97 protein-coding genes, 2 tRNA genes and 2 pseudogenes (2 of these 101 cut by a window edge) are annotated in these 115,343 nt (G+C 60.1%); 46 read left to right on the top strand and 55 right to left on the bottom strand.

Translation table 11 applies throughout. The features are described from left to right. The 3 genes and pseudogenes from BG841_RS11450 to rmuC all read right to left on the bottom strand — a co-directional run. On the bottom strand, positions 1 to 2,668 hold the 5' portion of the coding sequence (locus BG841_RS11450; RefSeq protein WP_070057780.1) for a penicillin acylase family protein. It extends 5 nt beyond the left edge of the window; only the first 2,668 of its 2,673 coding nucleotides appear in the window; the start codon lies at positions 2,666 to 2,668; the stop codon falls past the left edge of the window. A gap of 203 nt (positions 2,669 to 2,871) precedes the next feature. Continuing rightward, positions 2,872 to 3,744, bottom strand: a complete 873-nt coding sequence (locus tag BG841_RS11445; protein WP_228141646.1) for a hypothetical protein — start codon at positions 3,742 to 3,744, stop codon at positions 2,872 to 2,874. A 25-nt stretch (positions 3,745 to 3,769) separates the two neighbouring features. Next, positions 3,770 to 5,196: pseudogene (rmuC, locus tag BG841_RS11440) on the bottom strand (DNA recombination protein RmuC). Between the two features lie 231 nt (positions 5,197 to 5,427). Between rmuC and BG841_RS11435 the strand changes: the two are divergent. The 4 genes from BG841_RS11435 to BG841_RS11420 all read left to right on the top strand — a co-directional run bounded on the left by BG841_RS11435 (position 5,428) and on the right by BG841_RS11420 (position 9,273). Then, entirely contained in the window at positions 5,428 to 5,784 is a 357-nt protein-coding gene (locus tag BG841_RS11435) for a hypothetical protein (RefSeq protein WP_070057778.1), read from the top strand. Positions 5,785 to 5,984: 200 nt separating this feature from the next. Continuing rightward, complete coding sequence (locus BG841_RS11430; protein ID WP_070057777.1) at positions 5,985 to 6,803, top strand: ATP-dependent zinc protease; 819 nt, start codon at positions 5,985 to 5,987, stop codon at positions 6,801 to 6,803. Beyond that, positions 6,800 to 8,326, top strand: a complete 1,527-nt coding sequence (locus BG841_RS11425; RefSeq protein WP_070057776.1) for an inactive transglutaminase family protein — start codon at positions 6,800 to 6,802, stop codon at positions 8,324 to 8,326. Before BG841_RS11430 ends, BG841_RS11425 begins: the two co-directional genes overlap by 4 nt. Then, a complete protein-coding gene (locus BG841_RS11420; RefSeq protein ID WP_070057775.1) occupies positions 8,323 to 9,273 on the top strand; it encodes an alpha-L-glutamate ligase-like protein in 951 nt (316 codons plus the stop codon). The genes BG841_RS11425 and BG841_RS11420 overlap by 4 nt, the downstream gene beginning before the upstream one ends. Before the next feature lies 1 nt (position 9,274). On the opposite strand, the gene BG841_RS11415 is transcribed toward BG841_RS11420, so the two are convergent. After that, positions 9,275 to 10,864, bottom strand: coding sequence for a BCCT family transporter (locus BG841_RS11415; RefSeq protein ID WP_070057774.1), 1,590 nt, complete (start codon positions 10,862 to 10,864; stop codon positions 9,275 to 9,277). 224 nt (positions 10,865 to 11,088) lie between these two features. Between BG841_RS11415 and BG841_RS11410 the strand changes: the two genes are divergently transcribed. The 7 genes from BG841_RS11410 to BG841_RS11380 all read left to right on the top strand — a co-directional run bounded on the left by BG841_RS11410 (position 11,089) and on the right by BG841_RS11380 (position 18,253). Continuing rightward, a complete protein-coding gene (locus tag BG841_RS11410) occupies positions 11,089 to 12,657 on the top strand; it encodes an FMN-binding glutamate synthase family protein (protein WP_416202630.1) in 1,569 nt (522 codons plus the stop codon). A gap of 135 nt (positions 12,658 to 12,792) precedes the next feature. Beyond that, positions 12,793 to 12,869 (top strand) — tRNA-Pro (locus BG841_RS11405). A gap of 245 nt (positions 12,870 to 13,114) precedes the next feature. Then, positions 13,115 to 13,780, top strand: coding sequence for an ABC transporter permease (locus tag BG841_RS11400; protein WP_070057772.1), 666 nt, complete (start codon positions 13,115 to 13,117; stop codon positions 13,778 to 13,780). 29 nt (positions 13,781 to 13,809) lie between these two features. Beyond that, the gene (locus BG841_RS11395; RefSeq protein ID WP_070057771.1) at positions 13,810 to 14,970 is read left to right on the top strand and encodes an ABC transporter ATP-binding protein; all 1,161 of its coding nucleotides are present in this window, start codon (positions 13,810 to 13,812) and stop codon (positions 14,968 to 14,970) included. A gap of 4 nt (positions 14,971 to 14,974) precedes the next feature. Next, positions 14,975 to 15,706 (top strand): ABC transporter permease, encoded by a 732-nt coding sequence (locus BG841_RS11390; protein ID WP_070057770.1) that lies wholly within the window; start codon positions 14,975 to 14,977, stop codon positions 15,704 to 15,706. Between the two features lie 77 nt (positions 15,707 to 15,783). Continuing rightward, complete coding sequence (locus BG841_RS11385; RefSeq protein ID WP_070057769.1) at positions 15,784 to 16,668, top strand: glycine betaine ABC transporter substrate-binding protein; 885 nt, start codon at positions 15,784 to 15,786, stop codon at positions 16,666 to 16,668. Positions 16,669 to 16,822: 154 nt separating this feature from the next. After that, positions 16,823 to 18,253 carry an aldehyde dehydrogenase family protein gene (locus BG841_RS11380; RefSeq protein WP_070057768.1) on the top strand — a complete coding sequence of 477 codons (1,431 nt, stop codon included), beginning with the start codon at positions 16,823 to 16,825 and terminating at the stop codon, positions 18,251 to 18,253. A gap of 36 nt (positions 18,254 to 18,289) precedes the next feature. Here the strand turns inward: BG841_RS11380 and BG841_RS11375 are convergent, their stop codons facing one another. Then, positions 18,290 to 18,607: an antibiotic biosynthesis monooxygenase family protein gene (locus tag BG841_RS11375; protein ID WP_070057767.1), complete on the bottom strand. Its 318-nt coding sequence runs from the start codon at positions 18,605 to 18,607 to the stop codon at positions 18,290 to 18,292. A 114-nt stretch (positions 18,608 to 18,721) separates the two neighbouring features. Here BG841_RS11375 and cfa point away from each other — a divergent pair, with 114 nt between their 5' ends. Beyond that, positions 18,722 to 19,885 carry a cyclopropane fatty acyl phospholipid synthase gene (gene cfa, locus BG841_RS11370; RefSeq protein ID WP_070057766.1) on the top strand — a complete coding sequence of 388 codons (1,164 nt, stop codon included), beginning with the start codon at positions 18,722 to 18,724 and terminating at the stop codon, positions 19,883 to 19,885. Here cfa and BG841_RS11365 read toward each other — a convergent pair. After that, entirely contained in the window at positions 19,864 to 20,769 is a 906-nt protein-coding gene (locus tag BG841_RS11365) for a LysR family transcriptional regulator (protein WP_070057765.1), read from the bottom strand. The two genes, cfa and BG841_RS11365, sit on opposite strands and share 22 nt — an antisense overlap. A gap of 110 nt (positions 20,770 to 20,879) precedes the next feature. Between BG841_RS11365 and BG841_RS11360 the strand changes: the two genes are divergently transcribed. From BG841_RS11360 to BG841_RS11325, 8 genes are all read left to right on the top strand, one after another. Next, positions 20,880 to 22,319 (top strand): aldehyde dehydrogenase family protein, encoded by a 1,440-nt coding sequence (locus BG841_RS11360; RefSeq protein ID WP_070057764.1) that lies wholly within the window; start codon positions 20,880 to 20,882, stop codon positions 22,317 to 22,319. A 19-nt stretch (positions 22,320 to 22,338) separates the two neighbouring features. Then, positions 22,339 to 23,316 carry a dipeptidase gene (locus BG841_RS11355; RefSeq protein WP_070057763.1) on the top strand — a complete coding sequence of 326 codons (978 nt, stop codon included), beginning with the start codon at positions 22,339 to 22,341 and terminating at the stop codon, positions 23,314 to 23,316. A gap of 48 nt (positions 23,317 to 23,364) precedes the next feature. Further along, positions 23,365 to 24,960: a BCCT family transporter gene (locus BG841_RS11350; RefSeq protein ID WP_070057762.1), complete on the top strand. Its 1,596-nt coding sequence runs from the start codon at positions 23,365 to 23,367 to the stop codon at positions 24,958 to 24,960. Then, positions 24,957 to 26,708, top strand: coding sequence for a hypothetical protein (locus BG841_RS11345; RefSeq protein ID WP_070057761.1), 1,752 nt, complete (start codon positions 24,957 to 24,959; stop codon positions 26,706 to 26,708). Before BG841_RS11350 ends, BG841_RS11345 begins: the two co-directional genes overlap by 4 nt. Beyond that, the gene (locus BG841_RS11340; protein WP_070057760.1) at positions 26,708 to 27,475 is read left to right on the top strand and encodes a DUF3726 domain-containing protein; all 768 of its coding nucleotides are present in this window, start codon (positions 26,708 to 26,710) and stop codon (positions 27,473 to 27,475) included. The genes BG841_RS11345 and BG841_RS11340 overlap by 1 nt, the downstream gene beginning before the upstream one ends. Before the next feature lie 127 nt (positions 27,476 to 27,602). Next, complete coding sequence (locus BG841_RS11335) at positions 27,603 to 28,760, top strand: sugar diacid recognition domain-containing protein (RefSeq protein ID WP_070057759.1); 1,158 nt, start codon at positions 27,603 to 27,605, stop codon at positions 28,758 to 28,760. A gap of 125 nt (positions 28,761 to 28,885) precedes the next feature. Continuing rightward, positions 28,886 to 30,229, top strand: coding sequence for a GntP family permease (locus tag BG841_RS11330; protein WP_070057758.1), 1,344 nt, complete (start codon positions 28,886 to 28,888; stop codon positions 30,227 to 30,229). A 9-nt stretch (positions 30,230 to 30,238) separates the two neighbouring features. Further along, positions 30,239 to 31,387 carry a glycerate kinase gene (locus BG841_RS11325; protein WP_070057757.1) on the top strand — a complete coding sequence of 383 codons (1,149 nt, stop codon included), beginning with the start codon at positions 30,239 to 30,241 and terminating at the stop codon, positions 31,385 to 31,387. Positions 31,388 to 31,421: 34 nt separating this feature from the next. Here BG841_RS11325 and BG841_RS11320 read toward each other — a convergent pair whose 3' ends face one another. The 19 genes from BG841_RS11320 to BG841_RS11230 form a co-directional block, all read right to left on the bottom strand. Beyond that, on the bottom strand, positions 31,422 to 31,787 hold the full coding sequence (locus tag BG841_RS11320) for a MerR family transcriptional regulator (protein WP_070057756.1): 366 nt from the start codon (positions 31,785 to 31,787) through the stop codon (positions 31,422 to 31,424). Then, a complete protein-coding gene (ihfA, locus tag BG841_RS11315; RefSeq protein ID WP_070057755.1) occupies positions 31,771 to 32,070 on the bottom strand; it encodes an integration host factor subunit alpha in 300 nt (99 codons plus the stop codon). The genes BG841_RS11320 and ihfA overlap by 17 nt, the downstream gene beginning before the upstream one ends. Before the next feature lie 3 nt (positions 32,071 to 32,073). Continuing rightward, entirely contained in the window at positions 32,074 to 34,446 is a 2,373-nt protein-coding gene (pheT, locus tag BG841_RS11310) for a phenylalanine--tRNA ligase subunit beta (RefSeq protein WP_070057754.1), read from the bottom strand. A gap of 54 nt (positions 34,447 to 34,500) precedes the next feature. Further along, on the bottom strand, positions 34,501 to 35,502 hold the full coding sequence (pheS, locus tag BG841_RS11305; protein ID WP_070057753.1) for a phenylalanine--tRNA ligase subunit alpha: 1,002 nt from the start codon (positions 35,500 to 35,502) through the stop codon (positions 34,501 to 34,503). 122 nt (positions 35,503 to 35,624) lie between these two features. Then, positions 35,625 to 35,978 (bottom strand): 50S ribosomal protein L20, encoded by a 354-nt coding sequence (gene rplT / locus BG841_RS11300; RefSeq protein ID WP_070057752.1) that lies wholly within the window; start codon positions 35,976 to 35,978, stop codon positions 35,625 to 35,627. Between the two features lie 32 nt (positions 35,979 to 36,010). Next, a complete protein-coding gene (gene rpmI, locus BG841_RS11295; protein WP_070057751.1) occupies positions 36,011 to 36,202 on the bottom strand; it encodes a 50S ribosomal protein L35 in 192 nt (63 codons plus the stop codon). A gap of 91 nt (positions 36,203 to 36,293) precedes the next feature. After that, entirely contained in the window at positions 36,294 to 36,833 is a 540-nt protein-coding gene (gene infC, locus BG841_RS16540) for a translation initiation factor IF-3 (RefSeq protein WP_074454340.1), read from the bottom strand. Between the two features lie 2 nt (positions 36,834 to 36,835). Then, complete coding sequence (thrS, locus tag BG841_RS11285) at positions 36,836 to 38,761, bottom strand: threonine--tRNA ligase (protein ID WP_070057749.1); 1,926 nt, start codon at positions 38,759 to 38,761, stop codon at positions 36,836 to 36,838. A gap of 168 nt (positions 38,762 to 38,929) precedes the next feature. Beyond that, on the bottom strand, positions 38,930 to 41,530 hold the full coding sequence (locus tag BG841_RS11280) for a TRAP transporter permease (RefSeq protein ID WP_070057748.1): 2,601 nt from the start codon (positions 41,528 to 41,530) through the stop codon (positions 38,930 to 38,932). An 80-nt stretch (positions 41,531 to 41,610) separates the two neighbouring features. Then, on the bottom strand, positions 41,611 to 42,588 hold the full coding sequence (locus BG841_RS11275) for a TAXI family TRAP transporter solute-binding subunit (RefSeq protein ID WP_070057747.1): 978 nt from the start codon (positions 42,586 to 42,588) through the stop codon (positions 41,611 to 41,613). A 183-nt stretch (positions 42,589 to 42,771) separates the two neighbouring features. Next, positions 42,772 to 45,156 carry an efflux RND transporter permease subunit gene (locus BG841_RS11270; RefSeq protein WP_070057746.1) on the bottom strand — a complete coding sequence of 795 codons (2,385 nt, stop codon included), beginning with the start codon at positions 45,154 to 45,156 and terminating at the stop codon, positions 42,772 to 42,774. Positions 45,157 to 45,205: 49 nt separating this feature from the next. Beyond that, positions 45,206 to 46,351 carry a WD40/YVTN/BNR-like repeat-containing protein gene (locus BG841_RS11265; protein ID WP_070057745.1) on the bottom strand — a complete coding sequence of 382 codons (1,146 nt, stop codon included), beginning with the start codon at positions 46,349 to 46,351 and terminating at the stop codon, positions 45,206 to 45,208. 39 nt (positions 46,352 to 46,390) lie between these two features. Beyond that, positions 46,391 to 47,779 carry a DUF1329 domain-containing protein gene (locus tag BG841_RS11260; RefSeq protein WP_070057744.1) on the bottom strand — a complete coding sequence of 463 codons (1,389 nt, stop codon included), beginning with the start codon at positions 47,777 to 47,779 and terminating at the stop codon, positions 46,391 to 46,393. Between the two features lie 139 nt (positions 47,780 to 47,918). Continuing rightward, the gene (pepN, locus tag BG841_RS11255) at positions 47,919 to 50,564 is read right to left on the bottom strand and encodes an aminopeptidase N (protein ID WP_070057743.1); all 2,646 of its coding nucleotides are present in this window, start codon (positions 50,562 to 50,564) and stop codon (positions 47,919 to 47,921) included. Between the two features lie 72 nt (positions 50,565 to 50,636). Then, positions 50,637 to 51,440: a DUF2797 domain-containing protein gene (locus BG841_RS11250; RefSeq protein WP_070058799.1), complete on the bottom strand. Its 804-nt coding sequence runs from the start codon at positions 51,438 to 51,440 to the stop codon at positions 50,637 to 50,639. 54 nt (positions 51,441 to 51,494) lie between these two features. Beyond that, positions 51,495 to 51,755, bottom strand: a complete 261-nt coding sequence (locus BG841_RS11245; protein ID WP_070057742.1) for a YeaC family protein — start codon at positions 51,753 to 51,755, stop codon at positions 51,495 to 51,497. 175 nt (positions 51,756 to 51,930) lie between these two features. Beyond that, positions 51,931 to 52,803, bottom strand: a complete 873-nt coding sequence (locus BG841_RS11240) for a rhomboid family intramembrane serine protease (RefSeq protein WP_070057741.1) — start codon at positions 52,801 to 52,803, stop codon at positions 51,931 to 51,933. A 3-nt stretch (positions 52,804 to 52,806) separates the two neighbouring features. After that, complete coding sequence (locus tag BG841_RS11235; RefSeq protein ID WP_070057740.1) at positions 52,807 to 53,820, bottom strand: metallophosphoesterase; 1,014 nt, start codon at positions 53,818 to 53,820, stop codon at positions 52,807 to 52,809. A 2-nt stretch (positions 53,821 to 53,822) separates the two neighbouring features. Further along, a complete protein-coding gene (locus BG841_RS11230; RefSeq protein ID WP_070058798.1) occupies positions 53,823 to 54,707 on the bottom strand; it encodes an NAD(+) kinase in 885 nt (294 codons plus the stop codon). Positions 54,708 to 54,854: 147 nt separating this feature from the next. Between BG841_RS11230 and BG841_RS11225 the strand changes: the two genes are divergently transcribed. Then, on the top strand, positions 54,855 to 55,802 hold the full coding sequence (locus tag BG841_RS11225; RefSeq protein WP_070057739.1) for a DUF1853 family protein: 948 nt from the start codon (positions 54,855 to 54,857) through the stop codon (positions 55,800 to 55,802). Here BG841_RS11225 and BG841_RS11220 read toward each other — a convergent pair. Then, the gene (locus tag BG841_RS11220) at positions 55,711 to 56,997 is read right to left on the bottom strand and encodes a DNA repair protein (RefSeq protein ID WP_070057738.1); all 1,287 of its coding nucleotides are present in this window, start codon (positions 56,995 to 56,997) and stop codon (positions 55,711 to 55,713) included. The two genes, BG841_RS11225 and BG841_RS11220, sit on opposite strands and share 92 nt — an antisense overlap. A 120-nt stretch (positions 56,998 to 57,117) precedes the next feature. Further along, positions 57,118 to 59,190 (bottom strand): FAD-dependent oxidoreductase, encoded by a 2,073-nt coding sequence (locus tag BG841_RS11215; protein WP_070057737.1) that lies wholly within the window; start codon positions 59,188 to 59,190, stop codon positions 57,118 to 57,120. Between the two features lie 122 nt (positions 59,191 to 59,312). Between BG841_RS11215 and BG841_RS11210 the strand changes: the two genes are divergently transcribed. Beyond that, positions 59,313 to 60,377, top strand: coding sequence for an AraC family transcriptional regulator (locus BG841_RS11210; RefSeq protein WP_070057736.1), 1,065 nt, complete (start codon positions 59,313 to 59,315; stop codon positions 60,375 to 60,377). Here BG841_RS11210 and BG841_RS17075 read toward each other — a convergent pair. The 5 genes from BG841_RS17075 to BG841_RS11190 form a co-directional block, all read right to left on the bottom strand. Further along, positions 60,364 to 60,516, bottom strand: a complete 153-nt coding sequence (locus BG841_RS17075) for a hypothetical protein (protein WP_158007610.1) — start codon at positions 60,514 to 60,516, stop codon at positions 60,364 to 60,366. The genes BG841_RS11210 and BG841_RS17075 overlap by 14 nt on opposite strands. A 90-nt stretch (positions 60,517 to 60,606) precedes the next feature. Then, positions 60,607 to 60,683 (bottom strand) — tRNA-Asp (locus BG841_RS11205). 110 nt (positions 60,684 to 60,793) lie between these two features. Beyond that, on the bottom strand, positions 60,794 to 62,350 hold the full coding sequence (locus BG841_RS11200) for a response regulator (protein WP_070057735.1): 1,557 nt from the start codon (positions 62,348 to 62,350) through the stop codon (positions 60,794 to 60,796). Positions 62,351 to 62,396: 46 nt separating this feature from the next. Further along, positions 62,397 to 63,023 carry a response regulator FixJ gene (gene fixJ / locus BG841_RS11195; RefSeq protein WP_070057734.1) on the bottom strand — a complete coding sequence of 209 codons (627 nt, stop codon included), beginning with the start codon at positions 63,021 to 63,023 and terminating at the stop codon, positions 62,397 to 62,399. A gap of 42 nt (positions 63,024 to 63,065) precedes the next feature. Further along, positions 63,066 to 65,468 (bottom strand): Lon protease family protein, encoded by a 2,403-nt coding sequence (locus BG841_RS11190; protein ID WP_070058797.1) that lies wholly within the window; start codon positions 65,466 to 65,468, stop codon positions 63,066 to 63,068. Positions 65,469 to 66,012: 544 nt separating this feature from the next. Here BG841_RS11190 and BG841_RS11185 point away from each other — a divergent pair. After that, on the top strand, positions 66,013 to 67,365 hold the full coding sequence (locus BG841_RS11185) for a Na+/H+ antiporter family protein (protein WP_070057733.1): 1,353 nt from the start codon (positions 66,013 to 66,015) through the stop codon (positions 67,363 to 67,365). Positions 67,366 to 67,383: 18 nt separating this feature from the next. After that, entirely contained in the window at positions 67,384 to 68,208 is an 825-nt protein-coding gene (locus BG841_RS11180) for a phytanoyl-CoA dioxygenase family protein (protein ID WP_070057732.1), read from the top strand. A gap of 35 nt (positions 68,209 to 68,243) precedes the next feature. On the opposite strand, the gene BG841_RS11175 is transcribed toward BG841_RS11180, so the two are convergent. The 3 genes from BG841_RS11175 to BG841_RS11165 form a co-directional block, all read right to left on the bottom strand. Then, complete coding sequence (locus BG841_RS11175) at positions 68,244 to 68,711, bottom strand: flavodoxin family protein (protein WP_070057731.1); 468 nt, start codon at positions 68,709 to 68,711, stop codon at positions 68,244 to 68,246. Between the two features lie 81 nt (positions 68,712 to 68,792). Continuing rightward, a complete protein-coding gene (recA, locus tag BG841_RS11170) occupies positions 68,793 to 69,836 on the bottom strand; it encodes a recombinase RecA (protein WP_070057730.1) in 1,044 nt (347 codons plus the stop codon). 93 nt (positions 69,837 to 69,929) lie between these two features. Further along, positions 69,930 to 70,430, bottom strand: a complete 501-nt coding sequence (locus BG841_RS11165; protein WP_070057729.1) for a nicotinamide-nucleotide amidohydrolase family protein — start codon at positions 70,428 to 70,430, stop codon at positions 69,930 to 69,932. A gap of 83 nt (positions 70,431 to 70,513) precedes the next feature. On the opposite strand from BG841_RS11165, the gene mutS reads away from it, so the two are divergent. Together mutS and fdxA are read left to right on the top strand one after the other, a co-directional pair. Continuing rightward, entirely contained in the window at positions 70,514 to 73,123 is a 2,610-nt protein-coding gene (mutS, locus tag BG841_RS11160) for a DNA mismatch repair protein MutS (protein WP_070057728.1), read from the top strand. Positions 73,124 to 73,241: 118 nt separating this feature from the next. Further along, complete coding sequence (gene fdxA, locus BG841_RS11155; RefSeq protein ID WP_070057727.1) at positions 73,242 to 73,565, top strand: ferredoxin FdxA; 324 nt, start codon at positions 73,242 to 73,244, stop codon at positions 73,563 to 73,565. An 82-nt stretch (positions 73,566 to 73,647) separates the two neighbouring features. Here the strand turns inward: fdxA and BG841_RS11150 are convergent, their stop codons facing one another. Continuing rightward, on the bottom strand, positions 73,648 to 74,286 hold the full coding sequence (locus tag BG841_RS11150) for a LysE family translocator (protein ID WP_083260327.1): 639 nt from the start codon (positions 74,284 to 74,286) through the stop codon (positions 73,648 to 73,650). A 197-nt stretch (positions 74,287 to 74,483) separates the two neighbouring features. Here BG841_RS11150 and BG841_RS11145 point away from each other — a divergent pair, with 197 nt between their 5' ends. Further along, complete coding sequence (locus tag BG841_RS11145; RefSeq protein WP_070057725.1) at positions 74,484 to 75,218, top strand: SGNH/GDSL hydrolase family protein; 735 nt, start codon at positions 74,484 to 74,486, stop codon at positions 75,216 to 75,218. A gap of 24 nt (positions 75,219 to 75,242) precedes the next feature. Here the strand turns inward: BG841_RS11145 and BG841_RS11140 are convergent, their stop codons facing one another. Together BG841_RS11140 and BG841_RS11135 are read right to left on the bottom strand one after the other, a co-directional pair. Next, positions 75,243 to 76,622: a solute carrier family 23 protein gene (locus BG841_RS11140; RefSeq protein WP_070057724.1), complete on the bottom strand. Its 1,380-nt coding sequence runs from the start codon at positions 76,620 to 76,622 to the stop codon at positions 75,243 to 75,245. 56 nt (positions 76,623 to 76,678) lie between these two features. Further along, positions 76,679 to 78,310, bottom strand: a complete 1,632-nt coding sequence (locus BG841_RS11135) for an acyl-CoA synthetase (RefSeq protein ID WP_070057723.1) — start codon at positions 78,308 to 78,310, stop codon at positions 76,679 to 76,681. A gap of 153 nt (positions 78,311 to 78,463) precedes the next feature. Here BG841_RS11135 and BG841_RS11130 point away from each other — a divergent pair, with 153 nt between their 5' ends. From BG841_RS11130 to BG841_RS11105, 6 genes and pseudogenes are all read left to right on the top strand, one after another. Further along, positions 78,464 to 80,299, top strand: a complete 1,836-nt coding sequence (locus BG841_RS11130) for a PAS domain-containing sensor histidine kinase (protein WP_070057722.1) — start codon at positions 78,464 to 78,466, stop codon at positions 80,297 to 80,299. Next, positions 80,296 to 80,958 (top strand): response regulator transcription factor, encoded by a 663-nt coding sequence (locus tag BG841_RS11125; RefSeq protein ID WP_070057721.1) that lies wholly within the window; start codon positions 80,296 to 80,298, stop codon positions 80,956 to 80,958. Before BG841_RS11130 ends, BG841_RS11125 begins: the two co-directional genes overlap by 4 nt. A 61-nt stretch (positions 80,959 to 81,019) precedes the next feature. Then, positions 81,020 to 81,649: pseudogene (locus BG841_RS16535) on the top strand (PhzF family phenazine biosynthesis protein); the annotation flags it as partial. A 241-nt stretch (positions 81,650 to 81,890) separates the two neighbouring features. Continuing rightward, the gene (locus BG841_RS11115) at positions 81,891 to 83,108 is read left to right on the top strand and encodes an NAD(P)/FAD-dependent oxidoreductase (protein WP_070057719.1); all 1,218 of its coding nucleotides are present in this window, start codon (positions 81,891 to 81,893) and stop codon (positions 83,106 to 83,108) included. 69 nt (positions 83,109 to 83,177) lie between these two features. Then, the gene (djlA, locus tag BG841_RS11110) at positions 83,178 to 83,948 is read left to right on the top strand and encodes a co-chaperone DjlA (RefSeq protein ID WP_070057718.1); all 771 of its coding nucleotides are present in this window, start codon (positions 83,178 to 83,180) and stop codon (positions 83,946 to 83,948) included. A gap of 108 nt (positions 83,949 to 84,056) precedes the next feature. Continuing rightward, positions 84,057 to 85,889 (top strand): putative bifunctional diguanylate cyclase/phosphodiesterase, encoded by a 1,833-nt coding sequence (locus BG841_RS11105; RefSeq protein WP_070057717.1) that lies wholly within the window; start codon positions 84,057 to 84,059, stop codon positions 85,887 to 85,889. 190 nt (positions 85,890 to 86,079) lie between these two features. Here the strand turns inward: BG841_RS11105 and BG841_RS11100 are convergent, their stop codons facing one another. Beyond that, the gene (locus BG841_RS11100; protein WP_070057716.1) at positions 86,080 to 89,148 is read right to left on the bottom strand and encodes an efflux RND transporter permease subunit; all 3,069 of its coding nucleotides are present in this window, start codon (positions 89,146 to 89,148) and stop codon (positions 86,080 to 86,082) included. 5 nt (positions 89,149 to 89,153) lie between these two features. After that, the gene (locus tag BG841_RS11095) at positions 89,154 to 90,236 is read right to left on the bottom strand and encodes an efflux RND transporter periplasmic adaptor subunit (RefSeq protein ID WP_070057715.1); all 1,083 of its coding nucleotides are present in this window, start codon (positions 90,234 to 90,236) and stop codon (positions 89,154 to 89,156) included. Between the two features lie 138 nt (positions 90,237 to 90,374). Between BG841_RS11095 and BG841_RS16885 the strand changes: the two genes are divergently transcribed. Next, on the top strand, positions 90,375 to 90,659 hold the full coding sequence (locus BG841_RS16885) for a hypothetical protein (RefSeq protein WP_141737089.1): 285 nt from the start codon (positions 90,375 to 90,377) through the stop codon (positions 90,657 to 90,659). Positions 90,660 to 90,661: 2 nt separating this feature from the next. Next, positions 90,662 to 92,662 (top strand): acetolactate synthase 2 catalytic subunit, encoded by a 2,001-nt coding sequence (gene ilvG / locus BG841_RS11090; protein WP_141737088.1) that lies wholly within the window; start codon positions 90,662 to 90,664, stop codon positions 92,660 to 92,662. Between the two features lie 35 nt (positions 92,663 to 92,697). Here ilvG and BG841_RS11085 read toward each other — a convergent pair whose 3' ends face one another. Further along, on the bottom strand, positions 92,698 to 93,756 hold the full coding sequence (locus BG841_RS11085; protein ID WP_070057714.1) for a proline racemase family protein: 1,059 nt from the start codon (positions 93,754 to 93,756) through the stop codon (positions 92,698 to 92,700). Beyond that, the gene (locus tag BG841_RS11080) at positions 93,743 to 94,837 is read right to left on the bottom strand and encodes an alcohol dehydrogenase family protein (RefSeq protein ID WP_141737087.1); all 1,095 of its coding nucleotides are present in this window, start codon (positions 94,835 to 94,837) and stop codon (positions 93,743 to 93,745) included. The genes BG841_RS11085 and BG841_RS11080 overlap by 14 nt, the downstream gene beginning before the upstream one ends. A gap of 216 nt (positions 94,838 to 95,053) precedes the next feature. Here BG841_RS11080 and BG841_RS11075 point away from each other — a divergent pair, with 216 nt between their 5' ends. Continuing rightward, entirely contained in the window at positions 95,054 to 95,770 is a 717-nt protein-coding gene (locus BG841_RS11075) for a YebC/PmpR family DNA-binding transcriptional regulator (protein ID WP_070057712.1), read from the top strand. Between the two features lie 40 nt (positions 95,771 to 95,810). Then, positions 95,811 to 96,533 carry a glutamine amidotransferase gene (locus BG841_RS11070; RefSeq protein WP_070057711.1) on the top strand — a complete coding sequence of 241 codons (723 nt, stop codon included), beginning with the start codon at positions 95,811 to 95,813 and terminating at the stop codon, positions 96,531 to 96,533. Here BG841_RS11070 and BG841_RS11065 read toward each other — a convergent pair. The 3 genes from BG841_RS11065 to BG841_RS11055 form a co-directional block, all read right to left on the bottom strand. Continuing rightward, positions 96,520 to 96,861 (bottom strand): zinc ribbon domain-containing protein YjdM, encoded by a 342-nt coding sequence (locus BG841_RS11065; protein ID WP_070057710.1) that lies wholly within the window; start codon positions 96,859 to 96,861, stop codon positions 96,520 to 96,522. The two genes, BG841_RS11070 and BG841_RS11065, sit on opposite strands and share 14 nt — an antisense overlap. Positions 96,862 to 96,955: 94 nt before the next feature. Next, the gene (locus BG841_RS11060) at positions 96,956 to 97,561 is read right to left on the bottom strand and encodes a class I SAM-dependent methyltransferase (RefSeq protein ID WP_228141731.1); all 606 of its coding nucleotides are present in this window, start codon (positions 97,559 to 97,561) and stop codon (positions 96,956 to 96,958) included. A gap of 73 nt (positions 97,562 to 97,634) precedes the next feature. Beyond that, a complete protein-coding gene (locus tag BG841_RS11055) occupies positions 97,635 to 98,123 on the bottom strand; it encodes a copper chaperone PCu(A)C (RefSeq protein WP_070057708.1) in 489 nt (162 codons plus the stop codon). 147 nt (positions 98,124 to 98,270) lie between these two features. On the opposite strand from BG841_RS11055, the gene BG841_RS11050 reads away from it, so the two are divergent. Beyond that, positions 98,271 to 98,723, top strand: coding sequence for a YaiI/YqxD family protein (locus BG841_RS11050; RefSeq protein ID WP_070057707.1), 453 nt, complete (start codon positions 98,271 to 98,273; stop codon positions 98,721 to 98,723). 3 nt (positions 98,724 to 98,726) lie between these two features. Here the strand turns inward: BG841_RS11050 and BG841_RS11045 are convergent, their stop codons facing one another. Further along, positions 98,727 to 99,140, bottom strand: coding sequence for a GFA family protein (locus BG841_RS11045; RefSeq protein ID WP_070058796.1), 414 nt, complete (start codon positions 99,138 to 99,140; stop codon positions 98,727 to 98,729). 142 nt (positions 99,141 to 99,282) lie between these two features. On the opposite strand from BG841_RS11045, the gene dkgB reads away from it, so the two are divergent. After that, on the top strand, positions 99,283 to 100,092 hold the full coding sequence (gene dkgB / locus BG841_RS11040) for a 2,5-didehydrogluconate reductase DkgB (protein WP_070057706.1): 810 nt from the start codon (positions 99,283 to 99,285) through the stop codon (positions 100,090 to 100,092). Positions 100,093 to 100,279: 187 nt separating this feature from the next. Beyond that, positions 100,280 to 101,821, top strand: coding sequence for a D-alanyl-D-alanine carboxypeptidase/D-alanyl-D-alanine-endopeptidase (dacB, locus tag BG841_RS11035; RefSeq protein WP_083260247.1), 1,542 nt, complete (start codon positions 100,280 to 100,282; stop codon positions 101,819 to 101,821). On the opposite strand, the gene BG841_RS11030 is transcribed toward dacB, so the two are convergent. From BG841_RS11030 to BG841_RS11010, 5 genes are read right to left on the bottom strand one after another with little or no spacing between them, the layout of a single operon-like run. After that, the gene (locus BG841_RS11030; RefSeq protein WP_070057705.1) at positions 101,806 to 102,573 is read right to left on the bottom strand and encodes an SDR family oxidoreductase; all 768 of its coding nucleotides are present in this window, start codon (positions 102,571 to 102,573) and stop codon (positions 101,806 to 101,808) included. The genes dacB and BG841_RS11030 overlap by 16 nt on opposite strands. A gap of 18 nt (positions 102,574 to 102,591) precedes the next feature. Continuing rightward, the gene (locus BG841_RS11025) at positions 102,592 to 103,281 is read right to left on the bottom strand and encodes a histidine phosphatase family protein (RefSeq protein ID WP_070057704.1); all 690 of its coding nucleotides are present in this window, start codon (positions 103,279 to 103,281) and stop codon (positions 102,592 to 102,594) included. Then, entirely contained in the window at positions 103,281 to 104,345 is a 1,065-nt protein-coding gene (locus BG841_RS11020) for a phosphotransferase family protein (RefSeq protein ID WP_070057703.1), read from the bottom strand. The genes BG841_RS11025 and BG841_RS11020 overlap by 1 nt, the downstream gene beginning before the upstream one ends. After that, on the bottom strand, positions 104,342 to 105,169 hold the full coding sequence (locus BG841_RS11015) for an SDR family oxidoreductase (RefSeq protein WP_228141643.1): 828 nt from the start codon (positions 105,167 to 105,169) through the stop codon (positions 104,342 to 104,344). Before BG841_RS11015 ends, BG841_RS11020 begins: the two co-directional genes overlap by 4 nt. Continuing rightward, positions 105,166 to 106,377: an acyl-CoA dehydrogenase family protein gene (locus BG841_RS11010; protein ID WP_070057702.1), complete on the bottom strand. Its 1,212-nt coding sequence runs from the start codon at positions 106,375 to 106,377 to the stop codon at positions 105,166 to 105,168. The genes BG841_RS11015 and BG841_RS11010 overlap by 4 nt, the downstream gene beginning before the upstream one ends. A gap of 155 nt (positions 106,378 to 106,532) precedes the next feature. On the opposite strand from BG841_RS11010, the gene BG841_RS11005 reads away from it, so the two are divergent. After that, positions 106,533 to 107,432 carry a LysR family transcriptional regulator gene (locus BG841_RS11005; protein ID WP_070057701.1) on the top strand — a complete coding sequence of 300 codons (900 nt, stop codon included), beginning with the start codon at positions 106,533 to 106,535 and terminating at the stop codon, positions 107,430 to 107,432. Positions 107,433 to 107,468: 36 nt separating this feature from the next. Here BG841_RS11005 and BG841_RS11000 read toward each other — a convergent pair whose 3' ends face one another. Continuing rightward, on the bottom strand, positions 107,469 to 107,825 hold the full coding sequence (locus BG841_RS11000) for a hypothetical protein (RefSeq protein ID WP_070057700.1): 357 nt from the start codon (positions 107,823 to 107,825) through the stop codon (positions 107,469 to 107,471). A 139-nt stretch (positions 107,826 to 107,964) separates the two neighbouring features. Between BG841_RS11000 and BG841_RS10995 the strand changes: the two genes are divergently transcribed. Together BG841_RS10995 and BG841_RS10990 are read left to right on the top strand one after the other, a co-directional pair. Next, positions 107,965 to 109,125, top strand: coding sequence for an isocitrate/isopropylmalate dehydrogenase family protein (locus BG841_RS10995; protein ID WP_070057699.1), 1,161 nt, complete (start codon positions 107,965 to 107,967; stop codon positions 109,123 to 109,125). Between the two features lie 66 nt (positions 109,126 to 109,191). Then, complete coding sequence (locus BG841_RS10990) at positions 109,192 to 110,451, top strand: aspartate aminotransferase family protein (RefSeq protein WP_070057698.1); 1,260 nt, start codon at positions 109,192 to 109,194, stop codon at positions 110,449 to 110,451. 62 nt (positions 110,452 to 110,513) lie between these two features. Here the strand turns inward: BG841_RS10990 and BG841_RS10985 are convergent, their stop codons facing one another. Further along, on the bottom strand, positions 110,514 to 111,491 hold the full coding sequence (locus BG841_RS10985; RefSeq protein WP_070057697.1) for a D-2-hydroxyacid dehydrogenase: 978 nt from the start codon (positions 111,489 to 111,491) through the stop codon (positions 110,514 to 110,516). 207 nt (positions 111,492 to 111,698) lie between these two features. Between BG841_RS10985 and BG841_RS10980 the strand changes: the two genes are divergently transcribed. The 3 genes from BG841_RS10980 (at position 111,699) to BG841_RS10970 (ending at position 113,776) form a co-directional block, all read left to right on the top strand. Further along, positions 111,699 to 112,922 (top strand): pyridoxal phosphate-dependent aminotransferase, encoded by a 1,224-nt coding sequence (locus BG841_RS10980; protein ID WP_070057696.1) that lies wholly within the window; start codon positions 111,699 to 111,701, stop codon positions 112,920 to 112,922. An 8-nt stretch (positions 112,923 to 112,930) separates the two neighbouring features. Continuing rightward, positions 112,931 to 113,122: a CPXCG motif-containing cysteine-rich protein gene (locus tag BG841_RS10975; protein ID WP_070057695.1), complete on the top strand. Its 192-nt coding sequence runs from the start codon at positions 112,931 to 112,933 to the stop codon at positions 113,120 to 113,122. Positions 113,123 to 113,221: 99 nt separating this feature from the next. Continuing rightward, positions 113,222 to 113,776 (top strand): DUF1439 domain-containing protein, encoded by a 555-nt coding sequence (locus BG841_RS10970; RefSeq protein ID WP_070057694.1) that lies wholly within the window; start codon positions 113,222 to 113,224, stop codon positions 113,774 to 113,776. A 54-nt stretch (positions 113,777 to 113,830) separates the two neighbouring features. Here the strand turns inward: BG841_RS10970 and BG841_RS10965 are convergent, their stop codons facing one another. Both BG841_RS10965 and acs read right to left on the bottom strand, forming a co-directional pair. After that, positions 113,831 to 114,496: a response regulator transcription factor gene (locus BG841_RS10965; RefSeq protein WP_070057693.1), complete on the bottom strand. Its 666-nt coding sequence runs from the start codon at positions 114,494 to 114,496 to the stop codon at positions 113,831 to 113,833. A 40-nt stretch (positions 114,497 to 114,536) separates the two neighbouring features. Beyond that, on the bottom strand, positions 114,537 to 115,343 hold the final stretch of the coding sequence (acs, locus tag BG841_RS10960; protein ID WP_070057692.1) for an acetate--CoA ligase. It continues 1,140 nt past the right edge of the window; 807 of the gene's 1,947 nt are visible here — the last part of the coding sequence; its start codon lies beyond the right edge, outside the window — the gene reads right to left on this strand; its stop codon occupies positions 114,537 to 114,539.

Raw genomic sequence — 115,343 nt, 5'->3', positions numbered from 1 at the left:
GACCGGTGACCGTCACCTCGCCGCCTGGCACCAGCAGACTCGCGCTGATCTCATCCTCGGTGAACGGCAGTTTCCGGTAGATTTTGTCGGAATACATCTGACTCTGGTCCTTGAAATAGGGCGACATGGCATCGGTGGACTGTGAATAACTCACCAACCCGTAGGCTTCGGGGCCGTTCTCCGTAAACTCCAGGCCGAAGTGCCAGGTGGTGCCCCGGGATATCAACCACTTGTCGACGCCGCCACTGCCATCCGCAAGTCCGCCAGTATCGGCGAGCACTGTGGGTGCAATCCGGGGGAATCGTGTGTCTTCCGCAACGTCCCCGGTATACACGCCGACCGCATTGAATGCCCCGTCAATCGCGCCGTCGCCCCCGTGCCAGGGAATCGGCTCCATGAGGAACTCCGGCGCAGCACCCGACGCCGGCACCACCCCGCCGGACGCGCGGTAATACTGCAGATCCCCCAGTGTGTCGGTGGGCTGGATGCCCTGGGACTCCAGCGCGCCCACCCCGGTTGATAAAGCCTTCAGCATGGTGTCGTCCGGCGTACCCGCGTTATCCTCACTGGGCAGTGCCGGGGTGCCCACCGGGTCTGCCGGGCTGAACGGCTTGGTCAGGTCTGTGTCGACGTCCTTCAGATAGTTGGCCATGAACACCCGGAAAATGTGCGCCCCCACACTGTCCAGATTGTACAGACCGTCCCAGTTGCCGAGGGCCTCACACCAGGGAGATAGATCACGGTCGGCTACGGGTGTGCTGCCAATGGCGTCGCATCGTTCCCGCAACTCCGGCAGGAATTGCTCGGCGTGCCAGGCCCGGTTATTCCAGATCACGCCAAGCAGCTCCTGCGCGCTGAATTTGCCGTCCTGACCGGCAACCAGAGGTGCCAAGGGGAAACCCGAATCCATGGGGTTTTGCAGCATTTTCAGGGCCAGACGGGTACGGGGGTTCACCGGTGCGTTTTCGTCACCATACAAGGGTGAATACCCGGTCAGAAACTCAGCGGGGTTGGTGGCCCAATGACTGCTGTTGGAATTCTGCACCCAGTCGGTGCGCACCAGTTTCGGTTTCTGAGCGTAGGTGGTTAATCCGCCACACTCGGTTTCTACCCAGTCCTCGATCGATTGGCCACCGTCCAGCAGGGTAACCCCTTCGTCAAACAGACCCGCGTAGGAAGGGTCCAGGCGGCGCAGATTGACCAGTGCAGCGGCTTTCTCCGACAGGTTCGGTACGGAACTGCTGTCGATATGAAAGGCGTTGCCCTGATCATCGGCGTAGGTGGTATTCACCCACAGGGTCGAGCCACAGTTCTGGAATACGTCCTGAAACTCAGCCAGATTTTTTGCCCGGCTCATCTGCAGCCAGGTGTCCAGCAGGCCACCCGTGTCGGCGTTGGCATCGCGATAGGTCATGGCCACCGTTTGCCCCGCGTTCAACAGCCCTTCCCCTCCCCAGCCGGGCAGTTGTGGGTTAACGGCATTGGCCGCAATCATCGGCCCGTACTCGGAGTAGTAAAAATCCCGCGCCAGCACCAGTGGTTCCGCCATGCCGGGTAGTTTCACTTCAATCTGATGGTTTTCAACGGTGATGGGTTTTTCCTGGCCATCTTTTACATACGTGAGGGGATCGCCGTCTTTCAGCACCAGTTCGTACCAGGTGAATCGCCGGCTGGTGGACACCGTATGCGACCAGGCCAGATTCTCATTGAAGCTGATCAGCGGCAGCGCGGTGCCCAGCAATCCGGCGCCGTGCACATTCAGATAACCCGGCACGGTCAACTGCGACTCATACAGGCGGCGGTGGCCGGTGTACGGAAAATGAGGGTTGGACAGCAGCGCACCGCGCCCCTGCTCGGTCATCTCTTTGCCGATACCCCAGGCGTTACTGGCCAGACCCGTGTCAGTGAAATCCTGAACGGCCCCGGCGGCTGCCAAGGCGGTGCCCACCACCTCGTGTTGCAATTGCTGTATCCGGTCGTTGACCACGACGCCTGCCGCCGGCTCCGGTGCCGGGTTCGCCCCCGGCGGGACTGCCAGAAAAACCACCCCGGTGGCAAACAGGTTCCCACTGGCGTAGCGCCCCACAATGCGATAATGGGCGAGCAAATCAACCGGCGTGATGGGCTTGACCCATTCCTGATTGCGACACTCTGCCGGCAAGGCTGCGGGATCCGTCTCGCTAACGTAGCGGTTATAACCTTCCACAAACCCCTGCACCAGAGCGCGGCTCTCCGCACTCAGGGTCTGCAGTTCTGTTTCCGCGCCGCTGTGTATTTGTTGCGCTTTGTAGCTGAAGTCTGTGACGATGTTGATACCGACACCAAAGGCGGTGTCCGGCCCCGGTCCGAAATACTTCGACCGCTCACTGCGGGCTTTTACTATGGCCTCTGCCAGCAGGCACACATTGTCCTGCGCCTGGGCGTAACCGTGGCCGAAGGCCGCCGATGCCAGGGTGTCGGCTTTTACGTGGGGCACCCCACCCTCGGTGCGTCTGATCGTGGCCTCGAATTGGCCGTTGGCAGGAAACAGCGGCGGTTCCACCACCGGCTTGCCACCGCCGTTGCCATCAAAGCAGCCACTCAGCAATAAACCACCCGCCAAACTGACCATTACGCCGGCTTTTTTGATACACAGCCGGCCAGCTCCGAGAATTGCACAGCGTTCCATAGCGCGTTCCTTATGCTTGTTTTTTTCACACTGACCTACGCCAAAGTCGCGTGACTAGCCGTCAACACCTTGTTTTGAGACTAGCACAGGGCGTGTGTTGCGCTAACGAACAGCGGCGCCGGAACGGGATGACAGGGTGCTGATATTGGGGGGGGTGACTGGATTGGCGTCCGGGGGCAGCGGTCCGTCTGCCCCCGGTATTGTTAATCGGGGGTCTGCAACCGACGGATCAACCGCCCCAGGGTCTGTGCCACTTCGGTGGCGCGCTCCCGGTTGTTGCCCAATTGCAGCAGGCGGGAACCGTCCCGGGGGTCGTATACCCAACAGGTGGGCGCGGTCGGCTCACAGGCGGACCTGACCTGGGGGCTGATGCCGTACACGCCGATGGCCTGGGTGGACACCGCCATTTCCCCCTGGGGATTGCGGCGGGATTCCTGCACGTGAATCTCGCCCTCGGCCGCCCGAACCTTGTATACCACGTCCGCAGGCGCATCTTCCTTGACGATCCGTTGGTCGCCACGCCAGGCACTCATTCCCAGCAGGCTGTTCAGGTGCGCTTCCAGTGCGGTGGTGGCGGAGGGCGTCAAGTAGAGCTTTTTCAGGTCGGGCAAGCCGGCTTGCCCCTCTGCGGATTCAATCGTGGCCACCGGCGTTTCCGCCGCTCCCGTCACCGCAGCCTGCACGCTTTGCGCCTGCCGTTTCTCGATGTCGGTGATCAACAACAGGGATTGTTTGTAATGCTGACCCTCCTCCCCCGCTGCTTCAACGTATTTTTCCAGCGCCGAGCGCGCCTCGTTGAAGTGTTGCGCCTCCATCATCACCCGGCCACGGTAAAACAGATAATCAGCGGGCTTCTCGGCCACCAGTACTTGCAGCCGATTGAGGTATTCGCTGGCTTCTCGCCAGTTTTCGGCCTTGACCGCGGTTTCCGTGGCCAGCATTAGCCGCCGCATCTCGTGTTCGGGCGGCAAGGCATGGGCAAATATTGCCCAGAGCGCGGCCACACAGGCCACCCCCGCCATGATCGCTGGCCGGACTCTGCGCCCGCCTGCGCTTGTATTGCATCCCCTATCCATACCGTCACTCCTATACGTTGACTATTCAAGCTTGGTCTGTAAGTTCGGTTTCTGCATCATCGTCAATCTCTACTTCTGCCTGATCGGTCACGGTTTTGGGCAATTCTTTCTTGACCCGCACACCCAGTTCCACAAACCGGTTTGCCTGGGAGATCAGGTTGCCACGCCCCGGGTCAGCGTATTCATGGCGCTGTCGTAGGTGCCCTGCACGGTGTGCAACTGGGCGCCCATTTTTTCCATCGCTTCCACAAACACACGCAATTTGTCGTACACCGCACCGGCCCGCTCGGCTATGTCGCGGGCATTCTGACTCTGGCGCTCGTAGCGCCAGATGTTTTCGATGGTGCGCAAGGTGGCTAATAAAGTGGTTGGGGTAACTACAATAATCTTCCGTTCAAAGGCTTCTGCGAACAGGTTCTCGTCTTGCTGGAAAGCCGCCACAAACGCCGGCTCAATGGGCATGAACAACAGCACAAAATCCGGTGAATGCAGCCCGCTCAGGTGGCTGTAATCCTTGGCACTCAGGGTTCGTATGTGCTGACGCACGGCCTCCACATGTTGTTTGAGGGCCTGGGCGCGGCGGCCGTCATCCTCTTCAACCACCCACTGCTGGTAGGCAATCAGTGACACCTTGGAGTCAATCACCAGGTGGCGCTGGTCCGGCAGGTTGACCACCACGTCCGGCCTGAGCAATTCGCCCTCAGCGCTGCGGTAACTGCCCTGGGTTTCATACTCGACGCCTTTGCGCAGCCCGGAGCGCTCCAGCACTTTCTCGAGAATCAGCTCACCCCAGTTGCCCTGCACCTGTTTGTCTCCCTTCAGCGCCCGGGTCAGGTTGGCCGCGTCTTCGGTGATCTGCTGGTTCAGCTCCTGCAGGGACTTGATTTCACTGCGCAGGGCCTGGCGCTCACGGGTTTCAGAGGTGTGTACGTCGTCGACCCGTTTGCGAAAATCCTGCAACTGCTCTTTAAAAGGGGTCAACAACGAGTCCAGGCTGGCCCGGCTTTGCTGACTGAAGCGTTCGTTATTCTGTTGGAATATATGATTCGCCAGGTTCTCGAACTCCTGCTTGAGTGCGTCCCGGTTGCGCTCCAGCAAGGCCAGCTTTTCGGCGGCGGCACGTTGCTCTTTCTGCAAGCTTACCTCGTATTCGCGCAATTGCAGCCGGGCCTCTCCCAGCTCCGTGGCTCGTGTTTCGGCACGCTGCTGTTCGGCCTGCAGGTCCGTTTCCAGTTGTTCGACCCGCGCGGCGCTGATCCGCCATTCCGCTTCCAGTCTGGCCAGATCCTGTTGCAACGACGCCTGGCGCCTCAGCCGGATCAGGGCCACCACCAACGCCAGGGCGACCACGACCAGCAAGGTGGCGAGCACCGCCAGGACACTCGCCATGGGCAGGGCAGCGTTTACAGAGGTCAGGTTTTGCAGAGCGTCCGGCACGGGCTTTCCTTTCATTCAGTGGGTTATACAAGTGTGGTCAGTCTAGCGCATCTGCACCAGGGATTGTCCGGGTTTGTTCCCGCTACCGATGTCCAGTGCTTTCTGCAAAAATGCCGAGGAGTCAGCATATTTGAGCAATGGCAGCCCCCCTGGCTGGACGATACCGGTGCGATACGCTAGAACAGTCGGTGACTCAAAGCAGAGATCGTTGGCAACTGCTCCGGCTGCTGTAGATAGGGATTCAACATGCTCAAAGAGCTCTGGCGTAAAACACTCGGACAACCGGTCGCGGTCGGCAGTGAAGCCCCTGCGGAGCGACCTATACGCCTGGCCCCTCATCTTACCCATACCGGTGAGCTTCATCTTGAACGGCTGACCATGCTGCTGTCCAAGCGTTACGGCCAGTCTTTTGACGACAGTCAGGATGAGGGGGTCCGTCACCTGCTCCGATATGCCGCACGTATTCAAGACCGGGAAATCCAGACTGAATTCCTGCTTTTTTTCCTCAATTGCTCGCCCGTCATTCAGGATTACCTGCGCGCCGAGGGCATTATCGACACCGGACACTTTCTGACCAAAAACAAAGCGATGCGGTGCGGCTAGCCGTTCCTCCGAAAAACCCGGTAGTAACACAGCAACGTCCCCTGCCGAGTGTTACGCGACTGTAAAACACCAGCACCGCCAGAGTGTTGTATACTTCTGCCTATAATCTATACCCTTGGCATGCAGGCTGCCGTCACTCACCACCGGCAGGCCGGCTGTTCCCAATCGTGCCACAACCGCGCCAACCCGAGACGTTTCGAATGCCCTCAACCCACACACCTTACCGTTTGTTGTCATTGGCTTTGCTGGCCACCACCGTGCTGTTCGCTGGCTGTGCCAGTGATCAATATTTCATGGTGCCGAAAAACGACCTGAACGAGTTGCATGCCCAGCTGCACGGACAAACAGCCGAGTTGAGTTCCCTGCTGGTCACCGCCACCGCCCGGCACGATTCCCTCAGCCGCCAGCATCAGGCGCAAACGGAGGCGTTGCTGTTGAACCTCAGCCGTCAGGTTGACAACTTTTCCTGTCCACCGGCACCCGCCCCTCTGGCCTGCCCTCAGCCCAGCCCCATGAGCCAGGCCGACCGGGCCGCCGCAGACCGGCTGAAAGGCAAGATCATTGTGGGTGAGCGCGAGAAAATCCTGCTGGCAGACACCGGTGTTGTCTACACCGCACGCATTGACAGCGGTGCGGAAACCTCGTCATTGGATGCACGCAACATCACCCGGTTCGAACGCGACGGCAAAAACTGGGTGCGCTTCGATGTGCCCACGCCGTCCACCAATAAAGATGAAGCGCCGACCTTCACCACCCTCGAGCGCGAGATTGTCCGCAACGTCAGGATCATTCAGTCCAACACCGATAGCTACGAACGCCGGGCGGTGGTGGAACTGCAGTTTGCCATCGGCAACTACCAACAGAAGGCTGAATTCACCCTGTCCGACCGCGAGCACCTGACCTTTACCGTGCTCATCGGGCGCAACATTCTCAGAGACGTGGCGCTGGTCGACGTGGGCAAAGAGTTCACCACCGAAATTCCCGCCGAACTGCTGAAACAGATGGGTAACCGCAAGTGAGCACCCGCTCCCGGTCCCGTTATCCGTTCTATTTTGCCATTTTTCTGCTGATCACCGCCGGGCTTGCGCTGGCGGTGCTGCGCCATGTGGAAATGGGCATTCCCTGGCTGACCGGCGAACAGCGTCCGGTGTGGATGGTGGAGGCCCGCATTGATTTTGAAGCGCTCAACGAGCCGGTGCTCGCCAGCCTGAACATTCCCGACAACCCGCCGGGGTTTCGTTTGCTGTCGGAACAGGCCGCCTCGCCGGGCTACGGGTTTTCGATCGTTCAGCAGTCCGGAAACCGCCGTGCCGAGTGGTCCAAACGTATCGCCAGTGGCCCCCAAACGCTGTATTTCAAAGCCCAGCTGATCCCCGATAGCAGCCGCCACTCGCCCCCGCCCAGACGCCAGCCACAGCCCAACACCGTGTTCTGGGAAGAAGCCCAGGCCACCGTGGTCCAGGAAGTGCTTCAGGAAGCCGCGGCCAAATCCAGTAATGCGGAGAGCATGACCCGGGAACTGATCAAACTGATGCAACCGGATAACCCGGTGCAAAATACCACCCTGCTTACCCAGGGCGAGGACTACATTGAGCTGTTGGCGCGTATGCTCAATCATGCCGGTATTCCTGCCCGCATCGCGGATGGCCTGCAACTCGAAGACGCCCGGCGCCGGCAGTCGCTCCGCCCGTTTCTGCAGATTTACAATGGCGAACGCTGGTTGACCTTCAACCCCCAGACCGGCGAGCAAGGGCTGCCGGAGAGCGTGCTGCTCTGGCGTCAGGCCGCCGTGTCCCTGCTGGATGTCACCGGCGGCGCAGACTCGCGGGTGTCCTTCGCCATGCTCAGACAAACCGTGCCGGCCCTGCAGTTGGCCCGGGCGGAATCCGCCGCCAATGGCCTCGGTTTCCTCAGCCTGTACCAGTTGCCCATCGAGGAACAGAGCATGTTCCGCATGCTGCTGCTGTTGCCCTTGGGTGCCCTGGTGGTGGCGTTTATGCGCATAATCATCGGCATTCGCACCTCCGGCACTTTCATGCCGGTGCTGATTGCGGTGGCGTTTGTGCAAACCTCCCTGGTACCGGGGCTGATTGCGTTCATCACCGTGGTTTCCCTCGGCTTGCTGATGCGTGGCTATCTGTCGAGTCTCAATTTACTGTTGGTGTCGCGCATCTCTGCGCTGATCATCCTGGTGATTTTTATCACCACCGGCATCAGCATCGTCGGCTACCAGATGGGCTTCAACACCGGTATGACGGTCACCTTTTTCCCCATGATCATTCTGGCGTGGACCATCGAGCGCATGTCCATTCTCTGGGAAGAGGAAGGCCCCCACGAAGTCCTGATACAGGGCTCTGGCAGCCTGTTTGTGGCGGTCGCGGCTTATCTGGTCATGAGCGTGCCTCTGGCGGGCCACCTGACCTTCAACTTTCCCGAACTGCACCTGGTGGTGCTGGGACTGCTGTTGTTGATGGGGCAGTACACCGGCTACAAACTCAGTGAGCTGCGCCGCTTCCATCCGGTGAAGGCGTTCAGGCAATGAGCTGGATATCGCCCATGCGGCTGCGGCGGGCCGGCATTCTCAGCATGAACCGGCGCAATGTCGCCTACATAGGCCGCTACAACGACCGGCGCGATTACCCGGTGGTGGACAACAAGCTGAAAACCAAACGGCTGGCCGAAGAGTACCAGATCCCCACGCCGGCCTTGTTGCAGGTGGTCAGCCAGCAACACGAGATCCAGCACTTTCGCGAACGCATCAGTACCCTCGACGGCTTCGCGATCAAACCGGCCAAGGGCTCGGGGGGAAAAGGCATTACCGTGATCACCCGTCGCGACGGCGACGAGTATCAGAAGGCTTCCGGGGACAATGTTGGTATAGATCTGCTGGAACGCCACTTGTCCAACATTCTGGCCGGGCTCTACTCCCTCGGTGGCACGCCGGATGTCGCCGTGGTCGAGAGCCTGGTGCAGCCGTCCGCCGAGCTGGCCCGGTTCTCTTATCAGGGGGTGCCGGACATCCGCATTGTGGTGTTTCAGGGGTACCCGGTCATGGCCATGCTGCGCTTATCGACCCGGGCGTCGGACGGCAAGGCCAATCTCCATCAGGGGGCGGTCGGTGTCGGTCTCGATATTGGCAGTGGCCGCAGCCTGAATGCGGTGCAATTCAACCGGCCGATCACCCTGCACCCGGATACGGGCCTGTCGATGGCCAATCTGGCCATTGACGCCTGGCAAAAAATGCTGGTAATGGCCGCCCGCTGCTACGAAGCAACCGGGCTGGGATACATGGGGGTGGATCTGGTGGTGGACGACCGGGACGGTCCGCTCCTGCTGGAACTGAACGCCCGTCCCGGGCTGGCCATTCAAATGGCGAACGGCCGGGGGCTGGTGCCGCGTCTGCAGGCCGTTGAACGCCTCAAGCGTCCGCACTTCAACCCCGAAGAGCGGGTGGAGTATGCGATGACGGCCTTTTCGATCCCCCGTTAACTCACAACTTACCTTCTGCAATCAGCAGATTGCGTTCATGGGTCAGGCCTTTGAGCAAGCCCCACGACATGATCAGCAAGATGGCCGCAAACGGCAATCCCGCCGAGACCGCAGCCGCCTGGATGGCCCCCAGGGCATCGGCCCCGCCGCCAAAAATCAGCGCGGCGGCTATGGCGCCTTCCATCACCACCCAGAACACGCGCTGGGCCGTGGGGGCATCGGTTTTGCCGCCGGCGGTGATGCTGTCGATCACCAAGGATCCGGAGTCTGATGAGGTGATAAAGAACACCAGCACCAACACCACACCCACAAACGAGGTAAGGCTCACCCAGGGCAGATTTTCCAGCATCTGGAAGGTGGCCAGCGGGACCTCAGTCAGGCCGTTTTCAGCCAGCGAGCCTAGCCCGGCCTGAATCTGTTCCAGTGCGGCGCCTCCGAAGCTGCTCATCCACACCACGGTAATCAGCGTGGGCACCAGCAATACTGCGGTAACAAACTCACGCACCGTGCGGCCTTTGGAGACCCGCGCAATGAACATGCCCACAAAGGGTGACCAGGACATCCACCAGGCCCAGTAAAACACCGTCCAGCCGTGGAACCAGGTTTCATCGTCGCGCCCGAAGGGGTTACTCAGCGGCACCACCTGGGTGACGTAGGTTGAACTGGTCACCCACACCGTTTCCAGAATGCTCATGGTGGGGCCGGCAAAAATCACAAAGAACAGCAGCAACCCGGCCAAAACCATGTTGATATTACTCAGCACCTTGACGCCGCCCTCGAGGCCCCGCAGCACCGAGATCAATGCCACCGCGGTCACCCCGGTGATGATCCCCATCTGCACATTGATGGTGGCGCTCAGGCCAAACAGGTACTCGATGCCGGACGCCGCCTGTTGCGCCCCGAAACCCAGAGAGGCGGCCAGTCCGAAGATGGTGGCCACCACCGCCAGCACGTCAATCACATGCCCCGGCCAGCCCCACACGCGGTCTTTGAGCAACGGGAAAAACGCCGAGCGAATGGTCAGCGGCATGCCCTTGTTGTAGGCAAAAAAGGCCAGCGACAAGGCGACAATCGCGTACACCGCCCAGGGGTGAAGCCCCCAGTGGTACATGGTGCCCCCCATTGCCATCGCCGCGCCACGGGCGGTAAAGGGTTCCGCATCCAGAGGCGTTCCATACCAGTCGGTGTAATAGGCCACCGGCTCGGCCACCGCCCAGAACATCAGGCCGATCCCCATGCCCGCCGCAAACAACATGGAAAACCAGGAGACGGTCGAAAAATCGGGTTTGGCATCCATGCCCCCCAGGCGGATCTTGCCAATCGGCAAAAAGATCAACGCCAGGCACACAAGCACAAAGACATTGGCACTGAGTAAGAAAAACCAGTCAAATGTGTTGATGATCCAGCTCTTGGTGCCATCCAGAAGTTCCTTGGCCTCGCCCGGAAACATCAAGGTGCCGACCACGAACAGCACCACAAGCGCGGCGGTGATCGGGAACACCGGGGCATGCAAATCCAGCCCCAGCGGGTTGATATTGTCCTGACCGACGACGTAATCGGTTTGGTACTCGTCTTTTACCACTCTGCCCACGGGGGCCTCCTGTTTTTATCTTACAAACCCGCCAGTTTATTGCTTTGAACTCAAAACATCAAAACCCGATACACTGACGATCACAGCGATACCGGTTACTCTAGACCATTAACCTGACAACCCCGTTCCTGATCCGCGAGGCATTCATGCGCAAGCTGCTTACCACCCACCCCCGCTACTGGCTGTACACCCTCAGCCTGGTCGGGCTGGCCACGTCACTGATTATGGCGGTTGCCTACGGCAGCGGCTTCACCACCCCGCTGCTGTTCAGCCTGCCGGTGCTGGTGGGCACGTACGACCTGGCCCAACGCAGCCGGACTCTGAGCCGTAACTATCCTATTCTGGTTCACTTTCGTTACTTTCTCGAGTCGATCGGCCCCGAAATCCGACAATATTTTATTCAGTCGGATACGGAGGAGCGCCCCTTCTCCCGGGATCAGCGGGCGCTTGTTTACCAGCGGGCGAAGAACACCCTCGACAAGCGCCCCTTCGGCTCGCAACTGGAAATGTACGCCGACGGGTTTGAGTGGATGAGTCATTCCCTGGCGCCGCTGGACTGCGACCCGGAAACCTTCCGGGTGCTGGTTGGCAAAAACCGTCGCCAACCCTACAGCGCCAGCGTGTTCAACATCTCGGCGATGAGCTTTGGCTCGCTGTCCGCCAACGCCATACTGGCGCTCAACACCGGCGCCCGACAGGGTGGTTTCTACCACGACACCGGGGAAGGCTCGATCTCCCGGTACCACCGCCAACCCGGCGGGGATCTGGTCTGGGAAATTGGTTCCGGCTACTTTGGCTGCCGCAACCCGGACGGTTCGTTCAGTGAACAGAACTTTGTCCGGAACGCCACCCTGGAGCAGGTAAAAATGATAGAGATCAAACTATCTCAGGGAGCCAAACCCGGACACGGGGGCATCTTGCCCGGCGCCAAGGTCACCCCCGAAATCGCCGAAGCCCGCGGGGTGCCGGTGGGTCGGGACGTGGTTTCGCCCGCGCGCCACTCCGCCTTTGACACCCCCCTCGGGTTGCTCGCCTTCATTGCACGCCTGCGCACCCTGTCCGGGGACAAACCGGTCGGTTTTAAACTGGCCATCGGCCACCCGTGGGAATGGTTTGCCATCGTCAAAGCCATGCTGGACACCCGCATCACTCCGGATTTCATTGTGGTGGACGGCGGTGAAGGGGGCACCGGTGCGGCGCCCCTGGAATTCATCAATCGGCTGGGTATGCCTTTGACGGAAGCCCTGTTGCTGGTGCACAACACGCTGGTTGGCACGAATTTGCGGGACGACATCGCCATTGGTGCCGCCGGCAAAATCACCTCGGCTTTCGACATGGCCCGCACCCTCGCCCTCGGGGCGGACTGGTGCAACTCGGCCCGTGGCTATATGTTCTCCCTGGGCTGCATTCAGGCCCTCAACTGCCACAGTGGCAAGTGCCCCAGTGGTATTGCCACCCAGGACGTCAGCCGCAGTGGCAAACTGGATGTGCGAGACAAAAGCCAACGGGTCTATCACTTCCACCACAACACGGTGGCGGCGCTGAGCAACCTGCTGGGGGCTGCCGGGCTGTCCCACCCGTCTCAACTCGGCCCGGAACATATCCTCCGCCGGGTGTCCCGGACGGACGCCCGCACTTACATGGACCTGTACGAGTTCCTGGAACCCGGTGCACTGCTGGCCGGAAATACAACGGGGATCGGTGTATTTGACCGCTACTGGAGCGCCGCCGACGCCGCCAGTTTTGCCCCGCCCCGGTTTGTCGCCGAGTTGCGGGAAACAAAATTACGCTGATTTTTGGATTTAGGTGTTTCTTTTGGGAAAGCTCTCGTGTAGTATTCGCTCCCGCTAAGCCACTGAAGATACATATCTTTAGCAGGACTCCAGAAAAGCACGGCTTTTTCAACCACGGAGTGCTGATTAGCGAATCGGGGCGTAGCGCAGCTTGGTAGCGCATCTGCATGGGGTGCAGAGGGTCGCAGGTTCAAATCCTGCCGTCCCGACCAATTGATGACGAAAAGGGTACACCTTCGGGTGTGCCCTTTTTCTTTTGTTGCTCCAGGCCCCCGACGCTTTACCCAACCGGCCCCATCCGGCCTGCAAAGAAAACAACTCTTTGTTCTGTTATAATATAACCGGCATTCGCTGCCCCTCCGTTTCTCGCCCTGTCCCTTGGGCCCCGGCAGCGGCGCTACGTTTTTCAGTACCCGGCCCACCAGTAAACAGAGCGGGCTCACAAGGAGAAACCACTTTGGAGCTGCTTCAGTTCGCACTCGACAATCTGGATCTGTTGATCACCCGAACCCTTGAACACATCGCTCTGGTCGGCGTCGCCGTTGGCATCGCCACTCTGACCGGCGTTCCCATTGGCATTGCCATTACCAGAAACGAACGGGTCGCGCGACGGGTGCTCTATGCCGCCTCGATCATCGTCACCATCCCGTCCATCGCCCTGTTCGGGATCATGATTCCGATCCTGTCGCTGATTGGTCACGGTATCGGCTACCTGCCGGCGGTGATCGCCGTGTTGCTGTATTCCCAGCTGCCGATTATCCGCAACACCTATACCGCCATTAACGACGTTGACCCGGCGCTGCGGGAGGCCGCCCGCGGCATCGGCATGAATCACTATCAACGCCTGCGCCTGGTGGAAATTCCGCTGGCCGTGCCGGTGATCATGGCCGGGGTGCGGACTGCGGTGGTTCTCAACATCGGGGTAATGACCATTGCCACCTACATCGGCGCCGGCGGCCTGGGCACCTTCATCAGCCGGGGAATCTCCCAGTCGGATCCGCGCCAACTCATTGTTGGCGCAGTGGCCGTCAGCCTGTTGGCGATCATCGTCGACTACACCCTGCTGGCGCTGCAAAAGTATCTGACACCGAGACAGGCTGAGCGCCTGGACGCCAACGCCTGAGCCATCACCCACTACACAAGGTTTTCTGCATGATTCGACTCGATAATCTGACCAAGGTTTTCGACACCCCCAAAGGGGCTGTGGTTGCCGCCGACCGGATCAGCCTGGAAGTTCCTCCCGGCGAAATCTGCATCCTGCTCGGCCCCTCCGGGTGCGGCAAAACCACGATCCTGAAGATGATCAACCGCATCGTCCAACCCACTTCCGGCAAGGTCTTCATCAACGGCGAAGACGCGCTGAACATGAATCTGGAGGAGTTGCGCCGCGGCATTGGTTATGTAATCCAGCAGATTGGCCTGTTCCCCAACATGACCATCGAAGAGAACATCACCATCGTGCCCAAGCTGTTGGGCTGGGACCCGGCCAAGTACAAGGAGCGCGCCCGGGAATTGATGGCGATGATCAGCATGGAACCCGACAGTTTTCTTAACCGCTACCCCAGTGAACTGTCCGGCGGTCAGCAGCAACGCATTGGCGTCGCCCGGGCCCTGGCCGCTGATCCCCCGGTGATGCTGATGGATGAGCCTTTCGGTGCCATCGACCCCATCAATCGGGCGACCATCCAGGATGAGTTTCTCATCATGCAGGAGCAGCTCAAGAAAACCATCATGTTTGTCAGCCACGACATCGACGAAGCGATCAAGATGGGCGATCGCATCGCCGTATTCCGCAAGGGACATCTGGTGCAGTACGACACCCCGGACGACCTGCTGGCGGCGCCCCGGAATACGTTCATCGAGTCCTTCCTCGGTGAGGATCGCGCCTTCAAGCGGTTGAGCCTGGTCAAGGTACGGGAAGTGGTCAGTGACAACATCGGGACGGTCACCCCCGACGACAGCCTTGAAACGGCGTTAAAACGCATGGACGATTTCGGTTATCAGCTCTCGATCCTGGTAGTGAACAACCGGCACCAACCGGTGGGCATGGTCTCCCGTGCCGTGGCCCGCACCACCCGCGGTTTTTGCGGAGATCACCTGCAGAACGTGCCCGCCACCATTGAGCTGGACGACAATCTGCACAAGGCTGCCGCGCTGATGTTCGCCAAGGACACCGTGTGGCTGCCCTGTGTGGATGCCGAAGGTCGGGTGCGCGGGCAGATCAGCCAGCGGGCCATGACGCATCACCTGGGCGCGCGCTTCCGTTCCCAGGAAAATGGCAGCCATCATTCTTCCACCCCGGTCGAGGAGTGACGCGATGCCCATCCAGAGCCTGAATATGGCCCTGCGCGCGCTGGTACTGGTGGCGATCTTCTTTGCCGGTGCCTGGGGGCAATCCAGCGGTGTCATCGACGACTTTCTGTTTTATATACCCGATGTGCAGTACCTGATGGGTCAGCACCTGTGGCTGACGGCGGTGTCTGGCGGGCTCGCCATTCTGGTCGCTATCCCGGTGGGCATTGTGTTGTCGCGCCCCAGCATGGAGCGCTGGGCCGAAACCGTCATGCAGGTGTTTAACATCGGTACCACCATACCCACGCTGGCGGTGCTGGCACTGGCCATGAGTTTTCTCGGTATCGGCACGGTGCCGTCGGTGTTCGCGCTGTTTGTTGCCACCCTGTTACCTATTGTGCGCAACACCTACACCGGACTCCGGGGCGTCGACCCGGCCCTGCTGGAAGCGGCCGCGGGCATCGGCATGTCTCCCATGCAGCGTCTCTTTCGGGTGGAACTGCCCAACGCTCTGTACGTGATCTTTGCCGGCATCCGCACGGCGCTGGTTCTTAACGTGGGGACAGTGCCACTGGCGTTTCTGATCGGCGGGGGCGGACTGGGGGAACTGATTTTTACCGGCATCGATCTGTTTGATCCGGTCATGATGCTTGCCGGCGCCATTCCGACGGCCCTGTTGGCGGTCCTGGTGGACGCCTGCATTGCGGTCGCGGCGTTTTTAATGATTCAACGGGGGGTCAACCCCGACCGGGCTTGATGACGCTGCACTCTGGCAACAGGGCCAGCTCCCCGTAATGGCAGTAACAATTCAAACCAAAACCAGGAGTAACATCTATGAAACGTCTGTTAACATTTCTCAGTGGGCTGATCCTGGCCGGCGCAATCGCCACCACCGCCCAGGCTGAAGCGGTTGTCGTCGGTGGCAAAGGCTTCACCGAACAACTGATCATGGCCAGCATGACCAGCCAATACCTGGAAGGACTGGGCTATGAGGTCAACCAGCGCGACGGCATGGGTTCTGCGGTATTGCGGCGCGCCCAGGAAAGCGGTCAAATCGATCTGTACTGGGAGTACACGGGCACCGCGCTGTTCGTTTACCGCGACGTCGCCGAAGTCCTCAATCCGGAAGAGAGTTACAAACGGATCAAAGCCCTGGATGCGGACAAAAACCTCGTCTGGCTGAACCCTTCCCGGGCCAATAACACCTACGCCCTGGCCATCCGCGAAGAAACCGTCGAGGAAACCGGCATCACCTCCCTCTCCGACCTTGCCGAGGCCATCAACGCCGGCACCGATCTGACCTTTGCCGTGAACGCTGAATTTTATGCCCGCGACGATGGCTGGTCGCCCTTGCAGAAAACCTACGATTTCCGCGTCAGCCGCCGCCATGTCAAACGCATGGAGTCGGGGCTGGTCTACCAGGCGCTGCGTAACGGCGACGTGGATGTAGGTCTGGTCTTTGCGACCGATGGCCGCATTCCGGCCTTCAATTTTCATGTACTCGAAGACGACCAGGGGTTCTTCCCCGCCTATGCCATGACCCCGGTGGTCCGACAGGAGACGCTCGAGAAGCACCCACAACTCGCCGAGCAGATGAACGCCCTCTCCGCCTTGCTGGACGATCAGTCCATGGCGGCCCTCAACGCCAGCGTGGACGTCGAGCGCCAGCCGATCGAAGTGGTCGCCCGTAACTTTCTTGAAGACAACGGCTTGCTGTAACCCCTTCCGGCAGGCGGTTCCGAACCCTCAGCCTGCCAACTGAATTGTCTTGCCCATCCCCTCGCCACCCGGGCTGAAACATCGGCACGGGTGGCGAGGTGGGGGCATGAGTCTGTTATCATGGTGCAAACCTCATAACAAGAGTGGATGCACCATGGATACAACCAAGTTTTATATTGACGGCGGCTGGGTCACACCCGCAAGCACCCAACGGGTGGATGTAATCAACCCGTCCGACGAAACCGGGTTTGCCCAGATTACCTTGGGTTCCGCAGCCGACACCAACCGGGCGGTCAGCGCGGCCAAACAGGCCTTTCCGGCCTGGTCAACCACCCCCAAAGCACGCCGTGTCGAACTGCTGGAGCGCTTGCTGGAGATCTACACCGAGCGCGCCGAAGAGATGGCGCAAACCATCAGCCAGGAAATGGGTGCACCCATTAATCTGGCCCGCACCGCCCAGGTTGGCGCGGGCGCGACGCACCTGAAAAACACCATCCGCGCCCTGAAAGCGTTCGAATTCGAACACCCGCTGGGTGACCACGCACCGGATAACCTGATCATTCACGAACCGGTGGGGGTGTGTGCCCTGATCACCCCGTGGAACTGGCCCATGAATCAGATCATGCTGAAAGTGCCGGCGGCTCTGGCGGCAGGCTGCACCGTGGTGCTCAAGCCTTCCGAGATTTCTCCCCTGTCGGCCATGCTGCTGGCGGATATGATCGACAGCCTGGATCTGCCCGCCGGGGTGTTCAACCTGGTCAATGGCGACGGTGAAGGCGTTGGCACCCAGCTGTCCAGTCACCCGGATATCGACCTGGTCAGTTTTACCGGCTCAACCCGGGCGGGCAAAGCCATCACCATTGCAGCCGCAGACACCGTGAAGCGGGTGGGACTGGAGTTGGGCGGTAAAGGCGCCAACATCATCTTTGCGGATGCCGACGAAAAGGCCGTCACCCGTGGTGTACGCCACTGTTTCAACAACTCGGGGCAGTCCTGCAACGCGCCCACCCGGATGCTGGTCGAAAAATCCGTTTACCAGCAGGCGGTTGAGACCGCCACCGCGATTGCCAGGAAAACCGAAGTCGATCAGGCCGGCAGCGAAGGACGTCACATAGGCCCGGTCGTGTCCGAGCAGCAGTTCCTGAAAATTCAGGCACTGATCAAACAGGGCATCGATGAAGGGGCGACCCTGCTGCACGGCGGCGAAGGCCGGCCCGAGGGACTGGCCAGGGGCTACTTTGTCAAACCGACCGTGTTTGCGGATGTCACCCCCGAGATGACCCTCTGGCGCGAGGAGATCTTCGGCCCGGTGCTGGCGATCACGCCGTTTGAAACCGAAGAAGAGGCGGTCCGGCTGGCCAACGACACCGTCTACGGACTGACCAACTACATCCAGACCGCCGATAAAGACAGGGCCCGCCGGGTGGCAAGGCAGCTGCGCTCGGGGATGGTGGAAATTAACGGCAAATCCGGCTCCGCCGGTTTCCCGTTTGGGGGCATGAAGCAGTCGGGGAACGGCAGCCGGGAAGGCGGGGTCTGGGGACTGGAAGAGTTCCTGGAGGTGAAATCGGTCACCGACTGGTAAGCCAGCCGGCCCGGCCAATAATAACCGCCTCAACCTTCACCGGTCTGCGGGCGGTTTCACCACCCAGTCCGGCTCTTCAAACTCGCCCAGCGTGCGGATCTCGCAAAACGGGGCCGCACTGCGAATGATGGCCGCCACTTCAGGGCTGTGCTGCGACTCCATGGCGTCGCGGCTGGCCTTGCTGTCCCAGTGGGCAATCGCAATGAGGGTATACGGATCACCGATTTTGCGGTGCAACTCCGTGCCCCGCGCCCCCGGCGCCCGCTGAATCAGCTCACTGGCACGCACCCAGGCGTCCGCGTAGTCCTCGGCAGAGTAGCCCTCGCGGATACGAACCTCGAAGATGTATTTCATGCTTCCCCCTGTTCCGGCTCGTCTATGAATCGGCGCTGCGACACGCGGCGGTTTGACTAACTGATCACTATAGTCCAACAATTAGTATGAATCCGTCGCAGCGGAGTAACCATTATGACTGGAAGCCATAATGCTCAAACCCTGCCAGACCCTGATGCATCCGATTCAGAGCTCCACCGTGCAATTTCCGGGTTACTGGCCACAGCCGACATCCACATCGGTGGCAAGCGCCCCTGGGATATCAGGCTCAACGCCCCCGGGGTGATCGAACGTGCCATAACCAAGGGCAACCTGGGGTTCGGCGAAGCCTATATGGACGGCGACTGGGACGTCGACCGGCTGGATGAGTTTTTCTACCGGTTGCTAAGCCATCGGCTCAATCACCATTTCAAACCTCGCCAGCAATTCATCTATTTTCTCAGCGCCACTTTGCGCAACCTGCAACAGGGCAAACGCGCCTGGGAGGTGGCCAAAGTCCATTACGATCTGGGGAACGATTTCTATCAGGCCATGCTTGATCCACGGATGACCTACAGTTGCGGCTACTGGAAGAAGGCCGACACTCTGGCGGCCGCCCAGGAAGCAAAGCTGGATTTGATCTGTCGCAAACTGGGCCTGCAAGCGGGTATGCGGGTGCTGGACATTGGCTGCGGCTGGGGCAGTTTTATGGGCTACGCGGCGGAACACTATGGCGTCGAATGCGTGGGGTTAACCGTTTCCCAGGCCCAGGCCGACTGGGTACAGGCGCATTACGCAGGCCTCCCCATCGAGATCCGGCTGCAGGATTACCGGGATCTGCACGGCAAATACGACCGCATCGCCAGTGTCGGTATGTTTGAACATGTAGGCCGAAAGAATCATCACGAATTTCTGCGCATCGCGGCCAACGCCCTCACCGACGACGGGTTGTTTCTGCTGCACACCATTGGCAAGGCCAAAACCACGACCGTGCCCGACCCCTGGACCGGAAAATACATTTTCCCCAACGGGGACTTACCCTCCATCCGCCAGATCGCCGATGCCTGCGAAGGCCGGTTTATCGTCGAAGATCTGCAAAATTTCGGTGCCGATTACGACAAGACACTGATGGCCTGGCACGCCAATTTCGAGGCGGCCTGGCCACGATTCCGCGACACTCTGGGGGATCGCTTTCACCGGATGTGGCGCTATTACCTGCTGTCTTGTGCCGGAGCCTTCCGTGCCCGGGATCTGCAATTATGGCAATGGGTGCTCGCCAAAAAAGGCGTCCCCGGCGGCTACGTACGCCCGTCCGATTGATCCGTGCGACTGCCGTTTATCTTGTCCAGCACAAACGCCTCCATGGCCTGAGCGGCCGGGGTCAGGCTGCGTTGACTGGCCTTCACCAAACCGATCCTGCGCACAACCGAAGGGTCATGGAGCGGGATGAACCGTAATTCCGGACGATGCTCCGGAAAAGCCAGTTGCGGCAGAGTGGTGACACCCGCCCCCGCCTCCAGCATCGCGATCAACGAGATCATATTGGAGATATAGAATTCGCTGTTCTCCACCAGACTGGCGGCGGCGGTGTTGAGCAACAGCCGGGAGGTGCCGTTGCGGATGAGCTTCTCCCCCTGTAACTCCCGCCACCCCAGACTGCGCTGTGCCGCCAGCGGATGATCCTGCCGGCAGACCACCCCGACTTCATCCGCAAACAAATGACTGTAGTCCAGGCTGTCATTGTTCTGCCACAGGCTGGTGATGCCCAGCTCCACCTCACCGGCGGTCACCATGTTGCACACCGCCTCAGCGTTTTCATCGTGAAGGTTGATGTTCAGGCCCGGGAAACGGGTGATGAACTCGGCCAGCAACGCGGGCATGACCCGGCTGGCGACCGAGGGGACGACGGCGATGTGGATGTGGCCCTCCCGCCCCTCGGCCTGCAAACTGACGTCCCGGGCGATGCGGTCGTGCATACCGAGCAGTTCGCGAAATCGGGGCACGCAATAAGCACCGAAAGGCGTGAGCCCCGTTTTCGACCCGCGCTCGAACAACGCCTGCTCCAGCCGTTGCTCCAGCTCGCGCACCGCCATGGACAGAGCCGGCTGGGAACGGTGCATACGTCGCGCCGCACCATGAAAACTGCCCTCGTCGACGATGGCCACAATGTACCGTAATTGTTGAATCTTCAGTTCTGGCAGCATCCTCCCTCCTGATAAATATACCTTACCGCTTAATCCTAATTATTGATTATATTTATTATGACACCTTGGCTACCATCGGCCCATGCCTAAAATTTAATCAGGAGCCTTTCATGTCCCAATCTCATCCGCTTTTTATCGATGGCCAGTGGGTCCCGGGCGAGACCCGCATCAACAACATCAACCCGTCCGATGTGAGTGACCGTGTGGGCGAATTCGACCAGGCCACCGTGCAGCAGGCCCGGGACGCGATCCGCGCCGCCAGAAAAGGTTTTTCAGAATGGCGCAACAGTGGTCTGGAGCAGCGTTACAACATTCTGATGGCCATTGGTGACCAGTTGATTGCCCGTAAAGACGAACTGGGCGAACTCTTGTCCCGGGAAGAAGGCAAGCCTCTGGCGGAAGGTAAAGGGGAAGTGTATCGCTCCGGTCAGTTTTTCCATTACTACGCTGCGGAGGTGTTACGCCAGATTGACGAGCGCGCCGAATCCGTGCGCCCGGGGGTGGAAATCGACATCCGCCGGGAGCCCCTGGGGGTGGTGGGCATCATCAGCCCCTGGAACTTCCCCATGGCCACCGCCGTCTGGAAGATTGCGCCGGCGCTGGCGTTTGGCAACGCAGTGGTGTTCAAGCCCGCCAACCTCGTGCCCGCCAGCGCCTGGGCGTTAACCGAAATCATCAGCCAGCAGGATCTGCCTGCCGGCACCTTCAATCTGGTGATGGGCTCCGGAGCGCAAATCGGTGACACCCTGATCAACAGCCCCGACATTGACGCCATTACCTTCACCGGCTCCCTTGAAGTGGGCCGTCAGGTGGCCGCGGCCACCGCCGGTAACCTGGTCAAATGCCAGCTGGAAATGGGCTCCAAGAACGCCCTCATTGTGCTCGACGATGCGGATCTCGATCTGGCGGTAGAAGCGGCATTCAACGGTGCCTACTCGGGTTCCGGCCAAAAGTGTACCGCTTCGTCCCGCCTGATTGTGACCGATGGCATACACGATGCGTTCGTCGCCCGCCTGAAAGCCCGCCTGGAATCAGCCACCGTGGGGCATGCCCTCCGGGACGGTGTGCAGATCGGCCCCATCGCCGACCAGCGACAACTGGCATCCAATCTGGAGTGGATTGACCGCGCTCAGCAAGACGGCGCCACGCTGGCGTTTGGCGGCTCCCGGATCAACGCCGAAACCGAAGGTTACTACATGCAGCCAGCCCTGTTCACCGACACCACCAACGACATGGCCATTAACCGTGAGGAGATCTTCGGCCCCATTGCCTGCGTGATTCGCGTCCCCGATTACGAAACCGCTCTGGCGACCCTGAACGATACCCAGTACGGGCTCACGGCGGGCATCATCACCAACTCCCTGAAAATCGCGTCCGATTTCAAGGCCCGCGCTGAAACCGGCTGTGTGATGGTTAACCTGCCGACGGCGGGCACCGACTACCATGTACCCTTTGGCGGTCGCAAAAACTCCAGCTTTGGCCCCCGCGAACAGGGTCAGTACGCCCGTGAGTTTTATACCGTGGTCAAAACCTGTTACGTGCGAGCCTGATGCCATGACAACCAACCCCATGCTCACCATAGACGGGCTCCAATACTCCAACTGGTCCCGGGAGATTTTTGAACAGATGCGCGAGGGTGGCGTCAATGCCGTGCACGCCACGCTGGTGTATCACGAAAACACCCGTGAGACCCTGTCGCGCTTCGGCGACTGGCATCGCCGCTTCGAGCAGCACGCCGACCTGATCATGCCGGTGTATGAGCCGGCGGATATTGAACGCGCGCGGGACAGCAACCGCGTCGGGGTGTTCTTCGGAGCCCAGAACTGCTCACCCATCGAAGACGATATTGATATGGTCGCGGTGATGCGCCGGCTCGGCCTGCTGATCATGCAGCTGACCTACAACAACCAGAGTCTGTTGGCGACAGGGTGTTACGAGGCCAACGACCCCGGCATCACCCGTTTTGGGCGGCAGGTGATCGAAGAAATGAACCGGGTGGGCATGATCATCGACATGTCCCACAGTTCCGAGCGCTCCACTCTGGAAGCCATCGAGCTGTCCCGGCGGCCGGTGATTATCTCCCACGCCAACCCTGCCAGTTTTCACCCGGCCAAACGCAACAAGTCGGACGAAGTGTTAAAAGCCCTCGCCGACAGTGGCGGGCTGCTAGGCTTTAGTGTGTACCCCTTCCACCTGAAAGACGGCCCCGATTGCACTCTGGAGAGCTTTTGTAACATGGTCGCGGATACCGCCGAACTGATGGGCGTCGACCACATCGGTATTGGCACCGACCTCTGCCAGGGCCAGCCACAGTCGGTACTGGATTGGATGCGCAACGGGCGCTGGTCCAAGGAAATGGATTTTGGTGAAGGCAATAAAAGCAACGCGGGTTGGCCCGCGCCCCTGGAGTGGTTCCGCGACAACCGCGACTTCCCCAACCTGATCAGTGGCTTGCGCCAAAAAGGGTTTGCCGTAACCGACATCGAAAAGATCATGGGGCGTAACTGGCTGCATCAGTTAACTCAGGGCACACCGGCAGAAAGTTAGCCGCTGGCTACCGTCAACGTTAATAATTTGAATAAAAAGGGACGCGCTATGAACAACAACACCAGCCACGCACACCGCCAGACCCTCGGGGACCCCATTGTACTGACGCTCAGCGTGGGTTTTATTGTCCTCTTCGTCGCGTTGTCCCTGTTCGACCTAGACGGGATTGCCAGCTTGATCGGTACCGGATTCGCCTGGACCGCCAAGGTCTTCGGGTCCTATTTTCAGCTCCTGTTGATGATGACCTTCTTTATTGCCATCGGGCTGGCCTGCACCCCCGCGGCGCGGGCCAAGATCGGCAATCTGGATCAGCCGGAAATGAGCACGTTCAAATGGCTGGCCATTATCATGTGCACCCTGCTCGCCGGCGGCGGCGTGTTTTTTGCCGCAGGTGAACCCATTTACCATTTTGTCGTCACCCCGCCCAGTTTCAGCAGTGAAGCAGGCACGGCAGAGGCCATTCCCGGGGCCATGGCCCAGTCCTTCATGCATTGGGGTTTTCTCGCCTGGGCGGTGCTGGGTACCTTAGCCGCGGTGGTCTTTGCCCACAGCCATTATGTGCAGGGCAAACCCTTGCAACCGCGCACCCTGCTCTACCCGGTGTTTGGTGAGCGTGTCATGGGCGGCTGGTTCGGCAGCGTGGTTGATGCCTGCTGCGTGATTGCGGTGGTCGCGGGAACCGTCGGTCCCATTGGTTTTCTGGCGACCCAGGTGAGCTTTGGGTTCAACCAACTGTTTGGCTTCTCGGATGGCATTGGCACCCAGATGGTCATTCTGGTCATTCTGGCCTGTGTCTATGTGACCTCGGCGGTGACCGGCATACATCGGGGCATTCAGCTCTTGAGTCAACTGAATGTGTTACTGGCGCTGGCGGTTGCCGCGGTTATTTTCATCTTCGGGCCGACCATCTTCCTCATCAACACCTACTTTCAGGGGTTCGGGCAATACCTGTCTTCTTTTGTTGAAATGGCCACCATGACGGCCGGCACGGCACCGGACTGGTGGATGCAGTGGTGGACGGTGTTCTTTTTTGCCTGGTTCATGGGCTATGCCCCGCTGATGGCAATCTTTGTGGCCCGCATCTCCCGCGGCCGCAGCATCCGTGAAATGATTCTGGCGGTGGCGGTGATGGCCCCGATAGCCACCACCATCTGGTTTACCCTGCTGGGCGGTTCGGGAATTTTCTATCAGCTGAACGGCACCATCGATCTCACCGAAGCTCTGAACACCTTCCAGTTTGATGTCGCCACACTGACGGTCGCCCAGGCACTGCCGGGTGGCTCCCTGATGGCGCTGGCGATCCTGTTGCTGACCACTGTGTTCGTAGCCACCACCGGCGACTCCATGAGCTACGCCATTGCCGTGGTCAGCTCCGGGCACGACCGCCCCAAAACCGTTGTACGGGCCTTCTGGGGCATTACCATGGCCGTTATGGCGGCCATCCTGTTGTACATGGGCGCCGGTCAAATCAGCGTGCTGCAACAGTTTATTGTGCTTACCGCCATACCGGTCTCGCTGATCCTGCTGCCGTCCTTATGGCTGGGCCCGAAACTGGCCTATGCCATGGCAAGGGAGCAGGGTTTGATCGCCACCCCGGTTGCCCCCAAACCTGCTGACAGTCGCAAAGTAGAGGAAGCGCCATGACCCCGGTCGTATCAACCGCCCGCATCGATGGCCTGCGGCCCGCCAGCCTGGTCATGGACCTGGCCCGCTTGGGCAGCATGCACGCGAGCAGGCTGAGCTTTGTTCGTTCACTGACCCGCAAGATGCTGACAGAGCACTGGCAGATCACCCGCACCCGGTTTGATCTGGATGCCAATGGCCACGGCCTCGCCATCTATCGCCTGAACACACCCACCAACCGCTATCACTGCGTCATATTTTCCAGAGAACTGCCCCCCGAGGCACGCTCTGACCGGGTGATCGCGGAAGCCTGGGACCTGACCTTTGCGCTGGTTGACGGCGAGGTTGAGGACTCGCTGCTGGCCCATATGGCGGACAATGTTCCTTTGCAGGAAGCCGGCCGACAGCACCCCAGGGTTCTGGTGTTGTCCCGGGCCAACAAAAGCCTGCGCAATTTCAGCCACTTTGTGACCGCTCTCGCCGATGGCCGCCAGCCGGATCCGGCCTGGCTCACGGCGGTGGGTTATCTCTACCGCACCACCGCAGTGTACGGCAACGGCAAGTTTGGTATCGCCGATTTTGCCCGCCTGAAAGGCAACCCGGATTTCAACCGACCGTTTGCCGCGGAAATGTGTGCGGTGTATATGCTTCGCCATTTTTCCATCGAGCAACTGAACCACCTTGCCCGGGCCCGGGCTCCGGAGCGCGCCGTCAGTCTCGACCCCGACCTGCAACGCTATCTGGGCATTGGCAACTCCACCGGGCTGGGCATGGCGCCGTTTCTGATCAACCATCCGCAACTGATCCAGCAATGGATATACGGCCGTGAACGAGCGCTCGCATACGCGCAGCAGCAGCCGGCGAGTCCGCCCAAACGGGACCAGCTGTTGGCGCTGTTGCGCCGCGCCCGGGTGTATCTGCAGCAGACCGTCACCGAGGACGCTGCACAAACCGCCCGCAATCAGGCTACGGTAGCCGCTGTGGTGACCATCATCGACTGGCTGCAGCAAACACCGGCCAGCGGTGACTTGTACCGGCAACTCACCGCCTGGGCGTTGCAGCACTGCCCCCTGGAAGCACAGGAATTGATCCATTCGCTGCTGATCGAGCTGTACCCGGAATTTACCGACACCCTGGACGATGAATTCGGATATCAGGAATCCATGGACCTGAAGCCGGACATGAAGGCGGAGCACCTGAAAGCCCTGATCGAGGACAAGTTTGGCTGGGCCCTGAACTATTCCGAACAGGACCCTGCTGATAATTACTGGTTCTGGTACCGCTCTGCGGAGAAGGAAGAACCCAGACTGGGCATCCGCCACCAGGAAGCCGGTGCGGACAAAGAGCTGCCGCTGGCCATTGGACCGCGCCTCTGTCGCTGCTACCACAGACTGGTGGCGTTTCTGCAGAACTGCCCGACCGCCATGGTGGTTGAATTTTTGCTGGCCCACCCGGAGCAGAAATCCTGCGTGCGCCGCCTTCAGACCATGGCCGATACGCCTTACGGCGAGATTCGCGCCAATTTATGGCACCGGGACATGAAGCCCATGCATTTGCTGCGAACCAAATTGTCGTTCTTCGGTGCTGGCCGGTTTGATCCCAAATCGGAACGCTGGGTCAGGATTACCCTGTTTCAGGGCGCGCCTCTGGTGCATGAACTGAACGATGCCACGCTGAGTGTCGCGGAGCTGGATGACTGGAGTTTTCCCGCTGAACCGGTTCTGCAGGACAACCACCCTGAACCCGGGCACATTCGGAGCATCGTCTGATGAAAGTCTCACTCAACGAGTTGCAGGGGCTGGCCCGCAAGGCGTTTGGCGGCATCGGTTTTCAGGAAGGTGACGCCATGGATGCGGCGGACATGGTGGCCTGGATGGAGGCCCATGGCCTGAACGGCATTGAGGCGCTGAAAAAAGGACTCGACTTCCTGCTTAATGAAGATGCGTCGCAACCCCCTGCCATCATTTATCAGGACGCCGACGTCTGTGTGGTCGATGCGGGCAAACGCACCATCCTGGGGAACGCCAGCCTGGCCATTGAGCTGGGCTACGCCAAATGCCGGGCGCGGGGCCTGTCCGTCACCAAGATTCGCCATTGCCATAACCGCATGCTGATTGTCGGCTATCTGTCCCGCATAGCGCGCCGCAACATGAATGTGACCGCCTTCTGGCGCAATGCCCACGAACCGTTGACCGAAATACTGGTGAGTTTCAAAGCCGGCGACACCGAACCCGAGATCTGCATGTACAGCCTGGATGCCGTACCGGACGAGACCGAAGCCAATGACGGTATCACCCTGATCATGGCGAACCACGCCAATCTGCTGGCGAATCTGAATTCGGATGAGCCCTTGAACGACCTGTTGCTGCAAACCAGAGACACCATGACCTCCTGGTATGAGCGTTCGCTGTCTGAAGGTATAGATGTGGACGAAGCACTGTGGGAACGGCTCAAAGTGCTGGCCATACGTACACTGGTGGAAGCCTCTGAGGATTCCCGTATGGGTGCGGGAGCCGGCACCAGTGACAACGATTGAGCAACCGGTTAATCTGCAGGCATCCGCCCCCCCTTATTGCCGACGGTAATTGCGGGGGCTGAGCGGACCTGACCCGGTCGCTTCGGTGGCGACAACCTCTCACTGATTTTTTGAGCGCCATATCGCCATGATGACCCTCGATCACACCACGGCTCAGCGCATTGTCGACCGGGCGATGCAGGTGATTGGCCACTCGGTGAACGTGATGACGCCAAACGGGGTGATCATTGCGTCCGGCGACCGGTTGCGCGTGGGTGAAGTTCACCAGGGTGCCCGTCAGGTGGCGCTGCAAGGCGAACCGTTGACGGTTGACGTGGACAATGCCCATCAGTTTCCCGGCGTACGGCCCGGCGTTAACCTGCCCATCATGGTCAGCAAGCAGGTGGTGGCGGTCGTGGGTATCTCCGGTGAGCCCGACAAGGTGCTGCGGTTTGCCGATCTGGTGAAAGTCACCGCGGAGCTGATGCTGGAGCAGTCAGCACTGCTGGAACTGGGTCAGCAACGTCGTCGCCAGGTTGAAGAAACCCTGCTGGCGCTGATCAGCGGCCGCGCTGTGCCCCAGGTCTGGCTCGATCAGCTTCGGCTGGATATGGATCAACCCCGCGTTGCCCTGATTGTAGAACCCGCCCGGCCACCCGGCAGTGCGGATTTCGTTATTACCCTGATGCGCCTGCTGGAACACAGCGACCGAGGCTTGCTGCTCGCCCAGACCGCCCCTCAACGGCTGTTGGTGCTGGTACCGGTAAGGTTACCCGGGACGTCCGACCCAGGTTCTGTTACAGCGCAGGCACTGGCGCGGATACAGCGCTTGCTGCCCGCGACGACACTCCCCACTCTGGCGATTGCCGCCGGCCAGTATGTCGCCGGCAATCTGCGGGCGGGTTACGAGTCTGCCTGTGCCACCATGACCACCGGCCGCCACAACGCTCCACACCAGCGGGTTTATCGCTACTCCGATCACCCGGTGGCCACTCTGTGGCAAAGCCTGCAGCCAGGCTGGCAACAACAGGCGCTGCAAGAGCCCTTGCTGGCCCTGCACGAGCACCCTCGCGCGCAATTGTACATACGCACATTGCAGTCTTTTATCTCGTCCAACGGGGACATTCAGCAGTGCGCCGCGACCTTACACCTGCATCGCAACACCATCCGCTATCGTCTGAAAAATATAGAACAGCTCACCGGATTATCACCTTTCAGGCTCGCTGACTTGCTTCGTCTGCAGTTGGCGCTTCACTCCGGCGACATTTCTCCCGCTCAGCCATTTGTGCAAGCGCACAAACCCTGACCCCCTGCCAGTAGAAGGTCAGGCCGTTTGGCCAACGACGAAACCGACCCCACCTTCTAAACTGTACGTTTGAACCAGCTCCCCCCGCGGGAAAATAATAATTAAGGCGTTGCCGGAGACTCCCCATGTACATGGTTATTGTTTTGATCGCAGTCATTGCGTTCATTGTGTTCGCAACCAGCAAGTTGCGTCTCAACCCTTTCATCACCCTGTTGCTGGCATCGTTCATCGCCGCATTTGCTTTTGGCCTGCCGATCAACTCTATTGAAGCCACCATTCGCGGTGGATTTGGCAATATCCTCGGCTACATCGGTCTGGTGATTGTCCTCGGTACCATCATCGGTGTCATTCTGGAGCGCACCGGCGCGGCCATTGTTATGGCAGAGACCATCATTAAATTCCTCGGCAAAAGGTTTCCCACCGTGACCATGTCGATTGTGGGCTTTATGGTTGCCATTCCGGTGTTCTGTGATTCCGGTTTTGTCATTCTCAACAGTCTGAAACGCTCCGTGACCCGCACCCTGAGCGTGTCACCCGTGGCGATGACCGTGGCACTGTCGACCGGTCTGTTTGCGACCCATACACTGGTGCCACCCACACCCGGGCCAATTGCCGCCGCCGGCAATCTGGGTCTGGAAGACAACCTGGGGCTGGTGATTGCGGTGGGCTTCGGTTTTGCGCTGATTGCGGCCCTGGCCGGGCTGGTTTGGGCGTACGTGTCCAGGGAGCTGCCCAGCACCGAACTGGAGTTTGCCGAAGAGGCCTATCAGGAAGGCACAGAGCACTACGGTGAATTGCCGCGCCCGTGGCAGGCCTTTGCGCCCATATTTATTCCCATTGCGTTGATTTGCCTGGGTTCGGTGGCCAACTACCCGACCGCGCCTCTGGGTGACGGATTTGTGTACGAGCTGCTGAACTTCCTGGGCAAGCCGCTGAATGCCCTGTTGATCGGCCTGGGCTTTGCGTTGTTGCTGATTCAGGACGATGACAAACTGAAAGCTTTTGCCCGCCATACCGAAAAAGGCCTGACCGTATCCGCCCCCATCATTTTGATTACTGGTGCGGGTGGCGCCTTCGGCGCAGTGCTGGCAGCGACACCGCTGGGCGAATTTCTGGGTCAGAACCTGTCAACCCTGGGGCTCGGCGTGTTGATGCCCTTCGTCGTGGCCGCTGCGCTCAAATCCGCCCAGGGTTCATCAACCGTCGCGCTGGTAACCGCCTCCGCGCTGGTCGCCCCGCTGCTCCCGCAACTGGGTCTCGATTCGGATTTGGGTCGGGTGTTGACGGTCATGGCCGTCGGTGCCGGAGCCATGACCGTCTCCCATGCCAACGACAGCTACTTCTGGGTGGTTGCCCAATTCAGTAAAATGGACGTAGCCACCGCCTACCGTTCCCACACAGCCGCTACACTGGTGATGGGTCTGGTCACAATTGCCGCGGTGTGGCTGGTCTCACTGGCAGCACTCTGAGGAGACTCCATGCGCGTCATTATTGCCCCCGATTCGTTCAAAGAGTGTCTGCCTGCCGAAACGGTCGCGGACGCCATTGCGACTGGCTGGTTGCGGGGGGCACCCGCTGACCGGGTGGTGAAGATTCCTTTGGCGGACGGTGGTGAAGGCACGACCACAACCCTGGTGGGGGCGATGCGCGGCACACTTCATCAGGCCCGGGTCTCCGGGCCCTCCGGGGCACCGGTGGACGCTGTCTACGGACTGATCGACGACGGAAAAACCGCCATTGTCGAGGTGGCCGAAGCCAGCGGGCTGCATTGTGTGGCCGAAGCAGACCGCAATGCCATGACCGCCTCCAGTTACGGCACCGGCGAGCTGATCATGGCGGCCCTGAAACACCGCCCTGAGACCCTCATTGTCTGTCTGGGCGGCAGCGCCACCACCGACGGTGGTGCCGGTTTGTTGCAGGCGTTGGGGGCGCAACTGCTGGACCGCGACGGGCGGCCGATCCCCCCCGGCGGCGCGGGGCTGCGTTACCTGAGCAAGGTGGACGTCAGGGCGGCACGAGCCTGCCTGGACGGCATCCGGCTGGTGGTGGCCTGCGACGTGACCAACCCCCTGCTGGGTGCTGACGGCGCCGCAGCTGTTTTCGGGCCGCAAAAGGGCGCCACGCCGGATAATGTGCACACCCTCGACAATAACCTGCGACACTTTGCGTCGTGCGTGGCCCGGCAAGGGTACGACATCAGCAGTTTTGCGGGCAGTGGTGCGGCCGGTGGGCTCGGCGGCACCGTGGCGGGGATTCTCAACGCCACCCTCCAACCCGGTATCGAGCTGGTGATGAATGCGGTGGGTATGGACGCCCAGATGCAGCACGCCGATCTGGTGATTACCGCAGAAGGCGCAATCGACGGGCAAAGTGCTTCCGGCAAGACGCCGACAGGGGTCGCCCGTCTGGCGCAGAATTACGGCGTACCGGTGATTGGCCTGGCTGGCCAGCTTGGAGCCGGGCCCATGGACGCGGTGCACCAGGCAGGCGTTACCGCCCTTTTTGCCATTGCCCCGGGGCCGATCAGTAAAAACGATGCCATCGCTGGCGCGGCCCGCCTGCTGGAAGCCCAGGCGGAGCAACTGGCCCGTCTGACGTCAGCCCTGCAACAAAAAACCGGAGCCTGAGGCTCCGGTTTTTTATTTCACCACTGTCAGGGCGTCACCGGGTGGGCGTATTCAGCACCACCAGAACATCTTCAAGTTCCGCGATCATCTGCCGGATCAACTGCCGGTACTGGGAGGTGTCTTCCTTGGCTTCGTCACTGCCGAGCTTTTGCTTGGCGCCGCCAATGGTATAGCCCTGATCGTACAGCAGGCTGCGAATCTGCCGGATAGTCAGCACGTCCGCCCGCTGATAATAGCGACGGTTGCCGCGGCGCTTCACCGGAGACAGCTGGGGAAATTCCTGTTCCCAGTAGCGAAGCACGTGCGCCTTGACGGCGCACAGCTCCGCTACCTCGCCAATCGTGAAGTAGCGCTTACCCGGAATAGTCGGTAACTCGTTGTTATTACTCGGTTCCAACATAAGCTTCTACTTTTTGTTTAAGTTTTTGTCCCGGACGGAATGTCACAACCCGGCGGGCACTGATCGGAATTTCTTCCCCGGTTTTCGGGTTACGGCCAGGGCGCTCTTTTTTATCGCGCAAATCAAAGTTGCCAAAGCCCGACAATTTCACCTGCTCGTTATGACTCAAAGCGCCCCGAATCTCATCGAAAAAAGCTTCTACCATTTCTTTGGCTTCACGCTTGTTCAGTCCAAGCTCTTCGTACAAGCGTTCCGCCATTTCCGCTTTTGTCAAAGCCGCCATTCATCAACTCCTCAGTGTTGCCCCCAGCTCTTCAGTCAGTGCGGTGATCACCTCGTTGAACAGCTTGTGCACTTCTTCTTCATGGAGAGTGCGCTCGGGATGCTGCCAGAAAAGACTGAGGGCGACACTGCGCTTGCCTTCACCCACGCTCTGGCCTTCATACACATCAAACGCACGCAACGCGGTCAGATGATTGCCGGCTTGTTGCCGGACAACACGCTCAACATCTGCAAACGCGATTCCGTTCTCAATAATAATAGCCAAATCTCGACGAACTTCAGGAAATTTTGAAATTTCTTTGAAATTAGGCACATATCCCGAGAGAACTGCATCCAAGAATAGCTCAAACAGCAGAATCGTGCCATTAAGTTCCAGATTTTTCTGGACTTGTGGGTGCAGCGTGCCCAACCAGCCGATCGACTGCCCGGCCAGAAACAGCTCCGCGGTCTGCCCAGGGTGCAACGCCGGGTGTTCCCCTTTGGCGAAGTCCACCTGCACACCCAGCAACTGGAACAGTGCTTCCAACTCACCTTTGGTGTCGAAAAAGTCCGCGTCACGGCGGCCATTGGCCCAGTTTTCCGGGCTGTTGGGCCCCACCACCACCCCGCTCAACATGGGGCGCTGCTCAATGTCATCGCCCTCGCGCACAAACCGCAAGCCGCTTTCGAACAGACGAATACGGGGCTGCTGACGGTTTTGATTATGGGCAACGGTTTTCAGCAAACCACTCCACAGGGTGGTGCGCATCACCGACAGATCGGCGGAGATCGGATTGGCCAGGGCGATGCCGTCGCGGTCCGGATCCACCAGGGCCTGTACCTTGGGGTCCACGAAACTGTAGGTGATGGCTTCCTGATAGCCCCGGGACACAAAGAAACTCTGTACCGCTGACAACGGACGCACGGCTTCGGAATCCGCGCGCAGGGCCAGCGCGCCGACGGGCTCGGTCACCGGCAGGTTGTCGTAACCGTAAACGCGCCCGACTTCTTCGATCAGATCCACCTCGATGGACAGGTCGGGCCGGTAGCTCGGCACCCGGATGCGCCAGCCCTCAGGCAGCGGCTGATCGATACTCAGACCGAGGCGGGTCAGGATGTCTTCCACCGTGGCGCGGTCGATGTCCAGCCCCAGAACATCGGCGATGCGTTGGGCCCGCAAATCGATCAGGGTGGCTTGTGGCAGATGCGGCTCACTGGTGACGTCCACAATCTCGCCGGGTTCACCACCGACAATCGACATCAGCAGCTCGGTGGCCCGTTCCATGGCATCGCGGGCAAGTTGGTAATCCACACCCCGTTCGAAGCGATGGGAGGCATCGGTATGCAGACTGTATTCGCGAGCCTTGCCGGCCAGCGTGATGGGATCAAAATACGCCGCCTCGAGCACCAGGTCGCGGGTTGTTTCACTCACACCGGAATGTTCGCCCCCCATCACCCCGGCAATGGCGACCGGTTTTTCGTGGTCAGCAATGACCAGGGTATCCGCGCTCAGGGTCACTTCCTGGCCATCCAGCAGCACCAGGGTTTCGGCCGGCCTGGCCATGCGCACCACGATGCCGCCTTTGAGCTCGGCCCGGTCAAAGGCATGCATGGGCTGGCCCAGCTCAAGCATGACGTAGTTGGTCACATCCACCGCCGCATCGATCGAGCGGATCCCTGAGCGGCGCAACTTTTCCTGCATCCACATCGGCGACGGCACCGTCAGGTCGACATTTTTCAGGATCCGGCCCAGATAGCGGGGGCAGCCTTCCGGCGCGGTAACAGTCACTTCAATGACCTCACCGTGAGTGGCTGCAATGGGGGCGGTCTGCGGTGCCTCGACCTGCAACCGGTTAAGCACCGCTACTTCCCGGGCCAGGCCACGGATGGACAGGCAGTCGCTGCGGTTCGGGGTCAAGTCCACGTCAATGGTGACATCGTTCAGGCCCAGGTAGTCCACCAGACTCTGCCCCACCGGCGCATCCTCCGGCAACTCCATGATTCCGGCGTCCCGCTCGGACAACCCCAATTCGGTTTCGGAGCACAGCATACCCAGGGAAACCTGGCCGCGCAGTTTGGCCTTCTTGATTTTGAAGTTGCCGGGAAGGGTCGCGCCAACGACCGCAAACGGTACTTTCTGTCCCGCACGGACATTGGGGGCGCCACACACAACCTGCACCACCTCGTCACCACCGGCGACCTGACACACCCGCAACTTATCGGCGTCCGGATGGGGTTCTACCGATAGTACCTCGCCCACGATCACCCCCGAGAACTCGCCCGAGACCGGCTCTAAGCCATCGACTTCAAGCCCTGCCATGGTGATTTGATCGACCAATGCCTGTGTATCAAGCGCCGGGTTAACCCACTCGCGGAGCCACTGCTCACTGAATTTCATGGTGTATGCCTTGTTCTGAAACGGTTTAGCGGTATAGACGGAATTTGGAGACGCTCAGCGGAACTGCCGCAGAAAACGCAGATCGTTGTCAAAAAACATGCGCAGATCGTTGACGCCGTAACGGAGCATAGCCATTCGCTCTACGCCCAACCCGAAGGCAAATCCGCGATATTCTTCGGGATCGATGCCGCAATGCTCAAACACTTTGGGATGGACCATGCCACACCCCATGATTTCCAGCCATTTGATGGTGCCGTCGGCTTCCCGACCCCATTCGATATCCACCTCTGCGGAAGGCTCGGTGAACGGAAAATAGGAGGGACGGAACCGGACCTTGAGGTCATCACGCTCGAAGAACACCCGCAAAAACTCTTCCACGGTGCTTTTCAGATCGGCGAAACTGACGTTTCTGTCCACCAGCAGCCCTTCAATCTGGTGAAACATCGGTGTGTGGGTCATATCGGAATCACACCGGTACACACGGCCCGGGCAAATCATCCTGAATGGCGGTTTGGCCGCTTCCATGGTACGAATCTGCACGGGTGATGTATGGGTGCGCAGCACCGTGCCCGGGTTAAAATAGAAGGTATCGTGCATGGCCCGAGCGGGATGGTGATCGGGGATGTTGAGAGCTTCGAAATTGTGGTATTCGTCTTCGATTTCGGGCCCCTGCTCGACGGTATAACCGGCCCGGCTGAAAAAGTCCTCTATGCGCTGCAAGGTGCGGGTCACCGGATGCAGCCCACCCAGATCCTGGCCACGGCCCGGCAGGGTCACGTCAATCGACTCGCTGGCCAGTTGCTGGTCGATTGCGGCTTTTTCCAGCGCCGCACGACTGGCGGTGATGGCATTCTGAACCCGAGCCTTGGCGTCGTTAATTTTTTGTCCGGCGGCAGGGCGCTCTTCCGGAGACAACTTACCCAGCGATTTTAATTGCTGCGTCAGTACGCCTTTTTTGCCGAGGTAGTCGACGCGTACCTGATCCAGCATTTGCAGGCTGTTGGCCTTTTCAACGGCGGCCAGCCCTTCCTGAACGAGTTGTTCCAGGTTTTCCATTGACCCTGCTCCGAAACATTAAATGGGGCGAAAAAAAGGGGAAGAGCGCGCCCTTCCCCTATCAGCGGGCGCCCGCTCGCAGGCACCCGAATCGATCAGATATCGATAAAAGAGCTAAGCGATCACAAAGATGCTTTGGCCTTTTCAACAACGGCCGCAAAGGCCTGCTGCTCGTTCATGGCCAGATCGGCCAGAACCTTACGATCGATTTCAACATTGGCTTTTTTCAGGCCAGCAATCAGACGGCTATAGGACAGGCCATTCATGCGCGCACCGGCGTTGATCCGGGCAATCCACAGTGCACGGAACGCGCGCTTGCGATTACGACGGTCGCGGTAAGCGTACTGACCGGCTTTGATGACCGCCTGCTTGGCGACGCGGAAAACCCGGCTACGGGCACCGTAGTAACCTTTGGCCTGACTCAGAATCTTCTTATGACGACGGCGTGCGACCACACCACGTTTAATGCGAGGCATACTCTAATCCTTCTTAAATAACCAGTGAGCGCTTAGCGCGCGAGCATCAATTTGACGGAAGCAATATCGGCCTTGGCAACCATTTTGGTTGCACGCAGCTGACGCTTACGCTTGGGGCTCTTCTTGGTCAGAATGTGACTGGTGAAGGACGACTTATGCTTGAATCCGTTGGCGGTTTTCTTAAACCGTTTGGCGGCTCCACTTTTGGTTTTCATCTTGGGCATTGCTACAACTCCGCATTCATTTTTTAAGTTTGATTGTGTTCCGAAACGACAAATCCCCCGCGTGCGCAGGGGATAGGTATGCTGTTCAGAATCACTTCTTTTTACGAGGTGCGACAACCATGGTCATCTGGCGGCCTTCCATTTTTGGCCGTTGCTCGACCTGAGCTATTTCAGCAACATCCGCCTCGATCCGGTTCATGAGCTGCATACCGATTTCCTGGTGGGCCATCTCACGTCCGCGGAATCGAATCGTCAATTTGCCGCGATCCCCGTTTTCAAGGAAACGTATCAGGTTGCGTAGTTTTACCTGATAATCCCCTTCTTCAGTTCCTGGACGGAACTTAAGCTCTTTTACCTGCACCTGCTTTTGCTTCTTTCTGGCAGCTGCTTTGGCCTTCTTCTCTTCGAAGACCTTCTTTCCGAAATCCATTATCTTACAGACGATCGGATCGGAATCGGTAACCTGAACCAGATCCAGAGAAGCTTCTTCCGCCTGTTTGATGGCATCCTCTAGCGAAACTACACCGACCTGATTGCCTTCGGCATCGATAAGGCGGACTTCAGTGGCTTGAATGTTCTCATTGATTGGCGCACGAGGCGCGCGCCCACCCCGATTCGTTCGCTGTTTAATAGTTAGTTCTCCATCTCGATTTTGCCTTTGCGCTCAACGTCTTTGGCCAGCAAAGACTCGAACGCTTCCAGCGTCATGGTTCCCAGATCCTCACCTTTGCGGGTTCTCACCGCAACGGTACCGGCGTCAACTTCTTTGTCGCCGGCAACGACCAGATACGGAACCTTATTAATTGTATGTTCACGAATTTTAAAGCCGATCTTCTCGTTTCTCAAGTCAGCATTTACCCTATAACCCTGCGACTCGAGTTTTTTCGCCAAACTTGCGCAGTATTCTGCCTGATTGTCGGTAATATTCAACACCGCAACCTGTGTCGGAGCCAGCCAGGTGGGGAAAGCCCCTTCATATTCCTCAATCAGAATACCGATGAAACGCTCGAACGAACCAAGCACCGCGCGATGCAGCATCACCGGAGTGCGCCGTTCAGAATTGTCCGCCACGTATTGGGCACCCAAACGCCCCGGCATGGAAAAGTCGACCTGTATGGTACCACACTGCCAGACCCGGCCGATGGTATCCTCCAGAGAGAACTCGATCTTGGGGCCATAAAAGGCACCTTCGCCCGGCAACAGTTCCCACTCGACGCTTTCGCGATTGAGGGCCTCCTCCAGCGCAGCCTCGGACTTGTCCCAGACTTCATCAGAACCGACGCGGTTTTCCGGACGGGTCGACAGCTTGTAGAGGATTTTTGAAAAACCGAAGTCGGCGTAGACTTCATGCAGCAGATCAATAAACCGGGACACTTCCTTCTGGATGTCGCCTTCTTCACAGAAGATGTGCGCGTCATCCTGGGTAAAACCGCGCACCCGCATCAGCCCGTGCAGGGCTCCGGACGCCTCGTTCCGGTGACAGGAGCCAAACTCCGCCAAGCGCAGCGGCAGATCCTTGTAACTTTTCAACCCCTGATTGAACACCTGAATGTGACAGGGGCAGTTCATCGGCTTGATGGCGAAATCGTGTTTTTCCGACTCGGTGGTGAACATCCCCTCGGCAAATTTGTCCCAATGACCGGACTGCTCCCACAAGGCACGGGAGACCACCTGAGGCGTATTGATCTCCTGGTAATCATGGCGGCGCAAGATGTCGCGCATGTACTGCTCGATGGTCTGGTAAATGGTCCAGCCAGCGGGGTGCCAGAACACCATGCCCGGTGCCTCTTCCTGCATGTGAAACAGGTTCAGCTTTTTGCCGATTCTGCGGTGATCACGCTTTTCCGCTTCTTCGATCCGGTGCAGGTAGGCTTTCAGTTCTTTCTTGCTGCCCCAGGCGGTGCCGTATACCCGCTGCAACTGTTCGTTGGCGGTATCTCCGCGCCAATAGGCACCGGCCACCTTGGTCAGCTTGAAGGCTTTCAGTTTACCGGTACTGGGCACGTGGGGCCCCCGGCACAGGTCGATGAAGTCACCCTGCCGGTAAAACGACAGGTCTTCGTCACCGGGAATGTCCTGAATGATCTTGACCTTGTACTCTTCACCCATGCTGTCAAACAGGGCGACCGCTTCCTCACGGGACAGCACCGAACGGGACACCGGGATATCCTGTTTGGCCAACTCTTCCATCCGCTTTTCAATGCGGCCGAGGTCTTCGTTGGTGAACGGCCGGTCATACTTGAAATCGTAATAGAAACCGTTGTCGATCACCGGCCCGATGGTCACCTGGGCACCAGGAAACAGCTCTTTGACGGCCATGGCCAGCAAATGCGCGGTGGAGTGACGGATGACATCGACACCGTCTTCGTCGCGCTCGGTAATGATGGCCAGTTCTGCGTCTTCCTGTATTTCATAGCTGGTATCCACCAGCGTGCCGTTGACGCGTCCGGCAAGGGCGGCTTTAGCAAGCCCGGCGCCGATGTCGGCGGCCACGTCGTGAACGGTAACAGGATTGGCAAAGCTGCGGTGACTGCCGTCAGGCAGAGTAATTACGGGCATGGTGAACTCCTTACAGCGGTGATCCCTACCAAAGATCACATGGTTTCGGTGTGCCGCGATACAGACGCGGTCCGTTGAGGAGCCGGATTCTAACAGGCAGGGGGAAGCGTGTCATGCGCAAAACCCGAACAAAAACACCCCCAAAGGCGAGTTTGAGGGTGTTTCGGGTCATGCCTGGTGCGCGGTGAGCGCCTGCTTTTGACGTCGTCGGATCTGACCGAACGCCAAAGCGGCCAACAGCAACAACGCAGGAATGAACATCAGTTCTTTCGGCGGTCGTTCCTGCCTGACCTGCACCTGCTCGATGACCCAGTCGAAATAGATACCGGCTTTCTCCGCCGCACTGCCGAAGCCGACAAAATCAACCACCATGCGGTCCTCCACCTGGCGCAACTCCAGACCGGCCTCCATCAGGCGCGCCTTGGGGGTGGCAGCGGGAGGCAACGGCACCCGCACAAAGGTGGACACCTCGCGACCGTCCAGAGACATGCCGGACGCTTTGACCACCAGGTCGCCATTAGCGGGTATGTCGCCGATATGCTGCTCAATTTCAGTGCCCGGGTATTCGACCGTGGCGGGATAAACCATGTCCCACCAGAAACCCGGGCGGAACAGGGTGAAGGTGATCAACAACAGGAGCCCGGTTTCCCATTTGTAGCTCCTGGTGAGCCAGTACCCCTGGGTCGCCGCGGAAAACACCAGCATGGCGGTCACCGCACTGAACACCGTGATCAACAGATCAAACCAGCCGGTCAGACCGATCAGCAGCAACTGGGTATTGAAGATAAACATGAACGGCAGAATGGCCGTGCGGATATCGTAGGTAAACCCCTGAACGGCGGTGCGGATCGGGTCAGCCCCGGAGATGGCGGCGGCGGCGTAAGCCGCCAGCCCAACGGGCGGTGTATCATCCGCCAGAATGCCAAAATAAAACACAAACATGTGCACCGCGATCAGTGGCACCAGCAAACCGTTCTGTGCCCCCAGGGTCACAATCACCGGAGCCATCAGGGTGGACACCACGATGTAGTTGGCTGTGGTCGGCAGGCCCATACCCAGCACCAGACTGATGATGGCGGTAAAGATCAGCATCAGCATCAGGTTGCCGCCGGAAATGAACTCCACAAACTCGGTCATCACCAGACCGATACCGGTCAGGGTTACCGTACCCACCACAATGCCGGCCGTGGCGGTAGCAACACCAATGCCAACCATGTTGCGTGCTCCGATCACCAGCGAACGGATCAGATCATGGCCGCCTTCACGCATTGCGGCCAGGGTGCCCTGCTGCTTCAGAAATAACGTCTTGAGCGGCCGCTGCGTCAGAATGATAAAGATCATGAATACCGTCGCCCAAAACGCCGACAACTGCGGTGAGAAGCGTTCCACCGTCAGACACCAGACCAGCACGACCACCGGCAACAGGAAGTACAAACCGGATTTGACGGTCACCCCGACCTCCGGCAACGTATCCATCGGCTGGTCCGGGTCGTCGACCTTCAACTCCGGGAAACGTGTGGCGTAACCCACCAGGAAAATATAGATGAGCAGCAGGATCGGCCCCAGCACCCACATGGCGGCATCCCCCAGCAGCGCTTTGGTCCAGCCAATGCCGTAGTACACCGCCAGGGTCAGCACCGACAGCCCGATCAAGAGCACCACCCAGGTCAGCATACGCTGGGCCAGGGTGGGTGCCTGCACACGCTCCACCCCTTGCATGTTCAACTTGCAGGCTTCGAGATGAACAATATAAATCAGCGCCACATAGGAAATGAGCGCTGGCAGTATGGCGTGTTTGATTACCTCGATATAGGGGATGCCGACGTACTCCACCATCAGGAAGGCGGCCGCTCCCATAATGGGTGGCGTCAGCTGACCATTGGTCGATGCCGCCACCTCCACAGCACCCGACTTCACGGCGGGGAACCCTACCCGCTTCATCAGCGGAATGGTGAAGGTCCCGGTGGTGACCACATTGGCAATGGACGACCCGGAAATAATGCCGCTCAAGCCACTGGCGACCACGGCCGCCTTGGCCGGGCCGCCGCGCATGTGCCCGAGCATGGCGTAGGCAACCTTAATGAAGTAGTTGCCGGCACCGGCTTTTTCGAGCATGGCGCCAAACAGCACGAACAGAAACACAAAGCTGGTGGACACACCCAGTGCCACCCCGAAGACCCCCTCGGTCCCCAGCCACTGATGGGACGCCAGCTTCTCGAGACTGGCCCCCTTGTGGGAGATGACGTCGGGCATGTAGGGGCCACCCACCGAATAGATGATGAACACCCCGGCGACGATCGCCAGCGGCAAGCCCAGGGCCCGACGGGTTGCTTCCAGCAACAGCAGCAGCCCTCCCAGAGCAACAATCAGATCCTGAGTGATGGGGGCTCCCGGACGGGTGGAGATTTCACGATAAAAAACATAAATGTAAGAAGCGGCAAAGGCCGCGGCCAGCGCCAGAATCCAGTCGTATACGGGCACATGATTGAGGGTCCTGCCCTTGATCATGGGGAAGGCGGCAAAGGACAAGAACACGGCGAACGCCAGATGGATAGAGCGTGCTTCGGTGGAATTGAAGACGCCGAAATTGACTATAAACGGCAAGGGCGAAGCGATCCACAACTGGAACAGTGACCAACACAAAGGCACGACAAACAGTATAATTCCTGCTGGCCCTGTGGCGATCCGCCCGCCGGATTCGGTCTGCAATAACGCGGCTAGCTTTGCTTTATCAACATCGCCACCGGCAGGAGCTTTACCAACAGCCATAATCACATCCCATCAATACCAAGTGGTAATAAAAACAAACAGGCAATGGCTGGGTAAACCATTGCCTGTCCGCAACGCGATCAGTCGATCAGGCCATGCTCCTTGTAGTACTTGGCCGCACCGGGATGCAGGGGCGCACTCAGCGCATCCGCCACCATTTCTTCTTTGGTCAGGTTACCAAAGGCCGGATGCAACCGTTTAAAACTGTCGAAGTTGTCGAATACAGCCTTGACCACCGCGTAGACCACCTCGTCGGGGACTTTGGCCGAGGTCACAAACGTGGCCGCCACCCCAAAGGTGGTGACATCCTCGTCGTTACCGCGGTACATGCCACCGGGGATCTTGACCGAGCGGTAGTATGGGTTATCGTCGATGAGTTTTTGGGTGGCGCTGTTTTCGACGGTCACCAACACGCTGTCGCAGGAGGTGGTGGCTTCTTTGATGGCGCCGGACGGGTGCCCGACGGTATAGAAGAAGGCATCAATGTTGCCGTCACACAGGGCCTGAGACTGCTCAGCCGCCTTGAGCTCCGCCGCCAGTGAAAACTTGTCCAGATCCCAACCCATCGCTTTCATCAGGGTTTCGGCGGTCGCCCGCTGGCCCGACCCCGGGTTACCCACCGAGACCCGTTTGCCGGCAAGGTCTTCGAAGGTGTTGATGTTGGAACCCTTGCTCGCCACCACGGTAAAGGGCTCCGGGTGCATCGAGAATACCGCGCGCAGATCGGTATTGGCGCCGTCTTTCTCGAACTGGTCGGTGCCGTTGTAGGCGTGATACTGCCAGTCGGACTGGGCTACCGCCAGATCCAGCTCACCCTGGCGGATGGCGTTCAGGTTGTAGACGGACCCCCCGGTACTCTCAACCGAACAGCGAATACCGTGCTCTTTGCGATCCATATTGACCAGTCGGCAAATGGCGCCGCCGGCAGGATAATAAACACCGGTGACACCACCGGTACCAATCGTCACGAATTGCTGTTCCTGCGCCGATACCGCGGTCGCGCCCAGCCCCAATGCGGCTGCAACAGTTATTGCGGAGAGGTTTTTCCGAAATGCCATGAGATCTTCCTTTTTTTATGATTCGTTATCGTTTCACCGGCCCGCATTGGCGACGCGGGCACACGTTTGCCTCGCCTTAAAATATAGACGAATTTTCTGGTAAGGGAAGCAAAAACTTCCCCTAACCAGTTGAACGCAAGCCAAAAAATCTGTTTTCGGCCTTTTTTCCTGTACTTTCAGTCCCTACTTGTCCGCCAGGGCTCTGGCGTGCATCTTTTCAGGCTTCAACACAAACCGCGCCAGCGCGGGCAGCAGCCAGATGGAACCAATCATGTTCCAGAGGAACATGAAGAACAGCAAGAAGCCCATATCGGCCTGGAATTTGATGGGCGAAAACACCCAGGTGATCACCCCAAGCCCAAGCGTCACCCCGGTAAACGCAACGGCCTTACCGGTGGAACGCAGAGTTTCGAAGTAGGATTCCTGCAACGTTTTGCCTTCCTTCAGGTACTTTTCAAGCTTGCTGTAGATGTAAATGCCGTAGTCCACACCGATACCGACCCCAAGGGCAATGACCGGCAGCGTGGCCACTTTGATGCCAATCCCCGAGATGGCCATGATGGCCTCGGCCAGGACGGAAGTCAGCCCCAGCGGGATAACGATGCACAACACCGCCCGCACTGAACGGAAGGTGAGCAGGCACAGGAGACTGACTACACTGTACACAAAGACCAGCATCCAGTTCTTGGCGCTGGAAATCACCTCGTTGGTCGCCGCCTCAACCCCGGCATTCCCTGCCGCGAGCAGGAACCTGTGTTCCTCTGCGTTGGTGTCAGCAGCAAACGCTTCTACCCGCTCTACCACGCGGCTGAGGGTTTCGGCTTTGTGATCTTCGAGGAACACCAGCACCGGCGTGAGACTGCAATCGGTGTTGATCAACCCGGCCGGAGCTTCCCGGATCGAGGCGTTGATGATGGTCTGGTTACGGGAGATTTCGTACCAGTTCCAGTTACCTTCGTTCAAGGCTTTGGTCACGATCTTGGACACATTGGCCAGGGAGGCAGAGGACTGCACCCCGGGGGTGTTTTGCAACTCCCACTGCAGACGGTCCATGGCGGTGAGCACGGAGTACTGAGTGCACTGCTCTACCGGGGTTTTGACCATGACCACCAGCACATCGGCGCTGGTGGAGTAGTTCTCAATCAGGTAAGCGTTATCCAGATTATAGCGTGAGTCTGCACGCAGCTCCGGAGCGCCCTTGTCCAGATCACCTACTTTCAGGTCCTGTTTGAAATAGAGCCCCACACCCAGGCCAATCGCCGCGATCAGCAATGACACCGGGGCAATTTTGGGATGAGCGAAATTGGACATGAGTCGCCACTTGCGATCCTGCTTTTCGCCATGGTTCTGTACGTGGCGGATACCGTTCCGGGTGATCCCGATGTACGACATGATCAACGGATGCAGCACCAGGTTGGTGATGATGACAATCGCCACCCCCAGGCCTGCGGCCACCGCCAGATCCTTGATCACATCGATCTCGATGAACAACAAGGTCAGGAAGCCAAACGCATCTGAAATCAACGCCAGCATGCCGGGAATGTACAGTGCCCGGAAGGCCAGCCGCGCGGCCATCACCGGGTTGAACCCTTTCGCCGCTTCCAGTGCCATGGCATTAACGACCTGCACACCGTGACTGATGCCGATCGCAAAGACCAGGAAGGGCACCAGAACCGAGTAGGGGTCCAGCCCGTAGCCCAGTAACCGCAGTGCACCCAGTTGCCAGAACACCGCCACAATCGAGGTAAACACCGGCACAAAGGTGCCTGCCAGGCATCGGGAATAGCCGTACAAGAGGATGGTGGTCAGCAGTATGGTGATGCCGGCAAACCAGGCGATGGCGCCAATTCCTTCGATGAGGTCACCGACCTTTTTGGCGAAACCGACGATGTGCACCTCAATATTCTGGTTCTGCTGCTGGTATTTCTCCCGCACCTTTTCTTCCAGCTGACGGGAAAACTCGCCATAATCCAGCGGCTCACCGGTTTCCGGGTTTTTCTCGTACAGGGGGGCGTACACGATGGTCGACTGGAAGTTGTCCGAAATCAGGCGGCCCACCTCGTTGGAGCGCAGAATGTTCTGCCGCAACGCTTCCAGACTCTCGGCGGAACCGTCGTAGCCGTCCGGAATGACCGTGCCTCCCTGAAATCCCTGTTCGGTAACTTCCACCCAGCGCACATTGGGGGTCCACAGGGATTTGAGCCCCGAGCGATCCACTCCGTTCAGATAAAAAACCTCGTCGGTGACCTCCTGCAGGGTTTCCATGTACTCCGGAGTGAAGATATCGCCGTCTTTGACCTTTACGGCGATACGCACAAAGTTGCCGAGGTTTTCCAGGTCGTCGCGGTGCTCCAACATATTGACGATGTAGGGGTGCTCCAGCGGGATCATCCGCTCAAAGCTGGCGTCCGGTTGGATTTTTACCGCGTTGTAGCCCAGAAACACCGTTATAAACAAAAAACCGACCAGGATCAGGGCACGGTTTCTGAATATAAACCGTTCCAGAAACGGCCCGGCATTTGGCGTGGTCAGATGAGGTTCGCCCTGCTCGTGCTTCGGGTTCGACATTCAATTGCCCCTTTTATAATCGTTCTGTTGTTGCCACATCAGGGCGTGTTTACAGGTCATTGCCATGGGCGTCGGTCGGCTTGACGCCGCTTTCGCCCATAACCAAAAGTTTGTTGGCCGATAAAGGCACCACCGCCATCACTCCCTCCCGGCCCCCACGGTAGTTCACCGTGAAGCGGGTGCGCTCGGGGTTGCTGGTCAGCACGGCCCCGCCGTTGCCCACCAAAACAATGCGGCCATCGTCGAGCAAGGCACCGCCGTTCAGGGTGGCGGACGCATCCGTGGGCACTGCCGACCAGCTCTCGCCCAGATCCGCTGACTGAAAGATGTGGCCGCGCAACCCGAATACCAGTATTTCCTCCGCCCGGTCGGTCCCCAGTACTCCGAACAATGATCCCTCATAGGGACTGTCCCGTTTGCTCCAGGTATCGCCGCGATCGGTGGACACAAAAATCTGCCCTTCCTCACCCACGATCACCAAAGCGCCGCCGGCTATCCGGGTGATGGCGTTCAGATGAAAGCCGGAGCCGTTTTCGATATGCCCGGACCAGTCGTGCCAGCTGTCGCCGCCATCGTTGGTGCGCAGAATCATGCCATATGCACCCACCACAAACCCGTGCCGGTCGTCTTCGAACCAAACATCCAACAGGGGGTTTACCGGCCCCACGTCGAGATCGGCCTGAAGATTTTCCAGAGCAAAATACAGATCATCCAGAGCCCATTCCAGATCCTCCCTGTCGGCCTCGGGCGCCTGCTCAATCTCCCGTTCAAGTTCGGCGGCGCGTTCCGTTTTAGCCGCAATGACCAATTCAGCGGCGCCAACTCCGGTGAGCTGCACGGCCCAGGTCTGCCCCGCATCTTCGGATTTCAGCACTACCCCGCTGTGGCCCACTGCCCAGCCGGTGTCCGCTGTGGGAAAGTCAATCCCGGTCAGGGTAACCGACACGGGCACCTGGCCCTGATGCCAGTCTGCTCCGCCATCGTCACTGTAGATGATGTGCCCGCGCTCACCTGCCGCCACAATACGATCCCCGGCCCGGCTTGCATCGGTCAACAGGTGTGAAGGGGCCAGGTCGGTCGCTCTCGCCGGCCGGTCGAGGGCATCCGTGAGCGCAACTGCGGCGGGCGCAGCAACGACCAGGGACAGCCCCAGAACGAGCGCACCGACCGTGGTGTCTGTGAATTGTATAGCCATTCAGATTGCCTATGGTTGATGTTGTCTCTTCGAAAAACTTCAGCGCACGCTTCGACGTCGCAGCGAAGCGGGCGAAAAATAACGCTTGTTCATAACATCGGCGGTAAACACCCGCGTCCCGGGCTCTTCTGTATCCAGTCCGAGCACGTGATAGCGCCTGGCCTGCAGATCGTGGTAGACATCCAGCGCGGTCCAGACCCCCGGCAACTCATAGTAGTTTTTTGCCAACCCCATGGTGACGCGCCACAACTCACCGCGCCCATCGTACTGATCGATCAGGAGCACATTCCAGCTGTCGGCATCCACATAAAAGCGCCGTTTACTGTAGATGTGACGCTGACCACTCTTCAGGGTCGCCTCGACGACATGGACCCGATGCAACTCCCAACGGGTAAAATCCGGGTTGACATGGGTAGCGCCCAGAATTTCGGAGTAAGGCAACCCCTGCTGGCCAATCGCATAGTTGTTATAGGGAAGGTAGATTTCCCGCAAACCTTCGTAGTGCCAGTCGTACCGGTCGAGGGCGCCGTTGAATATATCGGTGTCATCGGCCGTGCGCAGGTTTTCCGCGGCGGCGATGGGCGAATCGTAGCCCAGATTGGGCGCGCGGCGCACCCGGCGCTGGCCGGCGTTATACCCCCAGCCATTGCGGGGGTTAATGATCTGATTGAGGGTTTCATGAACCAGGATCGCGCCCCCGGCCAGCCGGGGCGGCGATTGGGTGAAAGACAGGTAGTAAAAAATAACATTATCGAGTGTTTCTTCGCTGCCTTCCGGGTTGTAGTAGTTGAAAAACACTTCCTGCTGGGAGGTAACCAGCGAATAACTGCCATTGGCACGGACGGCCACCTCACTGGAACGGCGGGTCCCCGACACCCCCCGCCAGCGGGTCAGATGATTCCAGATGGTCTGCCAGGCTTTTTGTTCGTCAGTGCCGGACAGGATGGGGAAGGGATACCCCCCGTAGGCCCCCGACAGGCCCTCGCCTTTGCCGACTATGCGGGCGCTGACTGCATTGTTCCGGGTGTTTTCAGCCACCCACTCGGGGATGGCGTGGGTGCGCCGGGACACGTATACAGGAACCCGGAAGGTTTCCGGGTAGGTCTGTAACATCGCCATGACGCCGTCCGACAGCTGGTCCCGGTACCGATCGGCATTGCCGGCATCAATGGTGAACAGCACTTCATCGTCCGCGAACGGGTCCGGGTGATGATGCCCGGGACCTTCATATTCAGGCGGTGGGCTGGTCAGCCCTCCGGTCCACGCGGGTATGGTGCCCGCGTCATTACCGGCCACCGGTGACCCAAACGGCGTCAGATCCTTGCCCAGGCGCGCCGCCTGGGTGCTGGAAACCGCTGCGTGCACCCCGCCCGACACCAGCAACAGCCATAAAAAACCGCACAACCACAGATTATATTTATTTTTCATTTTCTGAACCCTAGCGCGTCCAAACTCTCTTTGAAGGCTTTTGATTATTGTTGCACTTCAACTACCAACTAGGGCTCAGGGTATCCCAGGGCCATTCGGATTCCATCAACCGAAAGTGCGATTTTGCGCCGCGGTCACATTACGCCGACAAACTTTTGTGGACCACCTCGTACAAGTCGGGCGACAACCCCTGCTGGTCACGCACACCTTGCAGGGCCTGTTTCATCGGCACCCCGTGGCGGTCCGCAAACTTCGCCCAACGGGTCAACGGGGTAATCAGCCGGGCTGCTATCTGGGGATTGCTGCGATCCAGTCGCTTGACCTGTTCCGCCAGGAAGCGGTATCCGGCGCCATCCTGACGATGAAACTCGGTCAGGTTCTGATTGGCAAACACCCCCAGAACCGCCCGTATTTTATTGGGATTTTTCCAGTCGAACGCGGGATGCTGCAGCAGGTCGGTTACCGCCTCCAGGCGGCCCACAGCACCGGTACTGGCGGCCTGCACCGAGAACCACTGGTCCACGACCAGGGGGTCTGCCTGCCAGCGGTGATAAAATTCCGCCAGTGCCCGTTCCCGCTCCGCATCAAAATGGGAATTTACCAGTGCCCTGAGGGCGCCCAGCCGGTCGGTCATATTGCTGGCTGTGTCGAATTGCTCCACCGCCAAGGCTCGGCCCCGCTCATCGCCGATATGCAACAACCAGCTCAACGCCGTATTGCGCAGACTGCGGCGCGCGATGGCCTCCGGCGTCAATTCGTACCCGGCCGCGGTTGAGTGTCGTTCGTAACAGGCCATCAGTTCATCGCGGACGCCGTTGGCCACCCGGTCCAGCACTGACATTCTGGCCTGATGAATCGCCTGCACGTCGGGCTGGTCCGCCAACTCGATCAGGTAGGCTTCCGATGGCAGCTCCAGCATCTTCGCCACCAATGCCTGATCCAGGTCCACGTCGCTCAACAGGCGTCGGTAGGCGCTGACCAGTCGTTCATCCACCCCGGCATCAGCACCGGTGGCCAGCACCGACTGAATCACGTCCACCGCCAGACGCTGGCCCGCGTCCCAACGGTTAAAACCATCGGCATCGTGACTCATCAGAAACAGCAGCTGTTCACGGGTCCATGGGTATTGCACCCGCACCGGTGCGGAGAACCCGCGCAGCAAGGACGGCACCGGGCGCGCGGCCACCCCATGGAACTCGAAGGTCTGCTGTGCATCGGTCAATTCGAGCACCCGGGGCGCGGTGCCCCCATCGGCCGCCGCCGTTAACCGCAGCGGTACATCTGCGCCGTCATGGCCTAACAGCCCCACCGCAAAGGGAATGTGGTGCGGTTGTTTGGCGTGTTGGCCCGGCGTATCCGGGATCGATTGCGTCAGGGTCAGGCGGTACACCTGCTGGGCCTCGTCGTACTCGTCCTCGACCGCAACCACCGGGGTGCCAGCCTGTTCGTACCAAAGCCGGAACCGGGTCAGATCCCGGCCGCTCACATCTTCCATGGCGCGCAGGAAATCGTCGGTGGTCACCGCCTGGCCGTCATGGCGGTCGAAATACAGATCACTGCCCTTACGGAACAGTTCGGGGCCCAGCAGGGTGTGGATCATGCGCACCACTTCCGCACCCTTCTCGTAGATGGTCAGGGTGTAAAAGTTGGAGATTTCCATATAGGACTCCGGTCTGACCGGGTGCGCCATGGGACCGCCATCTTCGGCGAACTGCGCGGTCCGCATCAACGTGGCGTCCTCTATACGTTTGACCGTGGCAGACCCCATATCCGCAGAAAACTGACTGTCGCGGAAGACGGTAAAGCCTTCTTTCAGACTTAACTGGAACCAGTCACGACAGGTTACCCGGTTGCCCGACCAGTTATGGAAGTATTCGTGCGCGACGATGGATTCGATGCGCTGGAAGGCCGCATCCGTCGCGGTCTCGGGGCTCGCCAATACGCAGGAAGAGTTGAAGATATTGAGCCCCTTGTTTTCCATGGCGCCCATGTTGAAATCGTCGACCGCAACAATCATGTAGATGTCGAGATCGTACTCCCGGCCGTAGCGTTCTTCATCCCAGCGCATGGACCGTTTCAGGGACTCCAGCGCGTGCTCGCACTTGTCGGCGTTGCGGGGCTCCACATACATGCGCAACGCCACATCCCGGCCCGAACCGGTGGTGTAGGTGTCATTTTTTTCCACCAGATCCCCGGCCACCAGGGCAAACAGATAGCTCGGCTTGGGGAAGGGGTCTTCCCAGGTGACGAAATGCCGGTTATCCGCCAGCTCACCGCGCTCAACGGGGTTGCCGTTCGACAGCAGCACCGGACAGACGCTGCGGTCGGCTTCAATCCGGGTCCGGTAGCGGGCCATGACATCGGGCCGGTCGGGGAAATAGGTGATGCAACGAAAACCCTGCGCCTCGCACTGGGTGCAAAACATGCCGGATGAACGGTACAGGCCTTCCAGACGGGTATTGTGCTGGGGTTCGATCCAGGTAACCACGCCCAGCACAAAGCGGTCCGGAACCCCGTGCACCAGCAACCCGTGGCCGAGATCTTCGTACTCTGCAGCGTGCAACGGCCGCTCGTTCAGGGTCACCGCCTCCAGTTGCAGCCGGTCGCCGTCCAATTCGAGGGTGGTGGCGGTGGCGGCAGAAGCCGGATTGCGACGCACCGTGAGCCGGCTGTGCACCCGCGCGCCCTCCTCAAACAACTCGAACCGCAGATCAACATGATCCACCAGAAAGGGGGGCACCTCATATTCACGCAGATAAACGGTCTTCGGTTGATTGGTACGCATTAATATTCTCCAAAACGGACCTGCCACCCACACCGCAGGCTGCGTGGTGCAGGTATGAACAGGTTGCACACGCTAGGACGAGGGAAACACCTGCAAGCGAACCTGGTAGGCGGTGTATTTACGAATGTTGATTACGCCGGTATCCAGCAGCAGATACTGGCCCTTGATGCCCTGCAGCACCCCGGTCACCGACGGCGTCTTGTCCAGATTATGAGTTCTGACCTTCTCCGGCCACACCTCAACCGGATAGCTGAGGCTTAAACCGGCCTCGTCCACCTCGCGGATGGCGTCGTCACCATAGGCCTGCCGCAGCTCCGCCAGCCGCGGCTGAATGCGCGCCAGCAAGGCGGTTTTTTCAGCGTCCAGATCCAGTTCGGGGGCATCGCCCCGGAGCATCGCCCGCCAGTTGGTGCGATCGGCCACAAATTCTTTACAGGCCACCTCCACCAATCCGGACAATTGCCGGGTAGCCACGCGCAGCATGGGAATGGCGGCAATCGCGCCCTGATCGATCCAGCGGGTGGGTACTTGCGAGGCACGGGTAATTCCCACCTTAAGCCCCGACGAGTTGGCCAGGTACACGACATGCTCCGTCATGCAGTGGGTTTCGCCCCACTCCGGTTCGCGGCAGGTACCTTCGTGGTAATGACACTTTTCCGGACTCATGATGCAGGAGTCACAGGCCGCCAACTTGCGAAAGCACGGGTAACAATATCCCTGGTTGAAACTTTTTTTGGTCACTCGGTCACAGTGGACGCAGCGAATCGCCCCCTCAAAATCCAGTTGCAGGGCGTAGCCCACCAGATCATTCAGCGGCACCCGGGTATCACCAATCTTCAGGGTGTAATCCACGGGGTGGCCGGCCTGCACCGGCATTTTGGTCAGCCGACCGGACACATCAACAACAGCAGCAGTCAAGGTCAACCCTCATCAGCTCAAAATACGAATGGGCGCGGTATCGTCGTCCGGACCGCAACTGGAACCGTCACTTTTGGTACGGTCAAGGTAACCCACACGCTGGGTTTCGGGAACATTGTGTTCTTGCTCGTAGTAAATCACGGCTTCCATACAGATGGCCCGCTGTTCCGCCGATATCTGCCGACCGTCCGGCCATTTGCCCAGCTCAACCGCTCTGCGGAGGCTTTGGTACACCGCTGGGTCGAGGCGTTTGATCAGTTCCTCGTACGTCATCCTATGTTCCTGTCTGGCTTTCACATTGATTGAATAAACCCGGCAAAAGGGCTTGACCACCACAAATGATAACAATTATCATTACCACTCCAAATGACAACGGTCGTTAGCATTTGGTCTCTCTCATCAGGCGTGTATACGCCCTGTTTTTGCCTCACTTCCGGGTGAGGTTTTTTTATGGTCCTGCATCCCTCCGTCTGGCTGACGGTGCCCACAAGACAGCCACCAGCAGACCAGCCACAAACCCACCGAGGTGCGCTTCGTTGGCCATCCGGCCGATTCCCAGCCACTCGGGCAAAGGCGTAAAGCCGATGACCATCCATACTACCGAGAAAATGACCAGGGCCGGCGGAAAATGAAACCGGGCCCGGCGCTGCTGACTGAGCCAGCAATAACCCAACAAGCCATAAACCACCCCGGACAGCCCCCCGAACAGCGGCCCCGATACCATATACTGCAGGCCGTTGGCGAGCAGGCTGGTCACCACAAACAACACCAGCACCCGGCTTTTGCCATCGAACCACTCCACCTGGCTGCCCAGAAACCACAGCATGACACTGTTGAAAATGATGTGGGCCATGCTGAAATGCAGAAAGTCCGGTGACAACAGACGCCAGATCTGGCCCCGGGCCAGGGTGTCCGCCAGTGCGGTCATCCTTGCAGGCAGTGTGCTCCAGTCATAATAACGGGGGTCGACCATCATCAGCGCCGCCGACGCCATGTTGCTGCCCAGCCCGGTGACCCAGGCGAGCAGCCCCGCCAGAGCGATTATAACAAGCACCAGCGGCGCATGCTTCGGGGCCGGCTGCCAGCGCCCCCCCACAAACACCGGCGAATGAGCCACCTCCTCCACCCGGGCCCGCAGTTCGGGTTCCGCCAGGAAACGTTCCAGCGCCGCGGTTACCGGATCGGCGTTGTCGGCATGCTCCAGCCACAGCACCTGGTAGTTCCCTTCGACAGTGATGCGGTGTGCCACCCCCTGCTGACTCAGCCACCGGCTGAACCCGGCCAGGTTCACTCCCGTTTCAATCTGTTTGACCCGATACACCTTTTACCTCTTCAGGCTGTCTTCCATTTGCGGAGACTCGATCAGCCCCGGTCGTTCTACCTCCACTGAGACAAACTTGTCCCTGGACAGTTCACGCTCATCGTCCATCCGGTAAGCCACCAGCTTGCCGTACTTGACCGCGCTGTAGTCGAGACAGGCCACATTCGGAGCGATGGGCGCGGGTTCGCCACTCATCCAGTAATGACCGACAAACACCGGCAATTCGGTGGCCGGGTAAGTCAGCAGCTGGGCCTTCTCGGCGTCGCTCAACGGACGCTGGGCGATGGCCTCGGGCAAGGGGTCTGGCTGAAACACCACATCGGCGTATGTCTGCGGGTTGTCGGCCCAGAACTTGGTGCGGAAAAAGCGGCGCACGTAGCCGTCCCGTCCGGTGATGGTCATGCCCTCGGGCAGCATCAGGTCGGTGCCCCGCAGCAAGGTATCCATCACCTGGCCGGCGAAGGAATCCAGGGCGGCCGAGGCATGCAGGAAGTCCTCATCAATGCAGGCCCCCCCCTGGGTCTTTTTGAACTCCCGGATCAATTGCGCATCCCAGCAGGCGTGCACCACCCGAAAGTGTTCTTCCTCGATGAACAACGGCAGGGTGTAAAACCAGTCCAGAAACTCGTTCCACTCCTGGGGGTGATGGGCAAACTGGTCCAGGGTTTCACGAATGAGCCGGTCATGGCGCGGGTTCCGGTCACGGAGCCATTTTTGCTTGCTACCGGGGCGGGTACGGGTGCAGTAACCCAACGCATTGTATTCGTGGTTGCCCATGACGACCCGGGCAGAACCATGGTCCACCATGTCCCGCACCAGATGCAAAGCCTCACGAATGCGCGGGCCGCGATCAATGATATCCCCCACGAAGATCGCCTGACGGCGGGCGTGCTGGTACACACCGTTGATTTTTTTATACCCCATTTGTTCCAGAAGGCGGATCAGGGTGTTGGTGCATCCGTGAACGTCGCCGATGAGATCAAAGCCCCGGCTGGGCTTTCCTGAGTATCTTGTCATTATTAACCCGCTGTTATCTCGCTCGCCCAGCCCAGTTTGTCCCGGCAGGTGGCGTAGAAGTTGTGATCTGTTGGGTGAATCAACCGGATCTTGAAAGGTTTTTTGGTGATCCGGATGATGTCGCCCGGCGCACAGGAGATGTTCATCTGCCCGTCAAAACTGATCTGGGGGTAGGTCTCATTGGTTTCCCCCACCACCAGTTTGATCTCACTCTTGCCATCCACCACGATCGGGCGGCTGCTCAAGGTGTGCGGAAACATCGGTACCAACGCTATGGCATCCAGCTTCGGATGCATGATGGGGCCGCCCGCCGACAGGGAATAGGCGGTGGAGCCGGTGGGGGTCGCTACAATCAGTCCGTCAGATCGCTGGCTGTAGACAAAGTGGCCGTCGATGAACAAATCGAAGCCGATCATTCGTGTGGATTTACCGGGGTGCAACACCACGTCGTTCAGGGCGGTACCAAATCCGAGCGGCTGGCCATTGCGCTCTACAAAGCCGTCGAGCAGGAAGCGGGTCTCTTCAATGTAATCCCCCGCCAGCACCTTGCCGAGTTTCTCTTCGAGTTCCGCCGGGCCAATGTCCGTCAGAAACCCCAGCCGCCCGCGATTGACACCCAACAGCGGGATCTTGGACTTGGCCAGCTCCCTGGCCGCCCCCAACAAACTGCCATCACCACCCACCACGATCACCAGATCGCAAATTTCACCCAATAGTTTTTTGCTGGCAACTTGCAAACTGTGTCCGGGCAACATGGTTGCGGTTTCTTCTTCGATGATGACGTGGTAGTCATTGCTGATGAGGTATCGCTTCAGTTCGCGCAGTGATTCCACCACTTTTGCGCTACCCATTCGACCGATCACGCCAATGTTTTTGAATTGATCCATGTACATTCCCGTTGCTAACGTGCCTGTGGGTTCGACCTGAGCACACCCCTGCGGTGTTCAACCGGCTCAGTTAATGGCATCTTAACGAATTACGCCGCATTACTGAAAAATGTTCTGCCAGGTTCACACCGCGACAACAGGTTTGCCATGACCAACTGCACTCGCCCACTTTGGAACAGCCCCGCTGTCCGGCATCTGGACTGGCTGTGTCATGCCCAGCCCCTGATTGACTGCGGCCCGGTGTTTGCGGCATTCAGCGAACTGCCGGCAGACATCGACACCCGCCTGCACCGGCTGGACCGCAACCCGGCCCCGCTGGTGGAACATCTGGCGCGAAGCGCCAGCCATCGGCTGGGGCATTACTTTGAAAGTCTGTATCATTTTTTGTTGAGCGAGATCCTCGAATGGCCGGTCCTGTTGCGCAACACCCCGATCCGCGACACCCATGGCCGCACCCTCGGCGAGCTTGATTTCATTGTCCGCAACGGGCGCACCGGGGAACTGGAACACCATGAAGTGGCGGTCAAATTCTATCTTGGCTTGTCTCACGGCCAGACCACCCGCTGGTACGGCCCCAACGCGCAGGACCGGCTGGACATCAAGACCCAGCGCATGCTGACGCACCAGTGTCGCATGACCGAACGCCCGGAGACCCGGGCCGCACTGGATACTGCCGGGCTGGACGGCCCCATCCGTTCAGTACTGGCCAAGCCCGGCACGCTGTTTTCCCCCCACAGCCCTGAATCGGGCCCCGCCCGGCCACCTGGCTGGGCCAACCCTGGCCATGACCGCGGCGGGTGGGTCCGCCTGCAGCAAGTCACGCAATTGGACACCCGCCACTGGACCCTGCTCATAAAGCCCGAGTGGCTCAGCCGTCATCAGCATACGGCGGCACCTGATGCGGCCAGCACCCGCGCAGCTCTGACACACATCGCCCGCGACGGCCGGCCCAGACTGTTTGCCGAGATGACACCGCGCTCTGACCGGCGCGGCTATGAAGAGATCAATCGGTGGTTTGTGGTGCCGGACCATTGGCCGCAGCCGCATCCTGCGACACCCTGTGATCCTCACACCGATCGTTCACTCCCGGCGTGAATGCGGATGGCTGGCTGATGCGCATGATCGGGTGCTGGCAGACTTCTCCGTTCGGTTCCTGGTGCCCACATACCGGGTTTTCGTAATGCTGCAGCCATTCCCGGTAGACCGCTTCGGAGAGCCCTGCGTGGTTGGAGGCGTAGGTCAGCGGACTCGCAAAGTAACGATCAAGATCATCATAAGGCAGGGTCAGATGCCCCACTCCGGGATGGTATGCCACAAGAAACACTGTTTTGGCCTGCAAATGCCCGGTGATTGAGTCTTCAACGGGGGGGCGGTGCCGCAGTTCGTGGTTTTCTTTTTCAAGAGCCGCCAACTGGTCGTCGCGTAACGTCAGCTCACGCTGCTTGCGCGCCAACTGCTCGCGGAGTAAAGCCACTTCCGCCTTCGCGTTCCGATCGGCATGGTCCTGGGCTTCTTCCAGCTGCGCCTGCACAGTCTGCAGCGACCTCTGCATCTCCAGGTACTGTTCGTTACGCTCCGCCAGACGGTCTTTCAGCTGTTCGCTGGTCGCCCGCTGACGTTCGTATTCCTGCTGTAACTGGAGGTATTTGTCGCGCTCGGCCTGCAATTCCTGCTGGTGCTGCCGTTCCAGTTTTGCTTTGGTGTCGGCCGGTACGTTGCTCAGGGTTTTGATGCGCAGACGCTGTTCCCGGAGAATGCGGGCGATACGCACCCGGTCTATGTCCTGCTCCGTCGGGGCCTTGGGCTGCACGGCCAGCACCGGAATATCGTCCGCCCTGGCCACCCGGGGAAACTTCAGGCTGTTGGCCGCGACCGCCTTGCGAATGGCCTGGAAGGTGTTGCTTCCGGGCCTCATATCCGGGTCCCACATGTGTTTCACAAAGCGGGGTTCGGGGCACAGACTCCGGCACACCAGCCGTATTGGCCCCGCCCCGAGATCCGGCCCTTTGGCTCCCTGCCTGACCAGCCGCTCAATCGGCAAGTTCCAGCGGTTGTCGGCCCGGCCTTCTTCGTCAAACCAGATCCGGAAGAGCACCAGGGCCTCAACGTACAACTCGCTGTCGAGTTCCACCAGTGCGGCGTGCACGTCGGTATCCGCCAGATCGGACAGGCCCACGTAGCCATCCAGGAACGCTTCAAAATCCGGCACTTTCATTTGCCGTGACACCTGGGCGCCATCCATAAAGAAAATGGCGGAATGACCTGCTGACGTTTGATCCGGAGATACCATCACCAACTCCCTGGCACTGCCTGGCGGCGTTAAAACCCAATTGTAACGTCGGAGGTTACAGCGAACCGTTATTAAACATACAAAGTACGCCCCTTGTCTAATGCAGTATGCAATTACCTCTTAAAGTTCCGCCGCCAGCCGACTGCCCTGATCGATGGCTCGTTTGGCATCCAGCTCCGCGGCCACATCGGCACCGCCAATCAGATGCACGCTGAGCCCCGCCGCCTCAAGACCCTGCTGCAGATCCCGGCGGGGTTCCTGACCGGCACACAGGATGACGCTGTCCACGGCCAGCAGCCGGTCTTCACCCTGCTCCGCCCCCCGGGGGGTAACGGTGATGTGCAGGCCTTCATCATCAATCTTGCGGTAAGTCACCCCCGCAATCATTTGCACATCGCGTTGCGCCAGCGACGCGCGGTGAATCCAGCCGGTGGTTTTGCCCAGGTCCTTGCCTACCTTGGTGGGTCTGCGTTGCAACAAATACACCTTCCGCGCCGGTGCCGGCACCTCGGGCTGCACCCCTTTGACCCCGCCCCGGTGGGCCACCGTCAGATCCACCCCCCACTCGCGCATAAACTGTGCGGTATCCAGCGCGGCGGACTTGCCCTGGTGCACTATAAACTCGGACACATCGAACCCGATGCCGCCGGCACCAATGACGGCCACCGTCTCACCCACGGGCCTGCGACCCAGCAAGGCGTCGAGGTACCCCATGACTTTGGGGTGATCGACCCCCTCGATGTCCGGTGTGCGCGGTGTCACCCCGGTGGCGAGCACCACCTCATCGAACCCCCCGGCCGTCAGCAGGGCTGCATCCACGGGGGTATCCAGCCGTACTGTCACCTTGTGCTTGTCGAGCATGACCCGGAAATAACGCAGAGTTTCATAAAACTCTTCCTTGCCGGGAATCAGCTTGGCCACGTTGAACTGGCCGCCAATTTCGCTGGCGCTGTCAAACAGCGTGACCTGATGGCCACGCTCGGCCGCCACCGTTGCAAACGCCAGCCCCGCCGGGCCGGCACCAACCACCGCCAGCTTTTTGGGGGTCGCCGTTTTCACATAGGTCAGTTCGGTTTCGTGACAGGCTCTCGGGTTGACCAGACAGGAGGTTAACTTGCCATTGAAGGTGTGGTCGAGGCATGCCTGATTGCAGCCGATGCAAGTGTTGATTTCATCAGTGCGACCCTCAGCGGCCTTGTTGACCAGCTCGGCATCCGCCAGGAAGGGCCGCGCCATGGACACCATATCGGCCTCGCCGGCCGCCAGAATATTCTCCGCTTCCTCGGGCATGTTGATCCGGTTGGTGGTGACCAACGGGATGCTTACCGCCCCCCGGAGCTGTGCGGTCACCTGGGTGAAGGCACCTCTGGGTACGGAGGTAGCGATGGTGGGAATCCGCGCCTCATGCCAACCGATACCGGTATTGATGATCGTGGCGCCGGCTTCTTCCACAGCCTTGGCCAGCTGCACGACTTCCTGCCAGGTGCTGCCGTCCTCGATCAGATCCAGCATGGACAGTCGGTAGATGATGATAAAGTTTTCACCGACCCGTTCCCGAACCCGGCGGACTATTTCCAGGGGCAGACGGATGCGGTTGGCATAGCTGCCGCCCCAGCGGTCGGTGCGTTTGTTGGTGTGGGCCACAATGAACTGGTTAATGAAATAGCCTTCCGAACCCATTACCTCCACACCATCGTAACCGGCGCGCTGGGCTAGCGCCGCGCAATCCACGTAGGCCTGAATCTGGGCCTCGATGCCGGCCTCGTCCAGTTCCTTGGGGGTGAACGGGTTGATCGGTGCTTTCACTGCAGACGGCGCCACCAGCGCCGGAGAATAAGCATAGCGGCCGGCGTGCAGAATCTGCATGCAGATTTTACCACCCGCCTGATGAACCGCCTCGGTGATCACCTTGTGCTGATCTGACTCGGCTTCGGAATCCATTTTGGCGGCCCCGGCAAACACCGCCCCTTCCGGGTTGGGGCTGATCCCACCGGTCACGATCAGCGCCACCCCACCCCGGACCCGCTCGGTATAAAAAGCGGCAAGACGGTCAAAACCGTTTTTGGTCTCTTCCAAGCCCGTGTGCATGGACCCCATCAGCACCCGGTTGCGCAACCGGGTAAAACCAAGGTCCAGCGGCTCAAGCAAATTGGGGTAGCGGGACACGCCCGGCGTCGCATCGGCGTTGGTCATACGGACTCTCCTGAGAAACAGATGATACAGATCTGGATATAGCTCTAAAGTAACCGGCCCGCTTGCCCCTCTCAATATCCTCAAATAACATTCTATTATCCTGATACAACTATTCGGACACTATGAGCCAACCCAACACCACCGGCAAGCGCCGCAATACCCTTGGTGATATCAGTATCTTGTATGTTGATGTCCTGTGCCGCGCCGTTCGGCAAGCGGGCCAGACGGATCGCGGGTTGCGGCAAGAGTTTGGCATCAGCCAGACTCTGCTGCAGGCCCCTGACGCGCGCATCAGCATTCCCCATTATATGCGGTTGGGTGAGGCGGCCATCGCCCTGACCGGCGATCCGGCGCTGGGGTTACTCGCCGGCAGACTGACCCGCCCGGTGGACCTGGGCATGGCCGGACTGGCCGCGCACTGCGCGCCTACCGTGGGGGCAGCGCTGGCCACCCTGATACGCTACAGTTTGTTGACCAGTCGCAACAGTCGCGGGCACCCGAGCATGTCCGCCGACCTGTGCGAGGCGCGCTTCTATTCCATCCGCCCCTACAACAGGTTCAATTATTTCGTGGTGGATTCCGTATTGGCGGCGTGGACGCAATTGGTCCGCGCGCTCACCGGCACAACCCGGGTGTTGCAGGCCGTCGCGATTGAATACCCGTCGCAAGGGCTGGATGCGGAATTTGAAGCTTTTTTTCAGTGCCCGGTACACTTCAACGCGAAGCACAATGGCATCACCTTGGCACGGTCCCTGGCCAGTCATCCGTCCGTTAGCGCTCAGCCAGCCATGCACCGAAAATTAACAACCGATTGCGAGCTGGCGCTCGGACGCATCCGCTCAGGTTGGACCCTGCAAGACCGGATCAAGGAAAAAGTAGCACAAGCTCTGCAAGGCTCCGCCCCCAGACTGGAGAGCATTGCCGCAGAATTGGGGATGACGCCCTGGACGGTGCAGCGGCAGTTGCAACAGGAAGGCAGCGGCTACCGGCAGATACTGGACCTTGCCCGCCGAGATCTGGCGCAGGATTATATCCGGGAAACCACGTTATCACTGTCGGAAGTGTCGTGGCTGTTGGGTTTTTCGGGGCCGGCGGCCTTTCATAAGGCGTATCAGCGCTGGTTCGGCACCAGCCCGGGCCGGCATCGCGCCGACCTCACCCGGCAACGGGCACCTACAACTCGGTAGCGTCGCAGACCCCTTCATCGTCGTCGTAGTCCTCGTCGTGACTGGTCAGCAACTCTTCTTCATAATCAAGCATTCGTCTTGCCTCCGCGCAGTGTGCGGCCAGCATACCCGTCCAGGCATGACAATATGATGACGCCACTGGCTGCACCGCCCCATTGGCACCTGAATCTGACCAACTGCGCAACGAAAAAAGCCCCAAGCTTGCAATAAGCTTGGGGCTTTTCGAATATGGCGGAGCGGACGGGACTCGAACCCGCGACCCCCGGCGTGACAGGCCGGTATTCTAACCAACTGAACTACCGCTCCGTGCTGACTGGCCGTGCTATCTGGTTGATAACTCTGCGATGTCAACGGGGGTGAATTATATAGATCGCCCCCTTGATGTCAACGGCTTTGTTGAATCTTTTTTTAATTAGTCAGCCGGTTTCCGCACCAGCCACCGGCAGGGTAAAAAAGAACCGCGTGCCCTGCTCGGCCGGACGCTCAAAACCGATCTCGCCACCCTGGGTCTGAATCAGCGAGCGGCACATGGGCAAACCGATCCCCATGCCATCCTCTTTGGTGGTGTAAAACGGCAGGAACAGATTTTCCTCAGCGTCCTCGGGCAGTCCGATGCCCTTGTCGGTGACATCGAAGCGCACATAACCGGGGCGCACTACAAACGCACTGACCACCACCGGTGCCTCAACCCCGGCACTGCGGGTGGCTTCCAGGGCATTCCTGATCAGATTCAGCGCGACCTGCTGCACCTGCACCGCATCCGCCAGTACGTCGGGAATGTCATCCGCGATATTGACCACCAGGCGGCCGTTATTGTGCCGGATATCCACTTCGGCAAACTGACTGATGTCGTCCAGCAGGGTTTCCACTGACACCCGGCTCTTGCCGGACGCGGGCTGTTTGACGAACCGCCGGATGCGGCGAATCACCTCGCTGGCACGGTGGGATTGCGCCTCGATTTTCCCCAGGGTTTCCTGCAGCAGACTCTTGTCCACGGTGTCTGCAGCCAACACGCGGGTCGCAACGCGGGCGTAATTGGTGATGGCCGTCAGAGGCTGATTGACTTCATGGGCAAAACCGGCGGCCCATTCGCCCAGCGTGGACAGGCGGGACGCCTGGGCCAGCTGGTCGCGCTGCTCCTGCACCAGATCCCGGGCGGCTTCCAGCGCCCGCTCGTTTTCCAGCTCGGTGGTAATATCCCGGAAGACCACCACCGCACCCACCAGTTCTTCGCCTTCATACTTCGGTGTTAACCGGTACTCGGCTTCAAATACCGAGCCATCCAGCCGGTACATCATCACTCCGCGGCGATGATCGTACTCCCCCGGCTGACAAACCAACGAGGTGGGGTCACCGGCGCTCCCGGAGTCGCTACCCGCACAGTTGCAATGCAGTTCGAAGAAGTTGCGGCCGATCAACTGATCGGCCCGGCCACCGGCAATCTGCTCCGCAGCGGGGTTGGCAAATATGATGTTGCTCGCGTCGTCCAGGCCGTAGATACCTTCGCTGATGGCGTTGAGAATCCGGCTCTGGTCACCCTGCAGCTGCCGATTGCGCTGCTGCAGCTCCCGTTCCAGCCGCACCACCCGGGCATGGGTGCGCACACGGGCGATCACCTCAGCCGCCTGGAACGGCTTGGAAATGTAATCGGCCCCGCCCAGGGAGAAGCCCTTTATCTTGGCATCGATTTCGTCCAGAGCCGACAGGAACACCACGGCACTGTCAGCGGTCTGAGGGTCGGCCTTGAGGCGCTCACACACTTCGTAGCCATCCAGCTCGGGCATCATGATGTCGAGCAGGATGACCTCCGGTTGATCGCGCAGGGCCAGCGAAAGTGCTTTGTGGCCATCATTGGCAATGAGCAGGCGATATCCCTTGTCTTTCAGGGTCTCATAGAGAACCTTGAGGTTCTGAGGGTTATCATCCACCAGCAGGACGGTGCCCTCAGAATCCACACAGATATCTTCAGTCATAAGTTAACGGCCAGATATGGAACATGGACGCATGATGACCCGCCATTTACTCCAAGTCGATACGGTCCTTTACGGACAGCACCATCCGCACCAGATGCGCCAGAGAGTGGGTACCCATCTTATGCATCACCCGGGAACGGTGAATCTCGACGGTCCGCTGACTGATCTCCAGCTCGATGGCAATGACCTTGTTGGCCTGCCCGGCAATCATGCGCCCCATGATTTCCGTTTCGCGGGGTGTGAGGGTGTTCACCCGGCGCAGAATTTCCTGCTTCTCACTCAGGGTTTCCCGCTGTTTCTGGTCCAGTTTCAGCGCCTGTTCAATTTTTTCCAGCAGCGCCTCTTCGCGGTACGGTTTCTGGATGAAATCGACCGCACCTTCTTTCATCGCATCCACCGCCATGGGCACGTCGCCGTGACCGGTGACAAATATGATCGGTAGAATGGAGTGCAGTTCGTTCAGCTTTTTCTGCAATTCCATACCGTCCATACCCGGCATGCGGATATCCAGGACGATACAACCGGCCATGTCTTCGGAATAGTCACTCAAAAACGCGTTGGCGTTGTCGTAGGTCTGGGTGGCCATGTTCGCCGACCGTAACAGCAGCTCCAGCGAGTCGCGTACCGCCTCGTCGTCTTCCACCACATACACAATCTGGGCTATACCACTCATCGTCTCATTCTCCATTCTTCTGTCTGTTTTTTTGGCCGCCGGTCAGTGCGCCGATGCGTCTTTGCTGTCGTGCCCGTGCTCCTGACGCTCGTGTTCACGCAGTTCTTCCAAGCGCTGCTGTATCGCGGCAAAGACGCTGCCGTCGGGATAACGGCCCTTGGCGTCGGCCACCCCGGCCGGGCGATCCATCAGCAAAGTCACCGCCTCTTCCACGGTGGTGACGGCGTAGACCGCGAAAGTGCCGGTCCGTACGGCTTCCACGACCTCACTGTCGAGCATCAGATTTTGCACATTGGTGCCAGGTAAAATAACACCTTGCGAGGGAGTGGCACCCGTAATCTGGCAGGTGTGGTAGAAACCTTCCACTTTTTCGTTCGCACCGCCAATGGGTTGCACCTCGCCAAACTGGTTGACTGAGCCGGTAATGGCCAGATCCTGGCGCACCGGGCAGCCCGATAACGCCGACACCAGGGCGCAGAGCTCTGCCAGAGACGCGCTGTCACCATCCACTTCGCCATAGTTTTGCTCGAACGCAATGCTCGCCGACAGGTGCAACGGCCCGTTCACCGCAAATTGCGCCATCAGCCAGGCGCTCAGTATCATCACGCCCTTCGAGTGTATATCACCACCCAGCTTCACTTCCCTTTCAATATCAATGATATCGCCGTCACCGTAATAGGTGGTCGCGGTGATCCGGTTGGACATGCCAAACTCGAACCCGCCCGTCGACAGCACCGACAGCGCATTGACCTGTCCCACCCGCGTGCCCCGGGTGGTCACCAGTGTGCTGCCATCCCGCACCGATTCGTACAATTGATCGCGGATGCGGCTGTTGCGATGCCGGGCACTGGCCAGCGCCTGAGTCACGTGTTGGGCGGTGATGGTCTTGGCACCCTGTTCACGCGCCCAGTAATCCGACTCCCGGAGTACATCGTTGATGTCTGCGGCGTGCAGCGACAGCCGGTCCTGATGCTCGGCCATGCGGGCACTGTGTTCGATCACCCGGGCAACGGCCTTCTGATCGCAATGCAGCAAGCCTTTGTCGTTGACCAGACTGGCAATGAATTTGGCGTAGAGCAACTGGCTTTCCGGGGTCCGCGGCATCTCGTTCTCAAAATCGGCGGTTACCCGGAACAGCTCCGCAAACTCGGGATCGTACTCCTGCAGCAACAACCAGGTTTCACGATCGCCAAACAACACCAGCTTGACACTCATCGGAATGACCTCGGGCTCCAGGGAAATGGCTCCCGACAGGGTCAACTCCCGCTCCAGCGAGTTGACCTGAATGGTCTTGGCTCGCAGGGCCCGTTTCAAGCCTTCCCATACAAAGGGCTGCTCCAGCACCTTGGCCGCGTCCATCAGCAGGTAGCCACCGTTTGCCCGGTGCAGACTGCCCCCACGGATGAGCGAGAAATCGGTGAAGACGGTACCCTTATAGGTCACACTTTCCACATAGCCAAACAGGTTGTGGTAGGTGGGGTTGTCTTCCACAATCACCGGCACTTCGTTGCCCTGCTGATGCACCAGCAGATTGATCTGATAGCGACGGGGCATTTTCTTGTCCAGCGACGCGTAGGCCATGGCGGCCTGCTCTTCGTTATCTTCCAGAAAGATATCAAGATTATCCACCAGGTCGTTGCGCACGGCCTCCAGATGAGCCACCACATCGGGCAGGTCCTGGTATTTGGCCACCAGCTGATCCAGCTGATGGCCGGAAATGCCTTCCAGGGTTTCCTGGTTCAGGGCGTGCTGTTTCTCGGCGTACTCCTGCTCCCAATCCGTAATTTTGCGCAGTGCCTGCCGCAACCGTTTTTCCAGACCGTTGATGATTTCTTCAAACTCGGCCCGCTGGGCGTCGGTAAGCTGGGCGAAGCTGTCTACGGTGTGCGGCTCATCGCCATTCATGGCGACCAGCCGATAGCCCCCCGGGGTGGTGACCGTTAGCCGGACTTTTTTGCGTTTGGATTGCTGGGCCACCTTTTCCAGCTCATCCTCCTGCTTCTTGCTGTATTCCTCCTTGAGCTGCTCGGCCCGCTCCAGAAAACTGTCGCTGTCGAAGGTCTGTGGAATGACCTTCATCAGCCGCACCATCAACCGGTCCAGGTCCTTTTTTAACTGATGACCCTGGCCCGCCGGCAGTTTGAGCACCCGGGGCACCCGGGGCTCCTCGAAATTGGCCACATAACACCAGTCGTGACTTTGATGACTTTTGTCGACATGATGCTGCAGGTAACGCAGCATCATGGTGCGCTTGCCCAGCCCGCTGCAGCCCACGGCATACACGTTGTAGCCGCCGTGGGGCATTGCCAGTGCAAATCTGACCGCCTCCCGGGCACGATCCTGACCCACAATTTCGGCCAGTGGTTCAAGCTGGCGCGTACTTTTGAATGGTAGGTCTTTTAGCACGCAGGTTTTGTATAGCTGGTTCAGAGGCAGTGACTTCAAGATGCGGACCTGTAACGACAAAGGGTTTGGCTGAGAATAGCGCGCTTCACGGTGGAATTCTTCCGCTGCAAGCGCACTCAGGCCGGCCATTGTAGAGTCTGGTTTCCCAACTGTCGCCCCCGGATCACTTTCTGCCAACAAAGCGCCGCGGGCGCAGGCGTGACACCTGTCTATACACCTGACCCCGGCAGCTGTTGCCCCGTGATTCCCTGCCCCGAATGCCGGGCAGCACGACCCGGCCGCTACATCGGCACCGCCTAGCCCCTGCTGCGGAATCGTACCCTGACGGACTGGGTTTTATGGTGGGGGGGTCCGCCAATGCTTGCTGTCTATACATTAACAACATTCCCGGGCAACTGTTGTCCGAAGATCCGCGCCATGGCCGGCGGTGAACGACGCCAGGTTTCCACCCCGAACCTGACAACGGCCGTCTAAACAGTTGATTCGGCGTACGCTGAGTGTTTTGATATCGCCCCTTGATGATGGCGAGTTTAGTGCACCGGTCATCCCGACCAATCAACGACCAACAAAAAAAGGGATATTCATGAATGCAATCATCCTGTCCGTACTGATCATGGTGACCCTGAGCCTGATGCGGGTGTCCGTTGTTTTCGCGCTGATCGCGGCCTCCGTGATTGGTGGCCTGTACGCAGGCCTGCCTGCGGGAGAGGTGGTCGCCGCGTTTAACGATGGCCTGGGCGGCGGTGCCACAGTGGCGCTGGCTTACGCCACCCTCGGTGCTTTTGCAGTGATGTTATCGCGCACGGGCATTACCCAGCGACTTTCCGCCCGCATCATCGACACCTTCCAGAGTGGCACCCACACCCAAGCCCATGCCCGGATGGTGACCTGGGGACTGTTCGTCAGCCTGATTCTGGCCGGGTTCGCCTCGGGCACCATCATCCCGGTGCATATCGCCTTCATCCCCATTCTGGTGCCGCCGTTGTTGGTGGTGATGAACCATCTGAATCTGGATCGCCGGGCCGTTGCCTGTGCCATCACCTTCAGTATCACCGTAATGTACATGACCACACCCATCGGCTTCGGTACCATTTTTCTCAACGACATTCTGATGGGGAATGTCAACGAAGCCGGACAGGCACTCGATTTCCAGATCGGGCGTGACGCTCCCCCCAAGGCCATGCTGATTCCCGCGGCGGGCATGGTGCTGGGTTTATTGATCGCCATTTTCGTCAGTTACCGCCACAAGCGCACCTATCAGGACCTTCCTATCGATGGCCAGGAGCAAGGCGGCAACGCGCCCTCCAGCGCCCCGCTCAAGACCTGGCAGCTGGGCGTCATTGTTGCCGCGCTGGTGGTCGCCCTGGTGGTACAGCTGTGGAGTGGCTCCATGATCTTCGGCGGTCTGGCCGGTTTCGCGCTGCTGTCCGTGAGCGGCATCACCCGTTGGGATGAGCAGGACGGCGTGTTTACCCAAGGCATGCGGTTGATGGCGATGGTGGGCTTTATCATGATTGCAGCTGCCGGTTTCGCGGGCGTGATGAAAGCGACTGGTCAAATCCCCGAATTGGTGCAAAACTCGGTGGACTTGATCGGCGATAATCGCTCACTGGCGGCCCTGGTGATGCTGTTGGTTGGGCTGTTCATCACCATGGGGATTGGATCCTCGTTTGCGACCATTCCGATCATTGCTGCCATCTATGTCCCCCTGTGTGTGAGCTTTGGCTTTTCGCCGCTGGCAACCACAGCGTTGGTGGGCACGGCGGCAGCTCTGGGCGATGCGGGCTCCCCGGCTTCGGACTCCACCCTGGGGCCCACGGCCGGACTGAACGCGGACCGCCAGCACGACCATATCTGGGACACGGTGGTGCCGACATTCCTGCATTTCAATATTCCACTGATCGTGTTTGGCTGGTTCGCCGCCATGACGCTCTGACTGCAAGGAGATAGCTCTATGACTCAACCGGTTGATGCGACCTCCCTGGTGACTCCCGAGATTGTCGAGGCGTACGAACGGGACGGAGCAGTGTGCATCCGCGGTCTGTTCAACACCCATCAGATCGCAGCGCTGGCGCAAGGCATTGAAGAAAACCTCAACAACCCGAGTCCGCGGGCCAAAGTAGCAAGCCAGCCGGACGACCCGGGCTGGTTTTTTGAAGACTTCTGCAATTGGCAGGAGAACGCCGCGTACCGGAAATTCATCTTCGAATCCGGCATTGGTGACCTGGTTGCCAAACTGATGGGCAGCCGCCAGGCGCGGCTGTATCATGATCACCTGCTGGTCAAGGAGCCCGGCACCCGTCAGCGGACGCCCTGGCATCAGGATCAGCCTTATTACAATGTGGAAGGTCATCAAAACGTCAGCATGTGGCTGCCAGTGGACCCGGTAGCCCGCGAAGCCAGTCTGGAGTTTGTCGCCGGGTCCCATAAAGGCCCCTGGCTGATGCCGCGCACCTTCATGGATAACGAAGCCAAGTGGTTTCCCGAGGGGAGCCTGGAGGATCTGCCGGATATCGAAGCCAACCGGGATGCCTACACCATTCTGAGCTGGGCGCTGGAACCCGGCGATGCGGTGTTCTTCAACATGCTGACCCTGCACGGCGCAGCCGGAGTCAGCGGCGGGCAGCGACGCCGGGCGTTTTCAGTGCGTTTTCTGGGGGACGACATGACCCACGCGCCCCGCCCCTGGACCACCTCGCCCCCGTTCCCCGGCCTGGATCAGGAACTGGCCGTCGGCGCACCGATGGATCATCCGTTGTTCCCGTTGCTGACCGGTTAACCCCAGGGTGTCGCCACGGCGCCAATATCAATACGTCAAACCAGGCCGGCATCCAGGCTGGCCGCCATATACATTCCCAGCTCCCGGCATTGTTCCGCAAACACGTCCTGATAGTCACCGCGACACAGCACCGGCTCCTGCACCAATCGCCAGCGCAGCCCGGTGGTGATGGATTCGATCGCCCGCCGGGTACCGGTGCCGTCGTGACCGGCGCGGATGTAAAAAGCGAAGGGCAATCCCTGGGTTTGCTCCAGACAGGGGTAATAACTGCGGTCGAAAAAGTCCTTCAACGCGCCGCTCATGTACCCCAGATTTTCGGTGGTGCCCAGAATGATGGCGTCGCACGCCAGCACATCGTCCGGCCCGGCGTCCAGCGGCGCCAGCACACGAACCTCCACAGATTCGATGTCGGGGTGGCGGGCGCCGTCCGCTACGGCATCGCGCAACAGAAGGGTGTTGGGGGAAGGTGCGTGGGCAACGATGAGCAACGATTTGTGAGGCATAACCGTTCTCCTTGAAAGACCGCGCTGGCTGCCGGACTAGCGGGCAAACCAGCGGGGCCTGTCAGACCGTGACCGGTGGAATCAGATCAACTCGCCCGTGCTTTCCGCACTGACCTCAGCGGCCGCCTTGTTGACCGGCTGCGGCATCAGTTTGTCGCGCACCTTGGCCTCAATCTCGTTGGCCATGTCCAGATTCTCTTCCAGGTATTTGCACGCGTTGGCCTTGCCCTGACCGATGCGGTCCCCGTTATAGGAATACCAGGCACCGGCCTTGTCAACAAACCCCTCTTTGACCCCCATGTCCAGCACTTCCGCCATATGGTAAATGCCCTTGCCGTACAGAATCTGGAACTCAGCCTGGCGGAAGGGGGGCGCCACCTTGTTCTTGACGACCTTGACGCGGGTCTCGTTACCCACCACTTCGTCGCCGTCTTTCACCGCCCCGATGCGGCGGATGTCCAGACGCACCGACGAGTAGAACTTCAGCGCGTTACCACCGGTGGTGGTTTCAGGGCTGCCGAACATCACGCCGATTTTCATGCGAATCTGGTTGATGAACACCAGCAGACAACCGGCATTTTTTACACTGCCGGTCAGCTTGCGCAGCGCCTGCGACATCAACCGTGCCTGCAAACCTACGTGGGAATCGCCCATTTCGCCTTCAATCTCGGCTTTCGGGGTCAGCGCGGCAACGGAGTCAACGATGATCACATCAATGGCGTTGGAGCGCACCAGCATGTCGGCAATTTCCAGCGCCTGCTCACCGGTGTCCGGCTGAGACACAAACAGATCGTCTACGTTCACCCCCAGCTGTTCCGCGTACTGCGGGTCCAGCGCGTGCTCGGCATCGATGAACGCACAGGTTTTACCCTGCTTTTGCGCCTCGGCGATCACCTGCAGGGTCAGCGTGGTTTTACCGGAACTTTCCGGACCGTAGATTTCGACAATGCGCCCGTAAGGCAACCCGCCAATACCCAGTGCCACGTCCAGTCCGAGAGACCCGGTTGATACCGCCGGCACCGCTTCCCGTGGCTGGTCGCCCATTTTCATGATCGCGCCCTTACCAAACTGGCGCTCGATTTGACCCAGCGCTGCAGTGAGTGCCTTCTTACGATTATCTTCCATTATCGCTATCCCCTTGTTCGCCGCACCGGGCATTTAACTGTATATTTGACCAGTATTAAAACACAACCGGCGAAGCAGACCAAGTGCTGCTGCTCACTGCTGCCGTAAAAAAGTGGTAACACCTTGTAACGCAAACAAAGCAGCCTGTCGTCGCACGGCCTCCCGGTCACCCCCGAAGGTTTTGACCTCCGCCTCCAGTGCCGCCGCTCCGGTGCCCCAGGCGAACCACACCGTCCCCACGGGTTTGTCGGCAGAGCCCCCGTCCGGGCCGGCGATGCCACTCACCGCCACGGCGACCTGGGCACCGGTCACCCGCAGCGCACCGGTCACCATTTCCCGGACCACCGCCTCGCTTACCGCCCCCTGCTCGATCAGCGTTGTCTCGGAAACCCCTAACAGGGTCTGCTTGGCGTGATTGCTGTAAGTGGTCAGGCCACTGTGGACATAGCCCGAAGACCCGGCCCGGTCGGTCAGCACCTTCACCACCCAGCCACCGGTGCAGCTTTCCGCGGTGCTGATCTGCCAGCCTTTATGGCTCAGGGCATCCCCTAACCTCACTCCGGCCTGATACAGTGCTTCGTCTGTTATCATCATATTGCTCTCCCTGTTTTCATCCTGAGCGTTATTTTCCTACAATCCGTTACCGCCGAACCCAATTCTTTATTCCGGACTTTTACATGTCAGCCGCGCAAACCGATTTATCCCAGCACACCCCGATGATGAGGCAGTACCTCAAAATTAAAAGCCAGCACCCCAACGAGCTGGTGTTTTATCGTATGGGCGACTTTTACGAACTGTTTTACGACGACGCCAAAAAAGCCGCGGAGCTGATGGACATTACCCTGACCGCCCGTGGCCAGTCCGGGGGCAGTGCAGTGCCCATGGCCGGCATCCCCTATCATTCTGCCGAGAACTACATTGCCCGCCTGGTGCGCGCGGGTCAATCCATCGCGGTGTGTGAACAGGTGGGCGATCCGGCCACCAGCAAGGGCCCGGTTGAACGCCAGGTGATGCGCATCATCACACCCGGTACCCTCACCGATGATGCGTTTCTGGAAGACCGGCGCGACAACTTGCTGGTCGCACTCTACAGCCATAAAGAACGCTTCGGGCTGTCGTCGCTGGACCTTTCCAGCGGCCGCTTTGCGGTGTCCGAACTGGACGATGTGGAAAGCCTCCTGGGTGAGCTGCAACGGCTGCAACCGGCCGAAATCCTGATCGGTGAGGATTTCCCTTACGAAGACGCACTGGCCGGATTCAGCGGCATTCGTCGTCAGGGCCCCTGGCTGTTCGAAGCCGACACCGCCCTGCGCCTGATCACCCAGCAATTGCAGGTGCGGGATCTGACCGGTTTTGGCTGTGAAGATTTGCAGCTGGCTATTTGCGCCGCCGGCTGTCTGCTGCACTACGCCCGGGAAACCCAGCGCACCGCCCTGCCCCACATCCGCAAACTGACCCGGGAACGCCGGGAAGACGCCGTGATTCTCGATGCCACCAGCCGCCGCAATCTGGAGATCGATACCAACCTCACTGGCGGGCACCAGCACACCCTGGCGTGGGTGATGGACCGAACCGCAACCGCCATGGGTGGCCGCCAGTTGCGCCGCTGGCTGAACCGGCCCCTGCGGGACACCGCCACGGTGCTGCTGCGGCAACAGGCGGTCGCCGCGCTGCTGGACGGTTTCCACTACGAAACGGTGCACACCCATCTGAAAACCGTCGGCGATATGGAACGCATTCTGGCCCGGGTTGCGCTGCGATCCGCCCGCCCCAGGGATCTGGCACGCCTGCGGGAGGCCTTTGCTGCCTTGCCGGCATTACAGCAACAGCTGGCCCCCATCGACTCCGTGCGCATCAACGAGCTGGCCACGGTCATCGGCGAGTACCCGGAACTGGCGGACCTGCTGGAGCGGGCGATCGTGGATAACCCACCGGTGGTGATCCGCGACGGCGGCGTGATCCGCGCAGGTTTTGATGGGGAACTGGACGAACTCAGCAACATCAGCGAAAACGCCGGCCAATACCTGATGGACGTGGAAACCCGGGAGCGGGAACGCACCGGCATCAGCACTCTGAAGGTTGGCTACAATCGGGTTCACGGCTACTACATTGAGATCAGCCGGGCGCAATCCGAGCAGGCCCCGGTGGACTACATCCGCCGCCAGACCCTGAAAAACGCCGAGCGCTTCATCACGCCGGAACTGAAGGAATTCGAAGACAAAGCCCTGAGCGCCAAGAGCCGCGCCCTGGCCCGCGAAAAAGCACTTTATGATGAGTTGGTGGAAACCCTGGCCAATCAGCTGGGTGCGCTGCAGGATAGCGCGCAGGCGTTGGCGGAACTGGATGTTCTGGCGAATTACGCCGAACGGGCCACCAGCCTGAGATTCTGCGCACCGGATTTCAGTGACAAACCCGGCTTTGATGTGGAAGACGGTCGCCACCCGGTGGTGGAGCAACTGCTAAGCGACCCCTACGTGCCCAACAACCTGCTGATGGACGACCAGCGCCGGATGCTGGTGATCACCGGCCCCAACATGGGCGGTAAGTCGACCTACATGCGTCAGGCGGCCCTGATTGCCCTGTTGGCGTATACCGGCAGTTTTGTACCCGCCAGCCGCGCCGTTCTCGGGCCGCTGGACCGGATCTTTACCCGCATGGGTTCATCCGACGACATCGCCGGGGGCCGTTCGACCTTCATGGTGGAAATGACCGAAACCGCCAACATTCTGCACAACGCCACCGAACACAGTCTGGTGCTGATGGACGAGGTCGGGCGGGGCACCAGCACCTTCGACGGCCTGTCGCTGGCCTGGGCGACCGCTGAGCATCTGGCCAGAGAGATTCGTTGCTACACCCTGTTTGCCACCCATTACTTCGAGCTGACGCAATTGGCGGAGCAGCTCGATCACGCGGTCAACGTGCACCTGACGGCCACCGAGCACGATGACAGCATCGTGTTCCTGCACAATGTGCAGGAGGGGCCCGCCAGCCAGAGTTACGGCCTGCAAGTGGCCAAGCTGGCCGGGGTGCCGCAGACTGTGATCGGCAACGCGCGCGCCCAGCTGGCGCACCTGGAAGGCAGCACCCCCCCGGTGCCCCCGGTGTCCCCGGGCCAGCAGCCACCGGCTGCACCCCAACCGGACACCGGCGCCTGCCAGGGCGACATGTTCGCAAACCTGGAACCCAGTGCGGTCGAGCAGGCCATCGCCGCCCTGAATCCGGACACCATGACCCCCATCGAAGCACTGAATCAGCTGTTCGAACTGAAAAAACAGCTGCGGGCATAACCTTATAGCCGGTTGACGGTTGCGGCCAGCGGGGCCGCTCCCTACAATATCGGCAAAATTATTACGTGCTGACTATATTCACACGGTTGAGAGCGACCACCGAACCAGGAACCTGACCATGGCATTTATCGTTACTGATAACTGTATCAAATGTAAATACACGGACTGCGTGGAAGTTTGCCCCGTTGACTGCTTCTACGAAGGTCCGAATTTTCTGGTCATCGACCCGGACGAATGCATCGATTGCGCTCTGTGCGAGCCCGAATGTCCGGCCGAAGCCATTTTCTCAGAAGACGAACTGCCAGCAGATCAGGTTCACTTTGTCGAGCTCAATGCGGAACTGTCCGGCATCTGGGACAATATCACCGAGAAGAAAGACCCACTGCCCGATGCCGCCGAGTGGGATGGCCAGCCCGACAAACTGCAGTATCTGGAGCGCTGACCGTCAGCCGCCGCTCGCTGGCACCATCCATAAAAAACGGGAGCACTGAGGCTCCGTTTTTTTATGGTCTGCAGTCAGGCCATCACTGCGGTGACAGCGCCAGCTTGGCCCCCAGCCCCACGAACACGCCGCCGGTCAGGCCACTGAGGAGCCGCTTGCGGGTGATGCTGACCACCCGCTGCCCGCTGCGATCCAGGACCACCGCCAGGCCGCATTGCCAGGCCATCGCGATCACAAAATGAGTGCCCGCCAGAGTCAACGACTGCCTCAGGACATGCCCTGCCGGATCGATGAATTGTGGCAAGAAGGCCATATAAAACAGCGCGGTTTTCGGGTTGAGCAGGTTGGAGAGCAGCCCCTCGCGGAACGCTTTAACCACCGGCGCCACCTGTCTGGCGGGCTGCCGCAGCGGCGCCGCACCCAAGTCCGGTGCCCACGCCTGCCGCAGACTGCTGATCCCTAACCACACCAAATAGCAGGCCCCCAGCCACTTTATCGCGGAAAAGGCCCACGCGGTCTGCACCAGGATCAACGATACACCCACCGCAAACAGCAGCGCATGCACAAACAAGCCACTGCACACGCCCAGGCTGGTCACTGCCCCGGCGCGGACCCCGCCGCTGGCGGCGTTGCGCAACACCAGCAAGGTATCCACACCCGGGGTGACCGTGAGCAAGGTAATGGCAATCAAGTACGCCCCGAACAGTTCCACTGATGGCATGGTGTTCATCCGCTTTTCACGTATGTTCCGGACCCTGCGCGCCAATATCCCGTGCTGTTCAGGCCATGGGCTGGCAGGATCTCCCAATAGTGTTGCTATGACAGGCCCCCAGTTCAGGAGATCTGTGGCTACCTAGGATAAACTATTGGCGTAGGGCCAACACCCACATCCGCAACTCAATCACAAGGATTCACCAGGTGCTGCACACGGTCTTGTCGATCCCGCTCGCGCCGCTTCTGCTGCTGCAAGGTAAGCGGGTCCGCGCCACTACCCCGGCGCTGCCCGAGCCGACCGGTGCACGCCGGGGCAAAGTGGGTCAGGGGCCTGCGCTCAATCTATTGATGCTGGGGGATTCCGCTGCGGCAGGAGTCGGTGTGAGCGCGCAGGAGCAAGCGCTGTCGGGCCAGCTGACCCGGCGCCTCAGCGACGTGTTCACCGTCACCTGGACATTACAGGCACAAACCGGCTTGCGGGTCGCCGATTACCTGCCGCCCCATGACCGCCTGCCCGCAGTCAGTGTGGACGTGCTGGTGCTTTCCCTGGGCGTGAACGATCTGACCTCCGGCGTGTCGATGCGCCGGTGGCGGCAACGGACTGGCCGGTTGCTGGACATTCTGGATCAACGCTACAGCCCACGCCTGATACTGTTTACCGCCGTGCCGCCCGTGCACAGATTTCCGGCCCTCCCGCAACCGTTGCGGTGGTATCTGGGCCAGCGGGCGCACAAACTCAACCGGCAGCTGGCCGACATCATTGCGCCGCGCAGCAATACCAAACTGGTCACCATTGCGTTCGAAGCAACTCCTGAGTCCATGGCTGTGGACGGGTTTCACCCGGGCCCCGGTGGGTACCACTGCTGGGCCGACGCCCTTGCGCGGATCATTCTTGCAAATCATCTAACCAAAAAAAGGGGAAGCCCGACCAGGTCGTGACTTCCCCAAAGACACACACTCTCTTTAGCTGTCTTTCGGCTTCGCCTCAATGCCGGGCGCTTCCGGGTCCGAGGTAAAACTGATGATTTTGGTGCGTTCGATCAGCAGATACAAAACAGCCCCCGTGGCCAGCCCCCAGCCAGCGCCGTACACCGCCAGCACCACCCCCATGGTGCCGGCAACGCCACGCTCGGTGTTGTTGGTCAGCTGCTCCAACCCGATCATCAGGCAGATATACCCCGTCAACAGCAGGGTTAGCGACAGCGCAATTGGCAAGACCGGCTGGAAAAAGCTCACCAGCGGTAACATAAACAACGCCACGAACCCGGTAATCCAGAAGGTGCCGCCGCCACTGTAGATCGAGTCCATGGCCTTGCGGCCGTATTTGTAGCGCTCCGCCATGGTTGCGGTGACCGCGGTCCAGATCGGTCCCGCCAGGCCCGGGTATGGGGCAAAGAAGGCGTGTATCCCATTCCGCAGGGCGGTAACCAGATGAACGCGGTCGACGCTGCTGTCGATGACCTCGTCGGTGCGCAGGTGGTCCACGCGCTCCATCAACGACTTACCGACAATGATGTCGCCAAACGCAATGATGTACGAAATGACTGCGGTCGGGATGGCGTACAGGAACACCATCGGGTCCGGGAAACCCACCGCGAACGGCAGATAGCTCCACAGCTGCCCGAACGCCGGCTTGGTGATGCCCCACTGCACATCCGGAACCGCGTACTCGCCCGTCGCGAAGCCCACCAGTATGGCCACCACCATGCCGGGCACCATGCCGTAATTGGCGATTTTACGGGCCCACGGATTGACGTCGACCAGGCCTTTGAAAGACACCGAGAACATCAGGTACAGACACACCAGACCGCCCACGATCAGCGAAATCGGCGTTTCCGCCAGTCGCCCCCCGGTCTCGATTTCGCCCATCAGCGCGGCAATGCCCGCGCCAATAATGATGCCGCCTTTCATGGAGCGGGGGATAAAGTCCACCAGTTTGGTGCCCAGCCGCGTAATCCCCAGGATCAGGAAGATCAAAAACACCAGAAACTGCAGTGCGAACAGCGCCTGAATGGCTTCCGCTCCGGGTTGGTAATCGCTCAGGAACAGCAGCACCACCGGAATCGCCGGGGTGATCCAGCCCGGCACCATGGGCACGCCCAACAGCGCCGGCAACATAAAGCCGATACCACACACCACCACGTACGCCAGGGCAACGTCATAGGGCACGCCCAGGTATTTCTCGAGCAACGGAATCATCGCCAGACTCACCACGAACATGATGAGGGCTTGCACCATCTCGGCGGATTCCCAGCGGTAATGCACAAACGGCAAACGGATCTTGAAAGGTCCGGCGGGCCAGAATGGCTGCTCTTCGCCGGTCTTGCGGTTCAGCATCTGCATGCTTCTCTCCTTGGCGCAGCACTGACCGCACCTGTTATTAATCTGGTTTCAGTCCGTTATTTCGGCAGGGCCCTGGCCTGGTCGCGCAGCACAAACTTCTGGATTTTGCCGGTGGAAGTTTTGGGCAGCTCCGTGAACACGATGGTTTTCGGTACCTTGAAGCGTGCCAGCTGTTCCCGGCAAAATTTGATCAGGTCTTCCTCGGTGACGTTGCCGGCTTCCGGTTTCAGCGTCACAAAGGCGCAAGGCGTCTCGCCCCACTTTTCATCCGGGCGGGCCACCACGGCGGCTTCCAGCACCGCTGGGTGCCGGTACAGGGTGTCTTCCACCTCAATCGTGGAGATGTTTTCACCCCCCGAAATGATGATGTCCTTCAGGCGATCCTTGATTTCAATGTAATTGTCCGCGTGCCACACCGCGAGGTCGCCGGTATGGAAATATCCGCCGCGAAACGCCTCTTCGGTGGCGCTGGGGTTTTTCAGATACCCCTTCATCACCGTATTGCCCCGCATGAAAATTTCACCGATGGTTTCACCGTCCTTGGGAACCGGCTTCATGGTGTTCGGGTCCGCCACCATCATGCCCGCCAGGGTCTGGTAACGTACCCCCTGACGGGCTTTAAAGCGGGCTTTTTCCGCCAGCGGCAGGTCATCCCAGCGCTCTTTCCAGGCGCACACGGTCACCGGACCGTAGGTTTCCGTCAGGCCGTACACATGGGTCACTTTGAAACCCATTTGTTCGATGTCACTGATCACCTGTGCCGGGGGCGCCGCACCGGCGGTCATGGTCTGGACGGTGTGCTCGATGCCGGCCTTGGCTTCGGCAGGTACGTTCAGCAATGCGGTGAGTACAATCGGTGCGCCGCACATGTGGGTCACCCGGTGGTCACGGATCAGTTGCAGGATCTTCTCCGGATCCACCCGGCGCAAACACACGTGCACACCCGCCATGGCGGTCACCGTCCACGGGAAACACCAGCCATTGCAGTGGAACATCGGCAGGGTCCACAGGTACACCGGGTGCTGGTTCATGGCCCACACCGCCTGGTTACCCAAGGCGTTCAGAAAGGCACCACGGTGATGGTACACCACCCCTTTGGGGTTGCCGGTGGTGCCCGAGGTGTAGTTCAGGGAGATGGCGTCCCATTCGTTTTCGGGCAGAGTCCACTCGAATTCAGGGTCCCCTTCCTGCAGGAAGGCTTCGTAATCCAGGTCGCTGACCGCTGCCCCTTCGCCATACTCCGGATCATCGACATCGATCACCAACGGTGCAGTATCCAGCTTGGCGACCGCCGCCCGGACAATTTCGCCAAATTCCCGGTCGGCAATGATCACCTTGGCTTCACCATGGCCCAACATGAACGCAATGGCGTCCGCGTCGAGACGCACGTTCAGGGTGTTCAGAACCGCGCCGACCATGGGCACACCGTAATGACACTCCAGCATCGCCGGCGTATTCGGCAGCATCACCGCAACGGTATCGCCACGACCAATCCCTCGCCCCGCCAGGGCGGAGGCCAGCCGGCGGCAACGCTCATAGGTTTGCTGCCAGGTATACCGCAGGGCACCGTGAATTACCGCTGGGTAATCAGGGTAAACATCTGCGGTCCGCTTGATGAAATCAATCGGAGATAACACGGAATAGTTGGCATCGATGGGCGCTAGCCCCTGGTCGAAAATGGAGGTCATGGCGGTGTTCCTCTGCGAGCGTGTTGTTCTTGTCAGTATTCAGAGCAGCAATCAAAGCGCTATACTCATTTCTATCAAACATTCTATTCCAGCATAGCCAGTATCACAACAACACCTAAGCGCTATAGTACTTTCACTATAAAGAACCAGTAAATGCCGGCAAAAAAACCTGTCAAGTTCATGAGTTTTCTGGAAGCGGATCCGGAAGCCTGTCTGTTGCTGGGCAGCTGTGGACAGATCCTCGGCAGCAATCCGGCCGCCGAGCGCCTGCGTCAGCGGGCTCAGTGCGACACCTTCGAGCACTTGCTCCCTCCAAACAGCTTAGCACTGATTGCCGCCTGCCAACACCAAAACCGCGCCATTTCAGGTGTGGAGAAGCGACTCGCGGCACGCTCATTGGTGTGGTCGTTTATTCCCGTCCCGGAGTCTGCTCAGGTGCTCGCGCGGGGGAGAGACGACACCCATACCTTGCGCAGCCTCGACGAGGCCGTCCGCGCCAATCGCTTGTATCGGCTGATTACCGAAAACACCACGGATCTCATTTCCCGCCACGACCAGGACGGCCGTTTCATTGATGCCTCCCCTGCCTCCTGGCGGTTGCTGGGTTATTGGCCGGAGGAGCTGCGTGGCAAAGTCCTGCGCGACATTGTGGGCACGGACACTGGGCACGATCAGCTGGAAGCCGCCCGCATCAGCCTGCGGGATAGCGGTTACGCCACCCTCACCTTGATGATCAGACACAAAGACGGCCGTCAACGGTGGTTTGAGATCGCCAGTCGCGCCATCCGCGAAACCTATACCGGAGCCGTGGTGGAAGTCGTCAGCGTCTCCCGGGATATCACCGCCCGGATCAATTCGGAGGAGAACAACCGGCGCCTGGCGCAGGTGGTGGAGGCCAACACCGATCTGGTGCTGTTTATGGACCAGAAGGAAAGTATCCACTACATGAACCCGGCGGCGCGGCGCGCGCTTGCCCTGAAGGCAGCGGCCAACCGACCGGCTCTGGCAGATTTCTTTGATGCCGGGGCTTTGGCCCGGATCCGGCGCGAAGGAGTGCCCGCAGCGGAACAGAGGGGCGTCTGGGAAACCGAAACCCGGTTACAGCTCTACCGGGATACGCGCACCTTGCCGGTGTCGCTGGTGCTGCTCGCCCACCGGGCCGCCAATGGGGCGCGCTACTATTCAATGGTCGGACGGGACATGACCGAACGGGAGTTGCGGGAACGGGAACAGCGCCGGCACCAGGACGAACTGGCCCAGAGTGCCCGGCTTGCCACTCTGGGGGAACTGGCTTCCGGCATTGCCCATGAAATGAATCAGCCGTTGGCGACGATCGTCAACTACGCCAGCGCCAGCCAACGCTATTTGTCCCGGGTGCCCACCGACCCGGCCCACCTGGCCAAGGTGAGCGATGGTCTGGCGCGCATCAACCAGCACGCCAATCATGCCGCCGAAGTCATCAAACGGTTGCGGGCGTTCTTGCGCAAGGGCCAGAAACGCAGCGCGCCAACGGCGCTCAACGGGATCGTCGTCGCGGCAGCCAGATTGTGCCAATGGGAGGCGGACAAGTACCAGATAGCCCTCGACCTGCAGTTGTCCACCCACGACCCCACACTGATGGCGGATCCGGTGCTGCTGCAACAGGTGTTGATCAACCTGATCCGCAACGCCATGGACGCCAACCGGGAACGCCACGGCAGCGCCCCGTCCACCATCACCCTGACCACCGTGCAGTCGGATCAGGGTGAGACCCAGATTTCCGTCACCGACCAGGGCGCCGGCCTCAAGGCGGAAGACCTGCGGCAGATGTTCACGCCCTTCTTTACCCGCAAACGCGACGGACTGGGGTTGGGGTTGTCCATGAGCCGCTCCATCGTGGAAGGATTCGGTGGTTTTCTGGATGCCACCAACATGCCTCAGGGTGGGTTACAATTGACCTGTCGTTTTCCCGGGCCCGCCCATATTCCTGACCGAAGAGAAATGTCATGACAGAACCTCAATCCGCCATCGTGTATGTGGTTGACGACGATGCCGGCATGCTGGAATCGACCCGGTGGCTGCTGGAGTCCGTGGGTTTGCGGGTTAAAGCCTATGCCGATGGCCAGCAATTTCTGGATGGTGTGACGGCGGACCAGTGCGGCTGCATCATTCTCGATGTGCGCATGCCCGGACTGGGGGGCCTCAATGTGCAAGACGAACTGCACCAACGGGGCTCCCGTTTGCCAGTCATTTTTATTTCCGGGCATGCTGATGTGCCTATTGTAGTGCGCGCGTTCAAGGCGGGGGCCTTCGATTTTATCGAAAAACCGTTCAACGAACAGTTGCTGTTGGACAGCGTGCAGCAGGCCCTGCAAAATCAGCAGGCCTCTTCCAGTCGCCAGCAATCCAACGAGGACACGGAAGCCTTGCTGGGCACACTCACCCCACGGGAAAGGGACGTGTTTTTGCCCTTGGCGCAGGGCTACACCAGTCGTGAGATAGCCGCACAACTGCACATCAGCGTCAAGACCGTCGACCTGTACCGCAGCCGGGTGATGAAACGGCTGGGTGCAGAGCGCCTGCCCGATATTACCGGCATCGCCATCGCCGCAGGCTGGCTCAACCCGTTGACGTTGCGGCCCGCCACACCGCCAGAATTCACCGTTTGAAACCACGCTGATTGACCCCAATGGCTATACTTAACAAATGAGGTAACCAAGGATAAAGGCCATGTCCACACTGCCCATCTATCAGGTCGACGCCTTCAGCCACGACCTTTTTGGCGGCAACCCAGCCGCTATCATGCCATTGTCTGAGTGGCTGCCAGATCCGCTGCTGCAGCAAATCGCCCGCGAGAACAACCTGTCCGAGACCGCGTTTTTTGTCGCCGAGCCTGACTACAGCGCGGCGGATTTCCACATTCGCTGGTTCACCCCCGACGCCGAGGTGCCCCTGTGCGGCCACGCCACTCTGGCCACGGCCTGGGTGTTGTTTCATAAGCTGGGCTTTGCCATGAACACCGTGCGTTTCAAATCCCTCAGTGGTCGCCTGGGGGTCACCCGCCGAGAGGACGACTGGCTGCAACTGGACTTTCCCAACCTGCCCTTCACCGAGGTGGACACGCCGCGGCTGATCCGCGAGAGTTTCCCGAACGCTCCGGAGCGCTGCTTTTATGTACCGGACGACTCCAACTACATGGTGGTGCTGGCCAGTGAAGACGAGGTCCAGCACGCCTGCCCCAACGTTACCGCCCTGCGGGAGCTGGGTAATCAAGGGGTGATCATTACCGCCCCCGGGCACCACTGTGATTTTGTCAGTCGTTATTTTGCGCCGGGTGTGGGCATCAATGAAGATCCGGTGACCGGTTCCATTCACAGCGCACTCACGCCCTACTGGGCCGCCCGCCTCGGTCGCGAACAGCTGACCGCCCGACAATTGTCGGCCCGGGGGGGTCGAGCTACACTGCCAGCTGCACGGGGAGCGGGTCCTGATTGCCGGTCAGGCCGCCTTCTATATGGAAGGACGTGTGCATTTACCCTATCTTTAAGCCCCTCCCGGGTACCGGTATACTGCGGCTCCATCCCCTGGCACACCGGTACCCATGACGCATTCCAACAGACGCCCCACGACTCCCCCACAGGCCCCGGACTACGACGTCATCATCATCGGCGCGGGTGCCGCGGGGCTGATGTGCGCCGCTACAGCCGGCTATCGGGGCCGGCGGGTGCTGGTGCTGGATCACGCCAACAAGGCCGGCAAGAAAATCCTGATGTCCGGAGGGGGCCGCTGCAACTTCACCAATCTCAACAGCAGCCCCGCGAATTTCTTGTCGGACAACCCTCATTTCTGCATTTCGGCGCTCAAACGCTATACGCCCCAGCATTTTCTGGAGCTGGTGGAACGCCACGGCATTGAGCACGAAGAGAAGGCCGCAGGGCAGCTGTTTTGCCGGGACAGCAGCAAGGACATCGTCAATCTGCTGCTCACCGAGTGCGACTGGGCCGGGGCCGAGATTCGGCTGAATACGCCGGTCAGCGGGGTACGCCAGACCGAGACCGGTTACCGGATCACCACAGCCGCCGGACCGTTCCGCTGCGCATCGCTGGTGGTGGCCTGCGGCGGGCTGTCCATACCGACCATGGGCGCCACCGGGTTTGGCTATCAGCTGGCACGGCAATTCGGACTGGAAGTGCTGCCGACGCGCGCCGGGCTGGTGCCCTTTACCCTGCACCCGGAGCTGAAAACCCAGCTGGCGCCGCTGGCCGGCGTCAGCTGTCCGGTCGAGGCACAGTGCAACGGGGAACGGTTTCAGGAACCCATGCTGGTCACCCATCGGGGGTTGAGTGGCCCGTCCATGCTGCAGATCTCCAGTTTCTGGCACCCGGGTGACCCCCTCACCATCAATTTACTGCCAGGGGAGGACGCGCTTTGCTCCTTGCAAGCCATGCGCGCCGCCAAGCCACAAGCCACCCTGGCCCAGTACCTCAATCTGCACCTGCCCCGCCGGTTCGCTCAGGCACTCGGTGAGCTCCACCAGTGGCACGGGCCACTGCAGGGCTATAAAAACAGCGATCTGGAAACGGTCGCCCGCCGGCTCAACCAGTGGGTCATCCATCCGGCCGGCACCGAAGGCTATCGCACCGCCGAGGTGACCCTCGGCGGTGTCGACACTCGTCAGCTGTCCTCCAAAACCATGGCCGCGCTCACCCACCCCAACCTGTTTTTCATCGGTGAAGTGGTGGATGTCACCGGCCACCTGGGCGGTCATAATTTCCAGTGGGCCTGGGCCTCCGGGGTGGCGGCGGGCGGGGTGGCCTGAGCCCGCTACCACAGGCCGCGGCAAAACCCGTATACTTCAACCGTCGCTCCCGGTTCGAAGGAAGGATCTATGCTTTTCCCCATCCTGATTGGTGGTCTGATCGGCTCACTGTTCGGTGGTTTCAAAGGTTTTTTGGTCGGTGCCATTGCCATGGTGTTGCTGTCCGGCTACCTGAAAAAGCGTCTCAGACAAGGGCTGGGTAATATCCAGACGCAGTTTGTGGAGTCCGTGTTTGCGGTGATGGGCGCCCTGTGCAAGGCCGACGGTGTGGTCACCAGCAATGAAATCCAGGCCGCCGAGGCCCTGTTCCGCCGATTCAGGCTATCCGGTGCCCAGCGCGCCCAGGCCCAGGCCGCATTCAATCGCGGTAAATCTGCGGACTTTGACCTGGACGCCGAGCTGGCCCGATTTGTGCGCATCAGTCGCCGGCAACCCTTGCTGCTACAGATGTTTTTGCAGGTCCAGATGTCGGCGGTTGCCGCCGACGGTCAGGTACACCCGGCGGAACATGCCATGCTGGTGCGCATCGCCCGCGGACTGGGGCTGCCGGAATCCCAGGTCGAGCAGCTTGAAGCCATGCTGCGCGGCGCCCACCCAGGTGCCTCCGGCGCTTCCCGTAGCCAGCAACTGCAAGATGCCTACAAGGTGCTGGGCGTGGCGCCGGAGGCCAGCGATGCCGAAGTGAAGCGCGCTTACCGCAAGCTGATGAGCGAAAACCATCCTGACAAGCTGGCCGGACGTGGGCTGCCGGAGAGTATGCGGGAGCTGGCGGAGGAAAAAACCCGCGACATCAGCCACGCCTATGATCTGATCAAGAGTGCCCGTGCGCAAACCGTCTAGGCCCGCCGTCAACCCCCGCCGAAGAGTGGACACCGAAGGGTGGGCTTGCCATAGTTAAACGGCTCTTAGCCAGCGGTATGACAGTCGCCAAGGTGTTGGGATCACCCTATGTCGGACAAGCGCGCATTTATTCGGTTTCATGAAAAACTGATGAAGCTGAGCCATGACCCAGAGTTCACAAACAGCACCAGACCGGAAAAGCTGGCCGCGCTGTGTCACCTGTGCGCCACCCAGTTGCAGGTCGATCGGGTCAGCGTGTGGCGTTTCAATTACGGCCGTGACCACCTGCTGTGCGAGCATCTGTTTGACCGTCAGTACCCAAACGGCGCCCCGAAAGCCCCGCCCTGGAAACGGGATGAATACCCGGCGTATTTTGCCCGTCTGACCCATGCCCGGGTGATCGACATCCAGGACGTGTACCACACCCCTCTGTTCCAGCCCTTGCGCACCGACTACTTTCGCAGTCTCGGCATTCACTCCATGCTCGATGCGCCGGTATTTTACGGCTCACGCCCCAGCGGCGTGGTGTGTCTCGAATCCCGCAGCACCTGGCGCTGGCAACTGGCGGAATTTTCGTTCGCCATGGCCATCGCCGATATCGTCAGTCTGCTCAACACCCACGAAGCCTGGACCGACTCCAAGCGCAAACTGGATCACGTCCGTTACTACGACCGGCTGACCGGGCTGCCGAATCTGGAATCGCTGCGCAACCGGATCGGCTACCTTACCCAGAAAATCAAACGCCGGGGCAGCGGTCAGTTTGCCTTGTTCTGGATCAATCTGGATCGCATGAAGATCATCAACGAGGGTATCGGCGCCAGTGTCGGCGACCTGGTCATCAACGAAGTTGCCCATCGCCTGGCGGACACGCCCCTCCTCGGCAAAGACCTGTTCGCGCACCTGGGAGGCGATGAGTTTGTGCTGATTTTACGCACCTATACCCGCCCGGATGCCCTATTGGCGGCCGCCCGGATTCTGCAGAAAACCATCAAACAACCTATCCATATCAACGACCAGCCCATCAACCTCAGCGCGGGTATCGGTGTCTGCCGGTTTCCGGAAGACGGCACCGAACCGCCGACCCTGCTGAGGCAGGCGGAAGCCGCCATGTACAGCGCCAAGAACCGTGGGGTGGCGCAGCTCAGCCTGTTTGACGACTCGATACAGGCCACCGCGCAATCACGGTTTGCGTTGGAGCGGGAGCTGCACACCGCCATCAAAAACCACCAGCTGGAAGTCTTCTATCAACCGATCTTCGAACGCAGCGGCACCCGCATGGCCAGCGCGGAAGCGCTGGTGCGCTGGCATCACCCCCACCGGGGATGGCTGACGCCGGCCACGTTTCTGGACATCGCCCGCGGGGCGGGGCTGATGTATGACTTGGGGGAATGTGTGATCCGGCGGGTGTGCGAACATCTGCGGGACGCCAAGATTGCCGATACCCGACTGCCGGTGATCAGCGTCAACCTGTCCGCCGAACAGGTGCAATCGCCCGGTTTACCGGCCCTGGTGGCCGCCCTGTGCGCCGAGTATGGGGTGGCGCACCGGCAACTGCACTTTGAAGTCACGGAAGATTCCATCCAGGATGCTTCGGAAACCGTCCGCAACACTCTGGATCAGCTGGTCAGGGCCGGTTCCGAATTGGCGATTGATGATTTCGGTACCGGTTATTCGTCCCTGTCCCGCCTGAAGGCGTTGCCCTTCACCAAACTGAAAATTGACCAGTCGTTCATCAGTGACATTCCCTACGATGAAGACGATTGCGCCATCACTCAGTCCATCTTCGGCCTGGCGCGGGGGCTGGCGATGTCGGTGATCGCAGAAGGAGTAGAAACCCGGGAGCACGAAAGCTGGTTGCAGGTGCGGGGCTGTGAATTCCTGCAAGGATTCCGGTACAGCGAACCCGTGCCCCTCGATACCCTGATAACCGAATTCCTCTAGCGCTCATCCGCTGCCCGACACCGGCACCAGCAGGCACACCAGAATCAGAAAGACCGTCAGTCCCAGCCCCACGCCGGCCAGCTTCAGTCCTTCCAGCAACTCATCGTCGGCTTCCATGACGGCCGTGTCCCTCGGTGATAGTGATCGTTTTACAAAACAACATCACCCCAACTATAAATGATAACAAGTCTCATTTAAACACTTGGGCAATCCGTGTGCCCACACGATCCCCCAGCACCAGCATCGCCGGGGTCAGCAACAGGGTCAACACGGTGGCAAAGCTCAAGCCGCCCGCGATGGCGCTCGACAGCTGGGTCCACCATTGGGTGGAAGGCGCGTTCAGACCCAGCGACGGGGTAAACAGATCCACATTGACCCCCACCACCATGGGCACCAACCCCAGCACCGTAGTAACGGCGGTCAACAGCACCGGCCGCAAACGCAGGCAACCGGTTTCCAGGGCCGCTTCGTAGGCAGTGGCGCCGGTGCGGCGGATCTGATTGTAAGTGTCGATGAGGATGATGTTGTTGTTGACCACAATACCGGCCAACGCGATGATCCCCATCCCCACCATCACGATACCGAACGCCTGGCCGTTCACCAGCAGCCCCAGCAACACCCCCGCCGTTGACAATACTATGGCCGACATCACCAATATTGTCTGATACAAGGAGTTGAACTGGGTGACCAACACCAGCAGCATCAGGCCGATGGCGACCAGAAAGGCACTGATCAGAAACGCGCCCGCTTCTTCCTGCTCCTCGTTCTCACCGGCAAATTCGATGACCACCTCCTCCGGCAAGGCGGGCAATTCCCGGGTCAGGCCCGCAAGCAATTCATCCACCTGACGCCCCGGGGCCAGATCGGACTTGATGGTGACCGTCTGCCGGCCATCCACCCGCACTATGGTGCCGGTTTTGACGCCTGGTTGCAGGGTGACAAATTGGGACAAGGGCACCTGCCCCCGGGGGGTGCGCAGGGTTTGCCGGTCAAACTGTTCCAGTTCCCGCCAGTTATTTGGAACCCGCACCGTAATGTCCACTTCGTCGCGCACCCCTTCCGGGCGATAACTGGCCAGCACCAGCCCATTGGTGACCAGACGGACAGCACTGCCGATACTGATGATGTCGGTGCCAAACCGCGCAGCTGCGGTGCGGTCCACCTCGAGCCGCCATTCGATGCCCGGCAGGCTGCGGTCGTCTTCAATATCAACAAAACCGCCCATCGCCACCATTTGCGCCTTGACCATATCCACCGCCTGATTCAGCGCCTGACTGTCGTGGCTGCTGATCTGCAGTTCAATGGGTTTGCCGCCACCTGGCCCGGCCTCCTGTTTGCGGAACTCCAGCTCAACCCCGGCAATATCGGCGGTGCGCTGGCGAAAATCGTCCAGTATGGCCGACGCCGGCCGACGTTCGTTCCAGTCCGTAAACTGGAATTGCAACACCCCGATAACATCCGGCGCCATCTGACTACCGGCACTGACCATGGAACGGGCGTACAAGGCCTGAACCTCCGGCATGCCCTGCAACCGACGCTCCACCTGCTGCACGATGGCATCCCGCTCATGAATGGACAGGTCACCGCGGGCGCGCACCTGCACCTGGGCCGAATCCGGTTCAATGGCCGGAAAAAACTCAACGCCGTAATTGAATCGGGCGTACACACCGTAAATCACCCCGATCACCAGCATGACCCCAAGCAGCGTCCGCCCCGGGTAGCGGAGCACCCTCGCCAGTAACTTGCGATACGCTCGGGTCAGGCGCCCATCATGGGTGTTCACGGCGGGCCGGCGGCCGCCACTGACGCTTCCCAGCACCGGCAAAAACACCAGTGCCATCGCCAGCGAGGCCAACAGACACAAAATCACCGTCATGGGCAGAAACTTCATAAACTCGCCCACCACGCCGGGCCAGAACAGCAGAGGCGAGAACACCACCAGGGTGGTCACCGTCGAGGCAATGACCGGCCAGGCCATGCGGCTGGCTGCCTCGGCCCAGGCGTCACGCACCGGCAGTCCGGTGGACAGATTTCGGTCGGCCAGCTCGGACACCACAATGGCACCATCCACCAGCATGCCCGCGACCAGGATCAGGCTGAACAGCACCACTATGTTGAGGGTGAAACCCAGACTCCAGATCATCAGTATGCCGGCCAGAAACGCCCCCGGGATGGTCAGGCCCACCAGCAACGCGGAACGCGGCCCCATCGCCGCCACAATGACAATGATCACCAGCACAATGGCGGTCAGTACGTTGTTGAGCAGGTCACTGAGGATATCCACCACATCGGTGGACTGATCCATGATGTAGCGGATCTCCAGCTCCTCCGGTAACTGGCCCTTGCCGGCCTCAAGCAGGGCTTTGACACTGGCCACGGTTTCGATGACGTTGGCCCCGGTGCGTTTGGATACCTCCAGCACCAGTGCGGGCTCGCCATTGATGCGCGCAAATCCGGTGGGGTCTTTGAACGTGCGTTGCAACAGGGCGACGTCGCCGAAGGTTATGACCGTGTCGCCGTCGACTTTGATGGGCATCGACATGACGTCTTCCAGAGTCTCAATGACCCCCGGCACTTTCAGGGTCATGCGGCCGGCACCGGTATCCAGACTGCCCGCCGCCACCAGCCGGTTATTGCGGATAACCATGCCGGCCAACTGATCAAAATCAATCCCGTAGCTCTCCAGCACCTGCGGGTTGACCACAATCTCCAGCACGTCTTCCCGGTCGCCCCCGATGCTCACTTCAAGCACTTCCGGAATACCCTCGATGGCGTCCTGCAGGTTACGGGCGACGGTGATCAGTTCCCGCTCAGACAGGGGCCCCGACAACCCGATGGACAGCACCGGAAACAGGGAGATATTGATTTCATTGACCCGCGGCTCATCCGCTTCCGAGGGCAGCTTGCTCCGCGCGGTGTCGACCTTTTCCCGCACATCCTGCAGCGCCTTGTCAGGATCAAACCCCGCATCAAATTCCAGCATCACCGACGCGTGACCTTCGGAGGCGATGCCGCGCATTTCCTTGATCCCCTCCAGCGAGCGCAACTCCTGCTCCATGGGCCGCACCAGCAGACGCTCGGCGTCTTCCGGGTTAATGCCGTCCAGGGTCATGGAGACATAGATAATGGGGATGGTGATATCGGGATTGGCCTCTTTGGGGATCGCCTGGAACGCCGCAATCCCGCCAACGATCAGAAACAGCAGGGTAATCACCGTGGTTCTGCTGCGGCCCATGGCGGCGTAGATCAGGGTGCGCATGGTCCTCAGCCCCTGACCGCGTCGACGTCGACAGGAAGGACTTCCTGCCCGGTGCTGACAAAGCCGGCCCCGCGGGTAATCAGGCGGATTTCGTCGGGCAGTCCGGTAACCCAGGCACCCTCAGTGGTCAGGGACAGCAGCGTCACCGGTGTAAATACCACCCGGTTGTGGTGATCGACGTAGCTTACCCCCGGGCGGCCGTCGTCACCCAGGGTCAGATACGCGGGCGAGAGAAACATCGCCTTCTGCTCGGGCAGCTGAATCGCCAGGGTGGCGCTGCCGCCGGCCACCCGTTCCTGGCCGGGGTTGCGGACCGTGACTTCCACGGCAAAACTGCGGGTCGCCGGGTCTGCGGCACTGGCCACAAAACTCACTTCCCCCGCCAGGTGGCGGCCATCCAGCAGCCGGATGTTCACCGGCTGGCCTTCGCTCACCGCGCCCACAGACTGCTGCGGCAGCTGGCCGGTCGCTTTCAGGCGATCAATCTGTACCAGTTCCAGCAACGGCTGACCAACCTGCAGGAAACTGCCCAACTCCACCCGGCGATGGTTGACGATGCCATCAAAGGGCGCTGTCGGCGTCAGGTTGGCCAGTGCCAGGCGGGCCGCCCCCAATTCGGCCTCTGACGCGGCCAGTTCACTTTCCAGACGCATTTTTTCGGACCGGGAAACCAGATTGCCGGACCTCAGCCGGTCGGCCGCCTGCAGGTCCGCAGTCAGTTGGTTGACCTTGGCCCGCCAGCGGTCGACATTGGCGCGGCGGTTGTCTTCCGAAATCTGCACCAGCACCTCGCCGGCACGGACTCGCTGGCCCTGACGCACCGGCAATGCTTCCACAGTGCCCGCCACCCGGGCGCTGATTTCAACCCGGCGCCAGGGCTCCAGCTGGCCTTGCAACGTCAGGGTCGGGGTGTACCAGCGGGCTGCGCGGGTTTCCACCAGTACACTCATCAGCGACTCGGATGGCTGGATCACCGCCTCCGGGGCCCGGTCGAGGGAGGTTTTCACCTCACCACTGAGCAGCCACAACAGCAGCACCACCAGCACCAGCAGCGACAGCCCGATCGATCCCCACCTGAATTTACTCATGGATAAACCTTACGCATTACCGACCCCGACCCGTTGATGACAGAAAGCCCTAGCGTAACAAACAATGGACAGCGACAAAGTGTCCTGCATACCGCTTTGTGGGGCAAGCCTGCTGCCCCTCCCCGGGACAATATTCCGGTGGACGAAGATAACCTTGGACATGTGCTCCGGGATGGGGTAAGTTTTTCAGACGTTTCTATTCATGAATCCGGCAAGTATTACTTTTATGATCCTGAACACCGTAATCGTCCTGGCAATGCTCCTTCTGGTGGTCGTCGTACCAACCGGGGGCTTGTGCGTGGACAGCAAGGTGAACAGAACAGTGAATTAGCAACGACACCACACACGCAAAAGCCCCCGGCACCGCAAGGTCCCGGGGGCTTTTTTTTTGGCCCTGAACTTTGCTGCAACAAGGAACTGTGAACATGAACGGCGCAGAGCACATCATCCAGGCGTTTGCACGCCATCAGATCACCACCGTTTTCGGCTATCCGGGCGGCTGTATCATGCCCCTGTATGACGCCCTCGTTGGCGCTTCTGATGTGGTGGAGCACATTCTCTGTCGCCATGAGCAGGGGTGCGCTCTGGCCGCGGACGGTTACGCCCGGGCGAGCGGACGAATCGGGGTGTGCATCGCCACGTCCGGCCCGGGGGCGACCAATCTGATTACCGGCGTGGCCAACGCCTATCAGGACTCCATTCCCATGCTGGTCATCACCGGCCAGGTGCCCGCGGACCTGATCGGTACCGATGCGTTTCAGGAAACCGACGTGCTGGGCATGACCCTGGGCATCGTCAAGCACAGCTATCTGGTGTCGTCGGTTGAGGATTTACCCGCCGTCATGGAAGAAGCCATCACTCTGGCACAAAGCGGTCGGCCCGGCCCGGTATGGGTCGACATCCCCAAGGATGTCCTGCTGGCCACGCCAGCCGCCGCGCGCGCCTACCACCCCACTGCCCCGACGGTCACGCACACTCACCCGCACGCGGATCTCGAGGCAGCCCTGGCGCTGCTGGCAGGCGCCAAACGACCGGTGCTGTACAGCGGTGGCGGTGTGAGCCTGGCCAACGCTGTGGAGGCGTTCCGCGATTTCGCCACGGCGGCGGGTCTGCCCGGTGTGGTCACCCTGAAAGGCATTGGCAACCCCGGACGGCACAACCCGGACCATCTGGGCATGCTCGGCATGCACGGCTCCCGCGCCGCCAATAAAGCCATCGACCACAGTGACTTACTGTTTATCGTGGGAGCCAGACTGGACGACCGGGCCACCGGCCAGCTGGCCGGTTTTGCGCCCCACGCCCGCATAGTGCACATGGACACCGACCCGGCCGAGTTCAACAAACTGCGGGCCGCCGACGTGTGTCTGCACGGCGATATGAACAGTTTGCTCTCCGCGCTGACTGAACGCCTGCAACGCACCCCTCTGTCGATCCAGGACTGGCGTGCGCAATGCCGCACCTGGGCCACCACCCATGGTTTCCCAGCCGCGGAAAACCATGCCCCGGAGGCAGTCATCAGTGGCCCCGCGTTCATTCGGCAGCTGTCGCACATCACCGGCGACGATGCCGTCATCGCCTGCGACGTGGGGCAGCATCAAATGTGGGTGGCGCAACATTACGAGTTCGGTCACCCACGCCGGCATTTGTCCAGTGGCGGCCTGGGCACCATGGGCTTCGGACTGCCTGCTGCGATCGGTGCCCAGTTCGCCCGCCCCGACACGGTGGTGATCAACCTGACCGGTGACGGCTCCTTCATGATGAATGCCCAGGAGCTGGCCACCATCAAGCGGTATCAGCTGCCGGTCAAACTGATCATTCTGGACAACCAGTGTCTGGGGATGGTGCGGCAGCAACAGGAGCTGTTTTACGACAACCGGGAAAGCGAGATCAGTCTGGACGACAACCCGGATTTCACCGCCATGGCCCGCGCTTTTGACATTCCCGCTTTGCGAATCGAACGCAATGACCAGGTGCGCCGTGGCATCGAAACGATTCTCGCCTATCAGGGGCCGATGTTGCTGCACGTGTCCATCGCCCGTGAGGACAACGTCTGGCCCATCGTCAAACCCGGCGGCAGCAATCGCGACATGCTGGATGAGAGCAACCGTAAAAAAATCCCCCACACCCCAGGAGGATGTAGCATGAGCCCGACCGCCATTGCCAAGGACCCCAGTTATCAGATCACCTGCTACATGGCGAATGAAGCTGCCGCGCTGGAGCGCCTGTGTCAGGTGATCCGCATCCGCGGCTTCCGGGTCGAAACCATGCAGGTGGCGCCATGCGCACCCGACCAGCTGCGCATCCAGCTGACCCTGCGCGGCGCCCGCGCCATAGACATGCTGCAGTCCCAGCTTGAAAAGCTGCATACCGTGGCCCGGGTGGTCACCGAAGCGCCCCAGCATGCCTTGCTGACCGCCCGGGCGTGACCCGGAAGTGCCCGCTTGCCTGCGGGCTTCAGGCTTCAGGCTGGCCAGCTGAGCAGGCTATGCAGACCGGTACAATCGACCAGGGGGTCGTCCAGGTCCAGCAGCACCTCCGACCGGGCCAGCGTCCAGGCGCGCCCGGTGATCTCGCTGTGCACCGCAGGAAAGCCGCCCACCTGGCCAGCCCCCAACAACCGTCCGGTAAACGACGCACCGCGGGGTGACACCGTTTCGAGTGTCTGGCCACTGCTCAGCTGGCCGTGTTCATAGAGCAACGCCAGCCGCGCCGATGTTCCGGTGCCGGTCGGGCTGCGGCAGATAACACCGGGATGAACATAGGTCGCCGAGGGTGAGCGATAACCGTTAGCCGTGGGCCCCAGAGGCCCCATAAAATGTACAAACGGCAAGGGGCCCACGGCACCCAGACCGGGGTGATTCTGGGTCACCTGCGGGCGCGCAGCTTCCACAAACGCCCTGCCAAAAGCCGCCAGCGCCGGCATCTCTTCTGCGGTCAGGAAAAAGCCCAGGGTCCCGGCGTCGATCATGGCGAAATAGGCACCGCTCCAGACCAGATCGAAACTGACCCGGCCAATACCCGCGACCGGCACCTGCATTCCCTGTGCAGCGACAAACGCCGGCTCACTGCGTGCCGTTATCGATTCCACCCGGCCGCCACGATTGCTGACCAGAATACGCACCGGGCCTGCGGGGGACTCCAACAACAACTCCTGCTCGCCCTCCTCCATAAGCACCAACCCGTTCTCAAGCAGGGCGGTCGCCGTGCAAATGGTGTTCGAGCCGGAATAAAGCGGGTATCCCATCGCCTCCATGGTGATATAGCCGGCCCGGACTGTCGGCCGAACCGGCGGCACAACCAGGTTGACCGACATGTACGGATCACCATAAGGCTCATTCAACAGCCAGCGACGCAGTCCGTCGCCGTGCGCCTGTAAATAGCGCATCTGGGCCAGCACCGAGTCGCCGGGCAGCGCTACGACCCCGCGGACCAGAATGCGACTGACATCGCCGCCTGCGTGCATGTCGATCAGGTGAATCCGCCGGCGGCGTGAGGGGGCGTGGTGGTCAGTCGCGGGCATAGCAGGCCCCCACCTGGGCCCACTTGCGGTCAGGCACCACCACCAGTTTACCGACGTACTGTTTGGCCATGAATGCGGTTTGCGCACGGTGAAAATCCGACAGTTTGAAGGTCCGGTCCAGCAGCGGCCGGATGCGCCCTGCCTCGATGTAATCCAGCACCCGACGAAAATCCCCCCGGGTACCCTGGGAAGATCCGTGCAACTGCTGCTGTTTTAAATACAGGGTGCGCAGATCCAGCTGCACCACCGGGCCGCCTATGGCGCCGGCCGTGGTGTAACGGCCTTCCGTTTTCAGGATGCGCAGCAAATCATTGAACATCGGCCCGGCCACCAGGTCGGCGACCACATCGATGGCAGCACCGGCGGTCATGCGGTCCGCCTGCGCCACCAGATCGCCCTGCCCCCGGCAGATCACCCCTTCAGCGCCGATGGCACGCAACCTGCCCGCTTTGTCCACGCTGGTCACCGCGTAGGGAATCGCGCCCCGGGCCCGGGCCAGCTGAATGACCGCCGAGCCCACGCCGCCAGAAGCACCGGTCACCAGCACCCGTTCGCCGGCGGTGACCCGGGCCCGCTCCAGCATGTGCTCGGCCGTCAGGTACGCGCAACAGAAGGTAGCCAGCTCGGCATCCGTCAGCTCCGTGTCGATCACATGAGCGTTTGCCGCGGGCACCGCCACATAGTCCGCATAACCACCGTCACGGCCATGGCCGATGTAATCAATATCCGCCAGGCTGTCATCGCCCAACGGGCGATTGTAGATGCTGAAATCGACGATTACCCGCTCCCCCAGCCGGGACGCGGCCACCCCGGCGCCCACCGCCACGATGGTACCCACTGTATCGGCGCCCTGAATACGCGGGAACACCAGCGTGGAGCGCCCCCGCCGCCAGGTGGACACCGATGCGGGGTCGGTGTCGCTGCCATAAGCCCCTTGTCGCACCCACACATCGGTGTTGTTCATGCCACAGGCGCTGACCTCCAGCAGCACCTCATCCGCGGCAGGTGTGGGCACCGGGACCCGGTCATTGTAAACCAGCATCTCCAGCCCACCGTGGCCGGTGAGCTGAATAGCACTCATGGTGTGGGGAATCATGGCGAACACCCTCTGTGGCAAACGATCGCACGCATTCTCCGCTCAGCATAGGCCATATTTTGTACCGCACCACATCAGGAAATTGCCGGGCGGGCGCAAGCGCGGACGCATCAAAAAATCTGTTCCCGGATTCTATTGTTCCGTAGAATTCCGTGGATTGCGCCGCACTATCTTTCGTCGATCAGCTAACAGGACCTCGCAATGGGCAGAGCCTATCAGAACCGCAAAGAATCCATGGCCAAAACGGCCGAAGCCAAAACCAGGATTTACAGCAAATACGGACGCGAAATCTACGTCAACGCCAAAGCCGGTGGCTCCGACCCGGAGGGTAATCTGAGTCTGCGCGGTCTGATCGAGCGCGCCAAAAAAGACCAGGTGCCCTCCCATGTCATCGAAAAGGCGCTGGATAAAGCCCGGGGGGGCGCCGGTGAAGACTTCGCCACCGCCCGCTATGAAGGTTTCGGCCCGGGCAGCTGCATGGTGATTGTCGATTGCCTGACGGACAACCCTAATCGAACCTTCGGGGATGTGCGGCTGTGTTTCACCAAAACCAAATGCAAGATCGGCACCCCCGGCAGTGTCAGCCACATGTTTGACCACTGCGCCATTCTTGCCTTCCGGGGCAACGACGAAGACGCCGTTCTGGACGCGCTGATGCGGGCGGATGTCGACGTCTCCGACATCGAAAACGAAGCGGGCCTGATCACCGTGTTCACCCCCCACACCGAATACGCGCACGCCCGACAGGCGCTGACCGGTGCGTTTGACGAACTGGACTTTGACGTGGATGAAATCCAGTTTGTGCCCCAGATCACCACTCCGGTCGTTGGGGAGGATCTGGCGTTGTTTGAAAAGTTCCTGGCGATGCTGAATGACCTGGACGACGTACAAAACGTGTATCATAACGCCGAACTTTAACGTCCGGTCCGATACCGGCCCCAGTTTTCAGGATACCCAAATGAAACGTGTTGCCATTATTAAAACGGGAACCACTTACCCCGCTCTGCAAAGTCGTTTTGGCGATTTTGAAGACTGGTTTATTCGTGGGTTGTCCCCAGAGCTTGATCTGACTGTGATTGACGTCACCGCCGGTGAATCCCCCGGCGCGGCCACCGACTGGCAGGGTATAGTGGTGACCGGCTCACCCGCCATGGTCACCGACCGGGCCGAATGGAGCGAATCCAGCGCCCGCTGGCTGGCCACCGCAGTGGCTGCGGAGATTCCGGTGCTGGGCGTCTGTTACGGACATCAGTTGCTGGCCCACGCCCTCGGCGGCACCGTGGGCTACCACCCGCAGGGCCGTGAAACCGGCAGCTGGCCGCTGACCCTCAAACCGGCCGCGGCATCCGACCCGCTGTTTGGCCGGCTACCGCCCCGGTTTGTGGCCCAGTTGACCCACCTGCAATCGGTGCTGACCTTACCCGAGGGGGCAGTGTTGCTGGCGTCATCGGAATTCGAGCCGCATCAGGCGTTCCGGTTCGGCAACACCGCGTGGGGAGTGCAGTTCCACCCGGAATTCACCGCCGAAATAATGCGCGCCTATTTGCAGGTTCAGACACCGGCACTCCGGGAAGAAAAATTTTGTCCGGATGCACTGATGGCTGGCGTACAGGACGCCCCTGAAGCCAGCTCGCTGTTGCAGCGGTTTTCAGAGCTGGTGCTGGGCATCAGGCCTTCTTGACGAATTCAGACTTGAGTTTCATCGGGCCGATACCGTCCACCTTGCAGTCGATGTCGTGATCGCCGTCCACCAGGCGGATATTTTTCACCTTGGTGCCAACCTTCACCACCGACGACGAGCCTTTCACCTTGAGGTCCTTAATCACGGTCACGGTATCGCCGTCGTTGAGCTCATTGCCGTTGGCATCACGCACCACCGCTGCCGGGTCGGACGATTCGGCGGTTTCGGTGGCCGACCACTCATGGGCGCATTCGGGGCACACCAGCAGGACGCCGTCTTCATATGTGTATTCTGAGTTGCATTGCGGGCACGCAGGCAGCTTGGCCATGGTCGGCTCCTTTTCAAACGGGGTTGGACGACAGGGGTAAGTGAACACCCGCCATGATACCAGTAAAGCGGTCAGCCGCGGCGCCAGCGGGGCCCTATTTCAAGGCCAGCGCCAGTGGTTTGTGAAACAGGGCCACATCCTTGACCGGGATTTCCAGCTGCCAGCCCCGCCACGCTGCGACCCAGGCCAGGGTGGCTTCCCGATAAAACACCACGTGGGTGGGGTCACGGCGATAGTGCCAACGCTCGAAACGCCGGTCGTCCGTCTGAAAACAAGTCATTATTGCGAGCACGCCCCCGGGGGCCAGGCACTGGTCGAGCCGGGCAAAAATCTGCGCCGGCGCGTGCAGGTGCTCAATCACTTCTGTGCAGGTTATGACATCGTATTGCCGCGCCAGAACCCGGGTGTCCGGGAAAAACGCCGGATCATAGCGCGCCATGGATACCCCGTGCTGTTCCAACAGTTGCCCCAGCACCGGCCCGGGACCACACCCAAAATCCAGCCCCCGGCTGTCCCCGGGGGGCAGTCTCGCCAGCAGGGGCGTGACCAGCTTGCCCAGAAACGCCCGGTACCGCGGGTCATCCGGCCGGTTGTCGTGCCACTCATACACGGCCCGTTCCTGCTGGGGACTCAACCAGGCACTGGCATCCATCAGGGTCGCCTCGCATTGCGGGCACCGCCAGTACAAACGCTCGCCCACCGTGATCAACGGGGACAGCGCCTGACTCCGACAGAGGGTGCAGTGCTGCAGAGCCGGCGCCTGCCCGGGGTGCTCAGTGATGACTGTGATCCATCGCTTCAGACTCCGTGTCGTCCAGGGGGTCGACCGCCAGTTCTACCTGCACCTGCTGGCCACCGGCGAATTCCAGGGTCACCGGAATGCGCTCGCCCTCAACCAGAGTGCTGACGAGCTGCTCCAGCATCAGATGATACCCGAGGGGCTCCAACACCACGGCGGCACCCGCCGGAATGACCAGCCCCTTTTCCAGAGGTTGCATGCGCATCACCCCCTCGGTCATTCTGGTTTGGTGAATGGATATGTGGCCCGCCCGTGGCGAGGTCGCCGCGATCAGGGTTGCCGCCTCCTCGCCCCGGTTACTGATAACCATGTAGCCCACCCCCATGCTGACGCCGGGCGGTGTCGGCCGCGACCAGGGGTGGTCAATATGCAGGTTCCCACTGTGATACTCGTGGCCATGCAAGGCCGCTGGCATCCATACCGTCATCAACAGTGCCAGCACCGCAACACACATACGTTTCATCGACAAGCTCCCATCTGATCACCATATCAACCTCAGCAGCCATTCTGCCCTAGCCTGCGGGACAAACCAACGTAATCCGACGGGCCGGGCGCGACCTTCGCCTGCATTCAGGGTATCCTTAACGGAAATTCTGTGTTGGAGTGAATTATGCCAGTATGGGTCGATGCCGACGCCTGCCCGGTGGCCGTCAAGGACATCCTCTGCCGCGCGGCGAACCGCTGGCAGATTGCGGTCACCTTTGTTGCCAATCAGGCAATCCGGGTGCCGCCCAGTGCCTTCATCAAAACCCGCCAGGTACCTCAGGGATTTGACGTCGCTGACGACGAAATCATCAGCCAGCTCAGTAAAGGCGACCTGGTAATTACCCAGGATATTCCCCTCGCCGCCGAAGCCATTGAGCAAGGCGCGGACGTGTTCAATCCGCGGGGCGAGGCGTTTACCCGAGAAAACATCCGCCAGCGTCTGGCCATGCGTAATTTCATGGAGGAACTGCGCAACAGCGGTCAAGTGACCGGCGGCCCGGCGGCCTTCTCACAAACCGACCGCAAGGAATTTGCCGACCAGCTGGACCGTTGGCTGCAGAAAAATGCCCGGCGCTAGTTGCTAGTTGGGATCGCAGGCGCGTCCGGTTTTGTCAAATTGAGGGACGTCGTCGGTTATTTCAAACCAGTCCGCTTTTGAGCCCACGTATTCGTGGGCAAAAGGCACTTTGCCCAGCGGCTCATTCAGCACCCCGACCCGCAGCCGCAGGATGCCCGCAATGGCATCAAACCGGCTATAGAGCTGACTGCCGCAACGGCCGCAGAATCCGCGGTATTTTCCCGGGCGGGATTCGTACTCCTGCACCCGATCCGCTCCGGCGGTGTATTGAAAGCGCAGGGCCTGTACCGGTGTGCTGGCCGAAAACGCACTGCCATGGGCCCGCCGGCACTGGCTGCAATGACAGAGGATCAAGGGTCCCAGCGGGCCGTCGTAGCGGAACCTGACCTCGCCACACAGACACTGGCCGGTATACATCATCGGACCTCCCGATCATTCCGGTCTACAAAAAAAACACACCGACATAATACCCTGACTGGTGTCAACGGCTATCATTCTTGTTGTAATTTTAACCTGCTGACCTCACCCTACTAACGGGCAAACACCAGAGGAGGAATTCATGTCATTCGACACACTTCCAAGTATCGGGTTGGGCACCTTCCGGCTACAGGGTGATACTGCTCGGGAAGCCGTACGCAATGCGTTATCCGTTGGTTACCGTCATATTGACACCGCGCAGTTTTACGCCAATGAGTCCGCCGTGGGTGACGGCATCACGTCCAGCGGCATTCCCCGGCGGGAAATCTTTCTGACCACCAAGGTGTGGCACGAGAACCTGCACCCGAGTGATCTGATGAACAGCCTCAAAGGAAGCCTGCAACGGCTGAAAACCGATCATGTGGATCTGGCCCTGATACACTGGCCGTCGCCGGATGACCAAGTCCCCATGGAGGTGTATCTGCATGCGTTGCGGGATGCCCAGCGTGAGGGTCTGACCGAGCACATCGGTGTCTCCAATTTCACTTGCACGCAGCTGACGCAAGCGCAGCATATTCTCGGAGACGCAGCCATTTTCACCCACCAGGTGGAATCCCACCCCTTCTTCGCTAACCGCAAGGTGGTTGAACTCACCCAGAAACTCGGGATTCAGGTCACCGGATACATGCCCCTTGCGGCCGGCCGGGTGATGGAAGACACCACCCTGCAGCAGATCGGGCGGGATTACAACGCGTCCCCCGCGCAGATCGCCCTCGCCTGGTTGCTGGCCCGCCAGATCGTCCCCATCCCGGCATCCACCCGTCCGCAACATCAAAAGGCCAACCTCGATGCGCTGCAACTGAGCCTCAGCGCCGAAGACCTGCACGCCATCGACCGGCTGGACCGGGGCGAACGTCTGGCCGATCCGTCCTTCGCCCCCGACTGGGATTAACCGTCGGGCTTGCCGGCGGCCACCGGCAAGCCCTGCGCGGTTTTGGTTTGCTATAAAACTGCAATATAAACAATAGTCATACTTCAACTATCTAACGTCATGTATAGCTTTGCCACATAGTACGCGGAGTAAACATACGCTATGGTTAAATGACCTCTGGTATTTTCAAAACATCGAGTCTGTTTCTATGTCGCGCACCCTAACGGCCGCTACCTGCGCCCGCATTCATTTCGCCGCTGTCCGTATCTGTCGGGGGCTCCTGTACACGGGTTTGGTGCTGCTGGCCCCCCTGACCCAGGCTGCTGATGCTGTCGACAGGAACTGGAGTGCCGCCATCCGCGAGTATGCGGCCAGCTCGCTCGATGGTGCGGATGCGCTCGCCCTGGCGGCCATCCCGTTAAACGGACCGGGCATTGAGCAATACATCAACGCCGATCAGCCCATGAGTCCGGGGTCGATCATGAAGCTGGTCACCACTTACGCTGCGCTGGAAATTCTGGGCCCGGCCCATCACTGGCAAACCCGCTTTTATACCGATGGCCGGCTGACGGGGGACACCCTGGAGGGCAACTTGTATGTCCGATTCGGGGGCGACCCCAAGTTGACTCAGGAGCAGCTCTGGAGCGCCCTCGGTGAATTGCGCGGCATGGGTGTACGGACCATCCGCGGCAATCTGATTCTGGATGGCGGGTACTTCCGGATCAACGCTGGTCAGCCGGCGTTTAAGGATAACGGTGACAACCCCTATGCCCCCTTTCTGGTGGAACCTTCCGCTTACCTGACCAATCTGAACCTGATCCACTTTCAAGTGCGTTCCGACCAGCGGGGCACTCAGGCCTGGAGCACGCCGGCTCTGCCTGGGGTGGTCATCGACAACCGGGTGAGCACCGCCGCGCCAACGGTTTGCCCGGCGCGCACACAGTTCGAGTGGGAGCCCCGTTTCCATGATGACGGTGGCGTCACCATGAAAGTCAGCGGGGAATTACCGGAGGGGTGCCGGACGACGGCCTATTTTTCCCTGCTGCCCCACGCCCGCTACAGTGCGGCACTGATCCGCTCCCTGCTGCATGACATCGGCATTACGTTGGCGGGGCATGACCGAACCGGTACCACCCCCGAAGATGCCCGGCTGCTCATCAGTCTGTCGTCACCGGATCTGGTCACCATGGTGCGGGACATCAACAAGTGGAGCAGCAATGTTATGGCCCGTCAGTTGTTGCTCACTATCGGGGCCGAAAACCGCAAGCCCGGCGATGACGATGATCGCCTGGCGGGGATCCGCACCATCCATGAATGGCTCCATGCCCGGGGAATCAACACCAGCGGTCTGGTGATTGACAACGGCGCGGGGCTCACCCGGCATGGCCGTATCACGGCCCGTCAGGGTGCCCAGATATTGCGTCTCGCCTGGAACAGCCCCTATGGGGCTGACCTGATGGCTTCACTGCCGCTGATCGCGATGGACGGCACCATGGCGCGCCGGCTTCGCAATACCGGACTGGACGGTCTCGGGCGTATAAAAACCGGTTATCTGGAACATGTGCGCTCCATTGCCGGGTTTACCCGGGACAAGACCGCCACCACCTGGGCGGTGGTCAGCATCGTCAACCACGCCCCTGCCTGGAATGGCGCGGCGGTCCTTGACCGCGTGCTCTACTCGCTGTATTACCGGCCACCGGTGGGCCGATCGCTGTCTCAGGCTGAGCCCCGGGGTCAGACGGTGAGATAACCACCGTCCACGTTGATACAGGTTCCGGTGGTGTAAGTCGAGGCGGCGGATACCAGATACAGCACGGTGCCCGCCATCTCATCCGGGGCCGCCACCCGGTTCATCGGAATGTGCTGCAATGCCTGCTTTTTGATGGCCTCGTTGCTGGTCAGCGCGCGGGCGAACCGGGTGTCCGTCAGTCCCGGCAGTAACGCATTGACGCGGATGTTTTGCGCGCCCAGCTCTTTTGCAAATGACTTGGTCATTGCCATCACTGCCGCCTTGGTGATCGAGTAGATGCCCTGAAAATGACCCGGCACCACCCCGTTTACTGACGCTACATTGACAATGGCGCCCCCGCCGTGGGTTTTCATGAGTTGTACTGCCCGTGCACACATGAAGTAATAGCCACGAATGTTTACGTCGACGGTTTTCTGAAAAGCCCCAAGGTCGGTGTCTTCAACGGGACCGAAATAGGGGTTGGTGGCCGCATTGTTGACCAGTATGTCGAGCTTGCCGTGGGTCGCAGCGATGTGTTTCCACACTGCTTCAAGCTGGTCCATTTCGCCAATATGACAGGCGAACGCTTCCGCACTGCCGCCCCCTTCGCGGATGCGCTCGGCAACGAACTGACAGCCGTCGATGTTCCGACTGCTGACAATCACGTGAGCCCCGCTGGCCGCCAGCGTGCGGGCAATGCTTTCGCCGATGCCGCGACTGGCCCCCGTAACCAATGCCACCTTGCCGGACAGATCAAACATCTTGTTGTTCATTGCAGGACCTCACCTTGATTAGCGGAAAGTCACCAGGCTGGCGTCTGCCGCCTCCAGATGACTGTAGTTATTGAACACCGCCAGACTGCTGCGATCACCGGAATACAGCACTCGGGTCACACTGGTGTTGGCAATGACCTCATTCAGCGCCAGCGCGCGGCTGTCGGGAAGTGCCAGCAGATGCTGCACGACCACCGTGATCGGGCCACCCGACGTGGCCACCAGCACATCCGCACCTTCGGCGCGGTCCATCAACTGCGCAAATGCCGTCAATACACGGCGTTTGAACTGGCACCAGGGTTCGGCATACTCCCCATCATGAGTCCCACTCACCCAACGCTGCAGCGACTGCACAAATACCTGCTGAAACGCCCGGGCCGGTGTCGGCACCGCCGCCAGATCGCGAGCCATGACCCGAGGGTCGGCCCATTGTGGGCGGTACCGGGAGATGATCTGCCGGTGGTCAAATTCATTGAAGCCGGCCATCACCTGCATGTCCGGCAAGGGAGCGCCGAACCCCTCCGCCAGGGCGGCGATTGTTTCGCGGTGACGCTGCATACTCCCGCCAACCACCAGCGCGGGGTCGACCTTGCCCGCCAGCCAGGCCCCCAACACACGCCCCTGCTCCCAGCCACGGGCGGAAAGTGTGTCGTAATTCTCGTTCCCGAAGCTGGCCTGCCCGTGGCGCAGCAGATGCAGGGTGGCCATTACAACCCGCTGGCGTTGATGAGTCTGAGGCAGCGCTGTTCCAGATAGTTGGCGGCTTGACCAAACACCGCGAATCGCTGATCCCGGGTCTGGCCGTGGTAATAACGGAAGTAAATCTGCTGAATGATCACCGCCAGCCGGAACAGGCCATAAATCTCATAAAAATCAAAACAATCAATTCGCAAGCCGGACTGCCGCAAGTAGTAGGCCACCACGTCCGCCCGGCTCAGCATCCCCTCCCGATGGGTGGGTTGCCGGCGCAGCATCTGAAATGGACGTTCATCTCCCGCTTCAACCCAGTAGGCCAGGCTGCTGCCAAGATCCATCAGCGGATCACCGATGGTCGCCATCTCCCAATCCAGGACGCCGACAACTTCAAAGGGGTTGTCCGCATGCAGCACCACGTTGTCAAAGCGAAAATCATTGTGGATCACGCTCTGGGCGATATCGTCGGGCATCTTGTCCTGTAGCCAGGCCATCACCGTTTCAAAATCACCGACATCGTCGGTACGGGCGTGACGGAAACGAGTGCTCCAGCCACCGATTTGGCGCTGCACGTACCCGCTGCCCTTGCCGAGCCGGTCCAGGCCGGTGGCAACAGGGTCCACCCGGTGCAGCTCAACCAGCTTATCTATGACACTCAGGCAGAGCTTGCGCGTCCCTGCGGTATTGAGTGTCAGACCGTCCGGAAAGTCCTGACGCAAAATCACGCCCGGCAGACGCTCCATCACGTAAAAATCACACCCGAGGACATCTGGGTCGTCGCAGACGGCGATGATGTCCGGCACATAAGGGTAAGCGGGCCTCAATGCCTGCATAACCCGCGCTTCCCGCAACATGTCGTGGGCCGATTTGGCGATTTTCCCCAACGGCGGCCGCCGCAATACGAACGACTGGCCCCGGTATTCCACATGATAGGTCAGATTGGATGCCCCGCCGGGGTACTGGCGTATGTGGGGTCTCCCGACCAGGCCGGGAATCGCCGCTTTCATAAAACGGTCAACGCGCTGCACATCCAGCTCTTCACCGGCGCGCACGGCAACTGACGGATCAATATGGCTCATCGTCGGGTCTCCCTTTTATTCATCCAGCGTCTGCTTTGCTGATGCATCAACCAGTCAAACGCACGCGGGACATGGCGTTTGATCAACCACATCCGCCGCTCTTTGGCGTGGGGTAACACCCAGAAATCCCCTGCATTGACCGCGCGGGCAATGTCACGGGCAACGTCGTCGGCGCTGATGGGCGCGCGTTTCATCAAGGTGCCGACCTTCTGCTGCATTCCGGCGATATCGGAACGCATGGAGCGGGCCAGATTCGTCTGAAAAAAAGCCGGGCACACACAGCTGACACTGATGCCGGCATCGCGGAGTTCCTGGTGCAGCGTCTCCGACAGCGCAATGACTCCGGCTTTGGAGACGTTGTAACTGCTCATAATCGGCGCCAGCATGAGTCCCGCCATGGAGGCCACATTGACGAACGCTCCGGAACCCTGACGTTTGAACAACGGGGTAAACGCCTTGCACCCACGCACGACGCCGAGCAGATTGATGTCGAGAATCCACTCCCAATCGGCCATGGAGCTGGTTTCGATGGCGCCCGCGGCGGCTACGCCGGCGTTATTGACCACAATATCTACGCCGCCCCACTGTTCAAGGAGGTCGTCCCGTACCTTTTCGAGATCGCCCAACCGGCGGACATCACAGTCAGCATACAAGCCCACACCACCGGCCGCAGTCAGTTCGGCTGCTGTGACCGCACCCTGCTGCGGACTGACATCGCCAATACAGACCCTGGCGCCCTGCCGCGCGTATTGCAGCGCCAGGGCCCGCCCCAAACCGCTGGCCCCGCCGGTGATGAAAATTCGTTGCGCCTGACGGTTGATCACCCCTCATACCTGCGCAATTCCAGCCGTGCCACCGTGGCCCGATGCACTTCGTCGGGGCCGTCAGCCAACCGTAATACGCGGGCATAGGCGAACAACCGGGTCAGCGGGAAATCATCGTCGCTGACACCGCCCCCGCCGTGTATCTGAATCGCCTGGTCAACAACGGTCTGCAGCATTTGTGGCACCACCGCCTTGATCATGGCCACTTCGTTCAGGGCACCACCAATCCCTTGGGTGTCGAGCAACCAGGCGCACTTCAGAGTCAACAGGCGCGCCTGCTCAATCGCCATACGGGCGTTGGCGATAATATCGACGTTGCCCCCGAGTTTGGCCAGCGGCCGCCCGAACGCCTCACGACTGAGTGCTCGCTGAATCATCAGCTCCAGGGTGCGTTCTGCCGCCCCAATGGCACGCATACAATGGTGCACCCGACCGGGCCCGAGCCGCCCCTGGGCTACCTCAAAACCACGGCCCGGTCCCGCAATGAACGCACTGTGGGGCAGGCGTACATTATCAAACCGGACCACCCCATGACCGTAGGGCTCGTCATAGGTGCCGAACACCGGCAGCATGCGTTCAATGGTGATCCCCGCTGTGTCCATCGGCACCAGTACCATGGAGTGGCGACGGTGTTTGGGGGCGTCCGGCGCCGTCAGCCCCATGAATATGCCGACCTTGCAATTGGGGTGTCCGACACCGGTGCTCCACCATTTGCGGCCATTCAAGACCACCTGATCCCCTTCAATGGTGGCGGTGGCTGCCATGTTGGTGGCATCGGATGAGGCTACGTCCGGCTCCGTCATAAAAAACGCTGACCGAATTTCTCCGCTCAGCAAGCGTGGTAACCACGCCGTTTGCTGAGCCGGCGAACCGTAATGGATCAACACTTCCATGTTGCCGGTATCCGGCGCGTTGCAGTTGAAGATTTCCGGAGCGAGAAAACTTTTCCCCATTTCCTCGGCAAGCAGGGCGTAATCCGAGTTGAGCAAGCCGCAGCCATACTGTTCATCGGGAAAAAACAGGTTCCACAGCCCCTGCGCCTTCGCCTTGGCTTTCAGCTCCTCAATAACCGGGAGCACCACCCAGCGGTTGTCCAGAGCCGCCAGATCGCGGTAGTACTGCGCTTCGACCGGTAAAATTTCCTCCGCCATAAAGGCCTTAACCCGCTCAAGGTAGCTCCGACCTTTCGCGGTGATCGTAAAGTCCATGATGGGTCCCCCGGCAAATGACTCTGAGGAAGCAGTCTAGAATGCGGACATCCATAACACGAATGAATTATCCTTATCCGATACCATTAGCACTACTTATAGTTTAGGTTATTCAATCCGCTACCACGCCAATCAAATCGGGAGGTCTGACGGGTATGGCGCTGAATCGGCTCGACCTCAACCTGCTTCACGTGTTCGATACCATTTACCGGGAAGGTAACCTGACCCGGGCCGCGGACGCCCTGCATCTGACCCAGCCGGCAGTGAGTCAGGCCCTGGCGCGCTTGCGTGCTCAGTTTGATGACCCGCTGTTTGTTCGTCAGGGCAACCAGATGATGCCCACCCCGCTGGCGCGGCGCTTTCTGCGCTCGATGCGCCCGGGGCTCAACCAGATCAAAGGGGCGGTCAATCAGTTCCACAGCTTTGACCCGACATCCCAACGGAAAACTTACCGGATTGCGTTGCGGGACGTGCTGGAATCGACTTTTCTGCCGGCCCTGATGGCTGAGATCAATGACTACACGGGTCTCGAAATCGCCTGTCAGCGAACCCCCCGGCGGGCAATGGAGACCCACCTGGCCTCCGGGAAACTGGATTTTTCAGTGGATGTGTTACTACCGGTCTCGGCACAAACGGCGCACGAATTGCTGCGCCGCGACCGGCTGGTGGTGATTGCCCGTGGTGATCACCCGCTCGCCGGTGAATCGCTGTCGCTGGACAACTACCTCAGCGCGCATCACGTGCTGGTATCGTCGCGCTCCGAGGGCCCGGGTATCGAAGATTTTGAATTGTCGCGGCGTGGGTTGCAGCGCCGGATCCGGCTGCGGTGCCAGCATTACTTTGCCGCTTGCCGGGTGGTGGAGGCCAGCGATCTGCTGCTCACCATGCCGGAAACCTATGCGCGCATTATCCAGAGCCGCAGTAACATCCGGATTTTAACGCCGCCAACCGAACTGCCGTCACTCGACGTGCATCTGTATTGGCACAAGGCGTATGAAAGTGAGCCGGCGCTGGCGTGGTTCCGGCAGCGATTGCAGGCCATTGCCCGGCCGTAAGATCAAGGGGCGTGCTGCGTACGGCCCGGGGGCAGCTCAGAGAGCCCCGACCGCAAACAGGAACCCGACAAAGCCCGCCCCGGTCAAGCCCAGCGCCGCGACCACAATCGCCAGTCCCCACCAGATGGCCGCGCCATCCGAGATGTCCACATCGTGCCCCTGGAGGGCACGATAGAAAGCCCAGGGCCCGAGCAGAAAGGCCCCGGCGACCGCAAAGACCAAACCCACACTGACACCGGCAAAGGTCCAGGTTGCGAGCACCATGGCCCGATCGGACAAGTGCTCGACCACACCGTGGCGGCTCAGGAAGCTTTTGCAGAACAGCCACAGCAAACCAAACAGAACCGCAACAAATACGATGCCGCCAACCAGGGTCACGATTCGGTATATCACTTTGTATTCACTCCAGAAGTAATGGCCACACCGTCACTATAGACAGGTTGGCGGACCGGGTAAATGTCCTGTGGCTGGCGCAAGCGGCGTTGCCGACTACACTGAACACCAAGCCCCACCCACTGCTAAGGAGCTGTACATGTCCCAGGCAAACCGGATCGCAGTGATTCCCGGTGACGGCATAGGCCCGGAAGTCATTGCTGTCGCCCTTCGCTGCCTCGACTTGCTGACCCGACAACACCAACTCGACATCCGCTGGAACGAGCTTCCCTGGCCCTCCCACGCCTGGCACGAGCAGCACGGCGAGTCCATGCCGGCCGACGCCCTTGCCCGGTTGAAAAAGTTCGATGCCATCCTGCTCGGAGCCTTGGGCGACCCGGGGCCGATCACCGACCTGGAACGCTATCTGCTGCCGGACAGTGTCTCACTGGCCCCTTTACTGCAAATCCGCAAAGGCTTCGATCAGTGGGTGTGCGAACGCCCTGCGCGCCTGTTGCCCGGTGCCCGCCGGTACCTTGCCGATCCCCGCGCCAGCGAGGTCGACATGCTGGTGATCCGGGAGAACAGTGAGGGCGAGTACGTCGGCCAGGGCGGCCGGTTGCGCCAGGGCACGGCCGACGAAGTGGCGACCCAGATGGAGGTGTTTACCCGCCGGGGGGCGGAACGGATCATCCGTTACGGCTTCGAACAGGCCCGCCTGCGCGCCACCGCCCGCAGCCGTCGGGGGGAGGGGCGCAGTTTTACCACCCTGTCCGGTGCCTCCTGCAGCAGCCAGGTGTGCCTGGTCACCAAACGCAACGCGTTGCGCTACTGGGGCGACCTGTATACCGAGGTATTCGCGGAGGTCGCGCAAGACTACCCGGATGTTGCCACTCACCACGAACTGGTCGATGCCGCCTGCATGAAATTCGTGCAGTGCCCCTGGATCTTTGACGTGGTGGTTGCCAGTAACCTGCAGGGAGACATTCTCACTGACCTGGCGGCGGTGCTGTCCGGCGGCATGGGGGTGGCCCCCTCATGCAATTTGAATCCGGACGACCCCGGCATGCCGTCGATGTTTGAACCCACCCACGGCAGTGCACCGGACATTGCCGGTCAACAACGTGCCGATCCAACCGCGATGCTGTTGACCACCGCCCGCCTGCTGACCTGGCTGGGCCGCACCGACCCCGCCTGCGCCCACGCGGGCGAGCGTCTGGCGGATGCGGTGGCCGCCGATCTTGCCGGCGCACCGGCAACACCGCGTCCGACCGACACCATTGGCGACGCCATCTGTGAGCGCCTCCGGCAAACCCCATAACGACCAACGCCGCGCCCGCACCGGAGTGCGGGTACGGCCGATCTTGATCAACACGGGAGCTACACCATGACCAGCCAGAAAGGCAAGTTATCACCGCTGCTGAAACAGGCCACCGGTATCACCGCCGAGCGGGGTGAAGGGGCCTACATTTACGCATCGGATGGCCGGCGTTATCTGGACTTCACCTCCGGCATTGGCGTCACCAGTACCGGCCACTGCCACCCCAAAGTGGTGGCCGCGGCGCAACAACAGGTCGGCACCATGATCCACGCGCAGGCCACCACGGTGATGAACCCGCGGCTGCCTGAACTCGCCGCCAAACTGGGGGAACTCACCCCGGCACCTCTGGATGCATTCTTTTTCTCCAACGCCGGCACCGAGGTGGCAGAAGCGGCCATCCGCCTGGTCAGGCAGGTCACCGGACGGCCCAACATCATCGTGTTCCATGGTGGTTTCCATGGCCGGACCATGGGATCCCTGTCACTCACCACTTCCAGTGTCGCCCTGCGCGCGGGCGTCAGCCCGATGATGGGCGGTGTGGTGGTCGCCCCCTTTCCCCATGCCCATCACTACGGCTGGAACGAAACCCAGACCACCGACTTCTGTCTGCGGGAACTGGACCGGATTTTTGCCACATACTCCGCCCCCAGAGAAACCGCCGCTTTGCTGATCGAACCGGTGCAGGGTGAAGGCGGCTACGTGCCCGCCAACGCTCGCTTTATGCAAGGTCTGCGGGATCGTGCCGACCGGCACGGTATGCTGCTGGTGTTCGACGAAGTGCAGGCCGGCTTTGGCCGCAGTGGCAAGTTCTGGGCCCACGAACACTTCGGGGTGCAGCCGGATGCCATCATGATTGCCAAGGGCCTGGCCAGCGGCTTCCCGATCTCCGCGCTGGCGGCCTCGGAAGCCACCATGGCCAAGGGGTGGCCCGGCTCCCAGGGCGGCACCTACGGGGGTAACGCCGTCGCTGCCGCAGCCGCCATCGCCACCATTGAGGTGATTCAGGAAGAAGGGCTGGTGGCCAATGCGCGGACCATGGGTGAGCGGTTGCGCGCGGGACTGGAGGCGCTGCAGCAAGACTACCCGGAGATGGACGACGTCCGCGGTCAGGGCCTGATGATTGGTGTGGAAATGCGGCGCGACGGCAACCCGGACGGGGAGCGCGCCGGCAACATCCTGAAAGCCTGTGAAGACCGCGGCCTGCTGATGTTGCGCTGCGGTCCCTATCAGGAAATCGTGCGCTGGTTACCCCCGCTGATTGTCAGCGCCGAGCAGATTGACACCGCCCTGGGTATATTCGAAGAGGCTTTGCGGGCCACCGCCTGAGCTGGACGGCGACCCGGCAGGGTTCCGGTGCGGGCGTCACAACCCGCACCGGAACGGCCCGCTCAACCGGCGTAGCCGAGTTTCTTGTCCACCTGGTTGGCGATCGCCTTGCCCGCCAGCCAGCCATCGAGATTGTCCACAAACTGGTCGATCAACGCCTGCTCCCAACCGACCACATCCCCGGCCATGTGGGCGGTCATGATGACGTTGTCCATACCCCACAGCGGATGCGCGGCGGGCAGTGGTTCCTGTTCGAACACGTCCAGTCCCGCACCGGCGATCTCCCCTGCACGCAGGGCCTGCACCAGAGCGTCCGTATCGACAATCGGGCCACGGCCGATATTGATCAGTCGGGCGCTGCTGCGCATGACCGTGAAGGCTGCGCGGTCAAACAGGCCCCGGGTCTGGGGGGTCAGCGGGGCGGCGATCACCACGTAATCGGCACGGCCGAGCTCGCCATGGAGTTCGTCGTTGCCGTGCACGGCGACAAAATCCGGGTCCTGTTCCCTGGCCCGGCGCGCAATACCGTGCACCTCCATGCCCACGGCCGCCAGCAGCCGGGCGATCTGACGACCGATGGAGCCGGCGCCGACCACCAGGACCCGTTTGCCGTCAACCCGCTCGGTGGTGCGGTGCTGCCAGCGCTGCTCCAACTGCAGGCGGATGGAGCGCGGGAAATCCTTGGCGAACATCAGCACGGTGCACAACACATACTCGGCAATGGCGTGATCAAAGATTCCGCGGGCGTTAGAGACGGTCACCGGACCATTGACCAACGCCGGAAACATCAGCCGGTCAACGCCGGCACTGGCGGCGTGCACCCATTGCAGGCTGTCCGCGGCCTCCCAGGCGGCGGCCAGGGCATCGGTGCGGAAATCGGTGACCAGCAGCACATCGGTGCCGGGCAACGCAGCCCGCAGGCTCGGCTCATCACTCGCAAAGCGCACCTCCGCCCGTGACTTGAGCGCCTCCATACCGGGCGGTTCGGTGCCTGCGGAGGCGGTCAGTACAGTGACAACGGTGTCAGGTTTGTGATTCATGGGGGCTCCTCGGGCGCGGGTCGGATTTGCCTGACAGTCTGGTCCCTGAGGACGGCAGGGTCAACCGAAGGCGCCCCCCACACGATCCCGGCTGATCCCGCTAAGCCACTGTTCTTTTTAACCTTGTACCTGGGCACATTCGTTACTAGGCTGCATGATAGCAGTGCGCTTGAAGGCATTCTCAGGATTCCGGCAGGGAGATGGGCTATGTACGACGCAGAGCGGGAAGTCAGAACGGAAACACCCCGAAAAATCAAATATCGCAGGAATAAAATCCTCTGGCATCCATCCATGCAGGCCATCCCGGTACCGGGCATTCGCCGCATGGTGAACATGGCCGCCACCATGAAAGACGTCATTCACCTGTCCATCGGCCAGCCGGATCTGCCCACCCCGCCCCACGTGATCAACGCCTACGTGGAGGCTCTCAAGGCCGGCCAGACCGGCTACACCATGGACGCCGGCCTGCCCGAACTTCTGGTCGCGCTGCGGGATTATTACGGCAAACGCTACAACCGCAAGCTCACCCGCGACAACATCCTGGTAACCAACGGCGCCACGGAAGCCATGTACCTGGCGCTGTCCTCCACCTCAGCGCCAGGTCGCCAGTTTATCGTCGCCGACCCCTCGTTTTTGTTGTACGCCCCGCTGATCCGCATGAACGGCGGCGAGGTCAAGTACGTACCAACCTATGCGGAGAACAACCATCAACTTGACCCGGATGATGTGATCAGAGCCATGGGACAGCGGACCTTCGCGGTGGTGCTGAATTCCCCCAACAACCCGACCGGGGCGGTGTACCCGCGCAGCACCATTGAAACCATCGTGGAAGAGTGCGCCTACCGGGGCATCCAGGTTTACAGCGACGAAGTTTACGACCACCTGGTGTTTGACGATGAAGAATACGCCAGCGTGCTGAGTTGCGCGGTGGATCTCGACAACATCATGTGCATCAGCAGTTTTTCCAAAACCTACAGCATGGCAGGGTTACGGGTAGGCTGGGTGATTTCGAGCCAGGCTGCGATCAAGTCCCTGCGCCGCCTGCACATGTTCACGACCTCGGTGGCCAATACGCCGGCGCAGTTTGCCGGTGTGGCGGCCCTGACCGGCAGCAGGGAGTGCGTCACCGCGATGGTCAACACCTACCGTGAGCGGCGCGACCTGACGATGGAGCTCATCGACCAGACCCCGCACCTCAGTGGCTACAAGCCCGGCGGTGCTTTCTACTCGTTTCCCAATCTGCCCAAGCACGTCGACGGTTCCGATCTGGCACTGCGAATGCTGAAAGAAACCGGTGTGTGTGTGGTGCCCGGGGATGCCTTCGGCGAAGATACCGCCAATGCCCTGCGCATCAGTTTTTCAACCCCCGGCGAGAAGCTGCGAGCGGCCTTTGAGCGCATCATTCCCTGGATGGCCAAACAATCGATTTAGGAGCGCCCATGTCCGCTTTGGAGCCGGCCAGCATTCAGTGCCCGTATTGCTGGGAGACGCTGCACATCAGTGTCGACCCTTCGGTGCCCGACCAGACCTACGTCGAAGACTGCCAGGTCTGCTGCCAGCCCATCGTCATTCATGCGGTGTTCGACGCGACCGGCGCGCTTACGGTGACCGCCGAGCCGGAAAACCCGTGAGGAAACCCGCTGACAAATAAGCGCCATTCGTCCATACTTGGGCGGGTGCGCGCCCCTTCAACCCTGCGGGACCGAGCCGTACCTTCATGGAGAATCCGCATGCTGCGACTGTTGCTACCCTTGCTGCTGACCGTTGTGACCGTCAGTGGCTGTGCCAGCTTCTCACCCTATTCCATCAGTGAACAAACGCTGGAAAAGCACCTGCAGCGAACGGTCGCCGATATGGACCAGGCCCAGCTCAAAGCCGGTTCTCCGCTGAGTCTCACTCTGAGGCATGCGGACATCACCCTGGGGCCCGACGGCCGGGACGTGGCGGTCATCGATTTGTCCGGTCAGGTCGCCATGAATCTGCTGATGACCAAACTCCCGGTGGATGTATTCCTCAAAATGGAAGGCGCACCGGTGTATGACAGTCAGGAAAAAGCGGTTTATATCCGGCGCCTGCAATTACTCGACAGCCGTGTGGAGTCCACTCTGTTCAACCAGGATCTCACACCCGTCACCGATAGCGTGATGCGCGCGCTGGCCCAGTTGCTGGAGAATGTGCCGGTGTACCGTCTGGACGAGAGCGATATCAGGCAGAAATTGTTCGGTCTGGTGCCGATGGATATCCGCGTCGCCCCCGGACGGCTCGAGTTTGTGACCGCCGATTAACCGGCGGCAAATTTGCCCGCGGTCCAGACGTCCCCTGCTTTTGAGGCCTGGCAATCAACCGCCCGACAAGGACGTGTCCGCCGGGTCAATTTCCATTTGCTGAATGGCGATCACGGCCTGGGTCCGGTTGCGCACCCCCAGCTTACGGAACACCGCCGTAATGTGGGCTTTGATGGTTGCCTCGGATACATCCAGGTCGTAGGCAATCTGCTTGTTGAGCAACCCCTCCGCCAGCATACCCAAAACGCGGAACTGCTGCGGGGTCAGCGACGCCAGCTTCTCGGAGAAGTCGGTGGTGTCCCCTTGCATCCGCTCGATCTTTTCAGCGACCCCCTCCGGCAACCACACATCACCCTCCAATACCTCGCGGATGGCCTGGGTGATGGTTGGCAGCGGCGCTGACTTGGGGATAAATCCGGACGCGCCATAATCAATGGAACGCCGCATCACCTGCAGTTCTTCTGATCCTGACACCACCACCACCGGCAACCCGGGGTACTGGCCGCGCATAAACACCAAGCCCGAGTAGCCGTGTGCTCCCGGCATGTTGAGATCCAGCAGCACCAGATCCGCATCCGGATGAGCGTCCACCGCCGTCTGCAATGCCTTGATGCTTTCCACCTCTACGGTCTCCGCACCGGGCACGGCCTCACTCACTGCCTGTTTCAGTGCCGCACGAAACAGCGGGTGATCATCAGCGATGATAATTTGTTGGGTCATTCAAACCTTTCCTCGACAGTTACCGGCCTCTGGCCTGGAGCTACTTGAACGCACGATGGCTGATCAGGTCGTCCACCACACTCGGATCCGCGAGTGTAGAGGTGTCGCCCAGCTGATCATGCTCATTGGTGGCAATTTTACGCAAAATCCGCCGCATAATCTTGCCGGATCGCGTTTTGGGCAGATCATTCGCCCACTGGATCACATCCGGCGCAGCAATGGGGCCTATTTCCTGCCGTATCCACCGGGTCAGTTCCTGCTTGAGTTCGTCAGACGGTTCCACCCCGTGGTTAAGGGTGATGTACACATAGATGCCCTGGCCCTTGATATCGTGGGGGTATCCCACCACTGCGGCTTCCGCCACCTTGGCGTGGGCCACCAGGGCGCTTTCCACCTCGGCGGTCCCCATCCGGTGACCGGACACATTGAGCACGTCGTCCACGCGCCCGGTGATCCAGTAGTAGCCGTCCTCATCCCGGCGGGCCCCGTCCCCGGTGAAGTACATCCCCGGGTAGGTACTGAAATAGGTCTGGGCGAAGCGTTGATGGTCGCCATAGATGGTGCGCATCTGCCCGGGCCAGCTGTCCACAATCACCAGATTGCCTTCGGCCACCCCGTCCAGCAGTTGCCCCTCCGCGTCCACCAGTCCGGCCTTGATGCCGAAAAACGGCAGCGTCGCCGAACCGGGTTTCAGATCGAACGCACCCGGCAGCGGGGATATCAATATACCTCCGGTTTCGGTTTGCCACCAGGTATCGACAATGGGGCACTGACCGTTGCCGATATGCTTGTGGTACCACTGCCAGGCTTCCGGGTTGATCGGCTCGCCGACCGAGCCCAGCAGCCG

This window comes from Marinobacter sp. X15-166B (assembly GCF_001752365.1).
In the GTDB taxonomy this organism is placed as follows: Bacteria; Pseudomonadota; Gammaproteobacteria; order Pseudomonadales; family Oleiphilaceae; genus Marinobacter.
This window is presented reverse-complemented; position numbering and strand designations above follow the sequence as displayed.

Excerpts from the sequence above, each read along its gene's own strand:
- BG841_RS11445 (WP_228141646.1), bottom strand. The coding sequence starts at position 3,744 with ATGGATAGGGGATGCAATACAAGCGCAGGCGGGCGCAGAGTCCGGCCA.
- BG841_RS11435 (WP_070057778.1), top strand. The coding sequence starts at position 5,428 with ATGCTCAAAGAGCTCTGGCGTAAAACACTCGGACAACCGGTCGCGGTC.
- BG841_RS11430 (WP_070057777.1), top strand. The coding sequence starts at position 5,985 with ATGCCCTCAACCCACACACCTTACCGTTTGTTGTCATTGGCTTTGCTG.
- BG841_RS11420 (WP_070057775.1), top strand. The coding sequence starts at position 8,323 with ATGAGCTGGATATCGCCCATGCGGCTGCGGCGGGCCGGCATTCTCAGC.
- BG841_RS11410 (WP_416202630.1), top strand. The coding sequence starts at position 11,089 with ATGGCGGTTGCCTACGGCAGCGGCTTCACCACCCCGCTGCTGTTCAGC.
- BG841_RS11395 (WP_070057771.1), top strand. The coding sequence starts at position 13,810 with ATGATTCGACTCGATAATCTGACCAAGGTTTTCGACACCCCCAAAGGG.
- BG841_RS11390 (WP_070057770.1), top strand. The coding sequence starts at position 14,975 with ATGCCCATCCAGAGCCTGAATATGGCCCTGCGCGCGCTGGTACTGGTG.
- BG841_RS11385 (WP_070057769.1), top strand. The coding sequence starts at position 15,784 with ATGAAACGTCTGTTAACATTTCTCAGTGGGCTGATCCTGGCCGGCGCA.
- BG841_RS11380 (WP_070057768.1), top strand. The coding sequence starts at position 16,823 with ATGGATACAACCAAGTTTTATATTGACGGCGGCTGGGTCACACCCGCA.
- BG841_RS11375 (WP_070057767.1), bottom strand. The coding sequence starts at position 18,607 with ATGAAATACATCTTCGAGGTTCGTATCCGCGAGGGCTACTCTGCCGAG.
- cfa (WP_070057766.1), top strand. The coding sequence starts at position 18,722 with ATGACTGGAAGCCATAATGCTCAAACCCTGCCAGACCCTGATGCATCC.
- BG841_RS11365 (WP_070057765.1), bottom strand. The coding sequence starts at position 20,769 with ATGCTGCCAGAACTGAAGATTCAACAATTACGGTACATTGTGGCCATC.
- BG841_RS11360 (WP_070057764.1), top strand. The coding sequence starts at position 20,880 with ATGTCCCAATCTCATCCGCTTTTTATCGATGGCCAGTGGGTCCCGGGC.
- BG841_RS11355 (WP_070057763.1), top strand. The coding sequence starts at position 22,339 with ATGCTCACCATAGACGGGCTCCAATACTCCAACTGGTCCCGGGAGATT.
- BG841_RS11350 (WP_070057762.1), top strand. The coding sequence starts at position 23,365 with ATGAACAACAACACCAGCCACGCACACCGCCAGACCCTCGGGGACCCC.
- BG841_RS11345 (WP_070057761.1), top strand. The coding sequence starts at position 24,957 with ATGACCCCGGTCGTATCAACCGCCCGCATCGATGGCCTGCGGCCCGCC.
- BG841_RS11340 (WP_070057760.1), top strand. The coding sequence starts at position 26,708 with ATGAAAGTCTCACTCAACGAGTTGCAGGGGCTGGCCCGCAAGGCGTTT.
- BG841_RS11335 (WP_070057759.1), top strand. The coding sequence starts at position 27,603 with ATGATGACCCTCGATCACACCACGGCTCAGCGCATTGTCGACCGGGCG.
- BG841_RS11330 (WP_070057758.1), top strand. The coding sequence starts at position 28,886 with ATGTACATGGTTATTGTTTTGATCGCAGTCATTGCGTTCATTGTGTTC.
- BG841_RS11325 (WP_070057757.1), top strand. The coding sequence starts at position 30,239 with ATGCGCGTCATTATTGCCCCCGATTCGTTCAAAGAGTGTCTGCCTGCC.
- BG841_RS11320 (WP_070057756.1), bottom strand. The coding sequence starts at position 31,787 with ATGTTGGAACCGAGTAATAACAACGAGTTACCGACTATTCCGGGTAAG.
- ihfA (WP_070057755.1), bottom strand. The coding sequence starts at position 32,070 with ATGGCGGCTTTGACAAAAGCGGAAATGGCGGAACGCTTGTACGAAGAG.
- pheT (WP_070057754.1), bottom strand. The coding sequence starts at position 34,446 with ATGAAATTCAGTGAGCAGTGGCTCCGCGAGTGGGTTAACCCGGCGCTT.
- pheS (WP_070057753.1), bottom strand. The coding sequence starts at position 35,502 with ATGGAAAACCTGGAACAACTCGTTCAGGAAGGGCTGGCCGCCGTTGAA.
- rplT (WP_070057752.1), bottom strand. The coding sequence starts at position 35,978 with ATGCCTCGCATTAAACGTGGTGTGGTCGCACGCCGTCGTCATAAGAAG.
- rpmI (WP_070057751.1), bottom strand. The coding sequence starts at position 36,202 with ATGCCCAAGATGAAAACCAAAAGTGGAGCCGCCAAACGGTTTAAGAAA.
- thrS (WP_070057749.1), bottom strand. The coding sequence starts at position 38,761 with ATGCCCGTAATTACTCTGCCTGACGGCAGTCACCGCAGCTTTGCCAAT.
- BG841_RS11280 (WP_070057748.1), bottom strand. The coding sequence starts at position 41,530 with ATGGCTGTTGGTAAAGCTCCTGCCGGTGGCGATGTTGATAAAGCAAAG.
- BG841_RS11275 (WP_070057747.1), bottom strand. The coding sequence starts at position 42,588 with ATGGCATTTCGGAAAAACCTCTCCGCAATAACTGTTGCAGCCGCATTG.
- BG841_RS11270 (WP_070057746.1), bottom strand. The coding sequence starts at position 45,156 with ATGTCGAACCCGAAGCACGAGCAGGGCGAACCTCATCTGACCACGCCA.
- BG841_RS11265 (WP_070057745.1), bottom strand. The coding sequence starts at position 46,351 with ATGGCTATACAATTCACAGACACCACGGTCGGTGCGCTCGTTCTGGGG.
- BG841_RS11260 (WP_070057744.1), bottom strand. The coding sequence starts at position 47,779 with ATGAAAAATAAATATAATCTGTGGTTGTGCGGTTTTTTATGGCTGTTG.
- pepN (WP_070057743.1), bottom strand. The coding sequence starts at position 50,564 with ATGCGTACCAATCAACCGAAGACCGTTTATCTGCGTGAATATGAGGTG.
- BG841_RS11250 (WP_070058799.1), bottom strand. The coding sequence starts at position 51,440 with ATGCCGGTGCAGGCCGGCCACCCCGTGGATTACACCCTGAAGATTGGT.
- BG841_RS11245 (WP_070057742.1), bottom strand. The coding sequence starts at position 51,755 with ATGACGTACGAGGAACTGATCAAACGCCTCGACCCAGCGGTGTACCAA.
- BG841_RS11235 (WP_070057740.1), bottom strand. The coding sequence starts at position 53,820 with ATGACAAGATACTCAGGAAAGCCCAGCCGGGGCTTTGATCTCATCGGC.
- BG841_RS11230 (WP_070058798.1), bottom strand. The coding sequence starts at position 54,707 with ATGGATCAATTCAAAAACATTGGCGTGATCGGTCGAATGGGTAGCGCA.
- BG841_RS11225 (WP_070057739.1), top strand. The coding sequence starts at position 54,855 with ATGACCAACTGCACTCGCCCACTTTGGAACAGCCCCGCTGTCCGGCAT.
- BG841_RS11220 (WP_070057738.1), bottom strand. The coding sequence starts at position 56,997 with ATGGTATCTCCGGATCAAACGTCAGCAGGTCATTCCGCCATTTTCTTT.
- BG841_RS11215 (WP_070057737.1), bottom strand. The coding sequence starts at position 59,190 with ATGACCAACGCCGATGCGACGCCGGGCGTGTCCCGCTACCCCAATTTG.
- BG841_RS11210 (WP_070057736.1), top strand. The coding sequence starts at position 59,313 with ATGAGCCAACCCAACACCACCGGCAAGCGCCGCAATACCCTTGGTGAT.
- BG841_RS11200 (WP_070057735.1), bottom strand. The coding sequence starts at position 62,350 with ATGACTGAAGATATCTGTGTGGATTCTGAGGGCACCGTCCTGCTGGTG.
- fixJ (WP_070057734.1), bottom strand. The coding sequence starts at position 63,023 with ATGAGTGGTATAGCCCAGATTGTGTATGTGGTGGAAGACGACGAGGCG.
- BG841_RS11185 (WP_070057733.1), top strand. The coding sequence starts at position 66,013 with ATGAATGCAATCATCCTGTCCGTACTGATCATGGTGACCCTGAGCCTG.
- BG841_RS11180 (WP_070057732.1), top strand. The coding sequence starts at position 67,384 with ATGACTCAACCGGTTGATGCGACCTCCCTGGTGACTCCCGAGATTGTC.
- BG841_RS11175 (WP_070057731.1), bottom strand. The coding sequence starts at position 68,711 with ATGCCTCACAAATCGTTGCTCATCGTTGCCCACGCACCTTCCCCCAAC.
- recA (WP_070057730.1), bottom strand. The coding sequence starts at position 69,836 with ATGGAAGATAATCGTAAGAAGGCACTCACTGCAGCGCTGGGTCAAATC.
- BG841_RS11165 (WP_070057729.1), bottom strand. The coding sequence starts at position 70,430 with ATGATGATAACAGACGAAGCACTGTATCAGGCCGGAGTGAGGTTAGGG.
- mutS (WP_070057728.1), top strand. The coding sequence starts at position 70,514 with ATGTCAGCCGCGCAAACCGATTTATCCCAGCACACCCCGATGATGAGG.
- fdxA (WP_070057727.1), top strand. The coding sequence starts at position 73,242 with ATGGCATTTATCGTTACTGATAACTGTATCAAATGTAAATACACGGAC.
- BG841_RS11150 (WP_083260327.1), bottom strand. The coding sequence starts at position 74,286 with ATGCCATCAGTGGAACTGTTCGGGGCGTACTTGATTGCCATTACCTTG.
- BG841_RS11140 (WP_070057724.1), bottom strand. The coding sequence starts at position 76,622 with ATGCAGATGCTGAACCGCAAGACCGGCGAAGAGCAGCCATTCTGGCCC.
- BG841_RS11135 (WP_070057723.1), bottom strand. The coding sequence starts at position 78,310 with ATGACCTCCATTTTCGACCAGGGGCTAGCGCCCATCGATGCCAACTAT.
- BG841_RS11130 (WP_070057722.1), top strand. The coding sequence starts at position 78,464 with ATGCCGGCAAAAAAACCTGTCAAGTTCATGAGTTTTCTGGAAGCGGAT.
- BG841_RS11125 (WP_070057721.1), top strand. The coding sequence starts at position 80,296 with ATGACAGAACCTCAATCCGCCATCGTGTATGTGGTTGACGACGATGCC.
- BG841_RS11115 (WP_070057719.1), top strand. The coding sequence starts at position 81,891 with ATGACGCATTCCAACAGACGCCCCACGACTCCCCCACAGGCCCCGGAC.
- djlA (WP_070057718.1), top strand. The coding sequence starts at position 83,178 with ATGCTTTTCCCCATCCTGATTGGTGGTCTGATCGGCTCACTGTTCGGT.
- BG841_RS11105 (WP_070057717.1), top strand. The coding sequence starts at position 84,057 with ATGTCGGACAAGCGCGCATTTATTCGGTTTCATGAAAAACTGATGAAG.
- BG841_RS11100 (WP_070057716.1), bottom strand. The coding sequence starts at position 89,148 with ATGCGCACCCTGATCTACGCCGCCATGGGCCGCAGCAGAACCACGGTG.
- BG841_RS11095 (WP_070057715.1), bottom strand. The coding sequence starts at position 90,236 with ATGAGTAAATTCAGGTGGGGATCGATCGGGCTGTCGCTGCTGGTGCTG.
- ilvG (WP_141737088.1), top strand. The coding sequence starts at position 90,662 with ATGAACGGCGCAGAGCACATCATCCAGGCGTTTGCACGCCATCAGATC.
- BG841_RS11085 (WP_070057714.1), bottom strand. The coding sequence starts at position 93,756 with ATGCCCGCGACTGACCACCACGCCCCCTCACGCCGCCGGCGGATTCAC.
- BG841_RS11080 (WP_141737087.1), bottom strand. The coding sequence starts at position 94,837 with ATGAGTGCTATTCAGCTCACCGGCCACGGTGGGCTGGAGATGCTGGTT.
- BG841_RS11075 (WP_070057712.1), top strand. The coding sequence starts at position 95,054 with ATGGGCAGAGCCTATCAGAACCGCAAAGAATCCATGGCCAAAACGGCC.
- BG841_RS11070 (WP_070057711.1), top strand. The coding sequence starts at position 95,811 with ATGAAACGTGTTGCCATTATTAAAACGGGAACCACTTACCCCGCTCTG.
- BG841_RS11065 (WP_070057710.1), bottom strand. The coding sequence starts at position 96,861 with ATGGCCAAGCTGCCTGCGTGCCCGCAATGCAACTCAGAATACACATAT.
- BG841_RS11055 (WP_070057708.1), bottom strand. The coding sequence starts at position 98,123 with ATGAAACGTATGTGTGTTGCGGTGCTGGCACTGTTGATGACGGTATGG.
- BG841_RS11050 (WP_070057707.1), top strand. The coding sequence starts at position 98,271 with ATGCCAGTATGGGTCGATGCCGACGCCTGCCCGGTGGCCGTCAAGGAC.
- BG841_RS11045 (WP_070058796.1), bottom strand. The coding sequence starts at position 99,140 with ATGTATACCGGCCAGTGTCTGTGTGGCGAGGTCAGGTTCCGCTACGAC.
- dkgB (WP_070057706.1), top strand. The coding sequence starts at position 99,283 with ATGTCATTCGACACACTTCCAAGTATCGGGTTGGGCACCTTCCGGCTA.
- dacB (WP_083260247.1), top strand. The coding sequence starts at position 100,280 with ATGTCGCGCACCCTAACGGCCGCTACCTGCGCCCGCATTCATTTCGCC.
- BG841_RS11030 (WP_070057705.1), bottom strand. The coding sequence starts at position 102,573 with ATGAACAACAAGATGTTTGATCTGTCCGGCAAGGTGGCATTGGTTACG.
- BG841_RS11025 (WP_070057704.1), bottom strand. The coding sequence starts at position 103,281 with ATGGCCACCCTGCATCTGCTGCGCCACGGGCAGGCCAGCTTCGGGAAC.
- BG841_RS11020 (WP_070057703.1), bottom strand. The coding sequence starts at position 104,345 with ATGAGCCATATTGATCCGTCAGTTGCCGTGCGCGCCGGTGAAGAGCTG.
- BG841_RS11010 (WP_070057702.1), bottom strand. The coding sequence starts at position 106,377 with ATGGACTTTACGATCACCGCGAAAGGTCGGAGCTACCTTGAGCGGGTT.
- BG841_RS11005 (WP_070057701.1), top strand. The coding sequence starts at position 106,533 with ATGGCGCTGAATCGGCTCGACCTCAACCTGCTTCACGTGTTCGATACC.
- BG841_RS10995 (WP_070057699.1), top strand. The coding sequence starts at position 107,965 with ATGTCCCAGGCAAACCGGATCGCAGTGATTCCCGGTGACGGCATAGGC.
- BG841_RS10990 (WP_070057698.1), top strand. The coding sequence starts at position 109,192 with ATGACCAGCCAGAAAGGCAAGTTATCACCGCTGCTGAAACAGGCCACC.
- BG841_RS10985 (WP_070057697.1), bottom strand. The coding sequence starts at position 111,491 with ATGAATCACAAACCTGACACCGTTGTCACTGTACTGACCGCCTCCGCA.
- BG841_RS10980 (WP_070057696.1), top strand. The coding sequence starts at position 111,699 with ATGTACGACGCAGAGCGGGAAGTCAGAACGGAAACACCCCGAAAAATC.
- BG841_RS10975 (WP_070057695.1), top strand. The coding sequence starts at position 112,931 with ATGTCCGCTTTGGAGCCGGCCAGCATTCAGTGCCCGTATTGCTGGGAG.
- BG841_RS10970 (WP_070057694.1), top strand. The coding sequence starts at position 113,222 with ATGCTGCGACTGTTGCTACCCTTGCTGCTGACCGTTGTGACCGTCAGT.
- BG841_RS10965 (WP_070057693.1), bottom strand. The coding sequence starts at position 114,496 with ATGACCCAACAAATTATCATCGCTGATGATCACCCGCTGTTTCGTGCG.